94 protein-coding genes and 6 pseudogenes are annotated in these 110581 nt (G+C 62.5%); 52 read left to right on the forward strand and 48 right to left on the reverse strand.

The window, feature by feature from the left end; genetic code table 11:
- Positions 1–181: pseudogene (locus tag AC3WLT_RS19620) on the reverse strand (DUF2760 domain-containing protein); the annotation flags it as partial.
- Positions 182–507: 326 nt separating this feature from the next.
- A complete protein-coding gene (locus tag AC3WLT_RS19625) occupies positions 508–1404 on the reverse strand; it encodes a LysR family transcriptional regulator (protein WP_492593443.1) in 897 nt (298 codons plus the stop codon).
- Positions 1405–1536: 132 nt separating this feature from the next.
- On the opposite strand from AC3WLT_RS19625, the gene AC3WLT_RS19630 reads away from it, so the two are divergent.
- The gene (locus AC3WLT_RS19630) at positions 1537–2292 is read left to right on the forward strand and encodes an NADPH-dependent F420 reductase (RefSeq protein ID WP_492593355.1); all 756 of its coding nucleotides are present in this window, start codon (positions 1537–1539) and stop codon (positions 2290–2292) included.
- Here AC3WLT_RS19630 and AC3WLT_RS19635 read toward each other — a convergent pair.
- Positions 2216–3109 carry a LysR family transcriptional regulator gene (locus AC3WLT_RS19635; protein ID WP_492593356.1) on the reverse strand — a complete coding sequence of 298 codons (894 nt, stop codon included), beginning with the start codon at positions 3107–3109 and terminating at the stop codon, positions 2216–2218. The genes AC3WLT_RS19630 and AC3WLT_RS19635 overlap by 77 nt on opposite strands.
- 85 nt (positions 3110–3194) lie before the next feature.
- On the opposite strand from AC3WLT_RS19635, the gene AC3WLT_RS19640 reads away from it, so the two are divergent.
- Positions 3195–3971 (forward strand): NAD(P)H-dependent oxidoreductase, encoded by a 777-nt coding sequence (locus AC3WLT_RS19640; protein ID WP_492593357.1) that lies wholly within the window; start codon positions 3195–3197, stop codon positions 3969–3971.
- A gap of 12 nt (positions 3972–3983) precedes the next feature.
- Here AC3WLT_RS19640 and AC3WLT_RS19645 read toward each other — a convergent pair whose 3' ends face one another.
- Positions 3984–4856: an endonuclease/exonuclease/phosphatase family protein gene (locus tag AC3WLT_RS19645; protein WP_492593358.1), complete on the reverse strand. Its 873-nt coding sequence runs from the start codon at positions 4854–4856 to the stop codon at positions 3984–3986.
- Between the two features lie 352 nt (positions 4857–5208).
- Here AC3WLT_RS19645 and bla point away from each other — a divergent pair, with 352 nt between their 5' ends.
- Positions 5209–6102: a class A beta-lactamase gene (bla, locus tag AC3WLT_RS19650; RefSeq protein ID WP_492593359.1), complete on the forward strand. Its 894-nt coding sequence runs from the start codon at positions 5209–5211 to the stop codon at positions 6100–6102.
- Positions 6103–6194: 92 nt separating this feature from the next.
- On the opposite strand, the gene AC3WLT_RS19655 is transcribed toward bla, so the two are convergent.
- The 6 genes from AC3WLT_RS19655 to AC3WLT_RS19680 form a co-directional block, all read right to left on the reverse strand.
- A complete protein-coding gene (locus AC3WLT_RS19655) occupies positions 6195–6626 on the reverse strand; it encodes a GNAT family N-acetyltransferase (protein ID WP_492593360.1) in 432 nt (143 codons plus the stop codon).
- 277 nt (positions 6627–6903) lie between these two features.
- Positions 6904–8121, reverse strand: coding sequence for a S53 family peptidase (locus AC3WLT_RS19660; protein WP_492593361.1), 1218 nt, complete (start codon positions 8119–8121; stop codon positions 6904–6906).
- Positions 8122–8467: 346 nt separating this feature from the next.
- Positions 8468–9199: an ABC transporter ATP-binding protein gene (locus tag AC3WLT_RS19665; protein WP_492593362.1), complete on the reverse strand. Its 732-nt coding sequence runs from the start codon at positions 9197–9199 to the stop codon at positions 8468–8470.
- A complete protein-coding gene (locus AC3WLT_RS19670) occupies positions 9187–10995 on the reverse strand; it encodes a branched-chain amino acid ABC transporter ATP-binding protein/permease (RefSeq protein ID WP_492593363.1) in 1809 nt (602 codons plus the stop codon). The genes AC3WLT_RS19665 and AC3WLT_RS19670 overlap by 13 nt, the downstream gene beginning before the upstream one ends.
- A gap of 3 nt (positions 10996–10998) precedes the next feature.
- On the reverse strand, positions 10999–11898 hold the full coding sequence (locus AC3WLT_RS19675; RefSeq protein WP_492593364.1) for a branched-chain amino acid ABC transporter permease: 900 nt from the start codon (positions 11896–11898) through the stop codon (positions 10999–11001).
- 25 nt (positions 11899–11923) lie between these two features.
- A complete protein-coding gene (locus AC3WLT_RS19680) occupies positions 11924–13123 on the reverse strand; it encodes a branched-chain amino acid ABC transporter substrate-binding protein (RefSeq protein ID WP_492593365.1) in 1200 nt (399 codons plus the stop codon).
- A gap of 441 nt (positions 13124–13564) precedes the next feature.
- Between AC3WLT_RS19680 and AC3WLT_RS19685 the strand changes: the two genes are divergently transcribed.
- The 7 genes and pseudogenes from AC3WLT_RS19685 (at position 13565) to AC3WLT_RS19715 (ending at position 22604) form a co-directional block, all read left to right on the forward strand.
- A complete protein-coding gene (locus tag AC3WLT_RS19685; RefSeq protein WP_492593366.1) occupies positions 13565–14809 on the forward strand; it encodes a D-amino acid dehydrogenase in 1245 nt (414 codons plus the stop codon).
- Positions 14806–15582, forward strand: a complete 777-nt coding sequence (locus AC3WLT_RS19690; protein ID WP_492593367.1) for a maleate cis-trans isomerase family protein — start codon at positions 14806–14808, stop codon at positions 15580–15582. Before AC3WLT_RS19685 ends, AC3WLT_RS19690 begins: the two co-directional genes overlap by 4 nt.
- Positions 15583–15811: 229 nt before the next feature.
- Positions 15812–17614: an L-arabinonate dehydratase gene (gene araD, locus AC3WLT_RS19695; protein ID WP_492593368.1), complete on the forward strand. Its 1803-nt coding sequence runs from the start codon at positions 15812–15814 to the stop codon at positions 17612–17614.
- A gap of 17 nt (positions 17615–17631) precedes the next feature.
- Positions 17632–17982 (forward strand): annotated as a pseudogene (locus tag AC3WLT_RS19700) (RraA family protein); the annotation flags it as partial.
- 16 nt (positions 17983–17998) lie between these two features.
- Entirely contained in the window at positions 17999–19069 is a 1071-nt protein-coding gene (locus AC3WLT_RS19705; protein WP_492593369.1) for a LacI family DNA-binding transcriptional regulator, read from the forward strand.
- 273 nt (positions 19070–19342) lie between these two features.
- Entirely contained in the window at positions 19343–21040 is a 1698-nt protein-coding gene (locus AC3WLT_RS19710) for an adenylate/guanylate cyclase domain-containing protein (RefSeq protein ID WP_492593370.1), read from the forward strand.
- A 520-nt stretch (positions 21041–21560) separates the two neighbouring features.
- Positions 21561–22604, forward strand: a complete 1044-nt coding sequence (locus AC3WLT_RS19715; protein ID WP_492593371.1) for a patatin-like phospholipase family protein — start codon at positions 21561–21563, stop codon at positions 22602–22604.
- A gap of 254 nt (positions 22605–22858) precedes the next feature.
- Here the strand turns inward: AC3WLT_RS19715 and AC3WLT_RS19720 are convergent, their stop codons facing one another.
- A complete protein-coding gene (locus tag AC3WLT_RS19720) occupies positions 22859–23713 on the reverse strand; it encodes an urea carboxylase-associated family protein (protein ID WP_492593372.1) in 855 nt (284 codons plus the stop codon).
- A gap of 169 nt (positions 23714–23882) precedes the next feature.
- A complete protein-coding gene (locus AC3WLT_RS19725) occupies positions 23883–24785 on the reverse strand; it encodes a LysR family transcriptional regulator (protein WP_492593373.1) in 903 nt (300 codons plus the stop codon).
- A gap of 131 nt (positions 24786–24916) precedes the next feature.
- On the opposite strand from AC3WLT_RS19725, the gene AC3WLT_RS19730 reads away from it, so the two are divergent.
- The 7 genes from AC3WLT_RS19730 (at position 24917) to maiA (ending at position 30582) form a co-directional block, all read left to right on the forward strand.
- Positions 24917–25903: a 2Fe-2S iron-sulfur cluster-binding protein gene (locus tag AC3WLT_RS19730; protein ID WP_492593374.1), complete on the forward strand. Its 987-nt coding sequence runs from the start codon at positions 24917–24919 to the stop codon at positions 25901–25903.
- A gap of 42 nt (positions 25904–25945) precedes the next feature.
- Entirely contained in the window at positions 25946–27202 is a 1257-nt protein-coding gene (locus AC3WLT_RS19735; protein ID WP_492593375.1) for an aromatic ring-hydroxylating dioxygenase subunit alpha, read from the forward strand.
- A gap of 1 nt (position 27203) precedes the next feature.
- The gene (locus AC3WLT_RS19740; RefSeq protein WP_492593376.1) at positions 27204–27677 is read left to right on the forward strand and encodes an aromatic-ring-hydroxylating dioxygenase subunit beta; all 474 of its coding nucleotides are present in this window, start codon (positions 27204–27206) and stop codon (positions 27675–27677) included.
- 8 nt (positions 27678–27685) lie between these two features.
- Positions 27686–27997 (forward strand): non-heme iron oxygenase ferredoxin subunit, encoded by a 312-nt coding sequence (locus tag AC3WLT_RS19745; RefSeq protein ID WP_492593377.1) that lies wholly within the window; start codon positions 27686–27688, stop codon positions 27995–27997.
- 115 nt (positions 27998–28112) lie between these two features.
- Positions 28113–29159 carry a gentisate 1,2-dioxygenase gene (gene gtdA / locus AC3WLT_RS19750; protein WP_492593378.1) on the forward strand — a complete coding sequence of 349 codons (1047 nt, stop codon included), beginning with the start codon at positions 28113–28115 and terminating at the stop codon, positions 29157–29159.
- Positions 29160–29192: 33 nt separating this feature from the next.
- Complete coding sequence (locus AC3WLT_RS19755) at positions 29193–29891, forward strand: fumarylacetoacetate hydrolase family protein (RefSeq protein WP_492593379.1); 699 nt, start codon at positions 29193–29195, stop codon at positions 29889–29891.
- A 22-nt stretch (positions 29892–29913) separates the two neighbouring features.
- Complete coding sequence (gene maiA / locus AC3WLT_RS19760; protein WP_492593380.1) at positions 29914–30582, forward strand: maleylacetoacetate isomerase; 669 nt, start codon at positions 29914–29916, stop codon at positions 30580–30582.
- A 206-nt stretch (positions 30583–30788) separates the two neighbouring features.
- Here the strand turns inward: maiA and AC3WLT_RS19765 are convergent, their stop codons facing one another.
- A complete protein-coding gene (locus AC3WLT_RS19765; RefSeq protein ID WP_492593381.1) occupies positions 30789–32015 on the reverse strand; it encodes a porin in 1227 nt (408 codons plus the stop codon).
- Between the two features lie 101 nt (positions 32016–32116).
- Positions 32117–33454 carry an MFS transporter gene (locus tag AC3WLT_RS19770; protein WP_492593382.1) on the reverse strand — a complete coding sequence of 446 codons (1338 nt, stop codon included), beginning with the start codon at positions 33452–33454 and terminating at the stop codon, positions 32117–32119.
- A 454-nt stretch (positions 33455–33908) separates the two neighbouring features.
- Here AC3WLT_RS19770 and AC3WLT_RS19775 point away from each other — a divergent pair.
- Positions 33909–34112: pseudogene (locus AC3WLT_RS19775) on the forward strand (IS6 family transposase); the annotation flags it as partial.
- 484 nt (positions 34113–34596) lie between these two features.
- Here AC3WLT_RS19775 and AC3WLT_RS19780 read toward each other — a convergent pair.
- From AC3WLT_RS19780 to AC3WLT_RS19840, 13 genes and pseudogenes are all read right to left on the reverse strand, one after another.
- Positions 34597–35835, reverse strand: coding sequence for an MFS transporter (locus AC3WLT_RS19780; protein WP_492593383.1), 1239 nt, complete (start codon positions 35833–35835; stop codon positions 34597–34599).
- Positions 35836–36034: 199 nt separating this feature from the next.
- Positions 36035–36409: pseudogene (locus AC3WLT_RS19785) on the reverse strand (calcium-binding protein).
- A gap of 540 nt (positions 36410–36949) precedes the next feature.
- Positions 36950–37093, reverse strand: a pseudogene (locus AC3WLT_RS19790) (integrase); the annotation flags it as partial.
- A 189-nt stretch (positions 37094–37282) separates the two neighbouring features.
- Positions 37283–37405 carry a hypothetical protein gene (locus AC3WLT_RS19795; protein WP_492593384.1) on the reverse strand — a complete coding sequence of 41 codons (123 nt, stop codon included), beginning with the start codon at positions 37403–37405 and terminating at the stop codon, positions 37283–37285.
- Between the two features lie 68 nt (positions 37406–37473).
- Positions 37474–38691 carry a polyhydroxyalkanoate depolymerase gene (locus AC3WLT_RS19800; RefSeq protein WP_492593385.1) on the reverse strand — a complete coding sequence of 406 codons (1218 nt, stop codon included), beginning with the start codon at positions 38689–38691 and terminating at the stop codon, positions 37474–37476.
- A gap of 543 nt (positions 38692–39234) precedes the next feature.
- On the reverse strand, positions 39235–40308 hold the full coding sequence (locus tag AC3WLT_RS19805; RefSeq protein WP_492593386.1) for a porin: 1074 nt from the start codon (positions 40306–40308) through the stop codon (positions 39235–39237).
- Between the two features lie 262 nt (positions 40309–40570).
- Positions 40571–41338 carry a hypothetical protein gene (locus tag AC3WLT_RS19810; RefSeq protein WP_492593387.1) on the reverse strand — a complete coding sequence of 256 codons (768 nt, stop codon included), beginning with the start codon at positions 41336–41338 and terminating at the stop codon, positions 40571–40573.
- 317 nt (positions 41339–41655) lie between these two features.
- Positions 41656–43134, reverse strand: coding sequence for a glucose-6-phosphate dehydrogenase (zwf, locus tag AC3WLT_RS19815; RefSeq protein WP_492593444.1), 1479 nt, complete (start codon positions 43132–43134; stop codon positions 41656–41658).
- A gap of 28 nt (positions 43135–43162) precedes the next feature.
- Entirely contained in the window at positions 43163–44773 is a 1611-nt protein-coding gene (pgi, locus tag AC3WLT_RS19820; RefSeq protein ID WP_492593388.1) for a glucose-6-phosphate isomerase, read from the reverse strand.
- A 30-nt stretch (positions 44774–44803) separates the two neighbouring features.
- On the reverse strand, positions 44804–45748 hold the full coding sequence (locus AC3WLT_RS19825) for an ABC transporter substrate-binding protein (RefSeq protein WP_492593389.1): 945 nt from the start codon (positions 45746–45748) through the stop codon (positions 44804–44806).
- A gap of 125 nt (positions 45749–45873) precedes the next feature.
- Positions 45874–46908, reverse strand: coding sequence for an ABC transporter permease subunit (locus AC3WLT_RS19830; RefSeq protein WP_492593390.1), 1035 nt, complete (start codon positions 46906–46908; stop codon positions 45874–45876).
- A 62-nt stretch (positions 46909–46970) separates the two neighbouring features.
- Positions 46971–48524 carry a sugar ABC transporter ATP-binding protein gene (locus AC3WLT_RS19835; protein ID WP_492593391.1) on the reverse strand — a complete coding sequence of 518 codons (1554 nt, stop codon included), beginning with the start codon at positions 48522–48524 and terminating at the stop codon, positions 46971–46973.
- Positions 48511–49761 carry an ROK family transcriptional regulator gene (locus AC3WLT_RS19840; protein WP_492593392.1) on the reverse strand — a complete coding sequence of 417 codons (1251 nt, stop codon included), beginning with the start codon at positions 49759–49761 and terminating at the stop codon, positions 48511–48513. The genes AC3WLT_RS19835 and AC3WLT_RS19840 overlap by 14 nt, the downstream gene beginning before the upstream one ends.
- 469 nt (positions 49762–50230) lie before the next feature.
- Between AC3WLT_RS19840 and AC3WLT_RS19845 the strand changes: the two genes are divergently transcribed.
- The 13 genes from AC3WLT_RS19845 to AC3WLT_RS19905 all read left to right on the forward strand — a co-directional run bounded on the left by AC3WLT_RS19845 (position 50231) and on the right by AC3WLT_RS19905 (position 66946).
- Positions 50231–50404 carry a Flp family type IVb pilin gene (locus AC3WLT_RS19845; protein ID WP_492593393.1) on the forward strand — a complete coding sequence of 58 codons (174 nt, stop codon included), beginning with the start codon at positions 50231–50233 and terminating at the stop codon, positions 50402–50404.
- Between the two features lie 98 nt (positions 50405–50502).
- Positions 50503–50991 carry an A24 family peptidase gene (locus tag AC3WLT_RS19850; RefSeq protein WP_492593394.1) on the forward strand — a complete coding sequence of 163 codons (489 nt, stop codon included), beginning with the start codon at positions 50503–50505 and terminating at the stop codon, positions 50989–50991.
- Between the two features lie 14 nt (positions 50992–51005).
- On the forward strand, positions 51006–52046 hold the full coding sequence (cpaB, locus tag AC3WLT_RS19855) for a Flp pilus assembly protein CpaB (protein ID WP_492593395.1): 1041 nt from the start codon (positions 51006–51008) through the stop codon (positions 52044–52046).
- Positions 52047–52148: 102 nt separating this feature from the next.
- Entirely contained in the window at positions 52149–53552 is a 1404-nt protein-coding gene (locus AC3WLT_RS19860) for a type II and III secretion system protein family protein (protein ID WP_492593396.1), read from the forward strand.
- 17 nt (positions 53553–53569) lie between these two features.
- Entirely contained in the window at positions 53570–53950 is a 381-nt protein-coding gene (locus AC3WLT_RS19865) for a CpaD family pilus assembly lipoprotein (protein WP_492593397.1), read from the forward strand.
- Between the two features lie 15 nt (positions 53951–53965).
- A complete protein-coding gene (locus AC3WLT_RS19870; RefSeq protein ID WP_492593398.1) occupies positions 53966–55189 on the forward strand; it encodes a CpaE/TadZ family protein in 1224 nt (407 codons plus the stop codon).
- Positions 55186–56601 (forward strand): TadA family conjugal transfer-associated ATPase, encoded by a 1416-nt coding sequence (locus AC3WLT_RS19875; protein WP_492593399.1) that lies wholly within the window; start codon positions 55186–55188, stop codon positions 56599–56601. The genes AC3WLT_RS19870 and AC3WLT_RS19875 overlap by 4 nt, the downstream gene beginning before the upstream one ends.
- Positions 56598–57587, forward strand: a complete 990-nt coding sequence (locus AC3WLT_RS19880) for a type II secretion system F family protein (RefSeq protein ID WP_492593400.1) — start codon at positions 56598–56600, stop codon at positions 57585–57587. Before AC3WLT_RS19875 ends, AC3WLT_RS19880 begins: the two co-directional genes overlap by 4 nt.
- A complete protein-coding gene (locus AC3WLT_RS19885) occupies positions 57584–58531 on the forward strand; it encodes a type II secretion system F family protein (protein ID WP_492593401.1) in 948 nt (315 codons plus the stop codon). Before AC3WLT_RS19880 ends, AC3WLT_RS19885 begins: the two co-directional genes overlap by 4 nt.
- Positions 58528–59406: a tetratricopeptide repeat protein gene (locus AC3WLT_RS19890; RefSeq protein ID WP_492593402.1), complete on the forward strand. Its 879-nt coding sequence runs from the start codon at positions 58528–58530 to the stop codon at positions 59404–59406. The genes AC3WLT_RS19885 and AC3WLT_RS19890 overlap by 4 nt, the downstream gene beginning before the upstream one ends.
- Entirely contained in the window at positions 59403–59831 is a 429-nt protein-coding gene (locus tag AC3WLT_RS19895; protein WP_492593403.1) for a TadE/TadG family type IV pilus assembly protein, read from the forward strand. The genes AC3WLT_RS19890 and AC3WLT_RS19895 overlap by 4 nt, the downstream gene beginning before the upstream one ends.
- Before the next feature lie 175 nt (positions 59832–60006).
- The gene (locus tag AC3WLT_RS19900) at positions 60007–60984 is read left to right on the forward strand and encodes a pilus assembly protein TadG-related protein (protein ID WP_492593445.1); all 978 of its coding nucleotides are present in this window, start codon (positions 60007–60009) and stop codon (positions 60982–60984) included.
- 523 nt (positions 60985–61507) lie between these two features.
- The gene (locus tag AC3WLT_RS19905; protein ID WP_492593404.1) at positions 61508–66946 is read left to right on the forward strand and encodes an AAA family ATPase; all 5439 of its coding nucleotides are present in this window, start codon (positions 61508–61510) and stop codon (positions 66944–66946) included.
- A gap of 10 nt (positions 66947–66956) precedes the next feature.
- Here AC3WLT_RS19905 and AC3WLT_RS19910 read toward each other — a convergent pair whose 3' ends face one another.
- The 7 genes and pseudogenes from AC3WLT_RS19910 to AC3WLT_RS19940 form a co-directional block, all read right to left on the reverse strand.
- Positions 66957–68021: a lactonase family protein gene (locus AC3WLT_RS19910; protein ID WP_492593446.1), complete on the reverse strand. Its 1065-nt coding sequence runs from the start codon at positions 68019–68021 to the stop codon at positions 66957–66959.
- A gap of 167 nt (positions 68022–68188) precedes the next feature.
- A pseudogene (locus AC3WLT_RS19915) lies at positions 68189–69744 on the reverse strand (methyl-accepting chemotaxis protein).
- 155 nt (positions 69745–69899) lie between these two features.
- Complete coding sequence (locus AC3WLT_RS19920; RefSeq protein ID WP_492593405.1) at positions 69900–70046, reverse strand: hypothetical protein; 147 nt, start codon at positions 70044–70046, stop codon at positions 69900–69902.
- A gap of 52 nt (positions 70047–70098) precedes the next feature.
- On the reverse strand, positions 70099–70968 hold the full coding sequence (locus AC3WLT_RS19925; RefSeq protein WP_492593406.1) for a transposase: 870 nt from the start codon (positions 70966–70968) through the stop codon (positions 70099–70101).
- Between the two features lie 846 nt (positions 70969–71814).
- Positions 71815–73629, reverse strand: a complete 1815-nt coding sequence (locus tag AC3WLT_RS19930) for a PAS domain S-box protein (protein ID WP_492593407.1) — start codon at positions 73627–73629, stop codon at positions 71815–71817.
- Positions 73629–74738 (reverse strand): ABC transporter substrate-binding protein, encoded by a 1110-nt coding sequence (locus AC3WLT_RS19935; protein ID WP_492593408.1) that lies wholly within the window; start codon positions 74736–74738, stop codon positions 73629–73631. The genes AC3WLT_RS19930 and AC3WLT_RS19935 overlap by 1 nt, the downstream gene beginning before the upstream one ends.
- 16 nt (positions 74739–74754) lie before the next feature.
- Complete coding sequence (locus tag AC3WLT_RS19940) at positions 74755–75246, reverse strand: SET domain-containing protein (RefSeq protein ID WP_492593409.1); 492 nt, start codon at positions 75244–75246, stop codon at positions 74755–74757.
- 321 nt (positions 75247–75567) lie between these two features.
- Between AC3WLT_RS19940 and AC3WLT_RS19945 the strand changes: the two genes are divergently transcribed.
- Positions 75568–75852 (forward strand): hypothetical protein, encoded by a 285-nt coding sequence (locus AC3WLT_RS19945; protein ID WP_492593410.1) that lies wholly within the window; start codon positions 75568–75570, stop codon positions 75850–75852.
- Between the two features lie 408 nt (positions 75853–76260).
- Positions 76261–78306 (forward strand): putative bifunctional diguanylate cyclase/phosphodiesterase, encoded by a 2046-nt coding sequence (locus AC3WLT_RS19950; protein WP_492593411.1) that lies wholly within the window; start codon positions 76261–76263, stop codon positions 78304–78306.
- Here AC3WLT_RS19950 and AC3WLT_RS19955 read toward each other — a convergent pair.
- Entirely contained in the window at positions 78232–78582 is a 351-nt protein-coding gene (locus AC3WLT_RS19955) for a CppA family protein (RefSeq protein WP_492593412.1), read from the reverse strand. The two genes, AC3WLT_RS19950 and AC3WLT_RS19955, sit on opposite strands and share 75 nt — an antisense overlap.
- Before the next feature lie 270 nt (positions 78583–78852).
- Here AC3WLT_RS19955 and AC3WLT_RS19960 point away from each other — a divergent pair, with 270 nt between their 5' ends.
- Together AC3WLT_RS19960 and AC3WLT_RS19965 are read left to right on the forward strand one after the other, a co-directional pair.
- The gene (locus AC3WLT_RS19960) at positions 78853–79911 is read left to right on the forward strand and encodes a type IV toxin-antitoxin system AbiEi family antitoxin (protein WP_492593413.1); all 1059 of its coding nucleotides are present in this window, start codon (positions 78853–78855) and stop codon (positions 79909–79911) included.
- Positions 79886–80782: a nucleotidyl transferase AbiEii/AbiGii toxin family protein gene (locus AC3WLT_RS19965; RefSeq protein WP_492593414.1), complete on the forward strand. Its 897-nt coding sequence runs from the start codon at positions 79886–79888 to the stop codon at positions 80780–80782. The genes AC3WLT_RS19960 and AC3WLT_RS19965 overlap by 26 nt, the downstream gene beginning before the upstream one ends.
- A gap of 127 nt (positions 80783–80909) precedes the next feature.
- Here AC3WLT_RS19965 and AC3WLT_RS19970 read toward each other — a convergent pair whose 3' ends face one another.
- Positions 80910–81809, reverse strand: coding sequence for a LysR family transcriptional regulator (locus AC3WLT_RS19970; RefSeq protein WP_492593415.1), 900 nt, complete (start codon positions 81807–81809; stop codon positions 80910–80912).
- A 145-nt stretch (positions 81810–81954) separates the two neighbouring features.
- On the opposite strand from AC3WLT_RS19970, the gene AC3WLT_RS19975 reads away from it, so the two are divergent.
- From AC3WLT_RS19975 to AC3WLT_RS19985, 3 genes are read left to right on the forward strand one after another with little or no spacing between them, the layout of a single operon-like run.
- Positions 81955–82938 carry an aldo/keto reductase gene (locus tag AC3WLT_RS19975; protein WP_492593416.1) on the forward strand — a complete coding sequence of 328 codons (984 nt, stop codon included), beginning with the start codon at positions 81955–81957 and terminating at the stop codon, positions 82936–82938.
- Between the two features lie 3 nt (positions 82939–82941).
- A complete protein-coding gene (locus AC3WLT_RS19980; RefSeq protein ID WP_492593417.1) occupies positions 82942–83151 on the forward strand; it encodes a hypothetical protein in 210 nt (69 codons plus the stop codon).
- Positions 83152–83166: 15 nt separating this feature from the next.
- Positions 83167–83823, forward strand: a complete 657-nt coding sequence (locus AC3WLT_RS19985) for a GntR family transcriptional regulator (RefSeq protein ID WP_492593418.1) — start codon at positions 83167–83169, stop codon at positions 83821–83823.
- Positions 83824–83851: 28 nt separating this feature from the next.
- Here AC3WLT_RS19985 and AC3WLT_RS19990 read toward each other — a convergent pair whose 3' ends face one another.
- The 4 genes from AC3WLT_RS19990 to AC3WLT_RS20005 form a co-directional block, all read right to left on the reverse strand.
- Positions 83852–84589 carry an amino acid ABC transporter ATP-binding protein gene (locus tag AC3WLT_RS19990; RefSeq protein WP_492593419.1) on the reverse strand — a complete coding sequence of 246 codons (738 nt, stop codon included), beginning with the start codon at positions 84587–84589 and terminating at the stop codon, positions 83852–83854.
- Entirely contained in the window at positions 84567–85256 is a 690-nt protein-coding gene (locus AC3WLT_RS19995; protein WP_492593420.1) for an amino acid ABC transporter permease, read from the reverse strand. The genes AC3WLT_RS19990 and AC3WLT_RS19995 overlap by 23 nt, the downstream gene beginning before the upstream one ends.
- Positions 85256–85924, reverse strand: a complete 669-nt coding sequence (locus tag AC3WLT_RS20000) for an amino acid ABC transporter permease (RefSeq protein ID WP_492593421.1) — start codon at positions 85922–85924, stop codon at positions 85256–85258. The genes AC3WLT_RS19995 and AC3WLT_RS20000 overlap by 1 nt, the downstream gene beginning before the upstream one ends.
- A 148-nt stretch (positions 85925–86072) precedes the next feature.
- Entirely contained in the window at positions 86073–86900 is an 828-nt protein-coding gene (locus AC3WLT_RS20005; protein WP_492593422.1) for a transporter substrate-binding domain-containing protein, read from the reverse strand.
- Positions 86901–87072: 172 nt separating this feature from the next.
- Here AC3WLT_RS20005 and AC3WLT_RS20010 point away from each other — a divergent pair, with 172 nt between their 5' ends.
- The 7 genes from AC3WLT_RS20010 (at position 87073) to treA (ending at position 94520) form a co-directional block, all read left to right on the forward strand.
- Positions 87073–87360: a (2Fe-2S)-binding protein gene (locus AC3WLT_RS20010; RefSeq protein ID WP_492593423.1), complete on the forward strand. Its 288-nt coding sequence runs from the start codon at positions 87073–87075 to the stop codon at positions 87358–87360.
- On the forward strand, positions 87353–88777 hold the full coding sequence (locus tag AC3WLT_RS20015) for an FAD-dependent oxidoreductase (RefSeq protein ID WP_492593424.1): 1425 nt from the start codon (positions 87353–87355) through the stop codon (positions 88775–88777). The genes AC3WLT_RS20010 and AC3WLT_RS20015 overlap by 8 nt, the downstream gene beginning before the upstream one ends.
- Positions 88774–90000 (forward strand): NAD(P)/FAD-dependent oxidoreductase, encoded by a 1227-nt coding sequence (locus AC3WLT_RS20020; protein ID WP_492593425.1) that lies wholly within the window; start codon positions 88774–88776, stop codon positions 89998–90000. The genes AC3WLT_RS20015 and AC3WLT_RS20020 overlap by 4 nt, the downstream gene beginning before the upstream one ends.
- Positions 89997–90947 carry a dihydrodipicolinate synthase family protein gene (locus tag AC3WLT_RS20025; protein ID WP_492593426.1) on the forward strand — a complete coding sequence of 317 codons (951 nt, stop codon included), beginning with the start codon at positions 89997–89999 and terminating at the stop codon, positions 90945–90947. The genes AC3WLT_RS20020 and AC3WLT_RS20025 overlap by 4 nt, the downstream gene beginning before the upstream one ends.
- Positions 90944–92371 carry a dihydropyrimidinase gene (hydA, locus tag AC3WLT_RS20030; protein ID WP_492593427.1) on the forward strand — a complete coding sequence of 476 codons (1428 nt, stop codon included), beginning with the start codon at positions 90944–90946 and terminating at the stop codon, positions 92369–92371. Before AC3WLT_RS20025 ends, hydA begins: the two co-directional genes overlap by 4 nt.
- Before the next feature lie 14 nt (positions 92372–92385).
- Positions 92386–92604: an FmdB family zinc ribbon protein gene (locus AC3WLT_RS20035; RefSeq protein ID WP_492593428.1), complete on the forward strand. Its 219-nt coding sequence runs from the start codon at positions 92386–92388 to the stop codon at positions 92602–92604.
- Positions 92605–92846: 242 nt separating this feature from the next.
- Complete coding sequence (gene treA, locus AC3WLT_RS20040) at positions 92847–94520, forward strand: alpha,alpha-trehalase TreA (RefSeq protein WP_492593429.1); 1674 nt, start codon at positions 92847–92849, stop codon at positions 94518–94520.
- A gap of 98 nt (positions 94521–94618) precedes the next feature.
- Here the strand turns inward: treA and AC3WLT_RS20045 are convergent, their stop codons facing one another.
- On the reverse strand, positions 94619–97117 hold the full coding sequence (locus AC3WLT_RS20045; protein ID WP_492593430.1) for a penicillin-binding protein 1A: 2499 nt from the start codon (positions 97115–97117) through the stop codon (positions 94619–94621).
- 193 nt (positions 97118–97310) lie between these two features.
- On the opposite strand from AC3WLT_RS20045, the gene fabV reads away from it, so the two are divergent.
- The 4 genes from fabV to AC3WLT_RS20065 all read left to right on the forward strand — a co-directional run bounded on the left by fabV (position 97311) and on the right by AC3WLT_RS20065 (position 100993).
- Positions 97311–98507: an enoyl-ACP reductase FabV gene (gene fabV / locus AC3WLT_RS20050; RefSeq protein WP_492593431.1), complete on the forward strand. Its 1197-nt coding sequence runs from the start codon at positions 97311–97313 to the stop codon at positions 98505–98507.
- A gap of 88 nt (positions 98508–98595) precedes the next feature.
- A complete protein-coding gene (locus tag AC3WLT_RS20055) occupies positions 98596–98781 on the forward strand; it encodes a hypothetical protein (protein ID WP_492593432.1) in 186 nt (61 codons plus the stop codon).
- A gap of 143 nt (positions 98782–98924) precedes the next feature.
- Complete coding sequence (locus AC3WLT_RS20060; RefSeq protein WP_492593433.1) at positions 98925–99290, forward strand: hypothetical protein; 366 nt, start codon at positions 98925–98927, stop codon at positions 99288–99290.
- A gap of 347 nt (positions 99291–99637) precedes the next feature.
- Positions 99638–100993 carry a TAXI family TRAP transporter solute-binding subunit gene (locus tag AC3WLT_RS20065; RefSeq protein WP_492593434.1) on the forward strand — a complete coding sequence of 452 codons (1356 nt, stop codon included), beginning with the start codon at positions 99638–99640 and terminating at the stop codon, positions 100991–100993.
- A gap of 15 nt (positions 100994–101008) precedes the next feature.
- Here AC3WLT_RS20065 and AC3WLT_RS20070 read toward each other — a convergent pair whose 3' ends face one another.
- The 5 genes from AC3WLT_RS20070 to AC3WLT_RS20090 form a co-directional block, all read right to left on the reverse strand.
- Complete coding sequence (locus tag AC3WLT_RS20070) at positions 101009–101668, reverse strand: ProQ/FinO family protein (protein ID WP_492593447.1); 660 nt, start codon at positions 101666–101668, stop codon at positions 101009–101011.
- 125 nt (positions 101669–101793) lie between these two features.
- The gene (locus AC3WLT_RS20075) at positions 101794–103134 is read right to left on the reverse strand and encodes an ATP-binding protein (RefSeq protein WP_492593435.1); all 1341 of its coding nucleotides are present in this window, start codon (positions 103132–103134) and stop codon (positions 101794–101796) included.
- Positions 103131–103793 (reverse strand): response regulator, encoded by a 663-nt coding sequence (locus AC3WLT_RS20080; RefSeq protein ID WP_492593436.1) that lies wholly within the window; start codon positions 103791–103793, stop codon positions 103131–103133. The genes AC3WLT_RS20075 and AC3WLT_RS20080 overlap by 4 nt, the downstream gene beginning before the upstream one ends.
- 552 nt (positions 103794–104345) lie before the next feature.
- Entirely contained in the window at positions 104346–105584 is a 1239-nt protein-coding gene (gene hpnI, locus AC3WLT_RS20085) for a bacteriohopanetetrol glucosamine biosynthesis glycosyltransferase HpnI (RefSeq protein ID WP_492593437.1), read from the reverse strand.
- A 12-nt stretch (positions 105585–105596) separates the two neighbouring features.
- A complete protein-coding gene (locus AC3WLT_RS20090; RefSeq protein WP_492593438.1) occupies positions 105597–105725 on the reverse strand; it encodes a hypothetical protein in 129 nt (42 codons plus the stop codon).
- Between the two features lie 61 nt (positions 105726–105786).
- Here AC3WLT_RS20090 and AC3WLT_RS20095 point away from each other — a divergent pair, with 61 nt between their 5' ends.
- The 3 genes from AC3WLT_RS20095 to AC3WLT_RS20105 all read left to right on the forward strand — a co-directional run bounded on the left by AC3WLT_RS20095 (position 105787) and on the right by AC3WLT_RS20105 (position 108109).
- On the forward strand, positions 105787–105912 hold the full coding sequence (locus tag AC3WLT_RS20095) for a hypothetical protein (protein WP_492593439.1): 126 nt from the start codon (positions 105787–105789) through the stop codon (positions 105910–105912).
- Between the two features lie 140 nt (positions 105913–106052).
- A complete protein-coding gene (locus AC3WLT_RS20100) occupies positions 106053–106712 on the forward strand; it encodes a response regulator (RefSeq protein ID WP_492593440.1) in 660 nt (219 codons plus the stop codon).
- The gene (locus AC3WLT_RS20105) at positions 106712–108109 is read left to right on the forward strand and encodes an ATP-binding protein (RefSeq protein WP_492593441.1); all 1398 of its coding nucleotides are present in this window, start codon (positions 106712–106714) and stop codon (positions 108107–108109) included. The genes AC3WLT_RS20100 and AC3WLT_RS20105 overlap by 1 nt, the downstream gene beginning before the upstream one ends.
- 70 nt (positions 108110–108179) lie before the next feature.
- Here the strand turns inward: AC3WLT_RS20105 and AC3WLT_RS20110 are convergent, their stop codons facing one another.
- Both AC3WLT_RS20110 and hpnI (AC3WLT_RS20115) read right to left on the reverse strand, forming a co-directional pair.
- The gene (locus AC3WLT_RS20110) at positions 108180–109214 is read right to left on the reverse strand and encodes a lysylphosphatidylglycerol synthase domain-containing protein (RefSeq protein ID WP_492593442.1); all 1035 of its coding nucleotides are present in this window, start codon (positions 109212–109214) and stop codon (positions 108180–108182) included.
- 134 nt (positions 109215–109348) lie between these two features.
- On the reverse strand, positions 109349–110509 hold the full coding sequence (hpnI, locus tag AC3WLT_RS20115) for a bacteriohopanetetrol glucosamine biosynthesis glycosyltransferase HpnI (protein WP_492593448.1): 1161 nt from the start codon (positions 110507–110509) through the stop codon (positions 109349–109351).
- Positions 110510–110581: the final 72 nt, after the last annotated feature.

Here is a 110581-nt window from a genome sequence, read left to right on the forward strand (position 1 = left end):
GAGCGGGGGCGGGTGCCGCGGCAGGCGCGGGTGCCGGGGTAGGCGCTGCGGTGGCCGCAGCGCTGCCGCCATCGCGCAGGCGCAGGACCCCGGCGGCGAACTCGCCATCGCCGAGGATGCTGAAAAAGGTGCTGACGGCAAGTGAAATCCTGCCGAGGAAAGATGGGTTCGAATCGGTCATAAATGCTCCTGATGGGCTCTGTTAAAGGACGAGCCATCCTGTTTGCCGCGTCGCACGCGACGGGCCTTTGGGCGCCGTCGTGCGTCTTGGTCGACGGCATGTTCCGCCGACATCTGATTCTTCAGAATTTTGCGGCGCCGCCGGGGCGCGCAAACCCGTATTTTGCCTTGTGCGGCGCGGAAAGCGGGCAAAGCCGGAAATTCTCGCGGTGAATGACCGGCAATCAGGTGGAGAGTGAGCGCCAATCAGGTGACGCCGACGCAGCGATGGAGGCGTGGCGCAGGAGCGCCAGTCGGCCTTGCCTTGCCTTGCCTCGTTGCGTCGCCTCACACCGTATCCGGCCCGAATTCAGCCACGACCTGATCGATGAACGCGCGCAATTTCGGTGTCGCGCGGCTCGCCGGAAACACCAGATGCATGGGCCGCGCAGGCGCTTCGTAGTCGGCTAGCACACGCACCAGCCGGCCTGCGGCGAGGTCGTCTCTCACGGCCACTTCGGGCCCGAGAATCACGCCGCCGCCGTTGAGCGCGGCGGCTTGCAGCGCCTTCATGTCGTTGGCCTGAAAGCGGCCCGAGATCGGCACGGCCTGTTCGCCGTGCGTGTCGCTGAAACGCCATTCGGTGTCGACCGGTTGTGCGGTATAGACGAAGCTCAGGCACTCGTGGTCCGCCAGCTCCTGCGGCGTTTGCGGCACGCCGCGCTCGGCCAGATAGCGGGGCGCCGCACACACCACTAGCCGGTAGGGCATCAGCGGCCGCGCGATCAGCGACGAATCCGACAGCGAACCCAAACGAATCGCCGCCTCATACCCCTCGTCGATCAGATCGACGAAGCGGTCGGTCAGCGACAACTCGACCCGCACCTCGGGGTTGGCTTGCAGATAGCGCGTAATCAGCGGTGCGAGACAGCAGGCGCCGAATGTGACCGGCGCCGTGATGCGCAAACGGCCGCGCGGCGACGACGACAGATCCTGCGCAACCGATTCCGCAGCTTCCGCGTCCGCGAGCAGCGCCTTGCAGCGTTCGTAGAAGATCTGGCCGATTTCGGTGAGGCTCTGACGCCGCGTCGTGCGGTTCAGCAGGCGCGCGCCGACGCGCTCTTCCAGCGTGCTCACATGCTTGCCCGCCATCTGCGACGAGATGCCGAACGCGAGCGCCGCCGCGGCGAACGAACCGCTGTCGGCGGTTTTTACGAATACAGCCATGCTGGTCAAACGATCCATCATTCCCCACCCGTGGTTTCGACAGTCGGCAAATTATGCGCGTTTATCTTGCTGAGGTTTTGAATCATAGTGTGCTCACCGAGGAGCAAGCGCTCGACCGAGCGACCCTCAGACATTCATGGAGTGTGAGCAATGAAGATAGGCATTCTCGGCGCGGGTTTCATCGGCCGCGCATTGGCGACCCTGGCAAGGAACCGCGGTCACGAGGTGATGATCAGCAATTCCCGCGATCCGCTGACCTTGACCAGTACGGCCGCCGCGCTCGGCTGCGCGCTCGGCACCGCTGAAGACGCCGCGAAGTTCGGCGACGTCGTGGTGGTCGCCGTGCCGTTCAGGAATATTCAGGCGCTGCCGGCGGCGGCGCTCGACGGCAAGATCGTGATCGATACCTGCAACCACTACCCCGGGCACGACGGCCACATCGAAGCGCTCGACCAGCACACGACCACCACCAGTCAGATGATGGCCGCCGCGTTGCCGGGCGCCAAAGTGATCAAGGCCTTCAACGCGATCCTCGCGAAGGACCTGGAAACGGACGGCAAGCCGGCCGGTACGCCGAAGCGCCGCGCGTTGCCGTTCGCCGGCGACGACGAAGAGGCGAGGCGCGTGGTGAGCGCGCTGCTCGATGAGTTCGGTTTCGATCCTGTCGATGCGGGCACGCTCGCCGATAGTTGGCGCTTCGAGCGCGCCAAGCCGGTGTACTGCATTCCGCTGGACCGCGCGGGCCTCGCCGAAGGGCTGGCCGCGGCGCGGCGCGATGTCGAGTTGCCGCATGGGTCGTGGCGGCAGCGATCGGCACAGCAGGCAATCGTCACACGGAGCTTGCGATGTACTCGCGCAGCCATTGATGCGCCGGGTCGCGATGGGAGCGCTCATGCCAGAGCATAGCCATCTCGTAGCCCGGTATATCGACAGGCGGCTCGACTACCCGCAGCGCACTGTTGTCGCGAACCAGGCGCGAAGGCAGCATCGCCACGAGGTCCGTGCTCGCGAGGACCGACAGCATGAACAGGAAGTGCGGGACGGAAAGCACCACGCGGCGCGCGAGGCCTGCCTCCGCGAGCACTTGATCCGTGATGCCGCGAAACCCTCCGCCATCCTGCGACACGACCACGTGATCGAGTGCGCAGAATTGCGCAAGCGTTGGCCGGCGCTTCAGGCGCGGGTGACCTGCGCGGCCTGCCAGAACATACCGCTCCTTGAAGAGCGCCCGCCGATGCAGTCCGGCAGGCGCGTCCTCGCTGGTATGAAAGGCAAGATCGATCTCCCCCTGTTCCGCCTGTTTGGCGATGCGTGACGGAACAATCTCCAGCACCGCCAGCCGGGTACCCGGCGCCGCCGAGCGCAAGCCGGCCAAAGCCGGCAGCAGGACTGTCGATTCGCCGTAGTCGGCAGCGGCGACACGCCACGTATGACCGGCCTCGGCCGGATCGAAAGGACTGGCAGGCGATACCGCGCGCTCGAGCGCATCCAGTGCCTGCCGCAAAGGTTCGCGCAACGCCTCGGCCCTCGCGGTGGGCCGCATTCCTCGCGGCCCGGGCAGCAGCAGCGGGTCGCCGAGGACATCCCTCAGCTTGGCGAGATGAACGCTCACCGACGGTTGAGAGAAGTTCAGACGTTGTGCTGCGCGGGTCACATTGTGTTCCGAGAGCAAAACATCGAGCGTTACCAGCAGGTTGAGGTCCAGCCGCCTGAGATTATTCATCTTAATACCTGTAATATCAGAAATTCATTTCCAATATACCGGACAAAAACCTATCCTGCGCTCTTCTGGCAATGGAGGTTCAACCATGAATGTTCTTCTCGTCTATGCCCATCCCGAACCGAAGTCATTGAACGGCTCGCTCAAGGACTTTTCGGTCAAACGCCTCGAGGATGCCGGACACGTCGTCCAGGTTTCCGATTTGTATGCAATGAAGTGGAAAGCCTCGCTCGATGCGGACGACAGCACGGACCGGCGGACCGACGAGCGCTTTGATCCATCCCTCGAGTCCATGCATGCGTTCGAGAACGGTTTGCAGAGCGAGGACATCGCACTCGAACAGGACAAGCTGCGGTGGGCGGATGCGCTCATTCTGCAGTTTCCACTGTGGTGGTTCTCGATGCCGGCGATCCTCAAAGGCTGGGTGGAACGCGTCTATGCGTATGGCTTCGCGTATGGCGTAGGAGAGCACTCCGACGCACGCTGGGGCGACCGCTATGGGGAAGGCACGCTGGCAGGAAAACGGGCGATGCTGATCGTCACTGCGGGCGGATGGGAGTCGCATTACGGCCCGCGCGGTATCAACGGCCCCATAGACGACATTTTGTTCCCCATCCAGCATGGGATCCTGTATTACCCCGGCTTCGACGTCTTGCCGCCGTTCGTGACCTATCGGACCGGCCGGGTTGACGCAGCCAAATTTGCAAGGATCTGCGACGCGCTCGGCCAGCGTCTCGATGATCTCCGGAAGACCGAGCCAATCCCATTTCGCCCGCAGAATGCCGGCGCGTACGAGATTCCGGAACTCACGTTGCGAGCCGATATTTCTCCGGATCGGACCGGCTTCGCGGCACACATCGCGTAGCAATTTCGCGGATCACTGCAACTCGAGCCACAGCGGCTGGTGATCGGACGAGCGGCTATTCTGGTCCACGTCGCAAGCAACGATGTGCGGCGTCAGATCCTCGGTGACAAAAACAAAATCGCAGGCGAACGGTCCGTCGGGCCATTGCTCGTGATCGTATAGACCGACTGTCGCGGCGCGCGGGGCGTTTGGGTGCGCACAGGTCCACGCATCGGCGAAGGCGGGCGCACCGGCAATCGGCTCGAGCATCCTGCAATAGGCGGAGTCTGCGAACGCGCTGTTGAAATCGCCGCATATGATGGCGCTCATTGGGCGCGCGGTATCGGCAAACGGACTGTCCGGCCTTTCCGCTTTTGCCGGACGGTGGGCATGGTCGCATGCTTCCTTGTGCACTTCGTGCAGCCTCGCCACTTGCGCCAGCCGTTGTGCTTCGGAGTAGAACTCGAGATGCGTCGTGATGATGCGCAACGGACCGACATCGGTGTCGATTACTGCCTCGAGCGCGACACGCAGCATCGACGGTTCGGCGGGATCGGCGGGCCATGGCAGCGAATGACGCAGCACTTGCCTGACTGGCAGCCGGCTCACGATCGCATTGCCGAACTGGCGCCGATCTCGCGCGGCCCCGAGCGGCGGAAGATCGGAGCCGATCGCATCGAGCACGGTCGCGTGCGGCAGCAACGCGGCAAGCTCGGCGAACTGATCGGCAGAAGGGCCGCCAGCCAATCCGCCTTGCGCCGGTCCGCGATGAAAGCCGCGCGTGACTTCCTGCAGGCACAGAATGTCGAAATCGCACAGCGCCCGTGCCTCGCGCACGATGCGAACGAGGTCGACGCGGCCATCCACACCGCGTCCCCACTGGATGTTCCAGTCGACGAGACGCATGATGTTCTCCTTGGTAAAACCATCTTGCTAGTTTACTGCCGCAATGCCGGATGGATAAATCCGCGAATGCAGAAGAACCGACTGGCGGTTTGCGTGGCTGCGAGCGAGCCGGCTCCTATTAAGCTGAAGATTAGCTTTCTCCGTCTATCCTGACGATGCGCGCAAGGTGCATAGTTACATTTCGCGCCGTCAATAGCGCGTCTTCAGAACAAGCAATCTGCAACGAGGATATGACGTGAAAAGATTGAGCAAGCTAGCAGTGGCTGTCGCAGCTGTTTTGACCTGCTTGTCGCCAGTCGGCGAGGCCGCGCAGACCCTGAACCCGCGCGTCGAAACAAGTCTGGCGAGGAGCATGCAGAGTCGACTCGACGCGCTTGCCCAGCGTGCGGAACCTGGCGTGCTGGGTGTTTCGGTTGTCGACTTGCAGAGCGGCGCTCATTGGGAAGTGAACGCGGACCGCGCGTATCCGATGATGAGCGTCTTCAAGGCGCCGCTTGGCGCGACTGTTCTCCATCAAATCGAGAGTGGCCGGCTCTCGCTGGATCAAACCGTGACTTTGACACGTGCAGACCTGCGCAACGGCGCGAGCGCCATCCGCGACAATTTCAAAGGTGAGCGAATGTCTTTCACCGTGAGGCAGTTGCTGGAGGACGCGGTGAGCCATAGCGATAATACGGCCGCTGACGCGTTAGTAAAGCTCATCGGCGGCCCGCAGGTAGCGACTGCTTTTCTGACCGGGCACGGCATCACCGGTATGCGCATCGACATGGACGAGGGGACGGTGTCGAGTATCTTCAATAACCTCGGTGCCGCCGTCACGCCGCCGGCACACGAGACTGCCGCCGCGCGTGACCGGAGGCTGAGAGACGGCTACTCGGCCTATCTGGCCGACCCGCGCAACCGAACGACGCCGCAGGCCGCGGTTAGTTTTCTCCGCTCACTCTGGCAGGGCCAGTTGCTTTCTGCCGAGTCGACGCGGTACCTGCTTGGGCTGCTGTATGCGCAAACGGTCCCTCGTCGTTTGAGAAACGGCATTCCCGACGGTATCCGACTGGCCGATAAATGCGGGACATCGGAAAGCGTCTCTGGAATGACGGCAGCATATAACGATATCGGCATCGTAACGGGGCGAGATGGACATACGATTATCGTTGCGGCATTCCTCATGGCATCGCACGCTTCGCAACCCGCCAGGGACGCGATTTACGCCGATCTTGGCCGGGACATTGCGAACCTGGTCCAGTAGCGAAGTCCATTAGCGAAGCGCGGGGCGAGCCGGATTGAAAAAACGGTTTCGATATGCCTGACGGTCTGCTTGCGGTTTTGCAGCCAGGGGGATCAGAGAACTTTCTTCATCGAGGGAGAGGGGTGGAACACATAGCTCTCGTGCTCATAGAAAGCAATCGCCTCCTGCCGCGCGTCGAGAAACACCGCCGTCATGTCGCGAGCACGCGCATCGGCTTGCGCATATTCCAGCAGGGCGTGACCTGCGCCGCTTCCGCGCGCCTGAGCGTCGACCACAAGGTCATCGACGTGCAAGTGCGCCCCGCGCGCCAACGTATGGACCGGCCTCATTCCGATTACGCCAATGAGCTTGCTGTCCTGAAACGCTCCAACAAGCTCGTAGCCGGAAAACGATTGCCGGCGTGCTCGCCGCAGAAACTCGTCCAGATCCAGAGGGCGTAATTGAGCGATGATGGGAAATGCTTGCGCCCATTGCGCTGGGGAAAGTCTTCGGATATCCAGACTGGTGCGGCGATTTGCAGTCATGGTTTCGGTCCGTCCTCGTTGGAAAAGTCTCGATTTTTGCACACAATTTAAATTACTTTCCTTTCTGCTCAGCTCCGATTTATTCTCCTGTTCGCAATAGATCCAGAGGCCCAATGACGGTAAGTTGGACCGCCGACAACGGTAACAGCGGGAAGGCGACGCTTGCCGCCGCCTGTCACCGATCGCCGACAGGCAGAGGCTCCCTTTGCGGACGGTGCCGGAGAACCACCCGCTCGACCGAATCACACGCGTGACGTCGCCACAAGAACCATGGTGTTCAAGGCTGGCTTAGCAGGTTCTGCACTAATCCAGCAGCGCCAGCAGCGCGCGGTGATCCCAATCCAGTAACATAATCATAACCACCTGAAGCGTTGCAAATGGCGCCACAACTGCCATTGCTGCCAGTAGTGACATCATTGTAGGCGTTGCTGCCAATGCCATAGAGTGTGTTATAGGTGGCAGAAAGTTTTAATTTTCCAGCGGCAACGCGCATGGAATTGGCGATTGCAAATAGTCCGGCCCATTGCGGTGCTCCCGCGCTGGTACCGCCCACTTTAAACCAGCCTGATTGCCCGAGGTAGCTGACAGAGTCATAGACGGCGAATCCGGTATTTGGATCGCCGTTGTAAGCGACATCCGGAATGCCGCGCTTTCCAGCATAAGGTAACGGCCATGCAGTCTGGCCAGCCGGTTCTGTCTCATAGGCGCTAAGACCGCCGCCACTCCCGCTCCACGCGGTTTCGCCGATGTAATTGCCGTACGGATCGACATTAAGGGAAGTGCCGCCAACACCAACGACGTATGTCGAAGCAGCCGGGTATTCAGAACCGTAACCGCTATCCCCTGACGACGCCAGGAAGGTCACGCCAGGGTGATTGTTATTGTTGAAATGACTGTCATAGGTGGTCTCCGAACTGAATTCGCTCGCCCCGAAGCTCATGGAAACCGTCGATGCGCCATTCTGCATCGCCACATCGACTGCCTTCATCAGATCGCTGAAGCGACTCGTCGCTGCTTCAACCAGCAAGATCTTTGCTTTGGGAGCAATCGCATGTGCCCACTCGACATCAAGAGACATTTCGATTGCCCAACCGGCATCGGTCCTCGGTTTGCTGCCGCTCGCGTATATCTTGCGGAAACAGCCATTGGGAGTCGTGCATGACGGCAGACCGAACGTGGAGCTAAATACGCCAAGGTCGGATTCGATATTCGGCTGATCATAAGCATCGATGATGGCAATCACCATGCCTTCACCCTGATTGGAAATTTCGTCAAAACCATAAGCATGCCGCACTGTAGCGGGTGCCAGACCGATTGGCGTGGCAGTGCTGACACCTGGCTTTATGTGAAAAGGCGGGCGTGCATAGCCTTTGGGAGGACGCATGCCTTCGGTGTACGAAACCGACAGACTATCCTGCTGAGCCGTCGCTGGAATGGCGAAGCCGATTGACACGCCAAGTAGAACCGCAAACCCGGCTTTGGGGAAATTTTTCATTTTTCGATTCCCTTACTTCATGTGTGATCCCCGACTTCCAGGCTGACTACACTACGGCCAAGTCGCTTGTTGCCGAGGCGCAGATTGAACATCGCAAGATTGCGATTGGTGGTCCGTCGCCTGACACTCAGGCTCTTCGATCAGCTTGAATGCCGAACTCAGGAAGGTTGGCCGCCACACGCAGTTGCATGTGCGCATGGTGTGGCCAGACCAAGGCTGTATGAGGGTGTGGTCCACGCTGAAGTGTTCGCCGGGAACCCAGTTTTTTCTGTGCAATCGCCAACACTTCATTGAAGAAACAGATCGGCATCGACCTTGTCCGGATGGGGCGTGTCAACGCGATTTGTCACTCTGTCGCTCCGGCACTGCCGCCCAGATACGCTGCGCGAACCCGGCTATCCTGCGCCAGATCCCTGGCAGGGCCGGCAAGCGCGATGCGGCCGCTTTCCAGCACGTAGGCACGATGAGCGATGCGCAGTGCCTGGCGTGCGTTCTGCTCGACGAGAAGGATCGAGGTGCCTTCGTTGCAGATGTCGGCAATCATGCCGAAGATCACCCGGACCAGCTTCGGCGCCAGTCCCATGGACGGTTCGTCCAGCACGACGACACGTGGCCGCAGCATCAGGGCGCGCGCGATTGCCAGCATCTGCTGTTCGCCACCGCTGAGCGTGCCCGCCAACTGGCTGCGTCGCTCTCCGAGCCGCGGGAAAGTCTGATAGACCTCGGTCATCCGCTGTTCCAGCAAGGCGCCGTCGGCCCGGATCAGATAGCCGCCGAGCCGCAGATTTTCCTGGACTGTCAGCGCCCCGAACATGCGACGGCCTTCCGGCACATGACCGAGACCCAGGGCCACGATCTGGTGAGCCCGCAGTCCGGCGAGCGTGTGCCCGGCCATCACGATCTGTCCAGCACGTGGGCGAATCAGGCCGGAAATGGCGCGTAGCGTAGTGGTCTTGCCCGCCCCGTTGCTGCCGAGCAATGCCACGATCTCACCTTCCGCGACGTCCAGCGATATGCCATGCAGAACCTCTACGTTCCCATAGCTCACATGCAGATCGCGGATTTCTAGGAGTCCCACAGCGATTTCTCCCCGGCGGCATCGTCGGCCGCTTCGTCTATCCCGGCTGTACCGAGATAGGCGTCGATCACACGCGGGTCGGCCTGGATCTCGATTGGCGAACCCTCGGCGATGATGACGCCATGGTCCATGACGATGATCCGGTCCGACACGCCCATCACCAGCATCATGTCGTGTTCGATCAGCAGCACCGTCACGCCAAGATCCCGAATACGCCGGATCAATTCCATCAGCGCGTGCTTCTCGGTCGGATTCATTCCCGCTGCCGGCTCGTCCAGCAACAGGAGATGCGGGTTGCTGGCGAGCGCACGAGCGATCTCCAGCCGGCGTTGGTCGCCATAGGGCAGGTCGGCCGCGCGTTCGCCCGCCCGGGCGCCGAGGCCGACGAAGCTGAGCCAGCCGAGGCCCTCTGTCGCGTGATTTTCCGCCTCGGAACGAGCGGAGGATAGCGCGAGCAGCTCGGCGATCAACTGAGCTCGGAGCCGATGATCCATGCCGATCAGCACGTTCTCGAAGGCAGTCATGTTGGCAAACAGGCGGATGCCCTGGAAGGTTCGCGCGATGCCGCGATGGACGATGCGATGAGGTGCTCCGCCAACCAGCGAGGCGCCGCGCCAGAGAACCTGACCGCCGGTCGGACGGGTCACGCCGGTCAGACAATTGAACACCGTGGTCTTGCCGGCGCCGTTCGGGCCGATCAGGCTGAGAATCTCACCGCAGCGCACCGTGAAACTGACGTCGCCGACCGCCAGCACCCCGCCAAAGCGGCGCTGCATGTTGCGCACCTCGAGCAGGATTGCATCGGTGACGCTCTCCCGGGGCACGGGCTTTGCGGCGACGGCGCCCTCGCGTGGCGGCGCCACGCGGCGCAGTGGCGCCGGCCACAGGCCTTGCGGCCGGAGTAGCATCAGGATCACCAGCCCGATCGCGAACCCGAAGATGCGCCAAAGGTTGAGAAAACGCAGCATCTCGGGCAGGCCGGCAACGATCACGGCGCCGAGTATCACGCCAGGAATGCTCCCTCGACCGCCAAGCACGACGATGATCAGGATCGTGACGGACTGCAGATAGGTGAACCCGGTCGGGTCGATGGTTCCGAAGCGCGCAGCGAACAGGCTTCCGCCAAAACCGCCGATCAATGCGCCCATCACATAGGCAAGCAGTTTGACGCGCAGCGTCGGCACGCCGACGGCCTCGGCAGCCGCCTCGTCCTCGCGGATGCTGGTCCAGGCGCGGCCGAGCCGCGACTGGCCGAGCCGGATCGCGAACACGAGCACCAGCACGAGGAACGCGATGCCCAGTTCGTAGACCGCATGGGGCGAGCTGATCTCGTAACCGAACAGGCTGGGGCTGTCGATACCGTAGATGCCGTTCGGGCCGCCTGTAATCCGAAGGTTGGTGGCAATGATGCGCGTGATCTCGCCGAATCCAAGCGTGACGATCGCCAGGTAGTCGCTGCGCAGCCGCAGTGTCGGGTAGCCAATGACGATGCCCGAAGCGCCGGCAAACGCAAGGCTGAACGGCAGCGTTTCCCAGAACGAGAAGTGCAGCAGTGTTTCCAGCAGCGCCGTGGTGTAGGCGCCGATTGCAAAGAAGGCTGCGTAGCCCAGATCCAGGAGCCCTGCATAACCGACCACGATATTCAGCCCGAGGCCGAGGATCGAATAGGTGGCGATGGTCAGGCCGACATCGACGACATAGCTGCTGGCGACAGCCGGCAGCGCCACGGCGGCGACCAGAAGACCGGCGCCGGCCGCAGGGCGGCGCCAACGCGCTGAAGCTTGCGGCGCGCCCATGGTCTACATTCTCTCGACGACGCGTTCGCCGAACAAGCCAGTCGGCTTGATCACGAGCACACCGATCAGCACACCGAACACCAGCACATCGGTCCACTGCGACGAGACATAGCCGGCGCCGAAGGCCTCGAGCAGGCCGATCAGGATGCCGCCGGCCATCGCACCAGGAATGTTGCCGATGCCGCCGAGAACGGCGGCGGTGAAAGCACGAAGACCCAGCACGAAGCCCATGAAGAAATTGATCTGCGTGTAGTAGAGCCCCTCCATGACACCTGCCACGGCGGCCAGCACCGAACCTAGCAGGAAGGTCAGCTGGATCAGCCGCTCGACATTGATGCCCATCAGACGTGCCGCGTCCTGATCGATCGCCAGCGCGCGCATTGCCGTGCCTAGGAAGGTGTGATGGACGAAGAAATACAGCGCCAGCATCAGCGCGAGGCTCGCCACGATGATGCCTATCTGTGTGAAGCTGACCCGCACGCCGAGCAGATCGAATCCTGTCTGGCTGAGCACATGCGGATAGGTGTCGAAGCCGGCGCCGTAGAGCAGCAGCACGCCGTTCTCCAGCGCGAGAGAAACGCCGAGCGCCGTGATCAGAATCGACAGCCGCGGCGCGCGCAACAGCGGCTGGTAGGCCAGCCGCTCGATGGCGAGGCCAAGGGCGCCGGTGACCGCCATCGAGGCGACGAGAGCAATCAGCAACGCCAGGGCGAGCGGCAGGTGCGCCGCGGCCAGCACGGTCAAAGCGGTCCAACCGACGAACGCACCAACCATGAACAAGTCGCCGTGAGCGAAGTTGATCAGCCGGATAATCCCGTAGACCATCGTGTAGCCGAGGGCGACGAGGGCATAGAAAGAGCCGGTGGTCAGCCCCTCGACGACGAACTGGAAGAAGGTGCTCATGGCCGGGTGCGGTGCGCGACAGAGCCTACTTCATCGCCACCCAGTGTCCGCCTGCATCGAGCCGCTGGTAGGGCGTGAAATTGCCGCTGCGCACGATGATGACGATATACACCGCGTTGCTGCGGTCACCTTTCGGATTGAAGCCGATCGTCCCGGTCACGCCCTGGTAACCCGAGATCTTGTGCAGGGCAGCACTGATCGCCGCGGGCGCCGTCGATTTTGCGTTCGCGATCGCTGTTGCGGTGACCCCGACGGCATCGTATTCGTAGACGGAATAGGGGCCGGGCGCTTGTCCGTAGGCCTTCGTATAGTCATCGACATAGCCGTGCGCGGCGCTCAGGAACTGCGCCAGCGGCGCTGTGGTGATGACCATGTCGTCGGCCGCGGGGCCGGCTGTTTTCACCAGTGTGGGGTCGTTGGTGGCGTCGCCGCCCATCAGCGTCATCTTCAGGCCCAGTTGTCGCGCCTCCTTCACCATCAGGCCGGCTTCGGCGAAATAGCCGGTGTAATAAATGACGTCCGGCTTCAGTGAGGCGACATGGGTCAGCGTGGGCGAGTAGTCCATCTGGCCGGGCGTGATCGCATCGTCATAGACGACGTCGACGCCGTTCTTCTTCAGGGCTTCCACCGTGTTGTCGGCGAGGCCCTTGGAATAGGTCGTGTTGTCGTTGATGACCGCCGCACGTTTCGCGTGCAGGAAGTTCTTGATGAAGCTGGCCGCAAACGGACCCTGCTCGTCGTCACGGCCGATCGTGCGGAACACGTTCGCGTAGCCCATCTCGGTCAGCTTGGGATTGGTCGATGCGTCCAACACGTAGGGAATGCCGACGCGGTGAAATGTCGTCAATTCCGGCAGCGCCGCGCTGGAGCAGTAGCCGCCGGCCACTGCAACGACGCCTGCATCGACAAGTTTCTGCGCCGCCTGTACCGCTGTTTGCGCGTCGCAGGCGTCGTCTTCCGGCACTAGCTCGATCTGCTTGCCGAGCACGCCGCCAGCCGCGTTGATTTTTGCGGCGGCAAGCCTGGCGCCGTTGACGATGTCCTGGCCGGCATTGGCGCTGCTGCCCGACAGCGGCACGGGCACGCCGATCTTGAGCGTGGCGCCCTGGCTTCGCGCCAAACCGGGGATCGTGCCGGCGAGCACGGCCAGAGCGGCCATGGCCGCGATTGTTGTTCGCCGCAAAACGCGAACTGCATCGGGCATGCCATTCTTCTGAGCAATCATGTTAGTCACTCCTTATTGTGAAAGGGATCGAAGCGATCCGCCACGCGGATAGACCGGTGACATCAGAAAGCGGACGAAAACGTGCGTGCTGGATCAATGGCTTGTCTGGCAGGCTCATCGCAGCGCCGTGACGAAAGTGATCCTTTCATAATAGGTCTCGACGCACATTGGACGGGATAGGGTATCCGCGTAGAAACCACCATCCAGCGTGTCGGCAGCGCTATATTTGAACGGCTAGCAGCTTTGCATGGGACCGGAGTAAGCGCTAAAGCGCTAACTCCGGCCGACAGCTCTGCATGGGGCTGGAGTAAGTGCTCTGCATGGGATCGGAGTAACGCGCTATGGGGCTGGAGTAAGCGCTATGGGACCAGAGTAAGCGCTAAAGCGCCAACTCTGGTCGACACGCTAACTCCAGCCGACAGCTTTGCATGGGAGTCACGCATGAAAAGCGTAGTGCTGGGGGGCGGAATCGCAGGCGTCACGGCCGCCTGGTACCTCGCGAAAGAGGGCCGCGAGGTCACGGTGATCGACCGCCAGCCGGACGTCGCGCTCGAGACCAGTTTTGCCAACGCTGGGTTGGTTGCGCCGGGACATTCGTATACATGGGCCTCTCCGCGTGCGCCGAAAATCCTGCTGAAGTCGCTCTTCGTCGAAGGGCAGGCGCTGCGCCTGAAGCTCAACGCGGACCCGCACATGTGGATCTGGTGCCTCCAGTTCCTGCGAAACTGCACGGCGGAGCGCTCCCGGGTGAACACGACGCGCAAGGTCACGCTCTGCCGCTACGCGCAGACGCAACTGCAACGGCTGACGGCCGCCGAGAACCTGCAATACGACCGCATCAGCCGCGGCCTGTTATATCTCTATCGCGACGAAGCATCTTTTGCGCGAGGCGCGCAGAACATGTCGATCCTCAAGGACAACGGCCTGCCGCTCAAAACGCTCGATGCGGCACAGGTCGTCGCACAGGAACCCGCGCTTGGTGCTGCGCGCGACAGGATTGCCGGAGCAATCTATTGCCCAACCGACGAAAGCGGCGATGCGCACCTTTTCACCCGCGCCTTGAAGACGGCGTGCGAAGGCCTTGGCGTGCGTTTCGAATTCGACACGCCGATCAGCGCAATCGAGGCGTCAGGCGACCAGATAGTCGGCGTGCATACGCCGGCGGGACTCGTGCGAGGTGACGAGTTCGTCCTGGCGCTCGGTTCCTGGTCGCCAATTCTTGCGCGTCGCCTGGGTTATCGGCTACCGGTGTATCCGGTAAAGGGCTACTCGGCCACTTTCCCGATCGGGCCGGATCACCGTTCGCCGGATCTTGGCGGCGTCGATGAGAACCACCTCGTGGCGTGGGCGCGTTTTGGCCGGCGGCTGCGCTTTACTGCAACCGCGGAATTCGCCGGCTATGACACCCGCCACACACCCGCCGACTTCACGACCATGCTGCAGGCCGCACGCGAGCTGTTCCCCGGCGGCGCCGACTATGACAGTCCGTCCTACTGGGCCGGTCTGCGCCCGATGACGCCGGAGGGTACGCCGTTGATCGGCCGCACGCGTCACAGGAACCTGTATCTGAACACCGGTCACGGACACATGGGGTGGACGATGTCGTGCGGCACCGCGAAACTGCTGGCCGACATCATGACCGGTCGCCAACCCGAGATCGACATGACAGGGATGACACTGAAATGAGCACTGGTGCACTGCAGGGCGATGCCTACGCAAGACTCGATTTCGTGCTGGACGACGGCATCTGCCGGCGTGCCGCCATTGGCCTCGTGGTGCTCGCCACCGATCATACGATCGAACACGAATGGCGCAAGCTGCTGACGCAGGACGGCGTGGCGTTCTACGAAAGCCGGGTGTACAACTCGGCAGACATCACGCCCGAACGACTGATGGAAATGGACTCCCGCATTGCAGCGGCGGTGGCGCTGATTCGCCCTGGCGAGCGGATCGACGTCGTGGCGTTTGGCTGCACGTCGGCATCGATGGTGATCGGCGAGGAAAACGTGTTCGCGCGCATCCGCGAAGCACGTCCCGGCGTCGCCTGCACCACGCCCATCACCGCTGCGCTCGCTGCGTTGCGCGCGCTCGGCGTGCAGCGAGCCGCACTGCTGACGCCCTATGTGCGCGCAATCAATAACACCATGCGCGACTACATCGAGGCGCGGGGTGTCGGAGTCACGCGGATGGCGTCATTCGAGCATGCGAACGACAACGAAGTTGCGCGGATTGACGCGGCGTCCCTGCGAGCCGCCGTCGAGCACCTTGCACAGAACGCCGACGTGGACGCCGTTTTCGTGTCTTGCACGAGCTTGCGCATCGCCGGGCTCATTCCAGAACTCGAGGCAAGAATCGGCAAGCCCGTGATATCGAGCAACTTCGCGATGGCCTGGCACGCGTTGCGCCTCGCAGGCGTGGAGGATTGCGAGCCTCATCTGGGGAGCTTGTTCGCGCTTTGATCGTAGATCAGGCGCGTGACCCGGGAGCAATCAGAACGGCGGGTTGTCCTCGTGTTCATGCAGCGTTCATGCAGCGGGTTTGCGAACCGTAGCCGTAAGCTGTTGCCTCCACCCTGGTGAAATCCCTTAACGACGCGCGCCGATGGTATCGCTACCCTCGGCGGCATTGAACAGACCGTTGCGGGTTCGGCCTGCACGGCACGATGGTAGCGCTACCACGGAGAAATCAGTGTCATCGAACCGCAAAACACCTGAGCAGCTTCGCAGCTATCGCTGGTACGGCGTGAATGACCTCCGCTCGTTCGGCCACCGTTCCCGCACGGCGCAAATGGGGTATCACGCGTCGGATTACATGGGCAAGCCGGTGATCGCCGTCGTCAACACGTGGAGCGAGATCAACTCCTGCCATACGCATTTCAAGCAGCGCGCGGAAGAAGTGAAGCGGGGCGTCTGGCAGGCCGGAGGCTTTCCAGTCGAAATGCCGGTGATGACGCTCGCCGAACCATTCCAGAAACCGACCACCATGCTCTATCGCAACTTCCTCGCGATGGAGACGGAGGAGTTGCTGAAGTCTTATCAGTTCGACGGTTGCGTACTGATGGGCGGCTGCGACAAGACCACGCCCGGCTTGCTGATGGGCGCGATCAGCATGAATCTGCCGACGATCTTTCTGCCGGCCGGCCCGATGCTGCGCGGCAACTGGAACGGCCGCACGCTGGGCAGCGGTTCGGACACCTGGAAATACTGGGCTGAATTGCGGGCCGGCAACATCACGGAAGAGGAGTGGAAGGGCATCGAGAGCGGCATCGCGCGCTCGCCCGGTCACTGCATGACGATGGGCACAGCGTCCACGATGACGAGCGCCGCCGAAGCGCTCGGGCTGACCTTGTCCGGATTTTCGTCGATCCCCGCAGTCGACTCGCGGCACGCGCAATTCGCATCGCTCACCGGCCAGCGGATCGTGGAGATGGTATGGACCGATCAGAAACCGTCGGACATCCTGACCGCCAAGTCCTTCGACAACGCCGTCACGACCGTGCTGGCGATGTCGGGCTCGACCAACGCGATCGTTCATCTGGTGGCCGTGGCGCGCCGCGCCGGCATCGATCTGACCACGGCCCGCTTCGACGAACTGGCGCGCATCACGCCGGTCATCGGCAATCTGCGTCCGGCCGGCCAGTACCTGATGGAAGACTTTTTCTATGCAGGCGGTCTGCGCGCGCTGCTCGTCGAACTGGGTGAGCTGATCGACGGGTCGCAGATGACGGTCAACGGCTCGACGCTCGGCGAAAACATCGCGGGCGCGGAGATCTTCAACGACGACGTGATCCGCAGGCGCAGCAATCCGCTCGTCGCGAGCGACGGCCTTGCGGTGCTGACCGGCAATCTCGCGCCGGACGGCGCCGTGATCAAGCCGGCGGCGATGGAGGCGCATCTGCTGAAGCACCGCGGTCCCGCTGTCGTGTTCAAGGACTACGCCGATATGGCCGCGCGTATCGATTCGGAAGCGCTGGAGGTCACAGCCGATTCCGTGATCGTGCTGCAGCACGCGGGTCCGGTCGGCGCGCCAGGCATGCCCGAGTGGGGCCAGTTGCCGATTCCGAAAAAGTTGCTGAAGCAGGGCGTGCGCGACATGCTGCGCATTTCCGATGCGCGCATGAGCGGCACGAGCTACGGCGCGTGCGTGCTGCATGTGGCGCCCGAATCGTTTGTCGGCGGACCACTCGCGCTCGTTAAGGACGGCGACATGATCGAGATGGACGTGCACGCGCGCCGCTTGCATCTCGAGGTCAGCGATGCGGAACTCGCCGCGCGCAAGGCCGCATGGCAGCCACCGAAACGTCCTTTCGAGCGCGGCTTCGGCGTCATGCATCAGTTGCACGTGACGCAGGCCAACAAGGGCTGCGACTTCGACTTTCTTGAAGAGCCCGTAAAAGCAGCCGCGCAGCCGCATCCAACGTCAGCCGTTCTGACCGGGCAGCCTGACCACGATGGGTCAGCCACGAAGCGCACCGAGCCCGAAATCCACTAACTCATGCAGAGCCTGTCATGACCGCATCCGATATCCCCGTCAGCGAAGCGACGCTCGAACAACTCCGGGACGTCAGCACGGCCACGTTGACGACCCAACTCTTCAAGCGCGGCCTGCGCAATGTTTTCCTGCAAGGCGTCGCGCCGCTCGTCAAACCGGCGCCGGGTACGCCGAACGTGGTCGGTCCGGCGTTCACGCTACGCAACATTCCCGCACGGGAAGACCTCGATCACGTCGGCGTCTTCCAGGATCCGGACCATCCGCAGCGTAAAGCCGTCGAGACGGCGCCGCCGGGCAGCGTGCTGGTGCAGGACTGCCGCGGCGAGCGCGCCGTTGCGTCGGTCGGCTCGATTCTCGCACTGCGTCTTCTCCCGCTACTGAATCATGCCGAATCACAAGCCGAGCGCCGCGGCCGCGCCTGACGTGCCGGAGCCGACGGTCACGCCCGCCAAACGCCGGCGCGGCGGCCCCAAGGGTCTGCGCATCACCGATGTCGCCGCGTTGGCCGGCGTCGCGCCGATTACGGTGTCGCGTGTATTCAACAGCCCCGAGACAGTCGCGCCCGAAACGCTCGAACGGGTGAGGCAGGTAGTGCAGAAGCTCGGTTATGTGCCCAATCGCCTGGCCGGCGGCTTGTCGTCATCGCGCTCGCGGCTGATCGCGGCCATCGTGCCGACTATCGCTCACTCGCTCTTTTCGGAAACGATCCAGGTGTTCAGCGAGACGATGACGCGCGCCGGCTATCAGGTGCTGCTGGCCCTGAGCGGCTACAGCGATTCGAGTGAGGAGGCGCTGCTCGACGCGGTGCTGAGCCGGCGCCCCGAGGGCGTGTTGCTGACCGGTGTCGCGCATACCCAATCCTTGCGCGAGCGATTGCGCAACGTGGGCTTGCCGATCGTCGAAACGTGGGACATGACCGAGACTCCGATCGACATGCTGGTCGGCTTTTCGCACTATCAGATCGGCGTGGCGGTGGCCGAGCATTTTTTGCAACGCAAGGTCCGCGCGCCCGGCCTGGTCTCCGCTAACGACGACCGCGCACGCGCGCGCCGCGACGGTTTTCGCGAGCGGCTGGCTCAGGCCGGCATCCACGAGATCGCCGAAGTGCTCGTGTCGCCGCCGAGTTCGGTGGCCGTCGGCAAGGCCGCGTTGCCGACGCTGATCGAACGGGCGCCGCATCTGGACGCCGTGTTCTGCGGCTCGGATCTGCTGGCGATCGGCGTGCTCGGCGCGGCCAGGCGTCTTGGGCTGGACGTGCCGTCGCAGTTGTCGATCTGCGGCTTCGGCGACCTCGAATTCGCCACTGAAACCACGCCGCAATTGACCACGGTGCGGGTGGACGGCACGCGCATCGGACGCACGGCCGCGCGTTGCCTGCTAGACCGGCTGGCGGGCAACGACAAGACCAGGGTGACCGATGTGGGTTTTCATATCGTCGAACGCGAAACGACCTGAAAGCAGCATGCAGGCGCTTTCCGAGGGTGTCGAGGCCGGTCGGATCACTGCTGTCCAGGTCGGGCTGTGCCTCAGGGACGTTTACATGTCCGACCGCGAGGGTGGGCGTCGCCAGCAGGATGAATGCGAACTGGCAGTGTGTGAAAATGCTTCTCGACCTTGGCATCAAGTTGGTGGATGCATGACCAAACGCGCACTATGACGACCTCGGTGAGAGATCGCCAGTCGGTCTCTCACCGAAATGCCTCTGATCGAGACGGAGGAGAGTAGAGCATGTCGCGCTTTCCCAGCTTTCAAAGCTTGCGGCCGGCGGGAGTGCGATCGGTCCGGCTGACCACCGGACTGGTGCTGTTCACCTACGTAGGCTCGCACCTCCTGAATCACTCGCTGGGGAATATCTCGCTCGCGTGGCTGGAGCGTGATCTGCTTGTGCAGAAGTTCATCTGGCAAGGATGGTTTGGAACGAGCGTGCTGTACAGCGCGCTGGTGACGCATTTCTTCCTGGGTCTGTGGGCCCTGTATGAGCGGCGTTCCTTGCATTGGAATCCGGCTGAGGTGACGCAGCTCGTCCTCGGCCTATGCATACCACCCCTGCTAGCCAACCATCTCGCGAATACGCGCGTGGCGTTTGCCGAGTTCGGCCTGAACAAGGGTTACGCGCAGTTGCTGTATTCGTTCTGGATCGCTTCGCCGTTCTTCGGCCGTGCGCAGCTGATGCTGTTAGTGGTCGCGTGGCTGCATGGATGTTTCGGACTCTGGTTCTGGTTGCGGTTGAAACCATGGTTTGGGGCGTGGCGCAGCGTGCTGCTGAGCGTCGCCGTGCTGCTCCCGGTGCTGGCGCTGCTAGGCTATCTTCAGGGCGGGCGGGAAGTGATCGCGCTTGCGCAGGATCCTGTCTGGCGCGCCGCGGCGACTCGGCCGACGATCATCGGGACGGAACGGCAAAACCTCTGGCTCGCCAATCTGCGCAACGATTTTTTGCTCTTCGATGGTGGCGCGCTTCTGCTGGTACTCGCAGCGCGGCTGGTGCGCACGGTGCGGGAGCGTCGTGCCGGGCGGCTCTGCATTCTGTATCCAGACGGGCGAAAGGTATTCGTGCCGCTCGGATTTTCGGTGCTGGAGGCTAGCCGCATGGCCGGCGTTCCCCATGCCAGCACATGCGGTGGCCGAGCCCGATGTACGTTGTGCCGGGTGCGCGTGCTCAGCAATGTGCCTTTGCCGGTGCCGGCCGAGGCGGAGCGGCGTGTTCTGGAGCGGCTGGGCGCTGACTCACAGACAGTGCGCCTCGCTTGCCAGTTGCGGCCGACCCATGATCTCTCTGTATGGCCGCTGGTGCCGCCGGGCGCATCCACGGCCTTTCTGCAACGGCGCCAGCGGGACGTCATGCCGCAAGAGCGATTCGCGGCGTTCATGTTCGTGGACATGCGGAATTCCACACAGCTTGCGGCGGCACAATTACCATTCGACAGCATATTCGTGGTCAGTCGCTTCCTGAGTGCGGTCTGCGCCGCAGTGGTCCAGGCGGGAGGCCTGCCAAACCAGTTCCTGGGGGACGCTGTGCTCGCGATCTTTGGCTTACGCAGCGAGCCGGCCGCTGCTTGTCGCCAGGCGCTCAGCGCGGTGCCGCTGGTGGCCGCCAATATCGACGAACTCAATGCTGCGCTGGAGCAGCAACTGCAAACGCCGATCCGGTTCGGCATTGGATTGCATTGCGGCCGGGCTGTCATGGGTGAGATTGGTTTTCGCGAGCATGTGACGTTTACGGCGATTGGTGACCCGTTGAACGTGGCCTCGCGACTTGAGCAATTGACAAGAGAAATCGATTGCGAGGCTATTGTCTCGGAACAGGTGTTCCAGCATGCCGGCGTTTCGGCCTCAGGCCTGCCGGAGCTTACTGCACGTCTGCGAGGCCACAATGACCCAGTGCCCGTCCGCGTGCTGTCCAAGGCGGTGCAGATGCCTCGGGCCTGACACTTCGAGATATTGCCCGGCACTCGGCGCTTCTCCCACGGCAGCTTGCGAAACGGGATGCTCGTCTCCGCCGCACGGGATCGAGTCAAAACTCGCGCAGTGCGATGTGTGCGCCATCGGGTCCTCCCTGCAGCAGCCCCACGCGAAGGCGCCGCGCGCCCTACCTGTCAACGTCGGGCGTCATTTCCCCGGATCAGAACGCGTGGCAGAAATCTCCACGCCCTGCTGGTGAGCTGATTTGACGGTCGGACCAAGATGTTTTCTCGAGGGCGCGGGAATATCCGGCGGCGAAACGGCGTCTACTCATTACGCATCACACAAAACGTTCAGAACGTCTGAAGTGAACAAATTCTCAATGGTCGCCTCTTTCTCTGGTCGTACTAGCGCTCGACGAGTGCATTTGCTCAAGGCAAGACCCGCGCCGAGGTCTATCAGCAGCCAAGCTGAAACGCGCGTGGGTCAACCCTCCAGTTGGGGGGTAATCGGGGTGTGGCTGAACCCGACATTGAGGAGGTTTTCGATGGCTGAACAGAACAGCAAACGGCCGAGCGGGCAGAAGACGATCGCACTCGCACTGCAAGGCGGCGGGATGCACGGCGCGTTCGCCTGGGGCGTGCTTGACTGCCTGCTGGAGGACGGCCGGCTTGAAATTGAAGGCGTCAGCGCGACCAGTGCAGGTGCAATGAATGCGGCCGTGCTGGCCTATGGTCTACAAAAGGGTGATTCCGAAAACGCGCGCCGGGCGCTGCACGACTTCTGGCGCGCCGTTGCGCAATCGGCAGAGAGCTACGATCCCTTCGGCAAGATTCCCTGGTTGAAAGGAACCCACACGTTCGGACTGGACCACTCGCCCATGTACCTGCTGGCGGACATCGTTCTTCGCATCCTCTCACCTTACCAGTTCAATCCCCACAACATGAATCCGCTGCGCGAGATACTGGAGCAACACGTCGATTTCGCCGCGCTGCGCAGACATTGCCCGATCCATCTATATCTATGCGCAACTAATGTCGAGACCGGCAAAATAAGAATATTTTCTAGCCAGGACATGTGTATAGAGGCGGTGCTTGCTTCAGCCTGCCTGCCCACACTGTTCCAGGCGGTAGAGATCGGCGGCGAACACTACTGGGACGGCGGCTATGTCGGTAACCCGGCAATTTTCCCTCTGATCTATAACTGCAGAACGCAAGACGTGGTGATTGTCCACATCAATCCGATTGTGCGCCCCGGCGTACCGACCACGGTGGCCGACATCCTCAACCGCATCAACGAAGTGAGCTTCAATTCGTCACTGATGCGTGAGATGCGCGCAATCGCCTTCGTCACCAAACTGATCCAGCAAGGCAAGGTCGAGCTCGGCGGAATGAAGGAAATGTTGATCCACTCGATTCGGTCCGACCAGACAATGGCCGCACTCGGTGTGTCGAGCAAATACAACGCCGACTGGGACTTCCTCTGCTCTTTGCGTGACAAGGGACGGACCGAGGCCGGGGCATGGCTCGAGGAAAACTACCGCCACATCGGCCAGCGATCGAGCGTTGACATCGGCAAGGAATTTCTTTAGGCAAAAGACGCTCATAAAAAAGGGAGGGCTTCATCCTGCTGATGGCACCTACGTGGACACGGTTTGCGCGTGGCCGAAGCACACGAACTAGTGCATCCACCGGTTGAATCCGCCGACCTCTTAGGGACACTCCCGTCTTAGCCAACAAGCGCTTCCGCGTTGCACCCCCGAACCGCATGCGCTTCGCTGGCGTGCGAAAACGCCGCCGGCCCAGGCAAATTGCTCGACCGGCAACATCGGGGGGCCACTAGTGCTCAACACCCACACTTCCACTGCGGCTGCTGCAACGTCATCCCGTGCTGCCCCTTGTACGCGGCGACCGCAGGCGAGGTCCATCCCTCCAGCATCTGCGGAGCGAGCCGGTAGATCTCGATGCCGAGCGGACGGCATACCTCCAGCGGATCGCGCGCGTCCGGCCCCCACATCGGCAACGACAGATCGCCGCCCGGGCAGGTCGACAGCGCGCACAGCAGGTCGATTTCCGCGAAGAACTCGAGGTAATCACCCTTCTTCGCGGGGCATGCCTTCATGAAGTACTTGTCTTCGAGATTCAGCCCGGTGCACTGGAACACGTTCAGCACGTCGTGCACGTCGTATTCGGTCAAGCCATATGGAGCGATTGCGCGCGTCAGGTTCGAGTGGCAGTGGAAATGGAAATCCTCGCCGGTCAGCATGCGGTTCACGTACGGATCGCAACGCGTGCCGAGCAGGTCGTGGACGCGACCGCCGTGCTCGTCAACGCCGTAGTCGGCCAGGCTGTCGTCCGTGATGGTCACCATCGGACGCAGGAACGGCAGGGTCGACCAAAGACGGTCGTAGGTGCTGACGTGCGCCTGTTGCAGCTGGCGGGTGCGCGAGGCCCACATGCGCTCGCGCGGGTTGTGCTGGTTCCACATGTTCAGGTCGGCGACTTGCGGGCCTTCGATCGTCACAATCCGGAACACATGACCGGCCGGCACGGTCCACGCCTGACCCGAACGGATCGGCACGACGATCGATTCGACCAGCGTGCGGGTATCGTGCTCAGAGGCGATGCGCTGATAAAACGATTTGTCGGGGTCGAGCGCGGATCCCTTGGTCGACTGATAGGCGGCGGGGTAGTTCAACATGACGGAGACTCCTTCATAAGACATGCGGACAGGCTACGCCTGCCACGCGCTGTAGCCCGTTTGGGCAGTGGCCGTTATCGGTGAATGAAATTGGAGTGAGGGTGTAACGAATCAGAGTGTGCTTCCTTCAGCCGAGGGTTGAAAGGGCGCGCAGCTACGCTAACCCGGTTCAAAGCGAAAACTCATCAAATATGAGTTGCCGAAGCCACTGATTGCTGGGTTCGCGATGATTGCGCGCATGCCAGAGAACGTTAATCGAGATATCTGGAATCTTGATTGGGCATGGAGCCGACTCGAGACCAAACGGAGCGAGTGTTCTCGTCGCATAAGCCTCTGGAACAACGGCGATCAGATCCGTTGTCTGAAGGATGTGTCCCACAGCCACGAAATGCGGTACGCGCAGACGCATGTGACGCGTTACACCGGCGCGCTGGATGGCCGTATCGACCATGCCATGGCCTGTACCCTCCGCCACAATCGAGACATGCTCCGCTTGCCAGAATGCTTCCGGAGTCATGCCGGTCCTGGCCAGTGGATGGTCTTTGCGAAAGATGCAAACGTATCGCTGCCTGAAAAGACGCCGCTGAAAGAAACCTGTCTTGAGGTCGGGTAGGAATCCGATTGCGAGGTCGACACGTCCCGTCTCCATATCCTCGCTAAGCGTGTCGGCATGATTGCGCACCGTGCTGATAGAAATGCCCGGCGCAACCTGAGCGAGCCGCTTCATGAGGGCGGGGAGAAAGTAGATTTCTCCGATATCGGTCATCGCCAGTGTGAACGCACGAGTGCTGGACGCTGGGTCGAAGTTCGATGTCGCATTCAGCGTGTTGTATATCGCACCGAGCGCATAGCCGATGGGCTCCGCAAGCGTCTCAGCCAGGGGTGTCGGGATCATTCCTTTCGACGTTCTGAGGAATAGTTCGTCCCCCAGCAGTTTTCGCAGCCGATTGAGCGCGTTGCTAATGGCAGGCTGGGAAATCCCTAGTGTGTTCGCGACTGCCGATACACGGCGTTGCCGAAGCAGCTCATTGAATACGACCAGCAGGTTGAGGTCGATATCTTGAAGTTCCATCCGTGGTCTCCTCCTTTTGATCACCATTATCACGACCGGTGATATCAACTATCAAGCAGTTTCTATTTATCAATAGGGTTGTCGGCGGCATCATGAATGCACCCACTGACCAGCTCGGAGACACTGGCGCCATGGAAGTATCTATTCTGCCGCTTCAGCGCATGCTCGACGTGCGCGCCGGCGAAAACCTGCTCGAAGTGCTGCGTGCCAACCAGATTCCCATCTCATACAGTTGCATGGCTGGCCGCTGTGGCACATGCCGCTGCCGGGTCGCATCCGGCCGCGTGCTGGTGACGGGTAGCGGGGACTCGAATGCACCGACGAGTCGGGGCGAGTCCGTGCTCGCATGTCAGACGACCCTCGTTGAAAACTGCTCGATCGAGATTCCGGAGGTGGACGAAGTGGTCGTTCATCCGGCGAAGATCCTGAAAGCGATCGTGCTCGGCATCGAAGACCTGACGCACGATATCAAGCGTCTGCGCCTCGGGCTGTCCAGGCCGCTCGAATTTTCACCAGGTCAGTACGCGAATCTCCAGTTCACGCCACAGCATATTCGCCCCTATTCGATGGCGGTGACGCAGAACCCTGAAGAGATCGAGTTTCATATCCGGCTTGTACCGGATGGCCGCGTTACTTCTTACATTGCCCGCGAACTGAAAGTCGGTGACCCGGTGCGGATCAGTGGTCCGCTTGGGACTGCATACCTGCGCCGAAAAAACGCTGCTCCCATCGTTTGTATCGCTGGCGGTACTGGACTCGCGCCAATTCTCTCGATCCTCAGGGGCATGGCTGACGCAGGAATGAATAACCGTGTCCACGTGTATTTCGGGGTTCGCTCGAATATCGACGTATACGGCGAACCCTGGTTGAGGGAGTTGCAAAGCCGGCTTCCCCACTTGAAGTTTCACGTCGTCGTCGCGTCCGGTGAGAAAGTGGACGGTTTCCGCAGCGGTGTTGTAACGCAAGCCGTGGGTGACGACTGGAGTGACATGCGCGGCTGGAGCGCGTACGTCGCCGGCGCTCCGGTCATGGTCGACGCGGCATCGATACTGCTCAGGCAGAAGGGTGTCGAGCCTGAACGCATCTACGCCGATGCTTTTTATCCAAGTGGCGTCTGACGGACCCGCAGCGTCAAAGAAATTCAATCATAGGAGACAGGTATGAACGAGGCTCTCGTTGTATTCAAGAAATCGGATTGGAAGGGGGAAGGCTCGAGCCGCATTCCATTCTGGGCATACACAGACGAAGACGTCTATCGCCGCGAGCTCGAGCGTTTCTTTTACTCGGGTCACTGGTGCTACGTCGCTCTCGAAGCAGAGATCCCGAACCCAGGCGATTTCAAGCGAACGGTTATCGGCGAGCGGTCCGTTATCGTCAGCCGGGCAGCCGATGGCGAAATCTATGCGGTGGAGAATGTTTGCGCACATCGGGGCGTTCAATTTTGCCGTGAGAAGTCGGGCAACCGAAAAGACTTCACCTGCCCCTATCACCAGTGGAACTACGACCTGAAGGGCAATCTGGTTGGCGTTCCGTTCCGTCGCGGCGTGAAGCTCGATGGCAAGGTCAACGGCGGTATGCCCGCCGATTTCGATCCGAAAGCGCACGGCCTCACCAGGCTGAAGGTCGCAGCGCGTAACGGCGTCGTGTTTGCCTCTTTCGATCACGACGTTCTGCCGCTGGAGGAGTATCTGGGTCCGACGATCCTGCGCTACTTCGATCGCGTCTTCGACGGACGCAAGCTGACTATTCTCGGCTACAACCGGCAGCGCATTCCGGGCAACTGGAAGTTGATGCAGGAGAATATCAAGGATCCCTACCACCCCGGACTGCTGCACACGTGGTTCGTCACGTTCGGGCTATGGCGAGCCGACAATAAGTCGGAACTGAAGATGGATGAGCACTTCCGTCACGCAGCCATGATCTCGACACGCGGTGCCGCAGGCAAAAGCGAAGTGACGTCTGGCGTCTCGAGCTTCAAGGAACAGATGCACCTGAATGACGCTCGAATTCTCGATATCGTCAAGGAAGATTGGTGGGGCGAACCGACGGCCGTCATGATGACGCTGTTTCCAAGCGTGATCATCCAGCAGCAGGTCAACTCCGTGTCGACGCGACACATTCAGCCTAACGGCCACGGATCATTCGATTTCGTGTGGACGCATTTCGGCTTCGAAGACGACAGCGAAGAGATGACGCGGCGTCGACTTCGTCAGGCCAACCTGTTCGGCCCGGCTGGCTTTGTTTCAGCCGACGACGGAGAAGTCATCGAGTTCTCGCAGGAGGGTTTTGAGCAGAAGCCGTTCCATCGAACGATTGCCGAACTGGGCGGCCGCGACGTGGCCGACGCCGATCACATGGTGACCGAAACGCTGATTCGCGGGATGTATGACTACTGGCGCCGTGTCATGGAGGTTTGAGATGCTCGATTTCACTACATACCAACAACTGCTAGCGCTTTACTCGGACTACGCATCTGCCATCGATAACAACGAATGGGATAAGTGGCCAGAGTTCTTTACGGAAGAGTGCGAGTACAAGGTACAGCCTCGTGAGAACTTCGACCGGGGCTACCCGCTCGCGACCTTGGCATTCGAAAGCCGCGGCATGTTGAAAGATCGGGTCTACGGCATGACGGAGACGATCTTTCACGATCCGTACTACCAGAGGCATGTTGTGGGTACCCCACGCATCCTGCACGTAGACCAGGAGCGTATCCGTTCCGAGGCGAACTATGCCGTCTTTCGTACCAAGCCCGATGAGATTTCCACCGTTTTCAACGTCGGTCGCTACATCGACACGATTCGCCGCACGGACGACGGCCTGAAATTTGAATCGCGCGTGTGCGTTTTCGATAGCGAAATGATCGCCAACTCGCTGATTTATCCGATTTGAGGTTTGCTATGACACAACAATGGACCAAGGTCATCGAGCTGGTTGCAGTCCCGAATGACGACGTCGTCGCGATACAAGCTAGCGGGAAGGAGCTCGCGATCTACGGCGTAGACGGAGACGTATTCGCCACGGACAACATCTGCACGCATGGCCACGCGCGATTGTGTGACGGTTTTCTGGAAGGGCACGAAATCGAGTGTCCGCTGCATCAGGGACGTTTCGATATCCGCAACGGGAAGGCGATGTGTGAACCGCTGACCGCGGACATCAAGGCATATCCCGTGACGATCGAGGATGGCAGCGTCTTCGTCCAGATCTAGATTGTGCCGAGCCTTGGAAGTGTCTCGAAGTTAAATCCCTGACGTCCCGCTAGCCGCAATGTCGGAACAATTTGCACTACAAGGGGCGTCGCCGATCCAGTCACAGGAGACGTGTATGACCGCAAATACGCAACTCGAACAACGCGCGGCTTATTACGGACAGATCGCCCAGCAAAAATTGGCCCCGTTGTGGGAATCGCTGCACAACCTCGTTCCGAAGCAGCCCAAGCCGCAGGCCGTTGCCGCGATCTGGAAATACGCGCAGATACGTCACCTCGTCTTGCAGTCCGGGGCGCTGATCAGCGCGGAAGAAGCGGTGCGCCGCGTGCTGATCCTCGAGAATCCCGGCCTGCCCGGCAAGTCGAGCATGACGCCAAATCTTTATGCGGGCCTCCAGCTAATCCTACCCGGCGAGATTGCGCCGAGCCATCGTCATACCCAGTCAGCTTTGCGCTTCATTGTAGAAGGTGAGAGCGCATGGACCGCCGTCAATGGCGAGCGCACGGTGATGCGCCCGGGCGACTTCATTATTACGCCGTCGTGGACCTGGCACGACCACGGCAATTTGACGGTTGAGGAGGGCGGTGTACCGGTGGTCTGGCTCGATGGGCTCGATATCCCGCTTGTCGCGCATCTGGACGCGGGTTTCGCAGAGAATTTTCCCGAAGCGACGCAGCCTGTTACTCGGCCCGAGGGTGACAGCTTTGCTCGCTATGGCCACAACATGCTGCCGGTTCGGCACAAGGTAGAGGATCCCACGTCGCCGATTTTCAGCTACCCGTACGCACGCAGCCGCGAGGCGCTCGATCGCCTGTACCGCAACGGCGAGCACGACGAGTGGGACGGTGTAAAGCTGCGTTATGTGAATCCTGCGACGGGCGGCTATCCGATGCCGACCATTGCTACCTTCATGCAGTTCCTGCCGGGCGGATTTCGCGGGCGGACTTATCGCAGTACCGATGCAACCGTTTACTGCGTTGTGGAAGGGCGCGGCGCGGTACATATCGGCGAACAGACTTTCACGTTCGAGCCGCACGACGTTTTCGTCGCGCCTTCGTGGGCACAGGTGCGTCTCGACGCGAACAGCGACGCGGTGCTGTTCAGCTACTCGGATCGTCCGGTCCTGGCTGCACTGAATTTGCTACGCGAAGAGCGCGTTTGAAGTCACTTTTAACTATTTTTCAGGTTGAACACTATGGCATTCGTTTTCACTCCAGAGGCGCCCGTCGCTGTTCCTGTCGCCGGCGGGGACGACAAGTTCGCTGTGCGCCGCGTCTATTGCGTCGGCCGTAACTATGCGGCACACGCTCGCGAGATGGGTTTCGATCCGGACCGCGAGCCGCCGTTCTTCTTCTGCAAGCCGGCTGACGCGGTGGTACCGGTTGCGTACGGCGAAACGCTCGATCTCGAATACCCGTCGCAAACGTCGAACTATCACTACGAAGCGGAACTCGTCGCGGTGATCGGCAATGGCGGCTCAGACATTCCCGTCGAAAAAGCACTCGACTACGTCTGGGGCTATGCGGTCGGTCTGGATATGACGCGCCGTGACTTGCAGATGAAAATGCGTGAAATGGGCAGACCGTGGGAGCTGGGCAAAGCATTTGACCGCTCCGCGCCGCTGGGTCCGATTCACCCGGTTACGAGCGTTGGTCACTTCGAGAACGCAGGCTTGTGGCTCACGGTGAATGGTGAAACGAAGCAGAAGAGTGACGTGTCGCACCTGATCTGGTCGGTTGCGGAAACGATTGTTTACCTGTCGCAGTTCTTCCGCCTTGAACCCGGCGATGTGATCTTCACGGGCACTCCGGAAGGCGTCGGCGCGGTCAAAACCGGCGACACGATAAAAGTCGGTGTTGAGCGGCTCGGCGAGCTGACCGTGCGTGTTGTTTGACCGTGCTCAGGAGGGTGTTGCCGTGGAGCTCTACAGCTTTTTCAATAGTTCGACGTCGTACCGCGTGCGCATCGCGCTTGCGCTGAAGGGTCTCGATTTTTCGTACGTACCTTTGAATATCCGCACCGGTGCGCATCGCAATGTTCAGTACGTCGCCGAGATCAATCCTTCCGCAGTGGCGCCCGCGCTGAGCGATGGAGAGTTTCACCTCGGGCAGTCGCTCGCGATTATCGACTATCTCGATGCCCGCTACCCGGAACCACGCCTGATTCCCGACGATGCGCACGAGCGGGCGCGAGTGCTTGAGTTGTCAAACCTGATCGCGTGCGATATTCATCCGGTCAACAATCTGCGCGTGCTGCGGTATCTGCAGGATGAGCTGAAGGTGACGCCCGAGCAGAAGGATGCGTGGTATCGGCACTGGATCGCAGAGGGTATGACGAGCGTTGAGCGTCTTCTCGCGCGCGCCGATGCTGAAACTGCTGCCCGTGGCGCCGCTGGTCCGTGGTGCTTCGGCGCGAAGCCTACGCTAGCCGATGTGTGCCTCGTGCCGCAATTTGCCAACGCGCAGAGAATGGGGTGCGATATGAGCGCTTATACGAGGAGCCTCAGGATCTATCAGCACGCGAATGAACATCCCGCATTCGAGCGTGCGAAGCCGCAGAACCAGCCAGATTACGTGTCGGCTTGATAAAGCCATGCAGAGCAAAAAGATAGGCAGCCTTCCGTTTGCAAACACGAACGCAGATGGAAGGTGACGTCCCACAAACTCTTCCGGCTCATCGCCAGCGACTTCACTTACTGGATAAAATTTATCGCCCGCCAGTCGCCCGCGTTCGCAAGCGAAATGCCTACGTGCGGACTGGTTGACGAAGGCGCGGGCGATGGTCGAGGTATTCAGAATTTATGTCGAAGACCCAGACGTAGGCCGATCTGTTTATCGGTTGCCGACGGCGTGAATCCGCTAATGTTAGCTACAGCAGACTGGCCCAATGAGTCGCGACCGTTTGCCTTTTGAAGTACTGCAAGGGCATAGACATCGGTCCTCTTCGAGAGGTTATAGTCGGCTCCCAGATCAAGCTGCAGATATGTCGCGCCTCCGTCCCCGTTGACTGAGTTGCGCTGCGTGTAATCGAAAGCGATACCTGTGAGCAGCGCTGGTGTGATCATGGTTCGAACGCCAAGCTCTGCGCTGGTAAAAATGGCATTGCCCGAGTAGTGAAGTGGGTTCGGACCGGACGACGAGCCGAGCGATCCGAAGCGCGTGTTCGTCACCACCGCACTGATGGTGGTTTGGCTGATCTTGTAAGCCGCACCGCCGCCGATGATCTCGAGTGTCCTGGCTGAAGCGTATCCCGCTGAACCCGGAGAAGCCTCCGGTGCGGTAGTAGAGCCGAAAGAGCCGATATTGTTGGCAGTGGCGAGTCCCTTGTTTGGCGTGTTGCCATAGAAGGAGACATTTGGATCGCGGGCATTCAGGTATCCCGCTCCTAACGAGAGAGAGCCGCCGTTATAGTTCATGCCCAGAGACCAGATCTGATTCTGCGTCTTGCTACCTGCGACGCCTCCGAAGCTATACAGGCCACCCGCGCGGATACCGTGGAAAGTCGGCGTAGTGTATTTGATCGAGTTATTGATACGGTTCGTGTTGCTCAGGTTGTCGATGTCGTTCAGGTGCGAGGACATGTAGCCACCCCAATACCCTGACGCCGAAAACTGCTGGACAGACTCAACAAGCGGGTCGTACTGACGGCCCGCCGTCATGGTGCCGTAGTTTGCCGACAATAGTCCCACATAGGCCTGCCGCCCGAATTCCGCCCCGCCTTGTGCGAAGGCGCCGCTGTTCACCATGAACCCATTTTCCAGTACGAAGATAGCCTTTAGGCCGCCCCCCAGATCTTCTGTGCCACGAAGACCCCAGCGGCTCCCCGACAGACCCGTGGTGTGCGCATCCGTCAGCGCAACCTGACTGGCGCCGGCATTGCGGCCATTTGCTTTGCCGGTTTGCGCGTTGTTTGTATAAGTCACGCCGACATCGATCAAACCGTACAGCGTGACGCTGCTTTGGGCATGAGCGGTTCCCGCCGTAACGGCAATAAGGCAGGCAGCAGAATACCTCTTCATGGAAGTCTCCGATTTTTATAGGGAAGGAATGTGTGCCTCGAGGAGGCACACGGGTTACTGCGTTGTCGATGCAATGCAGATCTAACCGGCGTCAGACGACCTTAGACGACAGCGGATTGGGCGCTGCGGCTGCCTGGCTGGAGGCCGCATGCATAGATCGCAACCGAGGCGATCGCTGCTGGAACGGCAACGATGAGGAAGAGGAGGGCGAAGCTGATGTTCGCCGCAAGAAGTACTCCGCCGACGAGTGCGCCGCAGACCGACCCGAAGCGACCGACTCCGAGTGCCCAACTGACACCAGTGACCCGGCTCGTCGTGGGATAGTAGCGAGCCGCGAATGCATTGGCGCCCACTTGTGAGCCGCTAATGCAGAAGCCGACGCCTGTGACCGCAGCGCCCAGCAGTGGGCCCTGTGCACAGCCCGTCGCCATGAGGAAGAGCGTGCCGGCCGCATACGCGGAACCGAGCACGATGGTCGGCGGGAAGCGGTCCATCAAAAAACCAATGACGAGCGCGCCGACGGTGCCGCCTACCTGATACAGAATTGCGATCCTTGCCGCGGCGGCGAGGGGCAAGCCAGAGCTATGGATGAGCGTCGGCAGCCAATTCGTCATGAGATAAACAATGAACAGGCTCATGAAGAAAACACTCCAGAGCAGCAAGGTGCCGCGCCGAAAGCCGGCAGCAAAAAGCTGTCGGACCGGCGAGCCTTCGGCTTTAGCTTCCCGCAGGGAAAAATGAGTATTGTCGTCGTACTGAACGGGGGCGATGCGCGACAGAAGCGGTCCAATCCGGGTCGATTCAAATCCGCGCGATACCATGAACCGTACCGATTCAGGGAGCAGCGCCGCGAGGAGCGGCACCAGCGCCAAAGGAAGCACGCCTCCAAAAATGAGCACACTTCGCCATCCGTGGTCAGGCAACAGTTGAGCTGCGACGACGCCGCCCAAGCCGGATCCCATCGTGAATCCGCAGAACATGACCGTCGTGAGAAAAGACTTCCGGCGTTCGGGGCAATACTCCGAGGTCAGCGCAATGGCGTTCGGCATCGCGCCTCCGAGACCGAGGCCGGTGACGAAACGCAGAGCGATAAGGAACTCGACGCTTGGCGCGTACGCCGCTGCGAGGCTTGCGACGCCGAAGAACGTCACCGTGGCGATCAGTGTCTTCTTGCGCCCAATTCGATCGGCAAGTGGACCGAACGCCAACGCACCGATCATCAGGCCGGCCAATCCAGCGCCGAACAGCGAACCCAGCACGGAAGGGCCGATATGCCAATCGTGCATCAATGCGGGTGCGATAAAGCCGACGCAGGCAGTGTCGAAACCGTCGACAGCGACGATGCAGAAACAAAGGAACAAGATCCGCCATTGAAACGGCGAGAAAGGTTGCGCGTCCAGCCAGGCGCGGACGTCGATGACCGGCGAAGAGGTCTTCATTGCATGTCTCCAGAATGTGATTTTTATCTCTAGCCTCCAAAGTAATCGGGCGGTCTTCCCGCCGTCTACGGGAGGCCAGCGCATATTGCCTATTCACGATAGTTATTTCGCATCTGGCGGTATGGCATCTGGCGAAGACGGGTTCTTACTTGCAGCCGATCGGCTTACCTGGTTGTGGCGCACGCGTCGTCGAAACGCAGATCCAACAACGCTTGGGAGGATTCGCCGGGTTGCTGCGCTCAAGACAACCTTGCATCTGGGCAAACAGGGCAGTGCGGCGATCCCATAGAGAATCGCCGCGTAGACGCGGAAGCATCGTTATCCCTGGATTGACGGCGTTGGGGGTCAACGGATTTTTACGTACGCTTAGACCTTCGGGTGTTCGATTTGACCGCCCGCAGTGGCCGGAAGCGCCCCTTGGCGACGCGCTTTTGTGCGTGCCAGATGTAGTCCCCGGGGGCGCGAGAAGGTGATGCGTCGCTTCAAATCAGCGCGTCAGCTGCGACGCTTCTCGTCGATCCACGATCAGGTAGCCAATCTCTTCATGCATTGCCGTTACCACACCGACGCAAAGCAAAAGCGGGCGCTACGCACCCAGGCCTTCGACGCATGGGAAAGCGTGACGTGCGCTCCGATGCCGGAGTACGTTATCGATTAGATTGGCTATCCTCATGTACTGCGCATTCGGCTGCACGCCGGTCAACAAATTGACAATACCCGCCGGATCGGACCAGCCGAGTTCCTGCGCAGTGCGCCTTACGGCGGTGAGCTTCTTGCAGCCCATGAGCCCGGCACGGGCGATGTCGCGGTCGAAATCGCCTTGCCGCATGCGGACAAGGACTTGGCGGTACTCAAACAATTCGAACCTCCGATTGGTCACGGGCGCTCCGCTCAACAATGCGCGAAGCGTACCCAGCTGGGAAAGATCGAACTGCGTTCTGCTACACGATGCAGGTGGCGCCTATACGCCGATCATCCGGTGGCGCCATTACGGCGATCATCTACTGGCTCCATTACGCCGATCCTGCGCTGGCGCCTATGCGCCGATCGTCGATTGGCTCCTAAACGGAGATCCGTGACAACGGCCGCTAAGTTCACAGCGCCGGTATCGGTGTTCGCGCAGAAGCCCGGCATGAAACTGTTTACTCTGGCTGTGGAATCTGCGAGGGCAGCACACCAGCACCCGCAAAGGCGATGCATAGTCCAACTGCGCCCGCGCCGATGAAGGTCCAGGGAGTGCCGAAGTGCTGGGCGATCCACGACCCAATCACCGGTCCGCCGACCAGTGCGCAAAGTTGCAGGCTTCGCCCCGTCGCAGAAAGCACGCCGAGCATTTCTCGTGGCGATTCCGTTTGCAGCGAGATTGAATAGGCCATAACGCCACCGGCATAGCAGAAACCATTTATTAGCCACAACGCACAAAGGACCGGCAAACTGAGTCGCTCATACATGAGCCCAAGAATTCCTGCTGCGATGACTGTGACGCTGAATCCGCACAGGGACACTAGCATGAGCTGGAACTCGCTCGTGCGGACCAGAGCCCGTTTCAGGACAAGTGCGCAAGCGATCGCGCCAGCCGCGGTGCAACTGACGATCGTTCCAAAAGCGCTGGCCGGAAGGCCATGTTCCCGAAGCAGGAGAACCAGTATCGAGTCATACAATCCAAGCGTAAGCGAAAGAGCAAGCATCAAGGTGAGGGCGACGGCAAATCGTGGTTTGCCCGAAATAGTTCGCCAAAGCAGTCCAAAATTCGGAAGCCGATTCCTGGGCTCATGATTGGCGGACCTCCACCCAATGACCCTGCCAATTCGAACCGTACAACCCGCCGAAGCACAAGCTAGTATGGCAGTGAAGAGAAATCCCCCTCGGGAATGAGAGAAAACCGCCAGGGCCGCACCAAGAAGCGGCGATGCGATTTTCGTACATTGATCGATGACCGATGTCAGTGTCGTAGTCGACACGATCTGTTCGTCTGATAGCAACCGTCGGACGAGAATCTGTTCGGCGGGTACGGCGCCAAGGTTGCTGACGCCCTTTAGAAGCACCACAGCAATGAAGACCCCCTCATTGGGTGCAATGGCGAGCAGGAGCGACGTAATTAGCCTTCCGGTTGAACTGGCGAGCATGACGAGAGCTGGCGAATTTCGATCCGCCACGACTCCGATGAACGGGCCAAGCAGAAGGCCTGGCAAGCCGTAGAGTGCAGCCGCAATTCCAAGGGTTCGGGGTGCGGCGTTGTAGCTGAATGATAGCAATGAGAAGATCAGCGTGAAGTCTACCCAAATCGCAATGGAGTTGAAGATGCGAGAAGCAAAGAATGAGGGATAGCCCCGAACCTTAAATAAAGACTGGATTGTTCGCATGTTATGCAGGTCTCGCATCCTGATTCTTCAAATACAGTTTGTCGTTTACGACAAAACCATCCAGACCGGTTTCCCTGGCATACTTTGCCAGGTCACTTGTCTTGTTAATGAAGCCGGCGCCATTAAAGTTGAGCGATGTGTTGCACAGAAGACAAGCAGCAGCGAGGCAGATCGATGTGATTACAGAAGAAGTTTAAGCTACGGGGGCGATGACGTTTCAGACGTCAGAACGCATAGCCTTGATCATGCCAGTAGTGCCAGTCGGCGACTGCCACTCGTGTCGGCTCATCTGGTCTCACCGGGACGAGCTGAGCCAAGGGCACCACCAGATCACGTTGGTCGCACCTACCCACACGAAAATGCCGACCCGACACAGGTCTTCATGAGCAAGCCCGGTGACCGAAACAGTTTCACCGAGCCGCAGCGGCGAAGCAGCCATGGCTTGGCGGATACGAGCTTCGAATGGAAACGTGAGTTGCTCTTCGAGATAGTAGTACCACGCCATCGCCCGCTCTTCTTCGTTGTAGGCATCGACGACGATCTCCATTGTGATCCGATGTTCGCGCTTTCTGTCAATTCTGGGCTTGGGCATGTTCGGGGACACCCGAATGGGGCAGGTTATACGTCGACGATACGGCGCAGTAAAGCGTCAGAGACACGCCAGTGCCCTTCCGTGTCCATTGCAGGCAATTGACGCTGTCTTCTGGCCAACCTTGACGTGTCAATGTGCCGTCAAACACCGCCTGCGTTCGCGCTTGTCTGCCATCGTATTGCTCCTGTACCCGAATAGCGAGAATGCCGCCGTCCGCCCCAGGTTATTGAGAAGTTACTGATGACGGCTGAAGGGCTCGGGGACGGGCTGATCCGAAACAGTTTGGCGGCGACAAGAACGCGTCTCGTCAACAGGCGACCAACAGCGGCCCGTAGGCTGCTCGATTTGCCTGCCATTCCGACCGGACAGGCGTTGCATGTTGCGGGCAAACCTTTCAGCGAAACCCCGCAGGTACCATGCGCCGACTCGGGCGCTCGACTGACCGAAAAAACAGACTGGATAAAGCTTCTTGGGGGCGCTTCAGAAAACGGAAAATAATGCACGTTAAGCGGGCAACGCCCGTCTGGCTCGGGCTTCGCGTTATCGCGCGACGAAGGCCTGAGTCATCTGGCGTGCCCGCTTGACCTCGTCACTTTGCAGGTAGATCGAGGTGGTCGCGATCGAGGCGCGGCGCAGGTTATCCCGAACCGTCGTCAGTTCCGCCCCGCGTGCCAGCGCATAGGTGGGTTGCTGCGCTCAAGACAGCCTTGCATCTGGGCAAACAGGGCAGCGCGGCGATCCCATAGAGAATCGCCGCTTAGACGCGGAAGCATCGTTATCCCTGGATTGACGGCGTCGGAGGTCAGTTGGCGACCAGCTTGCTTGAACGCCGTTCTCGCGTCGTGCCGGACCCGACGTCGGCCGAACTATCGGCTATTGCGTCATCAACACGTCAACGTGACAATGCCGCAAGCGCAGCTTGGTGAAGTCGTCTGTTCGACGCAGGATGCGTAGCTGATCGCTGATGCCATTGAAGGGGGGCAGCAGGTTGCTCACGCTGACTCCCAGCATGAACCACTGGGTCGGCAGCCGATGATCGGAAGCATCGGCAGGAGGTAGCTTGTTTACCCCAGGTGGTACTGATAAATCAGGTCGCGTATCTGCGGATATATCTGCGTGCGCCAGCTACTCCCTGAAAAGATGCCGTAGTGACCGCATTCCGCCACCGTGATGCAGTGCTTGCGCGCTGCGTCGATTGCCGTGCAGAGATCGTGCGCAGCGTGAGTTTGACCCGCTCCGCAGATATCATCCCGTTCACCCTCGACCGTGATCAGAGCGGAGCCGCGGATAGTGTCCGGGCGCACATGCTCGCCATCCACCCGCCAGGTACCGCGAGCCAGGCAAAATTCCTGAAAAACCACCCGGACCGTTTCCAGATAGTAGTCGGCTGTCATGTCGAGGACGGCGTTGTACTCGTCATAGAAGCGGCGATGTTTGACGCTCGCCTCCGCGTTGCCCGCCGACACATCGAAGTAGTAATCGACGTGTGCTTTCAGGTGGCGATCGGGATTCATCGCCATGAAGGCCATATGCTGGCGGAATCCCGGGTACACACGCCGACCGGCGCCGGCGTGTGTACCCGGTACTGTATTGATCAATGTGCGCGCGAACCAGTCGAGTGGTTTGCTGGTGGCCAGCTTGTTGACCACGGTAGGACTGCGGCGCGCGTCGACCGGTCCGCCCATCAGGGTCACGCTCACGGGTGTAGGCTCGCCTCGTGCCGCTGCAAGGGCCACGGCGGCGAGGACGGGGACCGTGGACTGGCACACCGCCACTACATGAACATCCGGGCCGAGGAAGTCGATGAACTCACGCACATAGGCGACGTAATCATCAAGATGGAACGTTCCGTCGGAGACAGGGACCTGGCGCGCATCGAGCCAGTCAGTGATATAGACATCGAAATCCGGCAACATGGCCCGTACGGTGTCACGCAGGAGCGACGCGTGATGACCCGACAGCGGAGCGACGAGTAGAACGACAGGATGCTTGCAGGTGGACGCGCGCTCGAAGTGAACCAGTCGGCAGTGCGCTTTTTCCATCGCCACGGCCTCGATCACCGGCACCCGCTCGCCATCAATGACGGTCTCGGTCAGCCCGAACTGCGGTTTTGTATAGCGCTTGTACAGTCTCGCCAACAAGTCACAGCCGGCGGCAATCTGTCGGGACGGTGTCGAGTGAAACGGGTTGCCGGCGCGGGTGAGGGTGTTTGCTGTGACTTGAAGCCAGGGAATGAACGGAGCCCACGCTGCTCTCTGCCATTCATGCAACTCATACAACATTCGGGGCCTCGAAAAGTCATGCAAATCGAAAGACCGAAGAAGCGTCCTTCGCGTTAATCGGTTGGCCATTGTTCGCGGCTCCACGGGACGTCTGCGGAAGCAGTTCTGGACACGCCCGCCAACTTTCTGAATCGGTGGCATCGACGATGATCTTACGTGTGCCGAACCGTTGTATCGGTCGGGAAAGCCGGATAGTGCCGCCGATATCAACTGAATTTTTCGTAAGGTATTCCCTACGGCTGGTATGACGGAAAGGCCTGTTGGAGTCGCACGTTGCGATTCCCATCGCGCCGGGCGGAGAAATTGCTCGCCTTGGTCATCGATATTGCGGCCGGCGCCACCCGATCGTGACTGTGACAAGGCGATTGCCGAGCCTGTCCGACTAGCCGGCTTGCGGGACCCCACGCGCAAGGCGTGAGGTCTGTTCATCGGTTACGCCCAGGCGTCAGGACGATCGGCCCCCCCGTTCTCACGATGCTCTGCGTTCGAACAGATACCTCGATCGAAGTAGGAGCCATGCCGCTCAGGCGTCACCCAAACGCATCAGAACGAGTGTTGAATACCGGCATAGACTCCGGACTGCGAGTGACCGGCCAGCGGGTTGTCAGCGTTACCGGGTAGATTCGCTTCGAGGCTGAACGTGCCAGTCTTGCTGTTACGCACGTGCGCCACCTGGACATCGAGCAAGGTACGCTTCGACAGGTTGTAGCTGCCGCCGACCGTATAGATCGTCGCGTTGCCGGCGCCATGATTCGCGTTCACGTGATACACCGCGCCGATCAGCGCGGCTGCCGGCGTGGCCTGCCAGGTCGCGCCACCCCATTCCAGCTGTGTCGTCGAAGGTGTGCCCGCTGTCACGCCGGACGCGTGCGACGCCTGATAGGCGGCCTGCAACTTGACCGGACCGAGGAACACGTTGGCGCCGGCGAAGTATTCGCGCGAATACTGGAAAACGTCATTCAGGCCGCCGTTGGCCGGATTGCGGATTTCGTCATAAATTCCGCGCAACTGGAAGAGTGCAGCCGAATAGGTCAACTGGACGCCGGCTTCGCGCCCCTGCCCAGTCGTGCCGTTGCCGTTCCAGTTGGTCGCGTTCGACAACGCGTATTGGCCGTACAAGTCGAATCCCCCAAACTTTGGCGACTGGTACGAAATGTTGTTGCTCGACTGCGGCCAGTTGCGGCCCCGGACCAGCGATCCCGACGACCACGACGTCTGGCCGAACGGATCGAAATCCCACAACCCGTTCGAGATGAAGAGTTCACGGCCGAACAGCAACGTGCCATACGTGTCGTTCGCAAAACCGACGGTCGCCCAGCGGTTCCAGATCGAATTCGTGGTGCCGAGTTGTCCGTTCATCGTGTTGAAGGACCCTTCCAGCTGGAACACGGCCTTGGTGCCGCCACCGAGATCTTCGGCACCCTTCAGGCCCCAGAGGCTCGTGCCCCAGTCGCCGCTCTCGGCGCGCACACGGGATGTACTGCCGCCACTGCTGGATGGAATGCCGGACATGTACTCGATTCCGGCGTCGAGTCGTCCATACAGAGTCACGCTGCTCTGAGCGTGAACCGCTGTCGCAGTGGCAATAAGCGACAATGCCGTTACCAGCTTTTTCATTGACTTTCTCCAAATAATTTTATCTTTAACTACATTTAATTAACCGGTATTCACCGATTTCATGGGCGCGGCGAGCCAGCCGGCTGTCTCCGTGGCCGGTCTCTCGCCAGATGCCGGGTGCCCCGATAGTCCGGCACTACGCACCCCGGCAAATAGGGATCGGCTCAATCGAGCCAGATCAATTTCCTCTAAATTAGCGATACGAATTTATAGTTCTATTGAAAGATTGCGGAAATATCCGCTTTCAGAGCATCTACGGTTTTCAATCGGTCAGAACCTCGAATCGATATGCGATTTCGAGGGGCTGCTCCGGGTCAATCGGGACCGCGGTGGAAATTCCCCGCTCGTTGATCGGATTGGCGGCGAGTCCCGCGCGACAGCCAAGTTCAAAAGCGCCTGCGATTGGCTCGATGCCGACGCAGAGATTGCGCCCATTCCAGGGACTGTAGGTACGGCCGCGATTGCTGATCCATAGCAGAAGCGATGGGAGTACGGATGCGTCCCAGTTGAGCCGGTACGCGACACGTGATTCGTCATCGGCCAGAACAACAGATCCGTCGACGCCGCAAAGCTGGATGATTTCTTCGGTGTCATGCGCGAATGGCAGGCGATCAAAGGCCGCCGTGCCGCCGGCCCGCAGGGGTACCTTGTCCAGTTCGACGAAGATCGCGCCCGGGGCGGCACGGGAGACACCGGGTTCGGGTCCCGCCGGGTGGACGATGCCGAAATCGAACGAACCCGGGTCGACCCTCAGCGCACCGGCGATCGACGGCAACGCCAGGTTCGGGTGCAGGCCGATCGGACGGCGCGTCTGCCTGCGCGAGTGGACCGTCAAGGTGAAGTCGATCGCGGGACCGTTGGGGTCGGCGCGGATCATTCTGACCACACGGGCGATTGAGGAACTGACCGGATAGTCGAGCGCGATCACGATTTCATGCGCGGTTTGTCGCACGAGCATCCATTCGCCCACGCAGCCGTAGCCGTGAAGCAGATCATCGCTCGCGTCCAGCGCAGGGTCATAGTCGGCCACCGGTGTGTCGAGGCTTTGCCGCCAACTTTCCTCGACAGCTTCCGGCGCATAGGGCACGCCAAACGGAACACATGGGAATTCGCTTCTCATGTGGCCGATCAGTCCCGCCTGCCCGGGGCTGTCGTCGCCGAGCCATGGCGCTTCGTAGAACGGCCGGATTTGCCTGTCACCACGCTTTAGCGTGACATCCCCGAGCATCCCGCCCAGGGCGTAGACGGCGAGAGAACCATGAGCCCATTCCAGGCGCCAGCTTGTATTCATATTTTGTCTTGACAGGGAATATTAGAGCGGTGCGCCCCAAGGCACGCAATCCGCACTCAGTTCTGTTCTTCCAACCAGCAGGTGTTATTGCGCGCAAGCAGCGCACTGGCAGCGGCTGGCCCCCAGGTGCCGGAAGCGTAGGGCTTGGCGGCGGAGTCGGGTTTGGCCCATGCGTCGATGATCGGTGCGACCCAGCGCCACGCCGCTTCCTGTTCGTCGCGCCGCACGAAGAGGGCAAGCCGTCCCGCGATCACGTCGAGGAGCAGACGCTGATACGCCTCCATCCGGTCCGCCTTGAAGAACTGGTCGAACGCAAGATCAAGGTAGACGCCACGCAGGTTCATCCCCATGCCAGGCTGCTTCGCGAGGGCGCTGAGCCGGATCGATTCGTCCGGCTGCAGGCGGATCGTCAACCGGTTGGAGCCCGGGCGCAAAGCCACCGCGCCCAATGCCGAATGCGGCACTGTCCGGAAATTGACGACGATTTCAGCCACGCGGCCCGCGAGACGCTTACCGGTGCGCAGAAAAAACGGTACGCCTGCCCATCGCCAGTTCTCGACCTCTGCTTTCAACGCGACGAAGGTCTCGGTAGTGCTATCCGGCTTCACACCCGGCTCGGCATGATAGGCGGACACCGGCGTCCCCTTGATCGCACCGGCGTGGTATTGCCCACGCACCACGTTCTCCCTGATCTCGTGCGCCTGCAGCGGTTTGAGCGCGCGCAACACGCGTAGCTTCTCGCCGCGCACCGCATCGGCATCCATCGATTGCGGGGGCTCCATGGCAACGATCGACAGCAGCTGCAAGAGGTGGTTCTGCACCATATCCCGCAGCGCGCCTGTCTGGTCGTAGAAGTTGCCGCGGCCCTCGACGCCGAGTTCCTCGGCTACCGTAATCTGGATGCTGTCGACCCATTCGCGGCGCCATAGCGGCTCGAACAGCGAGTTGCCGAAGCGCAGCGCGAACAGGTTCTGTACCGCTTCCTTGCCGAGATAGTGGTCGATCCGGTAAATCTGGTCCTCGGCGAAGATCTCGCCCACCGCGTTGTTGATCGCGTTGGACGACGCCAGATCGTAACCAAGCGGCTTCTCCAGAACAATGCGCGCGCCCTCGGCAAGTCCGACGGAGGCGAGAGCACGGCAGATCGGTACGAAAAGCGACGGGCCGGTCGCCAGATAGAAGATGCGCTGGCTGCGCTGCGCGCCAAGCGTATCGCGCAACGATGAGAACGCTTCGGGCTGGCTGGCGTCGAGCGAGACATAGCCAATGCGATCGAGAAAGCTGCGCCATGCTGCATCGTCCGTTGGCGCTCCCGGTATGTGCGGCTTGACGTGCTCGTCGACCCATTGCAGATAGCCGCTGCCATCCAGCGCCGTCTGCGCGACCGAGACAATCCTGCCGTCCGGCGCGAGCATGCCGTCGCGGTGCGCGGCATAGAGTGCGGGCAGGATCTTGCGCATCGCGAGGTCGCCGGTTCCGCCAAACAGCACGAAGGCGAATCCGCCAGCGTTCACGGGGCTGGTGGAGTTTTTCATCATGAGATGGATTGGCTCAGTTTGTCGCTCAGTTTGTCGATTCGGCACGCGCGTTGCGCCGCGCCTTGAAACGGTCGATCAGGCCGTTGGTGGATCTGTCATGCGCACCTGTCGTGTCCGGCTGGGTGATTTCACCCTCGATGGCCACCGCGAGCCGCTTACCGAGCTCCACGCCCCACTGGTCGAACGAGTTGATGTTCCAGATCACGCCTTGTACGAACACCTTGTGCTCGTACAGAGCGAGCAGTGCACCCAGCGACGTGGGGTCGAGCTTATCGAGGCAGATCGTGTTGGTCGGACGGTTGCCCTCGAAGCTCCGGTGGGGTGCGTCTTTGGCATGCGAGCCGTTCATCAGCGCTTCGGTCTGCGCAAAGCAGTTGGCGAGCAGGACTTCGTGGTGAGCGTCCAGCACATGATGCGGCTGCATGCATACGATGAAGTCAGCCGGAATCAGTGCGCTGCCCTGATGCAGCAACTGGAAGAACGCGTGCTGGCCGTTGGTTCCGGGTTCGCCCCAGATCACCGGTCCGGTCGCATAGTCGACGCGTTCGCCGGAAAGCGTGACCGACTTGCCGTTGCTTTCCATGTCGAGCTGCTGCAGATAGGCTGGCAGGCGGTGCAGATACCGGTCGTATGGAGCGATCAGGTGACTTGCCGCACCGAAGAAGTTCGTGTGCCAGATCCCGATCAGCGCGAGCAGCACAGGCAAGTTCTGTTCGAGCGGGGCCTCGGCAAAATGCCGGTCCATCGCATGCGCGCCGGCCAATAGCGCTTCGAACGCATCCATGCCGACATACAGCGCAATCGGAAGCCCAATGGCGGACCACAGTGAGTATCGGCCGCCGACCCAGTCCCAGAATTCGAACATGTTCCCCGGATCGATGCCGAACGCGGCGACCGCCTCCTCGTTGGTCGACACGGCCACGAAGTGCTTCGCGATGGCCGCTTCGGCTGCGCCGCTGCGCAGAAACCAGGCGCGCGCGGTGTGGGCGTTGAGCAGCGTTTCTCGCGTGGTGAAGGTCTTCGACGCGATGACGAATAACGTCGTTTCAGGATCGACGGCTTGCAGCACCTCGGCCATGTCCGCGCCATCGACATTGGACACGAAGTGCATCGTCAGCGCACGGCGGCCATACGGTTTCAAGGCTTCGCAGACCATGTGCGGGCCCAGGTCCGAGCCGCCGATGCCGACGTTGACCACGTCGGTGATCGCGCGCCCCGTATGTCCACGCCAGGCGCCCTCGCGCACGGCATCGGTAAAGCGCCGGATTTTTGCAAGGACGCCGGACACGTTGGGGATGACGTTCTCGCCGTCAACCAGGATCGCCGTACCGCTGCGCTCGCGCAATGCAACGTGCAGTACGGGGCGATCCTCGGTGACGTTGATCCGCTCGCCCGCAAACATGGCGCGCCGCCGCTCCTCCACGCCGGCCTGACGCGCGAGCGCGGCGAGCAGGGTGATCGTGTCGTCGTTGATCAGGTTCTTCGAGTAGTCGACGTACACGCCGGCGGCTTCCCGTGAGAACCGCTCGACACGTTCGGGATCCTGCGCGAACAACTCGCGTATCGACGTGCTTGCGAGACTGTCGCGATGCGCGGCGAGCGCCCGCCAGGCGGGTGACTGAGTGAGGTTTGACATGTTGGCTGAGCGAGTGGTGGCGAGGGTGCGTTAGCGGGGTGCGGACCAGCCCTTGTAGCTGCCCACGCTGTCACGCGTGACGAGCGTCGACGGCAAGAGCGTCATCGGATTGGCAAGCTGTTTGCCATTCATGAGCCCGTAGCCGATGTCCACTGCCGTTTGCGCCATCGCCCACGGATCCTGGCTGGCGGAAGCCTGCACCAGGGTATCGCTCTTGAGGGCCGTCTCGATGTCCGGCGCGCCGTCGACCGACGTGATCACGATGTTCTTGCGTTGCAGCTGTTTGGCTGCAAGATCGCTGCCCACGGCCTGCGGGTCGTTGATCGCGAAGACTGCGTCGACTTTCGGGAACCGCGTCAGGTAGCCCTGCATCGCGTTCATGCCGCCTTCACGCGAGCCCTTCGCGTCCTGGTCGTCCGACAGAATCTTGATGCCGGCCTCCTTGGCGAGCACGGACTTGCAACCCTTCACGCGATCCACGACGGCCGACACCGGCGGCCCGTTCTCGATGATGACGTTGCCGCGCCCGTTGAGCTTCTTCGCGATATAACCGCATGAAATTTCGCCGGCCTGGACATTGTTGGTCTGCACCGTGGCGTTCGCGCCAGCAGCGGCCACGTCGACTGCGACCACGACGATGCCGGCTGCCTCGGCCTTCTTCACCGCGGGCTCGATCGCTTTCGGGTCCGCTGCGTTCAGCAGGATCATGTCGACGTGAGCGGAGATGAAGTTGTCGATCTGCGTGAACTGCTTGTTCAGGTCATAGTCGGCAGACACTGCTGTGACTTTGGCATTGGGGTTGATCTGCTTCGCCTTCGCTTCTGCGCCCTTGACGATCGTGACGAAATACGGATTGCCGAGCGAGCCGACAGTAATCCCGATCGACTTGAGCGGCTTGTCGGCAGCCTGTGCCGCCGTCATGGCGAAACCGAGCCCCAGGGCGATGCTGGCCAGTACAGCTTTCTGCTTGAACATTTTCGTTGTCTCCAGGTTGGTCCGTGGTGTTGTCGGGCGCAAGCGGACCAGCTTGCGCCTGTACGCCGTCAAGGCGAGGGGAATGCGTGCTTGCGGGGATAGGGCAGGTGCGGCCAGCTGCGCCTTCAGGTACGGGCGGATCCGCGCTGGCGATAGCGGTCGAGCGCCACGGCACCGATGATCACCAGCCCCTTGATGATGTATTGCCAGATATCCGACACGCCGAGCAGCACGAGGCCGTTGGTCAGTACCGCAATGATCAGCGCGCCGATCAAGGTGCCGACGATCGATCCGACGCCGCCGACAAAGCTGGTGCCACCGAGAATCACTGCGGCGATGGCATCCAGTTCGTAGGACTGCCCCATCTGCAGGCCATTGGCGGCATACAGGCGGGCAGCCGACATCACCGCGCCCAGTCCGGCCAGCAAACCGGACATCGCGTAGACGAACATCTCGATACCCCAGACCTTGATGCCCGACAGGCGCGCGGCCTCAGGATTGCCGCCGACCGAATAGATTCGCAGCCCGAGGACGGTGCGGCGCAGGATGAACCAGGAGATGGCGACCACGGCGACGGCGATGACCACCAGCCACGGGATGCCGAAAACCGAGCCATTGCCGATGAAAGCAAACGGCAGTTGTGGATTGAAGACGGTCGTGTCGCTGCCCAGAAGCCGCGCGACGCCACGCACTGCAGTCAGCGCGCCGAGCGTGACGATGAACGGCGGCAGCCGCAAAAGAGCAATCAGTCCGCCGTTGATGGCGCCGAAACCGAGCCCGACGAGCAACGCGACCGGGACGCCGAGCCAGCCCCAGTGGGGGATGTTCGACGCGAGCATCGCAGCTACCGCCGCAGCGGCCAGCACCGACCCCACTGACAGGTCGATGCCGCCGGTCAGAATGACGAAGGTCATGCCGGCGGCGAGCACGATATTGATCGACGCCTGCTGCGTGACGATCGACAGGTTCTGCAGGCTGAAAAAGCTGTCTGTCATCACGCCGAAGCCGATGCAGAGCAGCAGCAGAACCGGCAGCATGCCCGCGGTACGCATCAGCGACTGCATCCGTTCCCGGCGACCGCCAAGGGGTGGTTGCGGCACCGGCTTATGCGCCGGATCGAGCGGCGTGGCAACGCCTTGTTGCGTGGTTGAATTAGGCATATCGTTCTCTCCTGAATACATGTCAAGCTGTTTTTCGGCGCGCCGTGCTTCCGGCTGACTCACTACGCCGCCTCGTCCAGTGCGGGCCGCGAGCCCGTGGCCAGTTCGATGATGGCTTCCTGACTGATTGGCCTGTCGGTATGTCCGCCAAGCTCGCCCGCAATCTCGCCTTCGCGCATTACCAGCACGCGGTCGGCTACACCGATGATCTCGGGCAATTCGCTCGATATGACAATGATGCCGACACCGGATTTAGCCAGTTCGTTGATGATGCGGTAGATCTCCGATTTCGCACCGATATCGACGCCGCGGGTCGGTTCGTCGAGGATGAGAACGCGCGGACGGGTCTCAAGCAGCCGCGACAGCAGCACCTTCTGCTGGTTGCCGCCCGAAAGGGCGCCGACGTTGATCTTCGGATGCGCGACCCGGATCGACAGTGAGCGAATGGCGTCCCGCGCCCGCTCCGCGCCCCGCGTGAGGTTAAGGACACCCAGCCGCGCATCGCGTCCGCATACGGACACATTGATGTTGTCCCGCACGCTCATGTCGAGAAAGAGGCCTTGCCGCTTGCGATCTTCCGTCAGATAAACGAGGCCTGCGTCGATCGCATTGCGCGGCGTGCGCAGTGCGAGCGTGTGCCCGTCGATGGCCACTTCGCCGCGCACGCGCGGCTCGGCACCGAAGATCAATCGCGCCATCTCGGTGCGGCCGGCCCCCACGAGCCCCGCGATGCCGAGGACCTCCCCGGCGTGAAGCTCGAAGCTGCAGCCGCGCACGCGGCGATCGTCGGCGATATCGCGCACCGACAGCACGGACTTGCCTGGATCGTAGGGCGCATGCTGCTTTCTGTAGAAGCCGGAAATGTCGCGGCCGACCATCATTTTCACGAGGCTCTCTGCGGAGAGCGCCTCGCGCCCGAGCGTGCCGACGTACGAACCGTCGCGCAGCACCGAGACGCGATCGGAGAGTTCGTAGATTTCGGCCATGCGATGGCTGATATAGATGATCGCCAGGCCTTCTGCGCGCAACTGGCGAATCAGGTGGAAGAGGCGTTCCGTCTCACGCGACGACAACGGCGTGGTGGGCTCGTCCATCACGAGAATACGTGCACGCGTGTGGACGGCCCGTGCAATTTCCACGAGTTGCTGCTCGGCGATCGACAGCTCGCCCACGCGCGTTTGCGGCCGGAAGCTCGCGCCCAGACGGGTGAGCACCTCTTCGCAGTCGCGTTCCATCGCCGCGCGATCGACGAGGCCCCAGCGGCGGCCGCCTTTGCGCAGTTCGCGCCCGGCATGGATGTTTTCGGCGACTGTCAGGTTGGGCGCAAGACTCAACTCCTGGTAGATCACCGCTATCCCAAGTTCTCTCGCTGCAAGCGGTCCGTCGATGACCGCGGCCTTGCCGTCGACGAGGATTTCTCCGCCGGGATCGGCCTGGTAGGCGCCGGAAAGGATCTTCATCAGCGTGGACTTTCCGGCGCCGTTTTCGCCCATCAGCGCATGCACTTCGCCGGCCTGCACCGATAGACGCACGTTGTCGAGTGCGCGGACACCCGGAAAGGTCTTGCTGATGCCGCGCATTTCCAGCAACGCGGGAGTGGCTTCAGAACGGGGCATGATTCACCTCCTGCAATTCGGCGCCGGCACCCTTGAGAATTCCTGTGCGCGGCGAGAAATTGAAAAACATAGGCAACGTCGCGGCGCCGATCGCGCCGGCATCCGACCCGAACGTGCCGCGCATGAGTTCCGGCGTGCCGCGGGCTTCCGGTGCGCCCAGCGCGAGAGCCGTGCTCAGGCGTTTCATCAGCGCGTCGATCAGCCCGGCGTCCACGTCGGCGTCGAGGACGACCATCGGAACGTCGAGCACACACAGCATCGCGCGCAGGGCGGGGGCGAGCGCCTCGACGCAATCGTCCAGCCATTCGTCGACGGCCGGCGGACGGCGGGCAATGCAGGCTTCGAGATCGGCGCGTGTCTCGACCGACTCGCCGCAATAGCGCAGATGCCGTGCGAGCGCGTTGAGGGACGCACGCGCGAGCAGGATGTCCGATGGTCCGGCCGGCTGGGGGGCCGATGGCAAACGGCTGGGCGGAACCGGCATGACGCCGATATCGCCCGCATTACCGCTCACGCCGCGCAGGCAGTCGCCGTCGACGGCGATACCGCCGCCGATCGCAGGCCCGAGAAACAGATAGATGAAATCGTCCGATTGGCGCCCGCAGCCGTAGAACAGCTCGGCAATAGCAGCCGCATTGCCGTCGTTTTCGCTGAATACAGGCAGGGCCAAGGCACACCCAAGTTCGCTGGCGAAGTCGAATTCGTCCCAGGCGCAGAACGTCTGCAACGGCAGCCCAAGTTCGCGCAGCCAGCTCCCGAGATTGAACGGTTGCGCGACGCCGACGCCGGCCAGCCGTGCGCGCTCATGTGAAGAGAGGCGTTGCAGCATGGCGTCGATGTCGCTCGTCACAATCTCCAGCACCTTGCGAGGGTGGGGCAGGACCCTATCGTGACCGCTGCGGGCCAGCACCTCGCCGCCAAAATTCACCAGCACCGTTTCGATGCTGGTCCGGTCGAGCCGCACGCCGATGCCAAAGGCGCCGCCTGGAGCCAGGCGGATCAGGGAAGCGGGCTGGCCGCGCTTGCCTTCGATGCGGCGGCCGGTAAATTCGATCAGCCCGGCGTTGTCCAGCGTGGCGACGATGGTGCCTACCGCTGTGCCGGTCAGGTTCGCCTGGCGAGCCAGATCGGCCTTCGATGCCGGCTGCGTGCGCCGCAGCGCCTGCAGCAGCAGTCGCTCGTTGTAACGACGGACGTTAGCCGAATTGCTGCCGCGGCCGACATGGGGGTGCCTCACGAATCTCCTCCAGACCGGGTACCATCCCGGGTGATTAATTAAATCAAGTGGATTTATTTAATCACCCGACAGGGTGTGGCGGGAATAAGGGTTTGCACGAAGCAGGAGGCAAAATTGGACGGAGCGCGTCCGCGCGCGGCCCTGTCACTGTGCCCTCGCGAAGCAGATTTGAACTTGGCTGGAAGCGGACATTACAGCTTTGCCGTAACACCACTGATGTTGATAATTTATATTATGTCAACTCAAGCATCAGCCGAATAGCGCCACTCTTTGGCCTCATATCGCGGCATCAATTCACTGAGCCCGTCGCTACCATCTAGTTCACGAGTGTTTCTGCGCGCAACGGCAAATCTGTTTTGAGATCCTAAAGATCCGCTCGGATTCTGCCGATAACCCGCTTGGAAGATTCCCCCCGGATTTTCCGTCAACTCGTTTCCGTGACCGAACAGCCTATAACCAGGAGCTACTTATGCTGCAATTCATCAAGTCCCTGTCGCGTGATGAACGCGGCGTCAGCGCACTCGAGTACGCAGTGCTCGCGGGTATCGTCGTCGTTGCGGTCGTGGCCGTAGGCGCGTACTTCAGCCCGGCGCTCGTGGGCGTATTCACCAATCTGATCGCCAAGATAACGGCCGCTGCCTAAACGTCTTCGCGATCGACATGGCGGGAATACATGTTCATCAAACATTCTCGTCACGTCCATCGCCCGAAAACGCATGACTCGGCCCCAGGCAAACCAAGATGCTGTATTCAGTGAAGCTGGCGACCTGCCTCGTGTTGACGTCACTGGCGGTCTCCGATCTGCTCTTCCGGCGCCTGCCCACCCGCGCGGTGGTCGTCGTCGCCGGTCTCTATTGCGTCGCAGCAGCGCTCGTGCCGATCAGCGCCGCTACGTTTCTCGGCCACGTCGGCCTGGCGGCGGCAGCGCTCGCCGTGTCCGCGTTGCTGTTCCATTTCGGATGGATCGCCGGTGGTGATGCGAAGCTCGCCGCAGCGGTCTTTCTGTGGGCGGGTCCGTCGCTCGCGGCGCCCGTCTTCTTCATCGTCTCCGTTTGCGGCCTGATATTGGGCCTTGCGGTCATCGCGGCGGACCCGCTGCACCGCCGCAGCGGCGCCCTGCGCTGGCTGTCATGTCTGTCGCGTGCGCGCGGCGTGCCTTACGGCATCGTGCTCGCGCTGGGTGGTGGCGCAGCCGTGTGGGCGCCGCTCGCGCATAGCGCGCCTATCTAAGGCAGCTCGTCGCCATGCCCAGAATCATCAAATTCGCCGGCCTGATCGTCGTCGCCATCATTGGCGCACTCATTCTGCGCACCCTCTTCGTCGCGGCGTCGCATCCGGCTGCGACCAGTTCGCACGGGATGGACCGCATTCGCGTCGCTGCCGCGGATCTGCCCGACGGTCTGCTGCTTCGCGACAGCGACCTCGCATGGAAAAACGTGCCGCGTGGACAAGCTCCGGCTGGCGTGCTCGTCGAAGGGCAAGCGGCCGGCGACGGCGCGGACAACGACCTCAAGGGCGACCTGCTGCGCCACGCGGTACGCGCCGGCACGCCGCTCGGTCCCGCCGATGTCATCTCGCCCAACGCGCCGGGCTTTCTCGCTGCCGCACTCAAGCCCGACATGCGCGCGATCTCGGTTGCGATCGACGAAGTATCAGGCAATGCGGGGCTGATTCAGCCCGGCGACTATGTCGACGTGCTGCTCACGCAAACCCTCGGCGATTCGGCGAAAGACACGCCCGAGGCCGGCCGGGGAGTCGAATCGGAGACGGTGGTCAATCGAGTGCGCGTGCTCGCGGTCGGCTCCGCGTTTCAGCGCCCGAAGGACAATGCCGCGCAAGCCGATACGCGTGCACGCACGGTCACGTTCGAGGTGACGCCGCGCACCGCCCAGGTGATCGCGGTTGCGACACACCTCGGCACGCTATCGCTCGCGTTGCGCAGCTTCGCGACCCAGGACCGTCGCGAGCCGCCCGCCGCCGCCACCACGGAGCCGCAAACGCCTCCGGTATGGGGCGGCGACGTGTCGCGCGCATTGCGTGCGGCGGACATGAATGCGAAGCGCGGCACCGCAAATGGGCGTTCGGCCGCCCCTTCCGTGATCGTCTATCGCGGATCGCAGTCGAGCGAGGCGTCAGGCGCCGCGTCGGTCGGCGGCGCAACGGGTATGCCGGGACTGCCGCCTCTGCCGCCCGGCGGACAGCCGTCGCAAGCGTCCACGCCTGTGCCCGCGCAGCCGCTCGAAGCCGCGCAAACCGGGACCGGCCAGCAGCCGCTCGCACGGTAGCGGGACGGGCGCAACGGTGTCGCAACGGTCGAAAGAAGCAGTACGCGTGCCACGGTGCATCGCCTGCATCGGTACGTGACCAGGTTTCACACAGGAACGTCCATGTCGTATTTTGTTTGCTCAGTCCTTCGCTCGCGGCGTCGATTTGCATCGACGGTCGTCGCGTGCGCAGCAATCGCGTGCGGCTTCGTCGCAAACGTGAACCGCGCATCCGCTGCGGACCCGGGTCCGACGCTGGTCGTGCCGGCGGGTAAAGGCGAGATGGTGAAGCTTTCGGAGCCGGCCGTCGCGGTATTCGTGGCGGACCCGGAAGTCGCCGACGTGCATGTGCCGACGCCTCAAACCGTATTCGTGCTCGGCAAGAAAGCGGGAACGACGACGCTCTTTGCGCTCGGCGCGAACAATCGGACGATCCTGCGCGAAACCATTGCAGTCAGCGTCGATACGCAGTCGGTGCAGCACATGCTCGACGCGCGCTTCCCGCAACTGCACCTGACGCTCACCAGCGCACCCGGCTCGATGATGATTGCCGGCCGCGTGCCGGGCGCGGCGGATGCCGATGCGGTCGCGCAATCGCTCACACCTTACCTGCGCGACAAGGAAACGCTCGTCAACCGGCTCACCTTGAATCATCCGATTCAGGTCAGTCTGCACGTGCGGATTACCGAAGTCGATCGAAACATCACGCAGGAGCTCGGCATCAACTGGGGTTCGCTCGGCTCGGTCGGCAACTTTTTCGGCGGGCTCTTCACCGGCCGCCAGTTGTTCGACACGGTGACGAATCGCTTCCTCCTGTCGTCGACCGGCGCGTTCTCGACGGTCGCGGGTTTTCATACAGCACACGTCAACGTCGAGGCGGTGCTCGATGCGCTCGATCAGGAGGGTCTCATCACGACACTCTCCGAGCCGAATCTGACTGCGATGTCCGGCCAGACCGCGAGCTTCCTCGCCGGCGGCGAGTTCCCGGTCCCTGTCGCGCAAGACACGACGGGCGCCATCACGGTCGCGTTCAAGCCTTACGGCGTGTCGCTCGACTTCACGCCCACCGTGCTGGCCGACAACCGGATCAGCCTCAAGGTGCGTCCGGAAGTCAGCGAGATCGACTTGACCAACTCGGTGACGCTCAACAGCATCAAGATTCCCGCGCTGACCGTGCGCCGCGTGGAGACCACCGTCGAGTTGTCGAGCGGGCAAAGCTTTGCGATCGGCGGTCTGCTCCAAAGCAAGACGACCGACATCCTCGCGCAGTTTCCCGGCCTCGGCAGACTGCCGATACTCGGCAAGCTGTTCTCGTCGAAGAACTACCAGAACAACAAGACGGAAGTCGTCGTCATCGTCACGCCTTATATCGTGCAGCCCGCCGATCCCGGACAACTGCGGCAGCCGCTCGACAGCGTCACGCATGCAAGCAGCGACGTCGAATACGTGCTGCAGCGTTCGCTCGGGATCGATCCGCTGTCCAGCGACGCCCCGCGCCTTGTCGGCGCGGCGGGCTTCGTCTACTGAACCGATGGAGTCATGCCATGTTTGCGCGCCTATCCTCCCTCACCCTGCTCACCCTGCTTGCTGCGCTCTCGGGCTGCATGTCGGCGCCTCCGCCGCTCGGCATGCCTGACGCGTCGGTGGTCGGGTTCGACGGCACGCGCGCGGTGCCGCCCGATTGCGCGAAACTCGAGCAGCCGTCGCATCTGGTCGACGCGGGCTTTGGGCGTCCCGGTGTCGCGTTCGGCTGCGCCACGTACACCAATCTGGCGATCATGCTCGCGCGCCCCGCCGACCTCGTCCAGCCGATTCCTTACGCAGGCGCCGACGCGGCGCTCGGCGCAAGCGCAGTGCGCCGTTACGACGAGGGGCGCGCGACGCCGCTCAATGTGAACTCGACGACCACCAACGTGATGCATTGATCGCGGAGCATTTCAATGAGCACCCTCGAATTACTCCGTCAGCTCAAGAGCAGCAGCGCAATCAACGCCGAGGATCTGCTGGCCGTCGTATCCGATCGCGACAGCGAAACCGCGGTGAAGAACCTGATTGTCGATCAGTCGATCGCAAACGCATGCGTGCAGAGGGGAACGATCGACGACGCGATCGAACTGCTGCGAAAGCTCGATCGTTCACCCAGGCAACTGATCGTTGATCTGTCGGGGTCCGCGATGCCGCTCAGCGATCTCGCGCGCCTTTCCGACGTCTGCGAGCCATCGGTCGCCGTAGTGGTGGTCGGAGACCGCAATGACGTGGACCTGTATCGCAGCCTGCTCGGCGCCGGTGTCCAGGACTATCTTTTCAAGCCGTTGTCGGTCGGACTCCTGCAGCGCGCGCTGGCGGCACGCGACCCGGGCGCCGCCGTGCGCGCCGGCCGGGCCGTCAGTTTTGTCGGCGCACGCGGGGGCGTCGGCACAACCACCGTCGCGGTGTCGCTCGCGCGCCACCTGGCCGACGTGACCCATCGGCACATCGCATATGTCGACCTGAATGTTCACGGCGGGGCCGCCAATTCGATGCTGGGGCTCACCACCAACAACGGATTGACCGAACTGCTGCAAAACGCACAGCGCGTCGATGCGCAGCTGATCAACCGGATGCTTGTCCAGAAGAGTAACCACCTGCGAGTACTCTCGTCCGAACTGCCCTACGGCGACGATTTCGCGCGTCGTCCCGGCGCGCTCTCCGAGTTGATCAATACGCTCAAACGGCAATTCCATTACGTGATGCTCGACCTGTCCGGCCTCACCGGCAATATCGCCGAAGAGGCACTCGACGCATCCTCATCCGTCTATATCACGTCGGACCGATCCGTCCATGCCGCCCGCGAGACAGCGCGGCTGCTCCGGTTCATCGAAGACCGCGACAGCAACCCGACGATCTCGCTGCTGCTGAACAACCCGCACGAACCCGTTGCGGGCCGCGTCGATCCAGCCGATTTCCAGCGCGCGCTCGGCCGTGCGTCGATGCACGAGCTGCCCTACGAGCCGAAAACGCTCGCGGCGGCCGAGAATCTCGGCGAACCGATCGCGGCCGGCAAGCCGACGCCTTTTGCCTCGGCCATCGTCGAGCTGGCGAACACGTTGACCGGCCGATCGGAGAGCGCACCGCCGAAGCAGCCCTGGTATGCGCGCCTCGTCGGGAACAGGAGCCGGGCATGACGACGTTCGGCAAAAGGAAACACACAGCGGTCATGTCGCCTGTTGCCGATAGCGGAATGGACGCAAGAGCGGACACGAGAACGGACGCGGGCCCGCCGACGCCCGCTGCGGCGCCTGTGCGCGCGGCCGTTCCGATCGACCGGCATGAAGCGCTGATCCGCTCGGCCACCTTCAAGACGATCCGCACCGTCGTATTCGCTTCGATGAACATGTCGGCCGCATTGATGATGTCGCGCGATCAGGTGCGCGCGGGCATCGAGCAGATCGCGACCGAGGTGGTCGCGCGCGACCGGCTCAACGTGACGATGGCCGAGCAGACGCTGATCGTGGGCGAGATACTGAACGACATGTTCGGCGTCGGCCCGATCGAGCCGTTGCTCGCCGACGAAGCGGTGACCGACATCCTCGTCAACGGCCCGGACCAGGTCTATGCGGAACGGCACGGCCGGCTGGAACTGACACCGCTCAAGTTCCGCGACAACGCGCACGTGATCAACGTCGCGCAGCGCATCGCCGCGGCGATCGGGCGCCGCGTCGACGAAAGCAGCCCGATGGTCGATGCGCGCCTGGCCGACGGCAGCCGGGTCAACGTCGTACTGCCGCCGATCGCGATTCGCGGCGCGTCGATTTCGATCCGCAAGTTTTCCAAGCGCAACATCACCCTGGCCCGCATGGCGCAGCAGGGCAATCTGTCGCCCGCGATGATGCGCGTGCTGAAGATCGCCGGTGCGTGCCGGCTCAACGTCGTGATCTCCGGCGGCACGGGGTCCGGCAAGACGACGTTGCTCAACGCGCTGTCGCATCACATCGACGAGCATGAGCGGATCGTCACCATCGAAGACGCGGCCGAATTGCAATTGCAGCAACCGCATGTCGTGAGCCTCGAGACGCGCCCGGAAAATGCCGAAGGACTCGGCGCCGTCTCGCAGCGCGACCTCGTGCGCAATGCGCTGCGGATGCGTCCCGACCGCATCATCCTTGGCGAAACCCGCGGGCCTGAGGCGTTCGACGTCCTGCAGGCGATGAACACCGGGCACGACGGCTCGATGACGACGATCCACGCCAATACCCCGCGCGACGCAATCACCCGCCTCGAGAGCATGGTGATGATGGCGAACGGCAATTTGCCGCTGCTGTCGATCCGCCGGCAAATCGCGAGCGCGGTGCACCTGATCCTGCAGATCGAGCGGATGCGCGACGGCATGCGCCGCGTGACACGCATCACTGAGATCGCCGGCATGGAAGGCGACGTCGTCATCACTCAAGACCTCTTCACGTTCCGCTTCGATACGAGCGCGTACCAGGACGAAGTGCGCGGCGTGTACGAGTCGTCGTCGCTGCGCCCTGCGTTCACGGCACGGGCCGCGTACTACGGGCTGGAAGAGCAACTGATCGAGGCGATGCGGCCATGACGCCCGCCGATGTCGTCGCCGCCGGCGCGTTTTTCGCGATCCTGATTGCGGGCATGATGGTCGCGTCGCTGCGCGACATGGCGCGACGCCGGCCGGCGCAACGCATCCGCAGCCGGATCGATGAACTGGCGACCGTCGTGGCTCGCCAGCGCAAAACCGGCCCTAAAACACCGGAGCAGGAGGAGCTCTTTAGCCGGCAGCGCGCCCCCCGGGGCGACGGCGGGCTGCTCGCGTGGTGGCAAAAGCACGTCGAACGCGTGCGCTCGGTCAGCGGCGCCGGCGGTATCCGTCTGATTGCGGTGATCGCGATCGCCATCGTCATCGCCGCGCTTGTGGGCATCAGGCTAGGCTCGCCTCCCGTCTGGACGCGTCCGTTGCTGATCGTCGGCCTGCCGTTGTTCGCCGTGCGAGCCACCTATGGTTTCCTGATCGAACGGTTTCGCACGCGCTTCCTGACGGTCTTTCCGGACACGCTCGATCTGATCATCCGCGCGGTGCGGGCAGGCATTCCGGTCGTGCAGGCGATCAGCACCGCAGGCCGCGAGGCCGACGAGCCGGTGCGCGCCACGTTTCGCACGATGGGCGACGCCCTGCGCCTCGGCGCCGATCTGGACGAGGTGCTGGATCAAGCCGTGAAGCGGCTGCAGATCGCCGACTTTTCATTCTTCGCCGTCTGCTTGCTGCTGCAGCGCGAGACCGGCGGCAATCTGGCCGAGACGCTTGAGAACCTCGCAGGGATTATTCGCAGCCGGCGCGACATCCGTTTGAAGACGAAGGCGCTGACCGCCGAAGGGCGGCTCGCGACCAACATCATTTCGGCCGTGCCGTTCGGGATCACAGGCATGTTGTATATCGTCAACCGGCCGTACATCGAGCTGCTGTTCAATACGCGCGCCGGGCACAAGGTCATGACGCTCGCCGCGGTGCTGCTGACGATCGGGCTGTGGATGGTGCGGAAGATGTCGCAACTGGATACCTCGCGATGAACACACTGGATGCCGGTACTGTCACCAATCTCGCGTTGCTGATCGTCCTGATCGGCGCCGTCGTATTGATTCTGCTTCGCACGGGCGGTAAGCGCCATCGTATTGCGCAACGCGTGCGGCAAGCCACCGCGCGCGGAGCCGCCGACTCGGCCGCCGACGAGCATGCGCTCGCGAACATGCGGCAACGGATGGCGCGGCGGGTCGCGCTAATCGGCGAACGCGTGCCGCTCATCGATGCGTTCCAGCGCGAGACGCTCGCGCGGCAGCTCGCCAGTGCCGGCTTTCGCGACCGGCGCGCGGCGGCGGGCATGGTGGGCCTGAAAATCGTCGTCGGCGCCCTGCTTGCGCTCGTCGCGATCGTGCTCGGCTCGCACGTGCCTCACCTCGGCGAATACTTCGTGTTTCGCGTCCTGATGATGGCCGCGGCGTTCATCGTCGGCATGATCGCGCCGGAGTACGTGCTCGGATTCCTGATCCGGCGCAGGCAACGGGCCATCGCGTCGTGCCTGCCGGATGCGCTCGACCTGCTCGTCATCTGCACGAATGCCGGCAATAGCCTCGTCGTCGCGATCAAGCGTGTCGCGCACGAACTGAAGCCGATCTGCCTGCCGCTCGCGGACGAGTTCTCGGTGACGGCCGACGAGTTGCAAATCGGCAGCGACAGCGCCACCGCGCTGCGCAACATGGCGGGCCGCATCGGCCTGGCGTCGGTGCGCGGACTCGTGACGACGCTGATTCAATCGCAGCAATACGGCACGCCGATCACGCAGTCGCTGCGCATGCTCTCTCGCGCCGAACGCTCCGCGCAAATATTCGCCCTCGAAGAAAAGGCCGCGAAGCTCGCCCCAAAGATGACCTTGCCGATGATGTTGTTCGTGTTGCCGACGGTGGGCCTGATTTCGGCCGGCCCCGCCGTCATTCGCCTCCTTGCGGTGTTCAAATGAAGAACGTTATTGCCTCGTGCCTGCTCGCCATCGCGTCAGTGGTCGCCGCCGCCCTTCTTGCAGGATGTGCAAGCGAAGGCAGCTTCAATCCGCGGCCTGTCTCGATGCAGCGTAACGTCGGTGCCGTGAGCGACCTGCGCCTTGCCGCTAGCGCGCTCGCCTCGGGCAGCACCGAACTCGCGTCGAGCTTGTATGAAAAGGCTTTGCAGGCCGAGCCGAACTCGCTCGAAGCCCAGCTTGGATTGGCCGACACGCTGTACCAGGCGGGCGACCTCGAACGCGCACGCGTGCTCTATGCGCGTGCGGCGAGCGCCGCACCGGCCAATCCGGGGCCGAAACTCGGCCTGGCTCGGGTCGCATTGCGGCAGCGTCGGCTCGACGATGCCGCGGCGCTTTACCGTGCGCTCGTCGCCGAACATCCGGACAACCCGGTCGCAGCCGAGGGCCTTGGCACGGCGCTCGATCTGCAAGGCCATCACGATGAAGCGCAAACCGTCTACCGCGCCGCGCTGCGCGTGCATCCCGAAGCGCAGGGCCTGACGGCGAACCTCGGCCTGTCGCTGATCCTCGCCAACAAGCCACGGGAAGGTGCAAACGTGCTGCTCGACATCGCGGGCCTCGCCAACGCCCCGCCGCAAGCGCGCCAGAACCTCGCGCTCGCGTATGCGCTGCTCGGCAACACGAACGCGGCGAAACAGATCTTGCAGGCCGACCTGCCCCCCGCATCGGTCGAAGACAACCTGCGGTTCTATCAAATCCTTCGAGCAAGATTCGGCGCCTCGGGCGGCGATCCGTCCGCGGCTCGTCTTGGCGCGGCTCGTCTTGGCGCGCTGCCCGCGGATGAAATGCCGCATGACGCGGAGAGCCAGAAATGAAAGCGCCCTGCCCTTCATTGCTGCGTGATGAAGGAGGCATTGCCGCGCTCGAGTTCGTGCTCATGCTTCCTTTCCTGATGATGGTGCTGTTCGGCATCATCGATGTGAGCATGATCCTGTGCGACAAGGCCGTAATCACGAATGCGAGCCGGGAAGCGGCGCGCGCGGGTGTCGTGCTGCGCGCCACGCCGTGGACCAGCACGCAGATCCAGGCCGTCGCGCTGAACTATACGCAGAACAACCTGGTGACGGGCGGGACGGCGACCGCCGCGACCGCGGCCGCGACCTGGGTCAGTCAAACGTCGGGCTCGCCTTTGACGGTAACGGTCACGTACACGTATCAAGGGTTCGTGCTCGGCACGATATTCAGCGCACTCACGGGGCCTGTCACGATCAAGGCCGTCACCGTGATGAACTACGAGTGATCGGACCATGTGCGCACGCGTATCCCGCTCGAGCCCTTGCGCAGCCGCCGCAGCGGCGTCATCCCCGTCATCCGCCTCGGCTGCCCTCGTCGCCGTCGCCGCCGTCGGCCGGCGCTCGCGCACGCGAGGCCGACACGCATCGCCGTCGCGCCCGCGGCAGCGAGGATCGGTTGTCCTGTTCTTCGTCGCTTTCCTGATCCCGCTGCTGATGTTCGGCGCGTTTGCGATCAACCTTGCGCGTGTGAGCGTGGTGCGCAACGAGTTGCAGAATGCCGCGGACGCTGCGGCGCTTGCCGGCGCCTCGGGGCTCGTCGCAAAAGGCTCCGGCACGCCCGGCTGGGCCGCGGGGTCGACGGCGGCGACCTCCGCGATCACGCTCAACGCATCGGACAATACGAAACTGTCGAGCGCAACCGTGACAACGGGTTACTGGAACCTGGCGGGCTCGCCGTTGACCTTGCAGGCAACGACGATTACGCGCGGTACCTACGACGCCGCCGCGGTGCAAGTCACGGTGACGCGCAGCGCGAACCAGAACGGCGGCGCGATCAGCCTGACGTTCGGCTCATTGCTCGGACTGGCCAGCACGAACGGCACTGCCACCGCGATCGCCGTCGCCGCGGCGCCCGGCACCGTCGCAGGTGGCCTCTTCCCGGTCGCGCTCGGTCAATGCGTGTACAACACGTATTGGAATTCGAGCACCAATCAGCCGAAAATCGATCCGTCGACCGGCACGGCATACGAATTCGATATAGGCAACGGACAGACCTACGGCGGCTCATGCGAGGCCGGCCAGTGGACCTCGTTTTTGAGCGTCGCGAACGATGTCACGACGATCCGCGGGCTGATCGCGAACGGCAACCCTGCACCGCTCAGCATCGGCAACAGCATCTACATTCAGCCCGGCGTCAAGAACACGATTTACAGCTCCGTTCCGATTAACACGGTTGTCTACGTTCCCATTGTGAGCACCATCCCCAACAGCAGCGCCTATGAGCCTATCGTCGCGTTCGCAGCGTTTTATATCGATAGTGCCGTGGGCGCCAGCAGCAAGTACATCAAGGGCCATTTCCTCACCGGCTATGACATCCCGCAGTCTTCGGGCGTCGGCCCCAATTACGGAGCGTATGTGCCGCCCCGCCTGGCACTTTGACGAAACGGCACGCGCTGCTCACCGTGCGTCCGCGACCAGCGCGCGCAGACCTGGTACGTGTTCAGCAATATCGCCGGGCTGACGTTGATGGTGGCGTCTGCTACAACATTTGGGCTGAAGGCAACGGCCATGTCCTATGTTTCCAGCGGTGCAACGGTCATTCGTTGCCGCGGCAGGAGGCTCCGGACGCGCGTTGCCAGTCCGCGATCCTCCGCCTTTCATCATACTTTTTGCGCGAATCTCTTTTCGCCGGTACCGTGTCGCTGGTGCAGCACGGAGCGAAGGGCACAGTCAGACTGGCGCGTGCAGGTGCTCACCTCGGGTGCTCCGACGAGGTCACTACTTCGTCGCGGTCGTCGAGGTGTATCGTGACAACGATGCCCGCTGCTGTACGCGTTGCCGACTGCGCAGATGCCGCCTTGTCATTTGCATTTCATGCACACCCGGCGCAGTCGAGGCAGATGAATGGGGGCGCCCCCTCTTAACCAATGACGGGCAGAAGCCTGATGGCGAAGTACGGCAGATGAACGCTACACACGGTTCCGACGCAGCTAGCAACCTCCAGATCCTGTGGGAAGATGGCGAGCGCGTCTTCTGTCGAGCGTGGCCCCCGGGCGGCAGCGACAGCGTGCTGCTTGCGCGGGCCGGCGTCGAACATCCCTCACCCACCAGCCTCGATCGCCTCGCTCACGAATTCGCTCTGAAGGCCCACCTCAATGGCGCGTGGGCGGTGCGGCCTATGGAGCTGGTGCACGCCGCAGACGGCCGGACCGTGCTGGTGCTCGAGGATCCGGGCGGCGAGCCGCTCGAGCGGCTGATCGGCGCACCCATGGAGGTGGGCAGTGTGTTGCGCCTCGCCGTGGGCATCGCCGCGGCGCTGGGCCAGCTCCACCAGTGTGGCCTCGTCCATAAGGACCTCAAGCCCGCTCATATTTTGGTGAACTGCGCGGACGGCCAGGTGCGGCTCACCGGCTTCGGCATCGCCTCGCGGCTGCCGCGCGAACGACAGCCGCCCGAGCCGCCCGAAACGATCGCCGGCACGCTCGCCTACATGGCGCCCGAGCAGACCGGGCGGATGAACCGTTCGATCGATTCGCGCAGCGACCTCTATGCATTCGGCGTCGCGCTCTATCAGATGCTCACCGGTACGCTGCCGTTCACGGCCGCCGACCCCATGGAATGGGTGCACTGCCATGTCGCCCGAAAGCCGATGCCGCCCAGCGCGCGGGTCGAGACGGTCCCGCCTGCCCTCTCGGGACTCGTCATGAAGCTGCTCGCCAAGACACCCGAGGAGCGCTATCAGACCGCGGCCGGCGTCGAGCGGGATCTGCGGCACTGCCTGGCCGAATGGCAGCGTCAGCGCCGCATCGATGCCTTCCTGCTGGGTGAACACGACACGTCCGACCGGCTGCTTATCCCCGAGAAGCTCTACGGGCGGGAGCGCGAGGTCGAGGCTTTGGTCGCTGCATTCGACCGCGTCGTCAGGAGCGGCACGCCGGAACTGGTGCTGGTTTCCGGCTATTCCGGTATCGGCAAATCCGCGGTCGTCAACGAACTACACAAGGTGCTGGTGCCGCCGAGGGGACTCTTCGCCTCGGGCAAGTTCGATCAGTACAAACGCGACATACCCTATTCGACACTGGTGCAGGCTTTTCAAGGCCTGGTGCGGCCGCTTCTCGGCAAGCGCGACATGGAGCTGGCGATCTGGCGCGACGCATTGATGGAGACACTGGCGCCGAATGCACGGCTCATGACCGATCTGATCCCCGAGCTGAAGCTCATCATTGGGGATCAGCCGCCGGTCCCGGAACTTGAGCCGCATCAGGCACAACGCCGTTTCCAGCTCGTCTTCCGGCGCTTCATGGGTGTCTTTGCCCGACCGGAACATCCGCTGGCGCTGTTTCTCGACGATCTGCAATGGCTCGACGCCGCGACGCTCGACCTGCTGGAGGACCTCCTTACCCGCTCCGATCTGCAACACCTGATGCTAATCGGCGCCTATCGCAACAACGAGGTCGATGCTGCACATCCGCTGATGCGCAAGCTTCAGGCCGTCAGGAACGCGGGCGCCAGGCTCGATGAAATCGCCCTGGCGCCTCTCGCCCGTGAGCACGTGGAGCAATTGATTGGAGAGACGCTTCGCAGCGAGCCGAAACGCGCCGCGCCGCTCGCGCAGCTCGTGCATGAAAAAACCGCGGGCAATCCGTTCTTCGTCATTCAGTTTCTGCACGCGCTCGCTGACGAAAATTTACTCACCTTCGATCATGACACGGCCTGCTGGTCCTGGGATCTGCCCCACATTCATAGCAAGGGTTACACCGACAACGTGGCCGACCTGATGGTCGCGAAGCTGGTCCGCCTGCCCATCGAAACGCAGCGGGCGTTGCAACAGCTCGCCTGCCTCGGCAACACCGCCGCGATCGCGATGCTGTCGAATGTTTTGGGGAACTCGAAGCAGCAGGTCCGGGTGTTGCTGCGGCCGGCAGTCCACCAGGAACTGGTCGAGCACCTCGACGGTTCCTATAAATTTGTGCACGACCGGGTGCAGGAGGCCGCCTATTCACTGATCCCGGAATCCTCGCGCGCCGAGGCTCATCTGCGTATCGGGCGGCTGCTCGCGGCGCAGGCGTCCCCCGGAAAACGGGAGGAGGCGATATTCGAGATCGTCAATCAACTCAACCGTGGCGCAGGGCTGGTGACCTCACGAGAGGAACAGGAGCAGCTGGCCGAGTTCAATCTGCTCGCCGGCCAGCGCGCCAAAGCGTCGACAGCCTATGCGTCGGCCCTCACCTATTTGATCACCGGTGCGGAACTCCTGAAAGACGATTGCTGGGAGCGCAGGCATGAACTGATCTTCACGCTGGCGTTGAATCGGGCCGAATGCGAATTTTTGACCGGCCGGTTATCGGTCGCGGAGGAGCGATTGGCAAGGCTGTCGTACCGCGCGACGACAACGGTCGAACAAGCTCTCGTCGCGTGCCTGCAAATGGATGTCTACCTGACCCTCGACCAGAGTGGGCACGCGGTCGGTGTTTGTCTCGACCACCTCCGGCGCGTCGGTATTGAGTGGTCGGCCCATCCGAACGAGGAGGACGTGCAACGGGAATACGAGCGCATCCGGTCACAGCTTGCAGGCCGGGCAATTGAGGATCTCATCGATTTGCCGCTGATGGAGGACCCGGCGTCCCTCGCGACCGCCGATGTTCTGAGTAAGCTCTTGAGGCCGGCGTGGTTTACCGATGCCAATCTGGCTTCCCTGACGATATGCAAAGCGGTCAGTCTCAGCCTTGAGCGTGGCAACTGCGATGCTTCATGTTTCGCCTATGTCATGTTTGCCAGGATCGCCGGACCGCGTTTTGGCGACTATCAGGCCGGATTCCGGTTCGGCCAGCTCGGCTACGAACTGGTCGAACAACGCGGGCTCAAACGCTTCGAGGCGGTGACGTATCTTTGCTTCGCGCTTTACGTCGTGCGCTGGATGAAACACGTGCGCGTGAGCCGCGAACTGCTGGACCGCGCATTCGAAGCGGCGAACCGGATCGGCGACCTCCCGTCTGCAGCCTATACATGCTGCCACATCAGTTCGAACCTGCTCTTTGCCGGCGAGCCGTTGACCGAGGTGGAACGCGAAGCCGAACAGGGCCTGGCGTTTTCCGGGAAGGCGCGATTCGGCCTGGTCATCGATAACATCACCACGCAACTCGCGCTGATCCGGATGCTCCGCGGCATGACACTGAAATTCGGTTGCTTTGACGCCGGTGGATTCAACGAGCTTCATATCGAGCACCGTTTGTCCAGCAACCCGGCCTTGGCGACCGCTGCGTGCTGGTACTGGATCCGGAAATTACAGGGGCGCTATATCGCCGGCGACTATGCGGCGGCCATGGACGCTGCATCGACGGCACAGCGGCTGCTATGGACCTCATCGTCGCATTTTGAGGAATGCGAATATCACTTCTACGGCGCGCTGGCCCGAGCCGCCCATTGCGACCGCGCACCAGCCGAGGAGCGACAGCAGCATCTGGACGCTGTGGCTGCGCATCACCGGCAACTGCAGGTCTGGGCGACGAACTGTCCGGAGAATTTCGGCAACCGCGCGGCGTTGGTCGGTGCCGAGATGGCTCGCCTCGCGGGCCGCGATAGTGACGCGATGCGCCTCTACGAAGAGGCCATCCGGTCGGCACGCGCAAACGGCTTTGTGCACAACGAAGCGCTTGCCAACGAACTCGCGTCCCGCTTCTACGCGGTGCGCGGTTTTGAGAAGATTGCCCGGGTGTATTTGCAGGACGCCCGACAAGGCTACCGACGTTGGGGCGCCGACGGCAAGGTGCGGCAACTCGACGAGATGTATCCGTATCTCCGGGAGGAGGAGCGAGCCCCCGGGCCGACCAGTACGATCGGGGCGCCGGTCGAACACCTCGACCTCGCTACCGTGATAAAGGTGTCGCAGGCCGTCTCGGGTGAGATCGTCCTGGACAGGCTGATCGATATGGTCATGCGCACGGCGATAGAACAGGCCGGCGCCGAACGCGGTTTGTTGATTCTTCCGGACGGCGGCGAACAGCGGATCGCAGCGGAGGCCACGATGGGCGGCGACACGCCTCGCGTGCATTTGCGCGATGTGCCGGCGAGCGCGGCGGTGCTGCCCGAGTCGGTGCTCTATCATGTCCTGCGCACGAGGGAGAGCGTCATTCTCGACGATGCCGCGGGCGAGCCTACGTTTGCCGCGGATCCTTACATCCGTCAGCATCGTACCCGTTCAATTCTCTGCTTGCCCTTGATGAATCAGGCCAAGCTCATCGGCGCGCTCTACCTCGAAAACAATCTGATCACCCGCGCATTCGCGCCAGCCCGGATTGCGGTGCTCCGGCTCCTCGCCTCCCAGGCGGCGACCTCGCTCGATAACACCCGTTTGTACCGCGACCTCGCGGAACGTGAAGCAAGGATCCGGCGACTCGTCGACGCCAACATCATCGGAATCATCGTGTGGAATGCCGATGGCGACATTCTTGAGGCCAATGACGCATTTCTGCGCATGGTGGGATACGAGCGCGACGATCTTGTCTCAGGTCGCGTACGCTGGAAGGATCTGACGCCGTCGGAATGGCGCGAACGCACCGAACGCGCCTTGGCACAGGTCAGGCAGACCGGGAGTACGCCGCCCGACGAGAAGGAGTACATCAGGAAGGACGGCAGCCGTGTGCCCGTCATGGTCGGCAGGGCCGCTTTCGACGCCAGCGGGAAGGAAGGCGTCGCTTTCGTGGTCGATCTGACCGAGCGCAAGGAAGCCGAGCACCGCTTGCGCGAGTCCTACGAGATGCTGCGGGAACTCACCTCCCGTCGCGAGACGGCACGCGAGGAAGAGCGCAAACACATTGCGCGGGAAATGCACGACGAACTCGGACAACACCTCACCGCGCTTCGCATGAGGGCGTCGGCATTACGCATGCAGTTTGGCAATGACCGCCCGGAACTGGTCGAACAGACTCGGGCACTGATTGCCCTGGCGGACGAAACCATGCAGGTTGTAAGGGACGTCATCGCATCGCTCCGCCCTGCCGCATTAGACACGGGTATTGCGGCAGCGCTCGAGTGGCTCGCTGCCGAGTTCAACCGCAATGGCCGCACGGTGTGTCACCTCCGCTTGCAGGACGAGAATATCGTCGTGAGCGAGGACCGCGCTATCGTGCTGTTTCGCCTCGTCCAGGAGGCGCTGACCAATGTCGCCCGTCACGCCGCGGCCAACCAGGTGATCATCACGCTGGAACGAACGCCCGATGCCTGTCTGCTGGAAGTCCGCGACGACGGTCAAGGATTCGATGCTCTGGCGACCCGAAAAAAATCGTTCGGACTGGCGGGAATGGAAGAGCGCGTTCTGATGCTGGGCGGGAAGATCGACATTGTCAGTTCGCCGGGAACCGGCACCGCGATCAAGGTAAGTCTTCCCGAGGCGTTGATCTGAAAGCCAAACCTCAATTGGCGTTTGTTCCCTCAAACTCGACGATTTCGACCCAGTTCGCCCCCTTACCTACCGGATATTGCCCAATCGCACTCAACGCGCCTGTCTTGCTGTCGATGCGGTAAGCGCTCAGGTTCGTCGACAACTGGCCCACCGCCAGCAGGTACTTGCCCGACGGATCGATATTGAATCCGCGCGGTTGTTTTTCGGTCTGGTACGTACCGATGCGCGTCAACTCACCCGAGGCCGCGCTGACCTTGTAAGCCGCGAGCGTGCTCGATGTGCGCTCCGATGCATACAGGAAACGCCCGTCCGGCGTCAGGTGGAGATCCGCTCCCCAAGGCTTGTCGCCCGAGAAATTGGGCGGCAGGATGGAGACCGTCTGAACCGGCTTGACCGTGTCGCGGGAGCCATCGAAGGCGAGCACGTGAAGCTTGCCGTCGAGTTCATCGATCAGGTACGTAAAACGATGATCCGCCGAGAACACGAAGTGGCGCGGTCCCGATTTTGGCGGTAACGAATACGCAGGCGCGGCGTCGGTGGTCAACTGCCCGTTCGACGCGTCGAACTTCAGACGCAGCCAGGCATCCGAGCCGAGTACCGACGCGAACACGTAGCGGTTGTCGGGGGCGCTCCGGATCGCGTGCGCCATCGGGCCGGTGCTCACAGTCTGCAGCACTTCGCCGACCACGCCATCTGCGGCGATCCGGTTCACCGCCAGAAGGTTGCCGCCGTATGACGCGGAAAAGAGGTAGCGGCCGGTCGCGTCCGTCGAGACATACGGCATGCTCTCTGCGAGCGGCGCCCTGCCGAGTTCGATCAGCCGGCCGTCGAGCGGATTGACCGCAAAGCTCACCACGCGATACGGCTTCGAGCGCAGTCCGGCGTAGAGCCGGAGATGGTCGGGCGAAAACGCCATCGGCATCACCGTTCCGGCGACAGCCACCGTCTCTACTGCAGCAAGCGAGCCATTCGACTTGTCGAGGCTGAAGACCGAGATATCCTGGCTATCTGCATTCGATACGTATGCGTAGGTTGCGGCCTGCGAGGCGCAAGACACAGCAACGCCAGCCAACATGATTGCGCCTGCACCCAGGACGCTTTTAATGTTCATGCTCACACTCCGTTTAAAAATGATTGAAATCGCCTGACGTAGGCGCAGGCGATTGGCGCCTCGAACGACGATAGTGGTTTGCTTGAGAAACGAAGGCTCGACCAGCGCTATGTTTCGATGATTCGTAGCACCTATTGACTGCTGAGACGAAATGCCGATACAGCATCCGTCATTGACTGCGCCTGCTGCTCGAGCGCGCTCGCGGCAGCGGCGGCTTGTTCGACGAGCGCTGCATTTTGCTGAGTGACCTGGTCCATCTGGGTCACTGCCTGGCCAACCTGTTCGATGCCGGCGCTCTGCTCGATCGTCGCCGCCTTGATTTCATTCATGATGGTGGCCACGCTGCGCACTGCACCGACAATGTCCTTCATCGACTGCCCTGCCTGGCCGACAAGACTATTGCCGTTCGCGACATCCTCGGCCGATGCGCCGATCAAGGCCTTGATCTCGCGCGCGGCATCGGCGCTGCGCAACGCGAGACTGCGCACCTCGCTTGCGACCACGGCGAAGCCGCGTCCCTGCTCGCCCGCCCGAGCCGACTCGACCGCCGCGTTCAACGCGAGGATATTGGTCTGAAACGCGATACTGTCGATCATCCCCGTGATCTCCGCGATCCTGCGAGAACTCTGGCTGATCGCATTCATCGTCTGGATGGCGCGCTCGACGACTTCGCCGCCACCCTGTGCGACATCCGCCGCGTTCGAAGCCTGTCTGCTAGCCTGCTGTGCGTTGTCCGCGTTCTGTTTGACGGTCGACGTCAGTTGTTCCATGCTGGCCGCGGTTTCTTCCAGCGCCGCGGACTGCTGCTCCGTGCGGCTCGACAGATCGAGATTGCCCGCGGCAATCTCCCGCGCCCCGCGGTAAATCGCCTCGCAACTATTGCGCACGTTCGCCACGGTCTGCGACAAACCACGCTGCATCCGCTGCATCGCCGCAAATAGCTGACCGATCTCATTGCCGCTCGCCTCGGGAATGCGCGCCGTCAGATCGTTCGCCGCGATTCGATCGAGCAGGTCGGCGGCGTCCTTTAGCGGCGCAGTCACGATGCGGCGCAGCGCGAAATGCGTGGCGACGATCAGCGCAAGCGCGCCGCCCCCCCAAAAACGACCAGGCTGACAACCCACGTGTATTCGCGATCGGCCTGCGCGATGGCGTCGCTCGACAGCGTGTTCGCCATGCTCTGGAATTTCTCGACCTTCACCGAATACGCTGCGCCCGCCGCCGTAATGTCGCGATCGTTGATCGCGGCGTAGGCGTTCGTATCGCCGGCACGCAGGGCATCGGCGGCTTTCTTCAGGATCGCCGCGAGATTGACCGACGATTCGATCAGCTGCCGCTTCAACTCGTCGTCCTGATCGCGAAATACGGGCGCGCCCCGAAACGAGTCCGTTTCCACGGCCGCCCGGTTCAGCGTGGTTTCGGCGCTTTTCAGCGCTGAGTCTCGCATCGCCTCGTCGTTGCGCTCCTTCAGCGCCGAGTAGGCTCGCGTCAGCGCGGCGCGGGTGCGTGTGGAATCCTTGTAGCCGTCGTTGACGAGAATTTCCTGCGTCGCAATCTGATGGATGCGCGCGAGATTGCTGTTCGCGCGGCTGAGCGTGGTGATACCGATCACCCCGCCCAGCAAAATCATCGCGGCAAAGATCAGGAAGACAGCCAGGAGACTATTTCGAACCGATACGTTTCGCATGCCGCTTTCTCAATCCCGTGTTGTACGATGACGGGTTTAACGGCAGATGGCGGGATCTCTTTAGCAGAATAAGCTAAGCGAGCGTTTTGACCTTCAGCAGAATAAGCGTTTCGGCCAGTTTGACGTAGGACATCAGACCACTGATCTGTCAATGGTCAAGGCGCTTCCGCCTTGCTGCCCGCCACCTCGATGTGACCGCGCAACTGGCTTGGCGAATTGCTGTCGACCTGGTTGAGGGTGATCTTCGCGGACTGGCCCGGTGCGAAATTCGGATTGCCGTTGACATAGCCGGCCTGCTGCATCGAAACGATCGCAGGTGAGCGTTCGGCATCCCCGGCAATCCCTACGACGAAGCTATGACAGGTCCAGGCTCAGGATCTGCTCCGATGGAGCGGCATCGGCGTCAGGCTCCCGTGTCGTCAAGTCAGTAGCGGTTGGAAGACCGTGCCGGTCGATCCAGCGGCGTGCCCAGTTAAGCGCGTGCTGCTGCGCACTTTCGACGTCTGCGAAACGCGGGCCAACGAGTCCTGAACGTTCGACGCGCTTGCCATCCTTCACAATCTCCGCCCATGCGCGGAACATTGCGCCCGGCCCCGGCTCTGCCGCCGCGTAGATGACGTAGCCGCGCCGGTCGGCAATCTGCGAGCTGTAAGACGACAGCCCCTTCCGCAAGCTACGCGTGCGGTACGCTTGCGGCAAGGGCCGCGCCACAGCCGTCGCTCGCGACTCGACATTGAGGGGCGCATCGACCCTTCGCCCCAGAAGCTGCCGGCTGATTTCAGCGAATGGATCGACCGCCGTCGAACCGTTCGTTGCGCCCTTCGACGTCTGCCATGACCCTGCACTCCTCCAGACCACGCCACCCTGATCATCGCCGGTGTGCCTCCGCGAAACAGGTCCAGGTGCGGGTCTCGCGGCAGCCGAAGAATGTTCTGAAACGAAGGAAAATTCTCTTCCGGTTTGCGACAGCAGTCGAATCATCTCGGCAAGCGTACCGCTCAGTTGCCATTCCTCGAAGCGGCGTCGGCATGTGGGGCTGGACGGATAACGGCCCGGCAGCCTCGACCATGATTCGCCGGTTGTCAGAATCCACAGGACTGCATTTGCGATGACGCGCGGCTCGATTCGGGGCCTGCCGCGGCGGTTCAGACGAACAAGCGGCTCATCGGGTACCAGATCGGCAACCGTGTTCCATTCGTCATCACTTAGCTCTTCGAAAAACATGTCTTTCTCCACGCAGACTGGACCGGTCCACGCCTCTGGACAGTCACGGATTCATGACTCCCGATCCGGGTGATGTCCTCGGTTGCACAGTATGTCGGTACGCACGGTGCGGCGGACCGCGGTCCGAATCCGGCCGCTCGGAAATCCAACTCGTTCGGCGCGTGTTACAGCGCGTCGATCCCGGCGCGCGATAGGCGCTCGAAGACTTCGAAGGCAATGTCATGACCCGAAGCACGTCGAGAACAGGCGAAAGATCCGGTGCGATGGCCAACGCATTCGACTACATGCGTCTGCCGTCAGGCGGCAAGCCGGTCGAGGCTCATAGCAGGTCGGATCGTCTCCGGCGGAAACACTTGCCAGTTGCCATCGTTGTGACGGAAGAAAAACACCGTAAGCGTACCGGCCGGCCGCTGGGCCTCGACGCAAATACAGCGTGCGGCGGCGGGCCCCGGGAGACGGCGAAGCTGAACACGCACAAGACGTACGCCAGTCGCGCCAAACCACTTGTCAACCAGCACGCGCAAGGACTTCTCCGCCGTTGTCATATCCGCCTCCGTGTGATCCCGTACGAAACCATGCTAGGGCTTCGAAATACTTCTTTCCGTCGGGAGCGGCGGATCGCGCGGTGGGGAATCATTGATTCGCGTGTCAGGATATCCTTACATTAGCTGTCATGCCGGGAGCCGCCCTACTCTGGCGGCATGCTGGGCCGATCCGGCGTTGTGGCGGGGACAGAAGAGGCGGTGCTTGATGTGTTGCCGGAAAAGGAATTCGCGGTATACAACAGGCCCCGCGTGAACAGGCCCCGCGTGGCCCCGCGGCAGAGCTTGGGGTGCTCCCCACCGGTTACCGGGAGGTAACGAAATCGTCCTGGACCCAAAGGCGCACGACCGATCCGGAGTCCGGCTCGCTCTGGATATGCAGGCTGGCATCGATCAACCGGGCGCGTTCGGCCATCCCCTGCAAGCCGTACGAGTAGCCAGCGCGCGCAGCCACGGTATCGAAACCTCTTCCGTCATCGCAGATGCTCAACTCGATGCCCGTTTCGGTGCTGACCAGCGTCACGTCAACGCGCGACGCTTCAGCATGGCGGGCCACATTGGTCAGCGACTCCTGCACGATGCGGAATATCGCCGTCGCACGCGGATCGGCGAAATTGGGTTCGGCACCCTCCATATGAAAGTAGCAGGGAATCTGCGCATGGCGGCTGAAGTCCTCGGCGAGCCATTCCAGCGCCGACGCAAGACCGAAGTTCAGCGCAGCCGGCCGAAGGTGGCTCGACACGTGGCGCACGATCTGGATGGTTTTCTCGACCAGTTCCCGCATCTCAACGGCTTTTCGCATTGCAACGGAATCGCCGGCGAGATGCATCTTCAGCAACGACACGTCCATTTTCAGCGCGGTCAGCAACTGGCCGAGTTCATCGTGGATTTCCATCGCGATGCGTTTTCTCTCCTCCTCGCGGACCGCCTCCAGATGTGCGGACAACTCGCGCATTTGCTCGCGCGACGCCAACAGTTCGAGCTCGGTCCGCTTGCGCTCGCCGACTTCCAGTTCGAGCTGGTCACGATGGCGGCGCAAGTTCTCCTCCGCGCGCTTGCGGACGGTCACATCGGTCAGCAGGCCCTCGATAGACTGCGGGGCGCCATCGCTGTCAGCGACGCCACGTGCGTTCAACTGAGCCCAGATCGGCTTGCCGTCCAGCCGGTGCAACTGCAGTTCGAGGCCGGCAATTTCGCCGCGCGCGTTCAGGATGTCGAACAGGTGCTCGGTTTGTGCCGGCGAAAACGGCCTCCGGTCCGGATCGTTGGTCGATGCTTCGATCAGCTCGGTCGCCGTGTCGTACCCGAGCAGTTGCGCCGTCGCCGCGTTGGCCTCGTTGAGCCGCCCGCTGCGATCCAGCAGGAAGATGCCTTCGAGCGAATTCTCCACGATACTGCGGTACTTTCTTTCGCTCTCGCGCAGGCACGCCGTCGATTCGCGGAGCCGGTCCGCCATGACATTCACGCGTGTAGCAAGCCGCCCCAGTTCATCTCCGGATTCCACTACGCAGCGCGCGTCAAGATCGCCGCCGGCGATCCGGTCGACCATCTCTTCCAGGCGATTGATCGGGCTGCGCACCATCCGCTTGAGCAGGATGAAAGTCGCGGCATAGAGTGCGGCGACAACCATCGCCATCGTCGCGAGAATGGTCCTGCGGGCGCGCCCGATCGCCTGTTCGGCGGCCGCCTTCGTCAGGACGACGCGGATCTCGCCGATCTTTTCCCGCGGCGCCGCGCCGGGCGGATCATATTCGATCGCCCTGATGCGCACCACGCTGTCGCCCGGGTCAGGATGATGTGCGCCCTTGACGGAGGACACCGTGCCGTAATTCGCCGCCGTCACCGTGAATTCCGCGACCTCGGGATTGGGCGCAAGCGCGGCAAGCTGGCTGTCGATTGCGCCACGATCGACGTTCCACAAAGGTTGCGCCAGCGAATGGCTGAACAGATCGGCGATCCGTGTGGCTCGCTCCTCCAGCTCGACGAGCCGTCGCTCCCGCTCGTGTTCGACCAGACTGTACACGGAGGTGCCGACCACCAGCGCGACGAGCACGACGAGGGCGAGCATCAGCTTGGTGTGCAGACTGAGCGAGCGCGCAAGCCGTGGAGACAGACGCATCAGGAATCCTTCGGTGCGGTGTTCAGGAGCCGTTCCAGGCTGAAGTCGTATGGGCCGGCACGTGGATACAGGTATTTGGAGTACAGGCCGAAGTCAAGCGTATGGCCGTGCCCAAAAACGGCCTCATTGTACCGAGCGACGTTGTCATGGTGGATGACGCTCAGGTAGTCGAGCTTTTGGCGAACGCCTCCGGACGCGGCGAAGTCCTTGCCGTGATGATAGTCGTGCAGCAGAACCATGGCCCAGGCGCCGATGAAATAGTCCCCTGCCACCATGGCCGCCAGACCGCCGTCAGCTACGTTGGCCAGCGCCTCTTGCAGGGCCCCCACTCCTCCGACGAGAACGCGAGCGCTGCGCGCCTTGACCGCGTTCAACGCCCCGAGCGCCATCGAGTCGTTCGCGGCCCAGATCACATTGGCGTCCGGATACCGGGCAAGCAGCACGCGGGCCTTTTGATTGCTGTCGGCGTAGCTCCAGTCGCTGAAAACCAGTTGGCTGGTGCGCGCATTCGGAGTCTGGGCAAGGAACGTCTCGACACCGGCGGCACGCTCCTGCGAGACTGGCGTTTTGGGGTCTCCTGTAATGCCGATCACCTGCGCCCCACCCTGGCCAAGGCATTGGTACAGATATTCCATCAACCGGTAGGCACCGAGCGCGGCGTTTGCCGTCACCGTTCCGATCCAGTTCCGGATCTGCTGCCGTTCATTGCCGATCTCATGCCGCTGCCCTGGCGTCAGATCGTTATGGAGGAGCAGCACCTTCGCCGGTGAACGCGCCAACGTCTTCAGCATCTGCTGCGCGGCCATCTTTTCGTTGACGATCACGACATAGTCCGGCGCATCCGGACGTCGCGCGACCTCCTCGGCTTGACGCAGCATCAACAGGTGATCACGCTCCGCGTAAAGGACCTCCAGTTGCATATCGAAGGTCTTCGCTGCGACGGCCATGAATTGGGCGGTCAGTTGCCAATGCTGGCCGGTGCCACGTTCGACGGCCTCGCCCGGGTTGAGGAATACCACACGAGGCGACGGCCTGGATGCAAAAGTGGGGCGCGTCATGCACAGCAGGCCGGCATGCGCGCAGGCGAGCAATGCTTTTCTGCGATTCATAAGACGATTCACTCGGTTACCGCTGTGGGGCGCTGCGCGCGGGCCGACGCTTGCTGCGATCTGTTTTCATGGAGCGGCCTAGCATCGAGCCACGGCAGCCGGCCGCGCCGCACAGACAGCGGTAGCGCGCCCGCACTGCCTCAGTCCGGCGCCCTTCGACACTCAGTTGATAGTCGATGAACAACTCGTCGCCCATGCTTATATCGGCGGCAGCGATCACAAAAACCCTCTGCCCCTCTTCGACCGTTTCGCAGTTGGGCACGCAGGCATGGTTCAGCCAGCGCGCGCTATTGCCGCCGCGTTCGCCATCGATGACACGCCCGTCGGACAAACCAAAGAAGAAGGTATGCCCGTCAGCGCGACCGTCACGCTGGTAGCGTTTGACCGCTCGATCCCACATAGTGACTTCACCCTTGTATTCGAGGATCCGTTCGCCGGCCTTGATCGTCCGCAGCGCAAATACGCCTTTGCCGTGCACCGGGGACCTTCGCACCACCACGCTACGCATGTCCGCTGGCTCAATGAAAGAGTAAAAATGGATAGGCGGATGCTCGCATGCCAAAATTCCTGCCGATGCCCCGGCGACGATCGGCGTGGCCTATCCGCGTTGTCCGGCTCACGTCAACATGGATGAGGGTGCTGCAAACGTGGTGACGCTGCGGACTCGTCATTCGACGAGGAAGTTCCCGCCGTCAAATTAAACTTGTGCAGGATTTCCTGACAGACAGATCAGGTCATTCGACCTGTAATTTCCACCGCTCCTGACAGGAGTAACACGATTGTTCCCCTACCATCGTAATCTTACTGTCCTCCCGAGTGTTGTGCCGTCATGTGTGCAGTTCCCTCTGAAGGCGTAAGCGACGCAGATCACATCGATACGATTTGCCTGATTCTGTTCGACGACTGGTGCGCCACGCGCAGCATCATTCCTCTCATCTATCTGATGCAATGCTGGCCCCTGCTGGACCAGAAGTATGGGCGGATCAGTCTGCTGAGCAGCACACTCGCCGAATTGCTGAAGTATCACGCGGACGCTCTCACACCTGAGCAAACCAGACTGCTGGGCGAATTGATTTATCGCGCCGACAACCTGCTCATGCACACCGCGCCCTAGCCGTCGCATCTGGTCTTCGCGACCGCCGATAGGGAGGCCTGTCTTGATGAGGATGCTTTATAGGCATATCCCTACAAGAAAAATCAGCAAATACTGACAAGGACGATCGAGACACGTCCACGCCCGCAATCCTCCCAACGAATTGCCGCTCACGATAGCCAGGTTATGCCAGAGCGAGTCCTCGTCGAGTAGCAGCGACTACAGATTCTTTTATGAATCGCGGATTTCGTCCTTCAGTAATGACCAGGACTGCCGTATACGCATAATGACTGCGCGGAGCAACGCAACTCGATCTTGCGCAACAGCCGCCACGCGAGACCAGATGTCCCACGCTGCTATCAAAACTGTGCGGGCGATTGTCCACGTCGCCACATTCACGCGCATACCGGAATTAGCCAGCCAGGCATCATGACAAGTCGTCAACTTTATCGCCCGTGGTTCATTCACTGTAAACAATTCTTCCGATCCGGCATCACGCTATTCGCGGTATCGGTAGAAAACGAGGAGCTGAACCGATCGCAGTCGGTCGCACTGTCGACGCAGATCCCGCTGCTGTACTTCATCCTCGTTACGAACAGCATTGCATTAGCCCTCACGCATCTCGCTTCCGCTCCACTCTTTCTAAGCGCTGTCGTACCGGCCCTGCTGTCCGCCGTTTGCCTCGGCCGTCTCGTCTGGTGGCGGCGGACCCGCCACGCCGACGTCGATGCCGCCACCCTTGCGAGGCGGCTGCGGATCACCGCGCGGCTCGTGCCGCTGCTCGGCGTGGTGTTTACGGCGTGGGCCCTGAGTCTGTACCGATACGGCGATGCCTACGCAAAGGTCCACGTCGCGTTCTATATGTCGATCACGGTGATCGGCTGCATCTTCTGCCTGATGCACCTGCGCGCCGCAGCGTTATCGCTGGCCGTCGTCGTGATCGTGCCGTTCTCGATCTTCTTTTCGTTGACCGGCAAGCTGGTGCTTGTGCTGATTGCGGTGAACCTTTTGCTCGTGTCCATCGCGATGACTGTTGTGCTGTTCGTTCACTACCGGCATTTTGCGCGATTGATCGAGTCATCGGCCGACCTGAAGATGAAGCAACTGGAGACGCAGCGTCTGAGCGACGAAAATTTCCAGCTGGCGAATCTCGACTCGCTGACCGGGCTGCCGAACCGGCGCGCGTTCCTCTCCTGCATCGCCGCTTCGACGCCGGCAGATGCAGGCCGTGTGGCAATCGGGCTCATCGACCTCGACGACTTCAAGCTCGTCAACGATGCTTACGGTCATGCGACAGGGGATCGAGTGCTCGCCGAAGCGGGGCGCCGTCTCGGCGAGTTCAGGGAATCTGAGATCTTCTTTGCGCGCCTCGGCGGAGACGAGTTCGGCATGCTGATTCGCGGTGATCTCTCCGCTGACGAACTGATGCTTTGCGGCGGGGCAATTTGCCGTTTGCTTCGGCAACCGTATGAAGTGGCGGATCTCACACTCAGATTATCCGCGTCGATCGGGTTCGCCGTATCGGATGCCGATACTGTCAGCTTCGAACTCCCGTTTGAGCGTGCGGATCACGCGCTATACCATGCAAAGCAAAACGCCCGGGGAGAACCCGTCATCTTTTCGCACGCGCACGAAAGCGAAAGGCGCCGCACGGCGCTGGTCGAGCAGGCGCTCGCCCATGCCAACCTCGAACGCGAACTCTTTGTAGTGTTTCAACCGATTGTCGAGTTACCTGACCAACGCATTCTGGGATTCGAGGCGCTTGCACGCTGGACACATGACAAGCTCGGCATCGTTTCGCCGGCGGAATTCATCAGGTGCGCAGAGCGGTCGAACCGGATCCTGCCGATGAGCGAAATTCTGCTGTGGAAAACGCTCAGGCACGCCAAACAGTGGCGAAACGCCACGTGCGTGTCGTTCAATCTGTCGGCTCGCGACATCGGATCACCCGATGCGATCCAGCGCATTATCCGGATCGTCCTTGCGAGTGGAATGCCGCCACACCGGATCGAAATGGAAATCACCGAAACTGCGCTCGTGAGCGATTTCGGGGTGGCGAGCGAATCGCTTCGCTTGCTCAAGCAACTCGGCGTTCGCATTGCGCTGGACGATTTCGGCACTGGATTCTCGAGCCTTACGTACGTGCACCGTTTGCCGCTCGACAAGATCAAGATCGATCGCAGCTTCGTCAGGGATATTGTGGACAATGTAACCGGGCAAAAGGTCGTCAAGTCCATCATCGACCTGTGCCGCAATCTCGATCTCGACTGCGTGGTGGAAGGCGCGGAAGCCGAAGAGCAGGTGCAAATCCTGCATGAACTGGGTTGCAGCAAGATGCAAGGCTATCTGTTCGGTAAGCCCATGTCCGCCGAAGCCGTACTTGCTCTGGCCGCAGACGATTCACACGCTCCTGCCCCCGCTGCATTGGCCGGGAGTACGCCCTGCGGGCATTGCAGCCAGAATTTCGCGGATTGACGCGAGCGACTGTTCGGCGGTCGCCGTCGGTATGTGCGGGCGAGACGTCCTGAACTCCGGCGGGCGCAGCCCGAGGCACCGGCAAACTTGCGACACGTAGGGCTTTGTCGGTCCGCTGCACCGCCTGGCGGCCGCAGACAGTGACGCGTCGCTGACCTGCTGCCGCAGCCAGGCCAGCGTCCGGCGGTCCCGGTCGTTAAGAACACGAACCATATGCTCCATATCGCCTCCAGAACTGTACGCATGAACAGTACTGTTAATATATACAGTAGTCATGCTGGGTTCAAGGCTGATTTCGAGACGGCGGTCAGGCGCGGGGAACTTGCATCGGGTACAGGATCACGTCGCCTCCTTGCTGCAGAGAAGAGGCTTTTGCGTTTGGTGAGACGAGGCCGGGAAAAACGAACACCTCAAAAAATCAGACAACGAGCACCCTGCTGTTCGAATGTTTCTTGACGCGACTAGAAATGGCTATATGTTTGTACGATTTTTGACTGATGTACGATTTTTTCATACACTACCCATAAATCGTACACGAGTAGTCAGATGCCACGTACTCTCTCTTTCAACGAGCAGCAGCTTCTCGAAGACGCATGCGCGGCTTTCGGGCGCTCGACGCGCATCTTCAAAGCCATACCCGGTCGCGCGCGGCGCGCATCGGACGGCCTGACCGACGGCACGATCCGGTTCGAACTCGCCGGAAAGAAGTTCGAGATGCCCGTTTTCATCAAGACCCGGGCTGATGCCTCGGGCATCCTTCTCGCGCAACATCGCCTGTATGCCGCTCAACCGGGTGAGCATCGGCGCCAGCTCATGCTGGTCGCGCCGTACATCGGTTCCGAACTTGCCGCCCGTCTCATTGACGGGAAAGTCCCGTTTCTGGATGCTGCCGGCAACGCGTTTATCAGCGAACCCGAGGGCACGGTCATGGTCATCGGCCGCGCCAAACCGCAGCTTCTGCACAGCGCTCCGACAGCGCGCGCCACCACGCGCAAAGGTCTGCAGGTGATGTTCGCCATCGCAACGCAACCAGGGCTCGTGTCACAGCCCTATCGAGCCATTGCTCAAGCATCGGGCGTAGCGTTGAGCACGGTGAATCAGGTCGTCGACGACCTGCAGTCGCGGGGACTCGTCGCGCTCAGGAGCAACGGCGAGCGCATTTTCACGGACTGGCCAAAGCTGGTTCAAGAATGGATAAGCCTCTACCCTTCCCGCCTGCGCCCAAAGCTTGGCGCCAGACGATTCGCGAGCGCAAAACCAGACTGGTGGCGAACCTTTGACTTCGCTGAATTCAAGGGCCTGCTCGGCAGCGAAGCGGCCGCCGATGTCCTGACGCACGATCTGAAGGCGGCCAGCGTCACAATCTACAGTCAGACGGCGCTCGACAGTCAGTTCATGCTGAAGGCCCGGCTTCGCCCGGATTCGCGGGGCGACGTCGAAATCCTCGACGCATTCTGGCCCGGGACGCCAGCGTCCGGCTGGCAGGCCGGCGATCCACCACTCGTGCACCCGCTCCTTATTTACGCCGATCTTGTCGCGTCGGGCGATGATCGCAACCTCTCTGCTGCGCAATGGATCTATGAGCAGTACCTCTCCCAACCCTAACGCCAAGGTCAGCGAGGAACGGCCCGTTCATCCGGCCACCATCGCATTGCTGCGTCACGTTCGGGACGCAGCGGATCGGCGCGGCATTGATTTCGTGGTGGCGGGTGCGACCGCCCGCGACATCGTGCTCTGGCACGTACACGGTGTTCGCGCGGAGCGCGCAACCCGGGACATCGACGTCGCGGTTTGTGCGATCAGCTGGGAAGCTCACGGCGGCCTCGTCGGGGAGCTCGAGGCGACCGGTCTCTTCAAGGCTGATAGAAAAACGCAGCAGACATTGGTGTTCAGAGATCCGGCCGGCGGCTGGGCCCTTCCGTTAGACCTGGTTCCCTTCGGTGATCTCGAAGCGCCAGCCGGATCGATCGCATGGCCGCCGAAAGGCGACTTTGTGATGAACGTGCTCGGTTTCCGCGAGGCCGTCGATCATGCGATCGAGATCGACCTCGGGGAAGACCTCGCGGTACCCATAGTGACGCTGCCGGCGCTCACGTTACTGAAAGTCCTCGCCTGGCACGATCGTCGCACGCGAAAGAATACGGATGCATCGGACCTCCTGCTCGTCCTCCGGAGCTACTTCAGGGCGGGAAACGAAGAGCGCATCTGGGAGGCCGCGGCCGATCTGCTGGTGGAGTACGAATACAACGTCGACCTCGCGGCGTCGGCATTGCTCGGCCGGGAGGCACGCCAGATAGCATTGCCTGCCACGCTCGACGCGGTCAAGGCAATCCTCGCGGACGAGGCAAGCTACGAGACACTCAGGCGTGACATGTTGGCGCGCGCGGCCGCGCAGTTGCTGGACGATTTTGCGGACGCGTCAGATAAGACGCTTGCTGCATTCCGGCGCGGCTTTTTGAGCGCTGCGGCTCGCTGAATCTCCAAGGCGACCGCCCGCACGCATGTTAGACACGTAGTCAATCACATCGGCGTCATTCATCCCGGTCCAGGCACGCACGGATCGCTCGGCGCTCCCGACATTGCTGCCGGCACGCGGCGGGCGGCTACTGGCTGTTCGCCCACTCCCGCACCGCCTGTGCGAACAGCCTGAGTGCGGTCGGAGGATGTCGATTGGCGGGGTAATAGAGGCACACGCCCGGAAATGAAGGACTCCATTCGGGCAGCAATTGCTCCAGCCGCCCCGCCGCCAGATGCTCCGCGACCAGGTATTCCGGCACCCACGCCACGCCGATGCCAACCAGCGCCGCCTCGACCATCAGGTTCAGATTGCCCAGAGTCATCGGGCCGTCGACATCGACGCTGGCGCTTTTACCGCGATACTCGAGATCCCATCGGTAGAGCGCGCCGCTCTCGAAGCGGAACCGGATACACCGGTGCTGCGCCAGATCGTGCGGCGCTTTTGGCCGCTCGTGATGCGTGAGGTAGTCGGGCGATGCCACCGCGGCGAAGCGGATGTCGGGGCCGAACCGGATGGCGACCATATCGCGCGGCACATCCTCCAGGACACGAATGCCAGCATCGAAACCATCAGCCACGATGTCCACGAGCCGCGTGTCCACGACGAATTCCACGTGAATATCCGGGTAAGCAGCGAGGAAATTGGGAAGCACATGCCGAACAAGAGATTTCGCCGCAGATTCGGATGCGCTGATGCGGATCGAGCCCGAGGGACGATCGCGTGCGGAAGCGACATCGTTCACCGCGTCCTCGAGATCCGCGATAGCCGGTCCAACGCGCCGCAGGAGCTGGTCACCCGCTTCGGTCAGCGCGACTGACCGGGTTGTCCGGTTGAACAAGCGCACGCCGAGTCTCGCTTCGAGACCTCGCATCGCATGGCTGAGCGCAGACGGGGAGACACCCAGCGTACGCGCGGCCCCGCTGAAGCTTCGCTGATGGGCGATGGCGACGAAAGCAGTGAGTTCGGACAGGCCGGCACGCAACATAGATGAATTTCCCTCAAGACCCCGTGAAATTGTAGCCGTATTGTTGAGCGACGCACAACAGCCTAAGCTTGACTCCTCTGAGCGCTGATTTGCGCTGCCGCCGGCGGCTGCCACGCCTGGAATATCTCGAAAGGAGTTGGAGAGCATGCAAAAACGCACACTGGGAAACAGCGGGCTTGAAGTGTCCGCGATCGGTCTCGGCTGTATGGGTCTGAGCTATGGCTATGGCCCGGCCACTGAAAAGTCCGAAGGGATCGAGCTAATCCGGGCTGCTTTCGAGCAGGGCGTGACCTTCTTCGACACCGCTGAAGCCTATGGCCCGTTCGTGAACGAGGAACTGGTCGGCGAGGCAGTGGCGCCGTTTCGCGACCAGATCGTGATCGCGACCAAGTTCGGCTTTCAGGACGGTGATTCGAAAAAGCCCCTCGACAGCCGGCCCGAGCGGATCCGTGCTGTCGCCGAGGCCTCGCTGAAGCGGTTGAAGACCGATCGCATCGATCTGTTCTATCAGCATCGTGTCGATCCGAACGTGCCGATCGAGGACGTGGCCGGCACCGTCAAGGATCTGATCCAGCAGGGCAAGGTCAAGCACTTCGGCATGTCCGAAGCTGGCGCGCAGTCGATCCGCCGCGCCCACGCCGTACAGCCGGTCGCCGCGCTGCAAAGCGAATATTCGCTGTGGTGGCGCGAGCCGGAACACACGGTACTGCCGACTCTCGAAGAACTGGGCATCGGTTTCGTACCGTTCAGCCCGCTCGGCAAAGGCTTTCTGACCGGCGCGATCGATGCGAACACAACGTTCGACAAAACCGACTTCCGCAACGTCGTGCCGCGTTTCTCCGAGGAAAACCGCAAGGCGAACGCGGGTCTCGTCGACGTGCTCGGCAAGATCGCCAACAGCCGTGGCGCCACGCGTGCGCAGATCGCAATCGCCTGGCTGCTCGCCCAGAAGCCGTGGATCGCGCCGATTCCGGGTACGACGAAACTGCATCGGCTGGAAGAGAACATTGGCGCAGCCGCGGTCGCGCTGTCGGCCGACGATCTGGCCACGATCGAAACCGCCCTGCAGCAGATCAAGGTGGTGGGCGATCGCTACCCGGCGTATCTGCAGCAGCGCGTCGACCGCTAACGGATGGTGCTCGGCTCACAAGCCCAGGAAAGCACACTGGCGACGCTGCGCAAGCGGATCGCCGGCTTCGAGGCACAGGCCGAACTCGCGGCTTCGACCGACTTTCCTGCTGGTCAGCGCCGAACCCAAGGTGTCACCCGCTTCATCGTCATGCTGTTCGCTGTTCGCTTCTCGCTTGCGCATCCGCATACAGTTCGTATACTTCGCATATAACTTCTGCGAGACAGCGTGAACACAACCTCCCCTGCCAGTGCCGAAAAACTGGGCGAACTGGCGTATCAGACCCTGCGCCGCATGATTCTCGACAAGGCGCTGCGCAGCGGCGGCCCGGTCGTTGAAGGACGGCTTGCCGACGAACTCAACATCTCACGCACCCCCATGCGCGAGGCCTTGCTGCGTCTCGAAGGCGAAGGCCTGCTGGTGCGCGCCGGCGCACGTTCCTATTCCGTGCGCTTCGTCAGCGCCCAGGAATACTTTCAGGCCATGAAAGTGCGCGAACTGCTGGAGCCCGAAGCGATCGCGCTCGCCATCGGCAAGATCGACAAGAAGCAGGTTCAGCAGTTGATCAGGAAGATCAAGGCGCTCAGCAGCGGCCAGCAGGAGCAGGCGCACTGGCAGATCGACGACCAGGTCCATACGATGATGGCCCGCGCAAGCGGCAACGACGTGCTGGCCCGCACGATCGACGTGGTCCGCACCAACAGCCGCCTGTTCGAACTGGTCACGCCGTTCAACCGCATCGAGGAAGATCGCGCGGAGCATCTCGCGATCCTCGAAGCCTATGCGGCGGACGACGCCGACGCGGCACGCGCGGCGGTGCGCACCCATCTGCAAAACCTTCGCCGCTTCGTACTCGAACGGCTCAGCGAAGGCACCTACATCTGACGCATTCAAGTTTTGCGGAACAGCCGCATCAGTGACGCAGTATCTTGCCGACGAATTCGCGCGTACGTGCTTCCTGCGGCGCGTCGAATACCTGTTTCGGCGTGCCGGTCTCGATCACATGGCCGCCCGCCATGAAAACCACTTTCGACGACACCTCGCGTACGAAGCTCATCTCATGCGACACGATGAACATCGTGATGCCATCGGAGGCGAGCGTGCGAATCGTATCGAGCACTTCGTTCACGAGTTCGGGATCGAGCGCGGCCGTGACTTCGTCGAGCAACAGCACCTTCGGCTTCAACGCCAGCGCGCGTGCAATCGCCACTCGCTGCTGCTGGCCACCCGAGAGTTCGTCGGGATAAGCACGCAACCGGTGCGCAAGACCGACACGCGTCAGCAGCCTGATCGCGTCTTCCTCGACTTCCTTGCGCGGCCAGCCCTTGATTCTGGTCGGCGTGATCATGACGTTGTCGAGCACCGTCATGTTCTGGAACAGGTTGTACTGCTGGAACACGATCGCGATATCCGAGCGCAGCGCGCGCACCGCGGCCTTGTCGGCATAATTCACGGCCGCGCCGTTCAGATGCACGCTGCCGTGCACCGGCCGGAGCAGCCCCATCAACACGCGCAGCAAGGTGCTCTTACCCGATCCGGACGGCCCGATCAGACTGACTATCTCGCCCTTTTCGACGCAGAGACTGATTCTCTCCAGCACCGTGTGCGGCCCATAAGACGCCTTCAGGTCAACGATTTCGAGTTGCGGCAAGTTTCCTCTCCATGCGCTTACCGAAGCGCGACAGCGGATATGACATCAGAAAATAGAGCGCCAGAATCGAACCGTAAACGATCCACGCGGAAAAGCCCTTGTTGTTGAGCACCTTCCCGGCCGACGTGAGTTCCATCACACCGATCTGCGAGGCCAGCGCGGTATCCTTGATGAACATCACGAAGAAGCCGAAAGTGGGCGGTACGATGACGCGCCATGCCTGCGGCACGATCACGTAGCGCAGCGTCTGAACATAACTGAAGTTCAGCGTGCCGGCCGCTTCCCACTGATTGACGTGAACCGACTCGAGGCCGCTTCGCACGATCTCGCCGAGATACGCCGACGCGATCAGGCAGACGCTGACGAGCGCCACCGTGAAGGTGGACAGATTGGCGCTCATCGCCTGGCTCGCGAAAAACACCAGCATCAGCGTGACAAGGAACGGTATGCGCCGGAACAGCGCGCAGTAAACGAACATGATCGCGCGCACCGGCGCCATGGCGCGCGAACGCGTCACCCTCAGCACCGCGACGAGAAAACCCGCTATGAATCCCGCGAAACAGCCGATTGACGACAACACAAAGGTGGCGGCGAAACCTTCGAGCAACAGCAACAGGTTGTAGTACGAAAACAGTTGGGTGAGTTGAGCCATGGACGAAGCGAACATCAGAACACCTTTATCTTCGCGCGGCAGACATGGCGCCCGAACATCGCCAGCGCGAAGGTGGCCAGCACCGTCACCGCGATGTACATGAGCGCGGCCACGCTGAACGCTTCGACCGACAGATAGGTCTGCGAGCTGATGTTATACGTGCGCCCGGTCAGTTCCTCCACGCCGAAGATCGCCGCCATCGAGGTGCCGAGCGTCATCACGATGAACTGGTTCGACAGTGGCGGAAACATCACCTTCATGACGTGCGGAAAAATCACGTGACGCACGATTTGCGGCGTCGAAAAACCCAGCACTTCGGCCGCTTCGATCTCCGCCCATCGAACCGACGCGAAGCCGGCCCGCTGGATTTCGCACAGGTAAGCACCCGCGTTGAAGGTGGCGCCCAGCACCACCGCGGTGAGCGGCGAGAGCGTGATGCCGATCTCCGGCAACGCGAAGAACAGAAAGAAGATCTGTACGAGCTGCGGCGTATTGGCCGCGAAAGTCACATAGGCTTTGACCACGCGCTGCAACGAGGCCGACCCATAGCGCAAGATCGCGGCGCAAACGAGACCGATCAGCATGCCGAGGCCGAATGCGAGCACCGCGATCTGCAAACTGAGCCACGCGCCGCCGAGCAGATACGGCCATTGCTCGAGGATGGGCCCGAAGTGAAGCGTCATCGAAACAGGCCTCCTTGCGGCGAAGTTGTGGGGCGTTCATCGCCCGCTTGCGGCGCGCCGCGCTGCGTTCGTTCGATCATGCCCCGCAGATCACGCTCATGGGTCACGCTCATGGGTCACGCTCATGGGTCACGCTCATGGGTCACGCTCACTGCGCGGCGGCCGTTGGCGGAGCCGCAGTCGGATCGTGCAGCATCGGACTGCCGAACCATTGCTTCCAGCGCGCCGCGACGAAACCGCTCTTGTGCAGTGTCGCGATCTCCTTGTTCAGCCGCTCGGTGAGCGCGGCGTTGCCCTTTTTCACGCCGATACAGTCGTAATCTACTTCGATCGGCTCATCGACCACACGCCATTTCGTCGAATAGTTCTTCGTATAACTGAGCATGAAATCGAGCACGTCGATCAGCGCGTCGGCGCGCCCCTGCGCAATCGTGCGCACGGCGTCCGGATAGTTGTCGAGCAGCAGCAGTTGCGCCTTCGGCAACTTCTCCTGAATCAGCTTGACCGGCGTCGTGCCACGCACCTGAACCAGCCGCACCGACGGATCGTTCAACTGGGTCCAGTCTTTATAGGGTTTGTCCTGCGTCGTCAGCACGCCGAGCACTTCCGTATTGACCGGGTCGGTGAAGTCGATGACCTTGAGACGGTCGGCGTTACGCGTCATGCCGCCCATCACGGCGTCGATCTTGTCGGTCATCAGGAACGGCACGCGATCGTTCGACCCGACCGGCACGATTTCCAGTTTCACGCCGAGCGAGTCCGCGATCTTCCTCGCGATATTGACGTCGAAACCGTCAATGTTGTTCTTTGCGTCGTAGCTGCCGAGCGGCGGCAGATTCGGATTGATGCCGAATACGATCTTCTTCGACGCCAGAATCTCGTCCAGCGTGCGCGCGCCGGCATCGAGTGAACCGAGCAGCGCGCATGCCGCGATACCAGCGGCGAGCATGCGGCCCAGGATGATCGAGAGTTTCATTCGTGGACTCCGTAAGCGTTACATGATTAAGGTTTGAAGCATCCGGACGAGGCATTCGCAAGGCCGTTCCTTTTTTGGCGACTTTGCGTATACGTATCGTATACGTTAGTATCAAAACATCGCCTAAATTACTTGTCAAGCGAGGTTGGGACCGATGCCCGGAGAACACACCATGCGTATCGACAGTGCGGAAAGCTCGCTCACGGTCGAGCTTTTTCTTGATGGTCAGCGCCTCCCCGCGCGCGCCGGCGAGAGTGTCGCCGCGGCCCTGTTTGCGTGCGGCAGGAAGGCGCTGCGCGTGAGCCCTCGCCTGCATCAGGCGCGCGGCATGTTCTGTCTGATGGGTTCCTGCCAGGAGTGTCTCGTGATGGTGAATGGCCGCCGCGTGCTGGCCTGCCAGACGCGCGTCGTCGACGGCTTGCGTGTCGAAACCGTTCCGGAGACCGGCGCTGATGTCTGACTTCGACGTGGCGGTGCTCGGCGGCGGCCCGGCCGGCGCCCATGCGGCGATGGCGGCTTCGGCTGCGGGACTGAGCGTCGCACTGTTCGACGAGAACCCGGCCGCGGGTGGTCAGGTGTACCGGGCGCCGGTCGAGGGCGCGGCTTCGTCCGGCGGCGCGGATCAGGAGGCCGGAAACACACTGCGCCGCGAGCTGGCCGCAAGCGGCGTCACGACATTCTTCGGCCATTCCGTATGGGCCGTCACCGGCGACTATCGCATCGACGCAACGGGCCCGCACGGCCCGCTGCATTGCACCGCACGCGCACTGATCGCCGCAGCCGGCACGACCGAGCGGGTCGTGCCATTCGAAGGATGGACCACGCCTGGCGTAATCGGTCTGGCTGCCGCCACCATCCTGTTGAAGTCGCAGCACATGCTGCCCGGCCAGTCGACGCTCGTCGCCGGCTGCGGTCCGCTGCTCGCGGCCGTGGCGGCCAAAACGATCGAAGGCGGCGGCAGGGTCGAGGCCATCGCGGATCTCGCCGGCACCGGCGACTGGTTACGCACCGTGCCCGCCCTGCTTGCGCGTCCCGATCTGTTGCGCGAGGGTCTGCGCTGGTGGAGCACCATCCGCCGTGCAGGCACACGCAGATATGCGCGCCATACGATCGTGCGGGTCGAGCCGGCCGGCGATCAACTGCGCGCGACCCTCGCCCCTTGCGATGCAAGCGGGCGTCCCGTGGATGGAAAGCGCAGGACCGTGACGGCCGATTGCGTCGCCGTCGGTCATGGGCTCACGCCGTCTACCGAGGTGACGCGTCTGTTGCGCGCACAACATCGCTACTCGCGCGAAGCGGGCGGCTGGATTGCCGTCGCCGACCAGGACGGGCGCACTTCGCGCCCTCGTCTCTATGTCGCGGGCGACGGCGCCGGGATCGCCGGCGCAGCCGCCGCCGCGAAGCACGGCACGCTGGCCGGACTTGCCTGCGCACTCGATCTCGGCGCGCAAGCGCCTGCGCGACTGCAAAGCCTCGTCGAGACGGCGCGCGACGCATCTCGCCAGGCTGCGCGTTTCGGTCACGCGATGGCGAATCTGATGGCCCTGCGCCCCGGGCACGTGGACAGCATTGCCCCCGGCACCATCGTCTGCCGCTGCGAGGATGTGACGCGCGCCGAAATCGACGCGGCCTTCGACGCGGGCGCTCATGACGTCAACCAGCTCAAGGCATGGACGCGATGCGGCATGGGCCCCTGCCAGGGGCGCACCTGCGGCGACATGGCGGGCGAACTGCTCGCCCGCCGCGCGGACGATGCATCGCGCGAACGCGTCGGCTGCTTTTCCGCGCGCACGCCGCTGCGCCCGGTGACGGTCGAAGCGCTGACCGGCGACTACACCTACGACGACATCCCGATCCCCAAGGCGGCGCCGCTATGAACGCACTGTCTGAAACGTTGCACGGACCGTTCGATGTTGCCGTGGTCGGCGGCGGCGTGATGGGCTGCACGACCGCACTGTTCCTTGCGCGCGCCGGCATGCGGGTGGCCGTGATCGAGCGCGATGCGCTGTGCCGCGCCGCTTCCGGCGTGAACGCCGGCACGCTGACTCTGCACATGACGCGGGCGGCGCTGGTGCCCTACGCGATCCGCGCATGGAAGATGTGGATGGAGACGGACCAGTGGCTCGGTCAAGGCGTGCTGGCAACCGCCGCGCCGGGTCTTTCGCTCGCCTTCACCGAAGCCGAACGGGAGCTGCTCCGGGCCCGCGCCGCTGCCCGCCGCGAATACGGCGCGCAGATCGACCTGCTCGAGCGCGACGCCGCGCTCGCCGTCGAGCCCGGACTCAATCCCGCGATGCTGGAGGCCGCGTTCTGCGCGACCGACGGTTTCGCGAGCGCTTATCTGACCGGCCGCGCCTATCACGCGGCATTGCGTGAAGCCGGCGTGCGGATTGTCGAGCAGACGCCGGTCACGCGGATCGATCGGGTGAACGGATGCTATCGCGTATCTGGCCAGGAACGCGGCCCAGAGCACGGCCCGGAACCCGGTCCCGACAGCGGTCCCGACAGCGCCGCCGCTTCGCTTCGCATCGACGCGAAGCGGCTCGTCATGGCCGGCGGCGTATGGCTCGAACCGCTGCTGGCGATGCTCGACGTGCACATTCCCGTGAAGACGCTCGTCAACCAGCTGATCGTCACCGAACGCATGCCGCCCATCATGCGTTCGGTGCTGAGCATCGCCAACGGGCTGCTCTCGATGAAGCAATTCGCCAATGGCAGCGTGCTGATCGGTGGCGGCTGGCAAGGCGTCGGCGACCGTATTCGAGGCCCGGTCGAAACCATTCCGCAGAACCTGACCGGCAATCTTCGGCTGGCGCAGCACGTGATCCCGGCGCTCGCCAAAGCGCGCGTTGCGCGCATCTGGCTCGGACTCGAAGCCGAAACCGCCGACGCGATGCCGATGCTCGGCGCGCTGCCCGGCCTCACGGATGCCTGGGTCATCGGCTGCGTGCACTCCGGCTACACCAGCGGCCCCTATATGGGAAAACTGCTCGCCCAGACGATGCTCGGCGAGGCACCCGAGTTGCCCTTATTCGATCCCGCGCGGCTCGTGGTTCAAGCCGCCGCGCCCGCCCTTACTCCTCGAGAAAACACTGAATGATTCCCTCGCATGACGCCCCCTTCAACGGCATCTATGCCGCCACCCTTTGTCCGCTCGACGCGCAGGGCCGTCATCTGGACGAAGCTGCGCTCGCCCGCCATCTGGAGGACGTCGCCACGGTCGACGGTATTGTCGGCTTGCTGATCAACGGCCATGCCGGCGAGAACTTCGTGCTGTCGCGCGACGAAAAGCGGCGCGTGGTGGAGATCGCGCACAGCGTGTGCGGCGACCGCTCGATCATCGTGGCCGGCGTGAATTCCGAAGACAGCTACGAAGCGCAGGCGCATACCGACGACGCAAAACGTGCGGGCGCCGACGCGATGCTGCTTTTTCCGCCTTTCTCATGGGCGCTTTCCACTGATCTCGACACCGTCGTCGCGCATCATCGGATCGCCAATGCCAACGCGCGCCTGCCCATGATGCTGTACCAGGCGGGCGTCAGCACCGGAGCAATGGCCTACACGGAGCCCATGCTGCGTGCGCTGGTCGGATTGCCGGAGGTCGTGGCCATCAAGGAAGGCAGTTGGGAGACCGCGGCCTATGAGGGAAACCGGCGCTTCGTCAAATCGATAGCGCCGCACGTCGCCGTCATGGCTTCCGGCGACGAGCACCTGTTCACGTGTTTTGCCGTCGGCACCGAAGGCAGCCTGGTGAGTCTCGCCGTCGTCGTGCCGGAATTGATCGTGGCGCTCTATCGCGCGGTCCTGCGCGGCGACCTGCCCGAAGCGCAGCGGTTTCATGCCCGCATCTATCCGCTCGCGAAGGCCATTTACGGCACCGCGCCGGGATCGCATGCGAACGCCCGGCTTAAGGCCTGTCTTCATCTGCTCGGAAAATTTCCGCACGCGTCGATGCGGCCGCCGATTCCTCCGCTGTCCGCCGCGGAAACCGGCCGTCTTGAAAGCGCGCTCTCGATTGCCCTCGAACACGACCGGAGCCACTCATGACTCACAGCACGACCCGCACGCTTATCCGCGGCGGCCGCCTGATCACCTCGGTGGACGACTACAGCGCCGACATCATGATCGAAGGCGAACGCATTGCCTGTATCGGGCAGCAGCTGGAAGCCGGCCCGGACACGAAGGTGATCGACGCGAGCGGCCTGCTGGTGTTTCCCGGCGGTGTCGATTGCCATACGCATATGGAGAATACGTTCGGGCCGTCGGTGACCTGCGACAACTTCGCCTCCGGCACCCGCTCGGCCGCTTTCGGCGGCACCACGACGATCGTCGATTTCGCGTTGCAGAATGCCGGCACCAGTCCGCTCGACGCCATCGCGAGAGCGCAGTCGAAAGCGGGCTCGGCGGCCAGCATCGACTACGGATTTCACGTGATCGTCACGCACGTCGATGAAGACGTGCTGGCCGACATGCAATACGCGATCCGCCACGAAGGCGTGTCGAGCTTCAAGATGTTCATGGCGTATCCGGGCACCGTGATGTCCGACGACGCCACGATTTTCCGGGCGATGCGGATGGTCGGCCAGCACGGCGGCATGATCGCGCTGCACGCCGAGAACGGCACGGTCATCGACCTGCTGATTCGCGAGGCGCTGGCGCAAGGGCACACCTCGCCCCGCCATCACGCGCTGACGCGTCCCGCGATCATGGAAGGCGAAGCCACGCATCGCGGCATCAAACTCGCCGAGCTGGCCGAGGCTCCCGTGTACTTCGTTCACCTGTCGGCGAAGGAAGCGCTCAAGCATGTCATCGAGGCACGCGATCTCGGCATTCCAGTGTTCGCCGAAACCTGCCCGCATTACCTGTTCTTCGACGAATCCGCATATGCCGACGACAGCTTCGATCTCGCGCGCTACGTCATGAGTCCGCCGCTGCGCTCGAAAGACGCCCAGAACGCGCTATGGACCGCGCTCAAGACCGACGATCTGCAGTTGATATCGACCGATCATTGCCCGTACTGCATGAAGGAAGGCCATCTCGGCAACGTGAACCAGAAGCCGCTCGGGCGCGATGACTTTTCGAAGATTCCGAACGGCGTGCCGGGCGTCGAAACGCGCATGACGGTGGTGTACGACGGCGGCGTGCGGAGCGGCCGGATTTCGTTGAACCGCTTCGTCGAATTGACGTCGACCGCGCCCGCGAAACTGTTCGGGTTGTTCCCGAAGAAAGGCACGCTCGCTATCGGCAGCGACGCGGATATCGTGCTATTCGATCCCGACGAACCGCATACGATCTGCGCCCAGACGCAACACAGCGACTGCGACTTCACACTGTTCGAAGGCCATCAGGTGACGGGCCGTGTGAAGAAGGTGCTGCTGCGGGGTGAACTGCTGATCGACGACGGCGAATGGGTCGGCCGTACCGGACAGGGCCAATTCGTCGCGCGCGGCGAGCTGGGCGCGCACTGGTAACGCCGGTAAGCGCGATGCCGATCTACGACTACCAGTGCACGCAGTGCGGTGCGTTCGACCAGATGCAAAGCGTGGCCGCTCGCCACACCGCGCCTTGCCCTCGGTGCGGCGAGCCTGCGCCCCGGATCCAGAGCGGTTTGCCCGTGGTATTGACGCATACCCGCAAGGCGCCGCCGGCGGAAGACGGGACTGCTTCGTCCAGCGGGCGTTACCGGTGCGTTTGTTGCCGCTGACTTGCCGCTGACTTGCCGCTGACGACCTTGCCTGGGGCGAACCGTCCGGCAAGCGATCTGCGCTAACGGGCAAATGGTGCTGTGCGGCAAACGTGCGCAGCGGCAGGCATGCCCATTGCATCGCGTGCGAGCGTTTGAAACGCGCCGGCTTTTATGCGATGCTTCCTTCGCCTCAGCATCCATCAGAAGAATGAGAGGCCGCGCCGGAGACCAATCCTGTTGTCCACTTCCCAGGAGGAGACATGATTGAACCGTCGCAAGTCCGCCGCAACATTGCAATCTCCCTGATCTCGCCCCGCCGCGCAGCCGGCACGCTTCGGCACCGAAGCGTTCACCGGGCGGCCGTTTCAAGCTTTGTGCTCGTAGCCAGTGTCGCCAGCGTCTGCTTCGCGGACACTCAGGTCGGCGCAGCGCTGCCGCCTGCGCCGAGCGTGCTGTACGGCGACCTGTTCGTCGCCGTGCAAACCGCGCAGATCTATCCCGATCAGAAGACCTTCGTCGACGCCACGCCGAATGCGGACCCTGCCGCGATCGTGCAGTTGTATGAGCAGCAGAAGAACAATCCGGGCTTTTCGCTGGCGAGCTTCGTCAACCAGTACTTCACGCCGCCGAGCGAGCCGGTCATTACGCCGCCGCCGAACCAGACGCTGCGCGAGCATATCAACTGGCTGTGGCCCGCGCTCACGCGCACCACGACGAGCGCGCCGGCGAACAGTTCGCTGATTCCCTTGCCGAAGCCGTATGTCGTGCCCGGCGGACGCTTCCGCGAGGGCTACTACTGGGACACCTGGTTCACGATGCTGGGGCTCCAGGAGGCCGGCCGCGAAGACCTCGTCGACAACATGCTCGATAACTTCGCGTATGAGATCAACACCTTCGGCCACATCCCGAACGGCAACCGCACGTATTACCTGGATCGCTCGCAGCCGCCGTTTTTTTCGTACATGGTGACGCTCGCGGCGAAGGTCGAAGGCGGCAAGGTCTACCAGAAATATCTGCCCGCCCTGCGCAAGGAGTACGCGTACTGGATGCAAGGCGCGGACTCGACCAAACCGGGCGACGCGACGCGCAACGTCGTGGTGATGCCGGACCATACGGTGCTCAACCGCTATTGGGACGAACTCGACACGCCGCGTGACGAGTCGTATCTCGAGGACGTGAAGACCGCGCAGCAGGCCACGGGGCGCTCGCCAAACGAGGTCTACCGCGAACTGCGCGCGACCGCGGAGAGCGGCTGGGATTTCAGCTCGCGCTGGTTCGGCGACAACATGACGCTCGCGACGGTCCGCACCACGTCGATCATTCCGGTCGATCTGAACAGCCTGATGTTCCACCTCGAAACGACCATCGCCAGAGGCTGTGGCGAGACCCGCGATTTCCGCTGCGTGGGCGAGTTCGCCGAACGCGCGGCGAAACGCGCGGTGGGCATCAACCGGTATCTGTGGAATGCCAACGGCTATTACGGGGACTACGACTGGAAGCTCGCGAAGCCGCGCGACAACAAAACGGCGGCGATGCTGTATCCGCTGTTCGTGGGCGCGGCGTGGCCGGAACGTGCGCGGAAAACGGCCCAGCAGGTGCAATCGACGCTTCTGCAACCCGGCGGCCTCGTGACGACCACCTACAACACGACGCAGCAGTGGGACGCGCCGAACGGCTGGGCGCCGTTGCACTGGATCGCGATCGAGGGCCTGAAGCGCTATGGGCAGGACGCGCTCGCGCAACAGATCGGCACGCGGTTTCTGGCTGACGTCAAGGGCGTCTACGCGTCCGACAGGAAGCTGGTCGAGAAGTACGTTGTCGAAGGCGCGGGAACCGGTGGCGGAGGCGGTGGCGAGTATCCGTTGCAGGACGGCTTCGGCTGGACCAACGGCGTGACGCTCAAGCTGCTCGATCTGTATAGCCCGGGCGAGTAGCGTTCAGCTAGCGTTCGTGCAAACGTCCCGGCATGGCGAGGGGCGCACACGGTTGCGGGTGACGTGTGCGCCTCTCGTGCATGCAGCCGGATCGACCGTCAGGGCGACGTGCCGGTACTTGCCGGCGCGTTCGCGGGATCGTTGGCCGTGCTGCCTGCGTCGGCCGGCGTGATGTCGTCCGGTGTGGGCGTCGGCGCGGAGGCCGGCACGCCGCCCGCGGGCGCCTGCCCGTCGATGTGCTCGCTGGCCGGTTGCGGCGCGGACGCCGGCGTCGGGGAAATGAGCGGCGGCTGCGGCATCGGCTGCGGTTCAATCGCGGCAGTGGAAGCAACGGAAGCCGCGGAAGCAACTGATGCAGCCGGCGCGCGCCGCGTCGCATTGCGGCTTGCCGGCGGCGCCTCGGGCCTGGCCGGCGACGCAAACAGATGCTCGAACCACGCGCGGATCTTGCCGGACAGTTCGGCGAACCTGCCCGGTTCCTGCTCCGTCGCGAACCTGGCGCGAACGTCGACCAGCCTCGAGCGCTGCGCGTGCTGGAAAAAATCGCCGACGATCGGTAAGGCGCTGTGCGCCCCCTGCCCCCAATAGTCGCTGCGCAATGTCACGCGGCTGTCGTTGAAGCCGACCCAGGCGCCGGCCACGAGTTGCGGATGGATGAGGATGAACCAGCCGTCCGCGTTACCCTGCGTCGTGCCCGTCTTGCCGGCGACATCGCCGCGCACGCCGAAGCGGCTGCGGATGCTCGAACCCGTGCCCCGGCTGACCACGTCGCGCATCACGTCCACCAGCGTTCGCGCGGTGTCGGCCGGCAATTCCTGTCTGGGCGGCACCGGCGCGAACTCCGCCAGCACTTCGCCGTTGCGATCCTCAATGCGCGTGACCATCACCGGCTCCACATAGCCGCCGAGGTTGGCAATCGTGCCGTACGCCGAGACCATTTCCTTCAGCGTCACGGGGCTCGTGCCCAGCGCCAGCGAGGGCACCGGATTGAGCTCGCTGTCGCGCACGCCCATTGCGCGAGCGAGCCGCGCGACCTTGGCCGGACCGACTGTCTCCATCAGCTGGGCGGTAATCCGGTTGCGCGAATAAGCGAGACCGTCGCGCAGGCTGATGGCGCGCCCGGTCGGTTCGTCGTCGTCGCTCGGGCGCCAGATTTCGCCGCCGGCCAGCGGGATTTCGATGGGTTTGTCCACGAACGTATCGGCCGGTTTGGCGCCGTCTTCGAATGCCGCGGCATAGACGAACGGCTTGAAGGTCGAGCCCGGCTGGCGGCGCGCCTGCTGCACGTGGTCGAACGGATCCTGGCTGAAGTCGCGGCTGCCGACCCATGCCTTGATCTGCCCGTTGCGCGGATCCAGCGCGAGGAAATCCGCCTGTACCCGGGTCTTGCTCTCACACACCGTCTGCACCAGATTGCGATCGGACGAGAGCCGTTTCAACGCTTCGCCGTCCGTCAGACCCGAGTCTTTCGCCGCGCGATAGTCAGGCGTCTCGCGCAGGAAGACCTGCAACAGGTCCTTGCCGTTCGCGCAACCCGCGCGCGCTCCCCATGCCGAGTTCGCGATGCCCTGCAACTGGTTGCCCTGCCACACCACGGCCTGGGTCGCCATGGCCTGCAAGCGGGAATCGATGGTGGTGCGCACCACCAGTCCATCGGAGTAGATGTTGTAGTCGTTGCGATCGGCCCATGCTGCAAGCCATTTGCGCAGTTGCTGCGCGAAGTGCGGCGCGGGTCCGGGCGGCTCGGTTTGCCGCTCGAAATCGATGCGCAGCGGACGGCGCTTCAGCGTCTCGTAGGCCGAGGGGGGCAGCTTGCCGTACTTGACCATCTGGGCCAGCACTATGTTGCGCCGCTGCACGGCGCGCTCCGGGTTGAGCACCGGGTTGTAGTAGCTGTTGCCCTTCAGCATGCCGGCCAGCGTCGCGCTTTCCAGCACGTTGAGCTCGGCGGCCGATTTGTCGAAATAGGTACGCGCCGCCATTTCGATGCCGTAAGCGTTGTAGAGGAACGGTACCGTGTTCAGATACGTCTCGAGAATCTCGTTCTTGGTGTAGAGCGCCTCGATCTTGAAGGCGGTGATCGCCTCCTTCAGCTTGCGGGTCAGCGTGGGCGCGCGGCCGATTTCGTCGGGATACAGATTACGGGCGAGCTGCTGCGTGATGGTCGAGCCACCCTGACGGTCGCCGGAAAACGTATGCAGCGCGGCCGATGCCGTACGCCGCCAGTCGAGACCGAAATGCTGGTAGAAGCGATGGTCTTCCGTGGCGATCAAGGCGTCCACCACGTGCGGCGAGATATCCGCGAGCTTCACCCACTCGCGGTTGGACGGCTTGAATTCGGCCAGCAATTTGCCGTCCGCCGAGAGCACCTGGGCGGGCTGTTCCACCTTCGCCTTGCGAATGTCGCCGATACTCGGGGTGAACGGAATCAGGATCAGCACGTAAAGGAACAGCAGCGCCGGCACGGCGGCGCAGGTCAGCGCCACGCCGCGTCGCGTGGGGCGGCGGACGCGCCGAAGCACGTCGGCGGCGCTTGGCCGGATCTCCGCCAGTCTTGCTGCACAGAACTCGAAAAACTGCGTGATCAGGCGTTTCACACTTGCATACCGTCAACGGGAAAGCCAGCATCGTACCAAGACGGGAAACGGATCACTAAAGAGCCGGTACCTAAGGGGCCGCCAGACCGTTGGCGCGATACGCGCGCTCGGGGGCGGCAGACAGGTTTTCGCCCATTTCCGGCAGTCGTCGGCTCCCAATATAATCGCGGCATCTCAAACAACAGGGGGCTTCATGATCATCAAACCGCGCGTGCGTGGCTTCATCTGCGTGACTACGCATCCTGCCGGCTGCGAAGCCAACGTCAAGGAACAGATCGACTACGTCACCGCACGCGGTCCCATCGCCAATGGTCCGAAGAAAGTACTGGTGATCGGCGCATCGACGGGCTATGGCCTCGCGGCGCGCGTCAGCGCCGCGTTCGGCTCGGACGCCGCCACGCTCGGCGTGTTTTTCGAGCGCGCCGGCAGTGAGACCAAGCCGGGCACCGCGGGCTGGTACAACACCGCGGCCTTCGAGAAATTCGCCACGGCCAAGGGGCTGTACGCGACGAGCATCAATGGCGACGCGTTCTCGGACGAGATCAGGCAACGCACCATCGACGTCATCAAGCGCGATCTCGGTCAGGTCGATCTGGTGGTCTACAGTCTGGCCGCGCCGAAGCGCACCCACCCCAAGACCGGTGCGGTCTTCAGTTCGACGTTGAAACCGGTCGGCAAGGCCGTCAGCCTGCGCGGCATCGACACCGACAAGGAAGTCGTCAAGGAAACCGTTCTGGAGCCCGCGACGCAGGACGAAATCGACCACACGGTCGCGGTGATGGGCGGCGAGGACTGGCAGATGTGGATCGACGCCCTGCTCGACGCCGGCGTGCTGGCCGAAGGCGCGAAGACGACCGCCTTCACCTATCTCGGCGAAAAGATCACGCACGATATCTACTGGAACGGCTCCATCGGCGCGGCCAAGAAGGATCTGGACCGGAAGGTTCTCGGCATCCGCGAGAAACTGGCGGCGAGAGGCGGCGATGCACGCGTCTCGGTGCTGAAGGCGGTCGTCACCCAGGCGAGCTCCGCCATTCCGATGATGCCGCTGTATCTGTCGCTGCTCTTCAAGGTCATGAAGGAGAAAGGCACGCACGAAGGCTGCATCGAGCAGGTCTATGGGCTCTACAAAGATAGCCTCTACGGCGCGGCGCCGCTCGTGGATGACGAAGGCCGTCTGCGTGCGGACTACAAGGAACTCGACCCGGACGTGCAAGCCCGCGTCCAGCAGCTCTGGAATCAGGTCACCAGCGACAACATCTACGAACTCACCGACTTCAGCGGCTACAAGACGGAATTTCTGCGCCTGTTCGGCTTCGAGATCGCAGGGGTGGACTATGAAGCGGACGTGAATCCCGACGTGCAGATTCCCAACCTCGTTCAGGCCTGAGTTTCTGCGTGAGTGCAGTCATGAGCGTCGCCGTCCACGCTCATCGACTGCGCCGCGTAGCCATCCACCGCACGCATCACGCGCACTAGTGTGGCTTCAGGTGGGGCCGATTTCGAACCTGTCATTCGGCGACGCGCAATTTGCCGGCACGCTCAACGACGCGCACGACGACCTGCTGGAGGCGGCGAAAGCACGCGATGCGGCGCGAGTACGAAGCGCGATCGAGCGCGATCCGAGTCATGCCGCGACGTGTTTGCGCACGCAGTGCCTCTGATCCGGAATCGTATGATCGATTGCGGTGAATTGGCGTGTTTATGGATATTCCGCAGCGCAACAGCACGTGATATTGTTTAATGAAGGCAGAGGGAATTGTTCTGCCGTCCTGACCTGAAGCAATTCACAGCCGCGAGCGTCGCCATGAGTGATGTACGCCACCATTTAAGTCCACGGGACCGTTTGGAGCTGCTATGTTGGCTCACCTGCGGAATCCTTGGCGCTTATTACCTGAATGAGGAGTGGCCTGACGCGGCATTTCACGTCCAGGCCGCGCACAAATGGCTGGACCGCCGCATGCGGGAGGCGGACTGGCTGAGCGTGGCCAGGTTGTCGGCACTGGCGTTGGAGATTGCGCGCCGGCATGCAAAGTTTGTCGATACCGAGTGGGCACGGGATGCAGTCGAAGAGATCCTCGACACGGATGAGCTGGACCCGCAAGCGCGGTTGGTGAGACAGGTTTTGGCCGATTGTCAGAACGCGCTTGCCGATAAGCGGGTAGCGGATTGATTGGGTTCATTTTGGCGTTGCCCCCGCACAGGGGGAACGCCAATGAACCCATAACGAAAACAAAAGAAAAACCAGCGCCGCAGGCCGCCGTACGCAGTAACCCGTAACAGGCTATCTCACATCAAACGCATCATCCCCATGCGTGCGATGTCCATCGGCTGCCACGGCCACCCAATGCACTCACCCAATGCACGGTGTAACGACCGGCCGCCATTCCTTCCCGGGCGCACCGCTCGGCAATCCGCTCCGGCGTTTTCCATTCGTCAGTCAATAGAGCGTAGTGCCGACGGCAAAGCCACGGCGGACAGTGGAAAATGCGTCATCCCGGCTACCGGCACGGAGTGCTCATGAAACCGCATCGCCCGCGTCCCCCGCAACTCCCCGGCGATCAGTCGCATGCGGAGTGGCGGGATCACACCTTGCCGTACGCGATCGTCGCCGCGCTCGTCGTACTGGTGGTCACGCTGATCGTCTGGCTGGTCGATCCGGCGCCGCCAAAGACGATCACGATGAGCGCGGGTCCGCACGACAGTTCATTCCTCGTCGCCGCCGAGCAGTACAAGAAAATTCTCGCCCGCAACGGCATCACGCTGAAGGTGCTGGAATCCGATGGCTCGGTGCAAAACCTGCATCGGCTGCTGGACCCGAAACAGCATGTCGATCTTGCTCTCGTGCAAGGCGGCGTGGCGGATGGCATGGCGACTTCATCGCTGATGTCGCTCGGCAGCGTTTTCTATATACCGGTGGTGGTGTTCTATCACGGCACGGGCGTGACCCAGCTTTCACAGCTGGAAGGCAAAAGGATTGCGATAGGCCGCGAAGGCAGCGGCACTCGCCTGCTTGCGCTCAAGCTGCTGGAAGCAAACGGCATCGAGCCAGGCGGCGACACCGTGCTGGTGCCGAGCGACGGCTTGCAGGCCGCCACGCAACTGGTGGCGGGCGATGTCGACGCGGCGATCCTGAACGGCGACTCGGCGACCCGTGGCTTGATGCTCAGGCTCCTGAAGGTGCCCGGCATCTCCGTGATGAACTTCGACGAGGCGAGCGCTTATACACGTCTCTTTCCGTATCTCGACCAGATCGACCTGCCGCCCGGCGTGCTGGATCTCAAGCACAGAATCCCGCCCGAAACCGTCCACCTGGTCAGCCCGACTGTTGAAATCGTCGCCCGCGCCAATCTGCACCCGGCCATCTCCGACCTGCTGATCGAAGCCGCGCAGGAAGTTCACGGCATGCCCGGGCTCCTGCAGCATGCGGGCGAATTCCCTAATCCCGTCGCCCGTGAATATCAGATCAGCGAAGACGCGCAGCGCTACTACAAGACGGGAAAAAGTTTTCTGTATCGCAACCTGCCGTTCTGGCTGGCCAGCATTGGCGACCGCACGCTTGTTCTGCTGCTGCCGATGGCCGTGCTGCTATTCCCGGCGATGCGCCTGATACCCGCGCTGTACCAATGGCGCGTGCGCTCGCGCATCTATCGATATTACGGTTCGCTGATTGCGATCGAACGCGGCGCGCTCACCACCGACTCGAGCGATGAAGAACGCAAAGCGCTCTTCAAGGAACTCGATCATATCGAGGAGTCGCTTAACCAGTTGCGCATGCCGCTTGCCTATGCCGACGCTTTTTACGTGCTGCGCGAGCATGTCGGTTTTGTGCGCGCCCGGCTCTCGGTGGCGCCGGGGCAAGGCAGCCCGCCCTAGACGAGGTACCGGCTGTCAGGCCTCTGAATCGACCGGCGAGCTGGTCGGCGAGTCGACTTGCTGTGCATCGGCCTGTGACTCGGCCTGTGCATCGGCATGCGACTCGGCTTGCGCGTTGGCTTGTGAGGCGGCCGGCGGCGTAGCCGTCGGGTTGGCTGCTTTAGGCGCGGCTTTAGCTGCCCGGTGCGCCTGCAGGCGTTGTGCGCCGGCGGCTTCCTGTGCCGTCACCTTCCCCGCTTCGCTGCCGGTCAGATCGACTCGCGCAGCACCTTCGACGAGGCACTTCCAGTAGCGGCTGCCGCGGCACCAGGTTTTGATCGCGTCGCGCAACTCGGCTTCGCTCAACGACAATTCCTTCGCGTGAACGACGAGGTCCTCGAAGATGCCGACCTTCAGCGGGAGCTTGGGTGCTGGATTCTTTGGAAACGCAATGGGGAAGCGCTTTTGCAGTTTCCCGATCGTTTTGACGACCGGGTCGACGGGTTTCGCGTCCGGCGCCGGTGCGGGCGCAGCCCGGCGCTGTTGCGGCGGCTTGCGGGCGGGCCTCGCGCCAGGCTTTGCACCAGCCTTTACACCAGGTTTTGCGGCGGGCTTGGCGGCAGGCGCGGCGGGGGCGGCTTCGGCCCGTGCCGCGGCAAGTTGCTTTTTCAGTTCAGCGAGTTGTTCGAAACCCATGGCGCACAGTCGATCGAGAAAGACGAGATTGTAGCAGCGAGTCGATCCAGTCATGACGACGCCGGCGGCCTGCCGCAAAGGTTTGCCCAGCAATAGTTCTACCGCGGTGAGATTACGCTGGAAGCTCAAACCTCATAAGCCGTCAGGCCGAAAACATCCACACACAAGCCGCTACGCCCAGCGTTATTTCGCAATGCCAGCGTCAGCTGATGCCTCTGCGCGATCCGCGAGACAATCGCCAACCCCAGGCCACTGCCCTCGCCGTGCGCCTCCTCGCCTCGATAGAACCGATCGAAAACCCGTTCGAGCTCAGGCTCGGGAATCCCGGACCCGCTATCCACCACCTCTAATCCCACCCGGTCTCCAGAGCGCTTCAACACCACATCGACCTTGCCGCCGCGCGGCGTATGCCGAATCGCGTTATTGATCAGATTGCCCAACAACACAGTCATCCCATACGGCTCGGCCAGCACCGTATACGCATCGCCAGGCGTGCGCGCCTGCTCGCACTCGAGCCCAAGATCGATCTCCCTGGTCTCGGCAAGCAGCGAAAAATCTCCCACCGCCTGCTCGCCGATCCGGCGCAAGCTCACCGGCACCATCGACGTCACCGGATGCGCATCCTCGCGCGCCAGCGTCAGCAACTGCTGCACCAGATGGATGATCCGGTTGACCCGTCCCTCGACACGCTCCAGCGCCTGCCCCTCGCCCTTTAACGTGCCGTCGCGCGAGGCGGCCTGCAGTTGCAGTTTCAGCGCGGCCAGCGGCGAACGCAACTCGTGCGCGGCATCGGCGATAAAAGTGCGCTGCGCCTGCGACGCAGTATTCAAACGCTGCAGCAAATCATTGAGCGCCTCGACCAGCGGCCGGATTTCGACCGGCACGGCGCCGTCCAGACGCAGGGGTTCCAGCGAATCGATCGAACGGGTCGCCAGTGCGCGGGACAAGCCGCCAATCGGCGCGAGCCCGCGCGCGACCACCAGCAATACCAGCACGATCGTCACCGGCAGCAGCAAGCCAAGCGGCCATAGCGTATGCAGCGCCAAGGTGAGCGCGAGATCCTCGCGCACGGACACCGGTTGCGCGACCTGGATATAGCGGTCCGGCTGCTGCAACCCGAACGCGCGCCAGTGAGATTCACCGCGCTCGACCGTGCTGTAACCTTCGCGCAGGCGCGAAAACACCGGCGCTTGCATCGAGTGATAAATGAGCTTGCCGGCACGGTCCCAGATTTCGATGACGACGCGGTCGTCGGCGAGATCGCCCAAATCGGGGCTGCGATGCTCGACATTCGACGGGCCCTGGAGGTTCGACGGCAGCGACAGCGCCACCGTGCGCAGTTCGTAGTCGAACAGCTCGCTCGCCTCCTCCCGCGCCGTATGAAAGATGCCGTAGCCGGCCACGCCCGAGGCCGCTGCCATGCCGAAAATCAGCCAGCCGAGCAGCCAGCGGCGAATCGACGTCATCCGCACCTCTTCAGGCGATAACCGACGCCGCGCACGGTCACCACCTGGTCCGCGCCGATCTTGCGCCGCAAGCTGTGCACATGCACCTCGATCGTGTTGCTGCCTACCTCCTCGCCCCAGCCGTACAGTTTTTCTTCGAGCTCGGCCTTGGTGAAGACGCGCGTGGGCTCCTCGATCAGCGCCTGCAGCAGCGCGAATTCGCGCGGCACGAGCGCCACCGGCTCGCCGTCCTTGGTCACCTCGTGCGCCGCCGGGTCGAGTGTGAGCTCGCCGTGCGCGTACACGGGCTGCTTCTGGCCGGTACGCCGCCGCAACAGCGCGCGCACCCGCGCGGCAAGCTCATCGAGATCGAATGGCTTGATCAGATAATCGTCGGCGCCTGCGTCGAGGCCGCGAATCCGGTCGTCCACCGCGTCGCGCGCGGTCAGGATGATCACCGGCGCAGCGCCGCCGGCCTTGCGATATGCATTCAGCACGTCGATGCCGTCTTTCTTCGGCAAGCCGAGATCCAGCAGCACGAGGTCGTACACGCCGTTGCCGAGCGACAACTCCGCAGCGCGGCCGTCTTCGGCCCAATCGATCGCGTAGCCCGCGCGGCGCATCGCGCCCAGTACGGTCTCCGCAATCATGTCGTCGTCTTCGACTAATAACAGACGCATGGCCTCTCCTCTCTCCAGTTTGCCCGCATTGTTCCGTTCTTCAGCTTAACGTTTCCTTATGGCTCGCTTATGTTTTCCTTATGGGAGGCTTATGCGACGCTGAAGCTACGCTTATGGGACGCTTAAGCGCCGGTTAGGCATCACTTAAGCTCATCCTCAGCCGAATCGGCCCCTGTTGAGCCGCGTCCGCTCAGGATGCCCCACCTTTTGTTCAGGAGCCGGACCTTTCGAGGAAGTCGCGATGCTCGCCGTGGCCAACATATAGCCTCACGTCGCAGCAGCAATCGCAGTCGGCGCTGCACGATCTGGCGCAGTTCCAGATGCGGCCGCTGCTTTCTTCGGTGGAAGGCGTGGCGCGCGTCGACGTGATGGGCCGTGCGCAGGACGAATTCGAAGTCGCGATCGAGCATGGCGATGGCCAGGGCGATTAGCGCAAAGCTCGCCGCCTTCCAGCATCAGACGCCCGCCAGCGCGCATCTTTCTGATTTTTCTCTTTGCCTGCGCGGCGCCATAAAAAAGCGCCGGTAGGCACACAACGCCCATAGCGAAACCCTACCCTCCGTCAGACGTCTCCATCACCCTCAAAGCCGCACTGCGCGCCGCGCGCGCAGAACCTCCGCCAACCGGCACTCGAGCTCCGCGCCAAACCACATGTGATCCAAACGCCCCGGCCAGCCACTGCGCGGCGAGCAACATATCCCGCAACGGCACAAGCGGCAAATCCCGCCAGAACCTGCGCTCATGCCGCGCGCTACGCAGATGCAGCAACATTCGCGCGGCAAACCCGGCCGCGGTGCAGGCAGCACTCGCAAGCGCCGCCCACAGATGCACGCCGTCGTACGGCCCCACCGCCAGGCTGCCGGTCAGCCACGCACCGGCCGCGATCCACGGCGACGGAAACGTGATGAACAAAAAAGCAAACCCGAGCGGGTTCACGGAGCGAATCGTGCGCAGCCACCGCGTCTCACGCTGCCACAACGAGGCGAAAGTCGGCTCGATAACGTCGGTGGCCACCATCACACGCGACAAAACCGTCTGCAGCCCCAGTTCGCGCACATGTTCGGCGAGCCAGTAATCGTCGGCGAGACAATTTTTCAGCGCGTCGAAGCCGCCGATCTGCTCGAGCGTCTCGCGACGCAACGCCAGCGTCGCACCGAAGCCGAAGCGGCGCGACCCGGCCGCGTGCGCGACGCGCACCGAAGGCGCAAACCACTCGTTGATGAACAGCGCGCCGACGCGCGGCCAGAATCCGCCGACGCCCTGCGCCACATAAAGGCACGTGACGACGCCCACGCGAGGATCGGCCAGCGGCGCGGCCACGGTGTCGAGATAATCGGCTTCGACGGCGATGTCGCTGTCGGCAATCACGATCACGTCGTGACGCGCCCGCTCGGCCATGTTGATCAGATTGCTGACCTTGAGATTGCAGCCGTGCACCCGCGTATCCACCGCGAGCTCGATGTCGTGCAGCGGATACGCGGCCTGCAAACGCCGCACCACGGCGATCGCGGGATCGTCGGGCGAGGACACGCCGAGCACCAGTTGAAAGTGCCCGTGACGCTGCTCGCAGAAGGTCCTGAGGTTTTCGTAGAGACGCGGCTCCGCACCGCAAAGCGGCTTGAGCACGCTCACGCCGACCTTCGTGAAAGGATCGGTCCGGCATCTGGCGGCGCCGCCACGGCGCGCCGCGAAGAACGGCATGGCCACTGCCGCCAGCATCGCGTACAGCGAAGCCGCGCCACATCCGACGAGCAACAACCATTGGCATGCTGTCAACGTGTGGGCCGCCATTGGCTGGCTCCGTTAGTGCTCGGCGAGCTGGGAACCCGGCAAGACCAGCAGCACGAGCGATGCGAGGGCTTCGGCGCACATGGCCGTGAGCGAAGCCGCCATCAGATGGGCTCGCAGCATGTCGACGGTGACTGGCTTCATGGCTTGGCCTCGTGACCTGACGATATGCACGGCGCGATGGATGCGCAAACAGGCGCCCGTCGTGCATTTCATCGATGTGCTTACGATTGCATTGCGAAAATATGACAACGCGATGCTGCTCTCGCGCGCTCATGCCGAGCCGCGCGACAGCGGCCTGTTGAGGGGCGATAGTATCGATTCAAACTGAAGGAAACCTTAAGGAAGATGGCGGTATAAGGCGGGCGCCGAACATCGTGGTTACACTTCGCCATATGGCCCGGCGCTTGCTTGAAGGCCGGCGCAGCCGAGCCGGATCAAGGCCACACCCTGAACGGAATGAACTGACTTATGCGCATCCTCCTCGTAGAAGACGACGACCTGATCGGCTGCGGTATCGAAGCGGGGCTGCGTCAGGCCGGTTTCACGGTCGACTGGGCGCGCGACGGTCACAAGGCCGATCTCGCGCTCGTCACGACGGCCTATGCGCTCGTGATACTGGATCTCGGCTTGCCCCGGGTGTCGGGCATGGACATCCTGAGGCGCCTGCGCGACGCGGGCAACGACGTGCCGGTGCTGGTGCTGACCGCGAAGGGCACGGTGGTCGATCGCGTCGGCGGGCTCGAAGCCGGCGCCGACGACTACCTCGGCAAGCCGTTCGACCTGACCGAGCTGATTGCGCGTTGCCGGGCCTTGCTGCGCCGCGCGCAAGGGCGCAGCGTCGAGGTGATCCGCTATCAGGATCTGACCGTCAACCCGGCCGCGCAAACGGTCGAGATCGGCGACACTCGCGTGTCCCTCACCTCGCGCGAATGGGCGATCCTGATGCAGTTGCTGACCAACCAGGGTATTCCCCAGTCGCGTTCGCGCCTCGAAGAAAGCCTGTATGGATGGCAGGAAGAAATCGAAAGCAATGCCATCGAAGTGCATGTGTCGAATCTGCGCAAGAAGCTCGGCGCGAAACTGATCAGAACGGTTCGCAATATCGGCTACGTGGTGGAGAAAGCGTGATGTCGTCGATACGCCGTCGGCTGATGCTGCTGATTCTCGCCTGCATCGCGCTGATATGGGCCGTCGCGCTGGTATCAAGCTATCGTCAGGCGACCCGCGAAGTCAGCCAATGGGAAGACGCTCGCCTCGCCGAACTGGCGCAAATCCTCGCCCTGCTCGACGAGAGCAGTCTGATCACGCTCGCCAATGCGCGGATCGATGTGCGGGAGGAAGAAAAAGGCGGCGACCCCGGCGCCAGCAACGAAGAGGACGACGACAGCCTGCCGCGCGACGCGCTGTTCCAGGTGCGCAGCGCCAGCGGCGAGGTGCTGGCGGGCAGCCCGCAATTGCGTGCGTTGCAGGCGTGGGATCTGCCGGTGCCGGCGGTCGGCGGCGCGCAAACCATCATGCTGGGCGGCAAGGCGTGGCACTCGTTCACCTTGCGCGACACTGCGCTCGGCCACATCGTGCGCGTGTTCGAACCGGCCAATACGCGCAGCGATCTGGTGAGCGGCGTTGCGAACCGGGTTGCCCGGCCCACGCTGCTTGCGCTGCCGGTGCTGGCGTTGCTGGTGTGGTTCAGCATCGGCTGGAGCCTGACGCCGCTCAAGATCCTGTCGGGCGCGATCCGCGCGCGCAACATCAACCGGCTGGAACCGATCGACATCGGCCATTCGCCCACCGAAGTGCGGCCGCTGATCGATGCGATCAATCTGGTGCTGTCGCGCTTGCGGCACTCGCTTGAGCGCGAACGCGCGTTTACCGCCGACGCCGCCCACGAACTGAAAACGCCGCTCGCGGCGATCAAGGTGCAGGCGCAAGTCGCGCTGGCCGAGCCGGACGCCGCGTTGCAGCGGCTGGCGATGGAGCGCGTGGTGCAAGGGGTGGACCGCAGCGCGCGGCTCGCCGAGCAATTGCTGCTGCTGGCGCGGCTGGACGCGCACGAGAAACTGTCGAGCGCGCCGCTCAAGCCCGCCGCGGTCGCCAAAGACGCGCTGCTCGCCAACGAGCGCAATGCGCAGCAAAAAAACATTCACGTGACCCTGACCGGCGACCTGCGCGCCGAGATCAACGCGGAACCGGTGCTGATCGGCATCCTGCTCGACAATCTGCTCGACAACGCGATCAAGTACGGCCGCGCCGGCGGCCGCGTGGAGGTTGCGGTACAGCATGCCCTCGACCGCGTGCGGTTGACGGTGCGAGACGACGGGCCTGGCGTCGCGTCCGCCGATCTCGCTCATCTGACGAATCGCTTCTATCGCGCGACCGGCAATCAGGCGACCGGCAGCGGCCTCGGCCTGTCGATCGTCGCGCGGATCGCGGAGCATTTCGATGCGAGCCTGCATCTCGGCACGGGTATCGGCGAGCGCGGGCTCGCCGTCGAAGTGTCGTTTCCGGCTTATGGGGGCGCGCACTGAGGCTGGGCTGGGCGGCTGATCGCTGCTTCCGCTGCTTCCGTTCGGCGCTCGGCGCTCGGCGTGTACTCACTCAGCGCTGGCTTGCCTCGCGAACGCTCCCTTGCTCCGCAAGCTCCGAAAGCTCGGCCCGCCTTGGCGCGCGAGCCGACGACTCGGCGAACTGCCACGCAAAGAGTCCCGGCACGAAGATCAGCAGGTCGCGAATGCGCCGCGCGCCAGCCAGCGCGAGACAGATTGAAGGATCGAGGCCCAGCGCGCCGCCGATCAGAATGAAACCGCCCTCCTGCACGCCCAGCCCGCCCGGCACGAAGAACGCCGCGCTGCTGACCGCCTGAATCAGCGATTCGATCACCACCGCTTCGACAAGCGTGACCTGCACGCCGAGGAAGTACAGCGCGAGCCAGATCTCCAGCGAGGTCAGGAAGCACTGCAGCGGCTGCCAGAAGAACAGATAGCGCAACACCACGCCGCGCCGGCGCCAGATCAGCTTGATGGCCTGATCGATCTGGGCGGATTGCCCGACCAGTGCGGCGAGCTTGCCGCTCGTCATGCGATTGAGCGCGCGCGTGATGCGCTCGAAGGGATTGGCGTGCTGCACGAGCGCGAACAGCAGCAGCAGCGGGGTCAGCACCACCACGCCCCACGCCAGCTGTCCCGCGAGCCGCAGCGTACCCGAATGCGCGTGCGCGAACAGAAAGCCGATACCGACCATCGTGAACAGCAGCTGGCTGATCACGGTGAGCTGCATGTCGACGATGATGCTGCCGACCGCCGTCGGCGGACGCACACCCCAGCGCTTGAGTATCCGGAACGATACGACCTCGCCGCCGATGCGGGCGACCGGCAGCATGCAATTGACCGATTCGCGCACCCACACCAGATGCAGCATCGCGGCGACGCTCGGCCGGTTCGCGCCCCGAATCAGCGAGCGCCAATCGGCGGCATTGGCGAGCATCGGCAGCACGTGCGCGATGGCAGCCAGCAGCAGGCCGGCGCCTGCGGTGCGCAGCGCGCCGAGCACGGCGCCGGGGTTGCCTTGCCAGACCAGCCACAGCGAAACCAGCAAGCCGGCTAGCGCGGCCACGCGGCCGAGATGCTTCACCACGCGTGTACCTTCCGCTTGCGCTTCAAACCGCTTCCGCCACCGTCTTCGAAATACCTGCGCTTCTTCATTGCTGACCCAACCCGCTGTTCTGTCTATCCGTTCCGCTTCATTCGCCGTGCTTCATTCGCCGTGCTTCATTCGTCCTGAGCCGCCGACAGCAGGCCGTCGCCGTCCACCTTGAAGCTGAAGCCGCGCCAGATCACGCGCGACGACCAGAAGCTCGCCACAAAAATCGCAAACGATACGATATCCCACAACGGCAGCAGCCACAGGTCGCGATGCGCTTGCCGCAACGCCCGATCGGACAGCAAGTTCAGCATGAACCGCGCGCACACGGCGGCCAGCGCGAGCAGCCAGGCCCACCTGGCGCCCCCTGAGAAGGCTATCGCGAGCAGCGCGAAGGCGAGCGGATGAATCAGCGCCGAGCCGAGATGGCCGAGCGGATCGACGCTGCGGATCGTGCGGCTCCAGCGCAGTTCGTGAGCGACCAGTTGCGCCGCACTCGTTTCGACGCAGGCATGCGAGATCGTGAACGGCGGAATCACCACCTTTTCGCCGATCATCCGCACCGCTTCGCCGATCGCGTGATCTTCGGCCAGATGCCGGACGAACGGCGTGAAACCGCCGATCTTTTCGAGCGTGTCGCGGCGCATCGCGATGGTCTGCCCGAAACACGGGCGCGCGAGACCGAGCGCCAGCCCCATCACCACGCCCGGCAAAAACTGATAGTTGGTGGACTTGGCGGACAGACGCGGCCAGAAACCCGGGTCGGGCTGCCCGCGATAAACACAGGTCACGAGACCGACGTCCGGTTTTTGCAATTCGCCGATCACGTTGCGCAAATAATCCGGCCCGACGCTCACGTCGCTGTCGGCGAAGACCAGCACATCGTGCTGCGCTTGCGGCAGCATATTGAGGATGTTGCTGATTTTGCGATTCGGGCCGTACAGGCGCGCATCGGCGACCACGGTGATGTCCGCTTCGGGATGCAGACGCCGCAGTTCGTCGACGGTTTGCAAGGCGGGATCGGTCGATTCGTGCACGCCGAACAGAAATTGCATGGGGCCCGGATAGTCCTGCCGACAAAAGCTCGACAGGTTGGCGAGCAGCGCCCATTCCTTGCCGTGCAAGGGTTTGACGACCGTGACCGGCGGGAAGCTGGTCGGCTCGGACACCGGCCGTGCGAAGAACCGGCCGATCAGCGCGCCGGCCAGCACGGTGTAAACGATACCGAAGACCGCGCACGCCGCGCACGCGCAGGCCAGCGTGACGGCGAGCAGATGCGCGGCGATCACGCTTGGTGGGCGCGCAGGAACCGGAAGAATTCGACGCCTTCGCGCAGGCGCCGTTTCATCATGTCCCAGCTC

Source organism: Paraburkholderia sp. FW306-2-2C-D06C (genome assembly GCF_058781505.1).

What these genes read in the sequence shown, in the direction of transcription:
- AC3WLT_RS19625 (WP_492593443.1), bottom strand. Translation starts at nt 1,404, where the DNA reads ATGGATCGTTTGACCAGCATGGCTGTATTCGTAAAAACCGCCGACAGC.
- AC3WLT_RS19630 (WP_492593355.1), top strand. Translation starts at nt 1,537, where the DNA reads ATGAAGATAGGCATTCTCGGCGCGGGTTTCATCGGCCGCGCATTGGCG.
- AC3WLT_RS19635 (WP_492593356.1), bottom strand. Translation starts at nt 3,109, where the DNA reads ATGAATAATCTCAGGCGGCTGGACCTCAACCTGCTGGTAACGCTCGAT.
- AC3WLT_RS19640 (WP_492593357.1), top strand. Translation starts at nt 3,195, where the DNA reads ATGAATGTTCTTCTCGTCTATGCCCATCCCGAACCGAAGTCATTGAAC.
- AC3WLT_RS19645 (WP_492593358.1), bottom strand. Translation starts at nt 4,856, where the DNA reads ATGCGTCTCGTCGACTGGAACATCCAGTGGGGACGCGGTGTGGATGGC.
- bla (WP_492593359.1), top strand. Translation starts at nt 5,209, where the DNA reads ATGCAGAGTCGACTCGACGCGCTTGCCCAGCGTGCGGAACCTGGCGTG.
- AC3WLT_RS19655 (WP_492593360.1), bottom strand. Translation starts at nt 6,626, where the DNA reads ATGACTGCAAATCGCCGCACCAGTCTGGATATCCGAAGACTTTCCCCA.
- AC3WLT_RS19660 (WP_492593361.1), bottom strand. Translation starts at nt 8,121, where the DNA reads ATGAAAAATTTCCCCAAAGCCGGGTTTGCGGTTCTACTTGGCGTGTCA.
- AC3WLT_RS19670 (WP_492593363.1), bottom strand. Translation starts at nt 10,995, where the DNA reads ATGGGCGCGCCGCAAGCTTCAGCGCGTTGGCGCCGCCCTGCGGCCGGC.
- AC3WLT_RS19675 (WP_492593364.1), bottom strand. Translation starts at nt 11,898, where the DNA reads ATGAGCACCTTCTTCCAGTTCGTCGTCGAGGGGCTGACCACCGGCTCT.
- AC3WLT_RS19680 (WP_492593365.1), bottom strand. Translation starts at nt 13,123, where the DNA reads ATGATTGCTCAGAAGAATGGCATGCCCGATGCAGTTCGCGTTTTGCGG.
- AC3WLT_RS19685 (WP_492593366.1), top strand. Translation starts at nt 13,565, where the DNA reads ATGAAAAGCGTAGTGCTGGGGGGCGGAATCGCAGGCGTCACGGCCGCC.
- AC3WLT_RS19690 (WP_492593367.1), top strand. Translation starts at nt 14,806, where the DNA reads ATGAGCACTGGTGCACTGCAGGGCGATGCCTACGCAAGACTCGATTTC.
- AC3WLT_RS19705 (WP_492593369.1), top strand. Translation starts at nt 17,999, where the DNA reads ATGCCGAATCACAAGCCGAGCGCCGCGGCCGCGCCTGACGTGCCGGAG.
- AC3WLT_RS19710 (WP_492593370.1), top strand. Translation starts at nt 19,343, where the DNA reads ATGTCGCGCTTTCCCAGCTTTCAAAGCTTGCGGCCGGCGGGAGTGCGA.
- AC3WLT_RS19715 (WP_492593371.1), top strand. Translation starts at nt 21,561, where the DNA reads ATGGCTGAACAGAACAGCAAACGGCCGAGCGGGCAGAAGACGATCGCA.
- AC3WLT_RS19720 (WP_492593372.1), bottom strand. Translation starts at nt 23,713, where the DNA reads ATGTTGAACTACCCCGCCGCCTATCAGTCGACCAAGGGATCCGCGCTC.
- AC3WLT_RS19725 (WP_492593373.1), bottom strand. Translation starts at nt 24,785, where the DNA reads ATGGAACTTCAAGATATCGACCTCAACCTGCTGGTCGTATTCAATGAG.
- AC3WLT_RS19730 (WP_492593374.1), top strand. Translation starts at nt 24,917, where the DNA reads ATGGAAGTATCTATTCTGCCGCTTCAGCGCATGCTCGACGTGCGCGCC.
- AC3WLT_RS19735 (WP_492593375.1), top strand. Translation starts at nt 25,946, where the DNA reads ATGAACGAGGCTCTCGTTGTATTCAAGAAATCGGATTGGAAGGGGGAA.
- AC3WLT_RS19740 (WP_492593376.1), top strand. Translation starts at nt 27,204, where the DNA reads ATGCTCGATTTCACTACATACCAACAACTGCTAGCGCTTTACTCGGAC.
- AC3WLT_RS19745 (WP_492593377.1), top strand. Translation starts at nt 27,686, where the DNA reads ATGACACAACAATGGACCAAGGTCATCGAGCTGGTTGCAGTCCCGAAT.
- gtdA (WP_492593378.1), top strand. Translation starts at nt 28,113, where the DNA reads ATGACCGCAAATACGCAACTCGAACAACGCGCGGCTTATTACGGACAG.
- AC3WLT_RS19755 (WP_492593379.1), top strand. Translation starts at nt 29,193, where the DNA reads ATGGCATTCGTTTTCACTCCAGAGGCGCCCGTCGCTGTTCCTGTCGCC.
- AC3WLT_RS19765 (WP_492593381.1), bottom strand. Translation starts at nt 32,015, where the DNA reads ATGAAGAGGTATTCTGCTGCCTGCCTTATTGCCGTTACGGCGGGAACC.
- AC3WLT_RS19770 (WP_492593382.1), bottom strand. Translation starts at nt 33,454, where the DNA reads ATGAAGACCTCTTCGCCGGTCATCGACGTCCGCGCCTGGCTGGACGCG.
- AC3WLT_RS19780 (WP_492593383.1), bottom strand. Translation starts at nt 35,835, where the DNA reads ATGCGAGACCTGCATAACATGCGAACAATCCAGTCTTTATTTAAGGTT.
- AC3WLT_RS19800 (WP_492593385.1), bottom strand. Translation starts at nt 38,691, where the DNA reads ATGTTGTATGAGTTGCATGAATGGCAGAGAGCAGCGTGGGCTCCGTTC.
- AC3WLT_RS19805 (WP_492593386.1), bottom strand. Translation starts at nt 40,308, where the DNA reads ATGAAAAAGCTGGTAACGGCATTGTCGCTTATTGCCACTGCGACAGCG.
- zwf (WP_492593444.1), bottom strand. Translation starts at nt 43,134, where the DNA reads ATGAAAAACTCCACCAGCCCCGTGAACGCTGGCGGATTCGCCTTCGTG.
- pgi (WP_492593388.1), bottom strand. Translation starts at nt 44,773, where the DNA reads ATGTCAAACCTCACTCAGTCACCCGCCTGGCGGGCGCTCGCCGCGCAT.
- AC3WLT_RS19825 (WP_492593389.1), bottom strand. Translation starts at nt 45,748, where the DNA reads ATGTTCAAGCAGAAAGCTGTACTGGCCAGCATCGCCCTGGGGCTCGGT.
- AC3WLT_RS19830 (WP_492593390.1), bottom strand. Translation starts at nt 46,908, where the DNA reads ATGCCTAATTCAACCACGCAACAAGGCGTTGCCACGCCGCTCGATCCG.
- AC3WLT_RS19835 (WP_492593391.1), bottom strand. Translation starts at nt 48,524, where the DNA reads ATGCCCCGTTCTGAAGCCACTCCCGCGTTGCTGGAAATGCGCGGCATC.
- AC3WLT_RS19845 (WP_492593393.1), top strand. Translation starts at nt 50,231, where the DNA reads ATGCTGCAATTCATCAAGTCCCTGTCGCGTGATGAACGCGGCGTCAGC.
- AC3WLT_RS19850 (WP_492593394.1), top strand. Translation starts at nt 50,503, where the DNA reads ATGCTGTATTCAGTGAAGCTGGCGACCTGCCTCGTGTTGACGTCACTG.
- cpaB (WP_492593395.1), top strand. Translation starts at nt 51,006, where the DNA reads ATGCCCAGAATCATCAAATTCGCCGGCCTGATCGTCGTCGCCATCATT.
- AC3WLT_RS19860 (WP_492593396.1), top strand. Translation starts at nt 52,149, where the DNA reads ATGTCGTATTTTGTTTGCTCAGTCCTTCGCTCGCGGCGTCGATTTGCA.
- AC3WLT_RS19865 (WP_492593397.1), top strand. Translation starts at nt 53,570, where the DNA reads ATGTTTGCGCGCCTATCCTCCCTCACCCTGCTCACCCTGCTTGCTGCG.
- AC3WLT_RS19870 (WP_492593398.1), top strand. Translation starts at nt 53,966, where the DNA reads ATGAGCACCCTCGAATTACTCCGTCAGCTCAAGAGCAGCAGCGCAATC.
- AC3WLT_RS19875 (WP_492593399.1), top strand. Translation starts at nt 55,186, where the DNA reads ATGACGACGTTCGGCAAAAGGAAACACACAGCGGTCATGTCGCCTGTT.
- AC3WLT_RS19880 (WP_492593400.1), top strand. Translation starts at nt 56,598, where the DNA reads ATGACGCCCGCCGATGTCGTCGCCGCCGGCGCGTTTTTCGCGATCCTG.
- AC3WLT_RS19885 (WP_492593401.1), top strand. Translation starts at nt 57,584, where the DNA reads ATGAACACACTGGATGCCGGTACTGTCACCAATCTCGCGTTGCTGATC.
- AC3WLT_RS19890 (WP_492593402.1), top strand. Translation starts at nt 58,528, where the DNA reads ATGAAGAACGTTATTGCCTCGTGCCTGCTCGCCATCGCGTCAGTGGTC.
- AC3WLT_RS19895 (WP_492593403.1), top strand. Translation starts at nt 59,403, where the DNA reads ATGAAAGCGCCCTGCCCTTCATTGCTGCGTGATGAAGGAGGCATTGCC.
- AC3WLT_RS19905 (WP_492593404.1), top strand. Translation starts at nt 61,508, where the DNA reads ATGAACGCTACACACGGTTCCGACGCAGCTAGCAACCTCCAGATCCTG.
- AC3WLT_RS19910 (WP_492593446.1), bottom strand. Translation starts at nt 68,021, where the DNA reads ATGTTGGCTGGCGTTGCTGTGTCTTGCGCCTCGCAGGCCGCAACCTAC.
- AC3WLT_RS19920 (WP_492593405.1), bottom strand. Translation starts at nt 70,046, where the DNA reads ATGCAGCAGGCCGGCTATGTCAACGGCAATCCGAATTTCGCACCGGGC.
- AC3WLT_RS19925 (WP_492593406.1), bottom strand. Translation starts at nt 70,968, where the DNA reads ATGTTTTTCGAAGAGCTAAGTGATGACGAATGGAACACGGTTGCCGAT.
- AC3WLT_RS19930 (WP_492593407.1), bottom strand. Translation starts at nt 73,629, where the DNA reads ATGCGTCTGTCTCCACGGCTTGCGCGCTCGCTCAGTCTGCACACCAAG.
- AC3WLT_RS19935 (WP_492593408.1), bottom strand. Translation starts at nt 74,738, where the DNA reads ATGAATCGCAGAAAAGCATTGCTCGCCTGCGCGCATGCCGGCCTGCTG.
- AC3WLT_RS19940 (WP_492593409.1), bottom strand. Translation starts at nt 75,246, where the DNA reads ATGCGTAGCGTGGTGGTGCGAAGGTCCCCGGTGCACGGCAAAGGCGTA.
- AC3WLT_RS19945 (WP_492593410.1), top strand. Translation starts at nt 75,568, where the DNA reads ATGTGTGCAGTTCCCTCTGAAGGCGTAAGCGACGCAGATCACATCGAT.
- AC3WLT_RS19950 (WP_492593411.1), top strand. Translation starts at nt 76,261, where the DNA reads ATGACAAGTCGTCAACTTTATCGCCCGTGGTTCATTCACTGTAAACAA.
- AC3WLT_RS19955 (WP_492593412.1), bottom strand. Translation starts at nt 78,582, where the DNA reads ATGACTACTGTATATATTAACAGTACTGTTCATGCGTACAGTTCTGGA.
- AC3WLT_RS19960 (WP_492593413.1), top strand. Translation starts at nt 78,853, where the DNA reads ATGCCACGTACTCTCTCTTTCAACGAGCAGCAGCTTCTCGAAGACGCA.
- AC3WLT_RS19965 (WP_492593414.1), top strand. Translation starts at nt 79,886, where the DNA reads ATGAGCAGTACCTCTCCCAACCCTAACGCCAAGGTCAGCGAGGAACGG.
- AC3WLT_RS19970 (WP_492593415.1), bottom strand. Translation starts at nt 81,809, where the DNA reads ATGTTGCGTGCCGGCCTGTCCGAACTCACTGCTTTCGTCGCCATCGCC.
- AC3WLT_RS19975 (WP_492593416.1), top strand. Translation starts at nt 81,955, where the DNA reads ATGCAAAAACGCACACTGGGAAACAGCGGGCTTGAAGTGTCCGCGATC.
- AC3WLT_RS19980 (WP_492593417.1), top strand. Translation starts at nt 82,942, where the DNA reads ATGGTGCTCGGCTCACAAGCCCAGGAAAGCACACTGGCGACGCTGCGC.
- AC3WLT_RS19995 (WP_492593420.1), bottom strand. Translation starts at nt 85,256, where the DNA reads ATGTTCGCTTCGTCCATGGCTCAACTCACCCAACTGTTTTCGTACTAC.
- AC3WLT_RS20000 (WP_492593421.1), bottom strand. Translation starts at nt 85,924, where the DNA reads ATGACGCTTCACTTCGGGCCCATCCTCGAGCAATGGCCGTATCTGCTC.
- AC3WLT_RS20005 (WP_492593422.1), bottom strand. Translation starts at nt 86,900, where the DNA reads ATGAAACTCTCGATCATCCTGGGCCGCATGCTCGCCGCTGGTATCGCG.
- AC3WLT_RS20010 (WP_492593423.1), top strand. Translation starts at nt 87,073, where the DNA reads ATGCGTATCGACAGTGCGGAAAGCTCGCTCACGGTCGAGCTTTTTCTT.
- AC3WLT_RS20015 (WP_492593424.1), top strand. Translation starts at nt 87,353, where the DNA reads ATGTCTGACTTCGACGTGGCGGTGCTCGGCGGCGGCCCGGCCGGCGCC.
- AC3WLT_RS20020 (WP_492593425.1), top strand. Translation starts at nt 88,774, where the DNA reads ATGAACGCACTGTCTGAAACGTTGCACGGACCGTTCGATGTTGCCGTG.
- AC3WLT_RS20025 (WP_492593426.1), top strand. Translation starts at nt 89,997, where the DNA reads ATGATTCCCTCGCATGACGCCCCCTTCAACGGCATCTATGCCGCCACC.
- hydA (WP_492593427.1), top strand. Translation starts at nt 90,944, where the DNA reads ATGACTCACAGCACGACCCGCACGCTTATCCGCGGCGGCCGCCTGATC.
- AC3WLT_RS20035 (WP_492593428.1), top strand. Translation starts at nt 92,386, where the DNA reads ATGCCGATCTACGACTACCAGTGCACGCAGTGCGGTGCGTTCGACCAG.
- treA (WP_492593429.1), top strand. Translation starts at nt 92,847, where the DNA reads ATGATTGAACCGTCGCAAGTCCGCCGCAACATTGCAATCTCCCTGATC.
- fabV (WP_492593431.1), top strand. Translation starts at nt 97,311, where the DNA reads ATGATCATCAAACCGCGCGTGCGTGGCTTCATCTGCGTGACTACGCAT.
- AC3WLT_RS20060 (WP_492593433.1), top strand. Translation starts at nt 98,925, where the DNA reads ATGAGTGATGTACGCCACCATTTAAGTCCACGGGACCGTTTGGAGCTG.
- AC3WLT_RS20065 (WP_492593434.1), top strand. Translation starts at nt 99,638, where the DNA reads ATGAAACCGCATCGCCCGCGTCCCCCGCAACTCCCCGGCGATCAGTCG.
- AC3WLT_RS20070 (WP_492593447.1), bottom strand. Translation starts at nt 101,668, where the DNA reads ATGGGTTTCGAACAACTCGCTGAACTGAAAAAGCAACTTGCCGCGGCA.
- AC3WLT_RS20075 (WP_492593435.1), bottom strand. Translation starts at nt 103,134, where the DNA reads ATGACGTCGATTCGCCGCTGGCTGCTCGGCTGGCTGATTTTCGGCATG.
- AC3WLT_RS20080 (WP_492593436.1), bottom strand. Translation starts at nt 103,793, where the DNA reads ATGCGTCTGTTATTAGTCGAAGACGACGACATGATTGCGGAGACCGTA.
- hpnI (WP_492593437.1), bottom strand. Translation starts at nt 105,584, where the DNA reads ATGGCGGCCCACACGTTGACAGCATGCCAATGGTTGTTGCTCGTCGGA.
- AC3WLT_RS20090 (WP_492593438.1), bottom strand. Translation starts at nt 105,725, where the DNA reads ATGAAGCCAGTCACCGTCGACATGCTGCGAGCCCATCTGATGGCGGCT.
- AC3WLT_RS20100 (WP_492593440.1), top strand. Translation starts at nt 106,053, where the DNA reads ATGCGCATCCTCCTCGTAGAAGACGACGACCTGATCGGCTGCGGTATC.
- AC3WLT_RS20105 (WP_492593441.1), top strand. Translation starts at nt 106,712, where the DNA reads ATGTCGTCGATACGCCGTCGGCTGATGCTGCTGATTCTCGCCTGCATC.